Annotated in this window: 85 protein-coding genes and 1 pseudogene; 21 read left to right on the top strand and 65 right to left on the bottom strand. The window is 44.8% G+C overall.

The features are described 5' to 3' along the window. The coding region (locus WKT17_RS11805) for a hypothetical protein (protein ID WP_340272960.1) at positions 1 to 201 on the top strand (201 nt) is incomplete at its 5' end. A gap of 52 nt (positions 202 to 253) precedes the next feature. On the opposite strand, the gene WKT17_RS11800 is transcribed toward WKT17_RS11805, so the two are convergent. Together WKT17_RS11800 and WKT17_RS11795 are read right to left on the bottom strand one after the other, a co-directional pair. Next, positions 254 to 1,813: a DUF3794 and LysM peptidoglycan-binding domain-containing protein gene (locus WKT17_RS11800; RefSeq protein ID WP_294580824.1), complete on the bottom strand. Its 1,560-nt coding sequence runs from the start codon at positions 1,811 to 1,813 to the stop codon at positions 254 to 256. Positions 1,814 to 1,828: 15 nt separating this feature from the next. Further along, positions 1,829 to 2,239, bottom strand: coding sequence for a protease complex subunit PrcB family protein (locus WKT17_RS11795; protein WP_173749033.1), 411 nt, complete (start codon positions 2,237 to 2,239; stop codon positions 1,829 to 1,831). Positions 2,240 to 2,431: 192 nt separating this feature from the next. Between WKT17_RS11795 and WKT17_RS11790 the strand changes: the two genes are divergently transcribed. Further along, positions 2,432 to 3,175, top strand: coding sequence for a lysophospholipid acyltransferase family protein (locus WKT17_RS11790; RefSeq protein ID WP_298060420.1), 744 nt, complete (start codon positions 2,432 to 2,434; stop codon positions 3,173 to 3,175). Between the two features lie 93 nt (positions 3,176 to 3,268). Here the strand turns inward: WKT17_RS11790 and WKT17_RS11785 are convergent, their stop codons facing one another. The 23 genes from WKT17_RS11785 to WKT17_RS11675 form a co-directional block, all read right to left on the bottom strand. Then, positions 3,269 to 4,669, bottom strand: coding sequence for an alanine/glycine:cation symporter family protein (locus WKT17_RS11785; RefSeq protein WP_291682400.1), 1,401 nt, complete (start codon positions 4,667 to 4,669; stop codon positions 3,269 to 3,271). A 229-nt stretch (positions 4,670 to 4,898) separates the two neighbouring features. After that, on the bottom strand, positions 4,899 to 6,275 hold the full coding sequence (locus WKT17_RS11780) for a UDP-N-acetylmuramoyl-tripeptide--D-alanyl-D-alanine ligase (protein ID WP_294459400.1): 1,377 nt from the start codon (positions 6,273 to 6,275) through the stop codon (positions 4,899 to 4,901). A gap of 13 nt (positions 6,276 to 6,288) precedes the next feature. After that, positions 6,289 to 7,317 (bottom strand): D-alanine--D-alanine ligase family protein, encoded by a 1,029-nt coding sequence (locus WKT17_RS11775; RefSeq protein WP_294541601.1) that lies wholly within the window; start codon positions 7,315 to 7,317, stop codon positions 6,289 to 6,291. Between the two features lie 46 nt (positions 7,318 to 7,363). Continuing rightward, a complete protein-coding gene (locus WKT17_RS11770; protein WP_294541603.1) occupies positions 7,364 to 8,767 on the bottom strand; it encodes a L,D-transpeptidase family protein in 1,404 nt (467 codons plus the stop codon). Positions 8,768 to 8,967: 200 nt separating this feature from the next. Beyond that, complete coding sequence (locus tag WKT17_RS11765) at positions 8,968 to 10,260, bottom strand: aminotransferase class I/II-fold pyridoxal phosphate-dependent enzyme (RefSeq protein WP_173749027.1); 1,293 nt, start codon at positions 10,258 to 10,260, stop codon at positions 8,968 to 8,970. A gap of 190 nt (positions 10,261 to 10,450) precedes the next feature. Further along, complete coding sequence (locus WKT17_RS11760; protein WP_340272951.1) at positions 10,451 to 13,042, bottom strand: cation-translocating P-type ATPase; 2,592 nt, start codon at positions 13,040 to 13,042, stop codon at positions 10,451 to 10,453. A gap of 78 nt (positions 13,043 to 13,120) precedes the next feature. After that, positions 13,121 to 13,852 carry an aminotransferase class IV gene (locus WKT17_RS11755; RefSeq protein WP_340272949.1) on the bottom strand — a complete coding sequence of 244 codons (732 nt, stop codon included), beginning with the start codon at positions 13,850 to 13,852 and terminating at the stop codon, positions 13,121 to 13,123. Continuing rightward, positions 13,853 to 15,211, bottom strand: a complete 1,359-nt coding sequence (gene pabB / locus WKT17_RS11750; RefSeq protein ID WP_340272947.1) for an aminodeoxychorismate synthase component I — start codon at positions 15,209 to 15,211, stop codon at positions 13,853 to 13,855. It abuts the gene before it with no gap. Next, positions 15,192 to 15,806, bottom strand: coding sequence for an anthranilate synthase component II (locus WKT17_RS11745; protein ID WP_173749023.1), 615 nt, complete (start codon positions 15,804 to 15,806; stop codon positions 15,192 to 15,194). Before WKT17_RS11745 ends, pabB begins: the two co-directional genes overlap by 20 nt. 154 nt (positions 15,807 to 15,960) lie before the next feature. Then, complete coding sequence (locus WKT17_RS11740) at positions 15,961 to 16,716, bottom strand: hypothetical protein (RefSeq protein ID WP_294459409.1); 756 nt, start codon at positions 16,714 to 16,716, stop codon at positions 15,961 to 15,963. Further along, on the bottom strand, positions 16,700 to 17,650 hold the full coding sequence (locus WKT17_RS11735) for a hypothetical protein (protein WP_294459410.1): 951 nt from the start codon (positions 17,648 to 17,650) through the stop codon (positions 16,700 to 16,702). The genes WKT17_RS11740 and WKT17_RS11735 overlap by 17 nt, the downstream gene beginning before the upstream one ends. 63 nt (positions 17,651 to 17,713) lie before the next feature. After that, positions 17,714 to 18,199, bottom strand: coding sequence for a hypothetical protein (locus WKT17_RS11730; RefSeq protein ID WP_294459412.1), 486 nt, complete (start codon positions 18,197 to 18,199; stop codon positions 17,714 to 17,716). Positions 18,200 to 18,217: 18 nt separating this feature from the next. Then, positions 18,218 to 19,006: an ABC transporter ATP-binding protein gene (locus tag WKT17_RS11725; RefSeq protein ID WP_294541611.1), complete on the bottom strand. Its 789-nt coding sequence runs from the start codon at positions 19,004 to 19,006 to the stop codon at positions 18,218 to 18,220. Beyond that, the gene (locus WKT17_RS11720; RefSeq protein ID WP_294459416.1) at positions 18,996 to 20,021 is read right to left on the bottom strand and encodes a FecCD family ABC transporter permease; all 1,026 of its coding nucleotides are present in this window, start codon (positions 20,019 to 20,021) and stop codon (positions 18,996 to 18,998) included. The genes WKT17_RS11725 and WKT17_RS11720 overlap by 11 nt, the downstream gene beginning before the upstream one ends. A gap of 1 nt (position 20,022) precedes the next feature. Further along, on the bottom strand, positions 20,023 to 21,111 hold the full coding sequence (isdE, locus tag WKT17_RS11715; protein WP_294541613.1) for a heme ABC transporter substrate-binding protein IsdE: 1,089 nt from the start codon (positions 21,109 to 21,111) through the stop codon (positions 20,023 to 20,025). Continuing rightward, positions 21,095 to 22,171: a heme-binding Shp domain-containing protein gene (locus tag WKT17_RS11710; RefSeq protein WP_294459420.1), complete on the bottom strand. Its 1,077-nt coding sequence runs from the start codon at positions 22,169 to 22,171 to the stop codon at positions 21,095 to 21,097. The genes isdE and WKT17_RS11710 overlap by 17 nt, the downstream gene beginning before the upstream one ends. Positions 22,172 to 22,404: 233 nt before the next feature. Further along, on the bottom strand, positions 22,405 to 23,235 hold the full coding sequence (locus WKT17_RS11705) for a hypothetical protein (RefSeq protein ID WP_294541615.1): 831 nt from the start codon (positions 23,233 to 23,235) through the stop codon (positions 22,405 to 22,407). Positions 23,236 to 23,239: 4 nt separating this feature from the next. Beyond that, positions 23,240 to 23,836 (bottom strand): iron dependent repressor, metal binding and dimerization domain protein, encoded by a 597-nt coding sequence (locus WKT17_RS11700; RefSeq protein ID WP_294541617.1) that lies wholly within the window; start codon positions 23,834 to 23,836, stop codon positions 23,240 to 23,242. Between the two features lie 202 nt (positions 23,837 to 24,038). Next, positions 24,039 to 25,313, bottom strand: coding sequence for a dockerin type I repeat-containing protein (locus WKT17_RS11695; RefSeq protein ID WP_294541663.1), 1,275 nt, complete (start codon positions 25,311 to 25,313; stop codon positions 24,039 to 24,041). 2 nt (positions 25,314 to 25,315) lie between these two features. Further along, complete coding sequence (locus WKT17_RS11690; RefSeq protein ID WP_294541620.1) at positions 25,316 to 25,777, bottom strand: hypothetical protein; 462 nt, start codon at positions 25,775 to 25,777, stop codon at positions 25,316 to 25,318. A 205-nt stretch (positions 25,778 to 25,982) separates the two neighbouring features. Beyond that, positions 25,983 to 26,228 carry a hypothetical protein gene (locus WKT17_RS11685; RefSeq protein ID WP_294459432.1) on the bottom strand — a complete coding sequence of 82 codons (246 nt, stop codon included), beginning with the start codon at positions 26,226 to 26,228 and terminating at the stop codon, positions 25,983 to 25,985. Between the two features lie 16 nt (positions 26,229 to 26,244). Continuing rightward, positions 26,245 to 26,439 carry a hypothetical protein gene (locus WKT17_RS11680; protein WP_330593649.1) on the bottom strand — a complete coding sequence of 65 codons (195 nt, stop codon included), beginning with the start codon at positions 26,437 to 26,439 and terminating at the stop codon, positions 26,245 to 26,247. Positions 26,440 to 26,546: 107 nt separating this feature from the next. Then, positions 26,547 to 26,729 carry a hypothetical protein gene (locus WKT17_RS11675; RefSeq protein WP_330593650.1) on the bottom strand — a complete coding sequence of 61 codons (183 nt, stop codon included), beginning with the start codon at positions 26,727 to 26,729 and terminating at the stop codon, positions 26,547 to 26,549. A 490-nt stretch (positions 26,730 to 27,219) separates the two neighbouring features. Here WKT17_RS11675 and WKT17_RS11670 point away from each other — a divergent pair, with 490 nt between their 5' ends. From WKT17_RS11670 to WKT17_RS11645, 6 genes are all read left to right on the top strand, one after another. Further along, positions 27,220 to 28,083, top strand: coding sequence for a class I SAM-dependent methyltransferase (locus tag WKT17_RS11670; RefSeq protein ID WP_173749022.1), 864 nt, complete (start codon positions 27,220 to 27,222; stop codon positions 28,081 to 28,083). Positions 28,084 to 28,086: 3 nt separating this feature from the next. Beyond that, positions 28,087 to 29,115 carry an asparaginase gene (locus WKT17_RS11665; protein WP_173749021.1) on the top strand — a complete coding sequence of 343 codons (1,029 nt, stop codon included), beginning with the start codon at positions 28,087 to 28,089 and terminating at the stop codon, positions 29,113 to 29,115. A gap of 9 nt (positions 29,116 to 29,124) precedes the next feature. Then, positions 29,125 to 29,397, top strand: a complete 273-nt coding sequence (locus tag WKT17_RS11660) for a DUF1294 domain-containing protein (protein ID WP_330489572.1) — start codon at positions 29,125 to 29,127, stop codon at positions 29,395 to 29,397. 21 nt (positions 29,398 to 29,418) lie between these two features. Next, complete coding sequence (gene aroC, locus WKT17_RS11655) at positions 29,419 to 30,522, top strand: chorismate synthase (protein ID WP_294459437.1); 1,104 nt, start codon at positions 29,419 to 29,421, stop codon at positions 30,520 to 30,522. Between the two features lie 146 nt (positions 30,523 to 30,668). Further along, complete coding sequence (locus WKT17_RS11650; RefSeq protein ID WP_173749019.1) at positions 30,669 to 31,382, top strand: response regulator transcription factor; 714 nt, start codon at positions 30,669 to 30,671, stop codon at positions 31,380 to 31,382. Next, positions 31,354 to 33,576 (top strand): sensor histidine kinase, encoded by a 2,223-nt coding sequence (locus WKT17_RS11645; protein ID WP_294459439.1) that lies wholly within the window; start codon positions 31,354 to 31,356, stop codon positions 33,574 to 33,576. The genes WKT17_RS11650 and WKT17_RS11645 overlap by 29 nt, the downstream gene beginning before the upstream one ends. A gap of 74 nt (positions 33,577 to 33,650) precedes the next feature. On the opposite strand, the gene WKT17_RS11640 is transcribed toward WKT17_RS11645, so the two are convergent. Genes WKT17_RS11640 through WKT17_RS11630 form a run of 3 tightly spaced genes read right to left on the bottom strand, consistent with a single transcriptional unit; the run spans position 33,651 to position 36,585 of the window. Continuing rightward, positions 33,651 to 34,316 (bottom strand): DUF6320 domain-containing protein, encoded by a 666-nt coding sequence (locus WKT17_RS11640; RefSeq protein ID WP_291682379.1) that lies wholly within the window; start codon positions 34,314 to 34,316, stop codon positions 33,651 to 33,653. Between the two features lie 2 nt (positions 34,317 to 34,318). After that, positions 34,319 to 35,599, bottom strand: a complete 1,281-nt coding sequence (locus WKT17_RS11635; protein ID WP_173749016.1) for an alcohol acetyltransferase — start codon at positions 35,597 to 35,599, stop codon at positions 34,319 to 34,321. Between the two features lie 17 nt (positions 35,600 to 35,616). Continuing rightward, on the bottom strand, positions 35,617 to 36,585 hold the full coding sequence (locus WKT17_RS11630; protein WP_173749015.1) for an alpha/beta hydrolase: 969 nt from the start codon (positions 36,583 to 36,585) through the stop codon (positions 35,617 to 35,619). A 158-nt stretch (positions 36,586 to 36,743) separates the two neighbouring features. Here WKT17_RS11630 and WKT17_RS11625 point away from each other — a divergent pair, with 158 nt between their 5' ends. The 4 genes from WKT17_RS11625 to WKT17_RS11610 all read left to right on the top strand — a co-directional run bounded on the left by WKT17_RS11625 (position 36,744) and on the right by WKT17_RS11610 (position 41,661). Then, positions 36,744 to 37,424: a response regulator transcription factor gene (locus WKT17_RS11625; RefSeq protein ID WP_173749014.1), complete on the top strand. Its 681-nt coding sequence runs from the start codon at positions 36,744 to 36,746 to the stop codon at positions 37,422 to 37,424. After that, complete coding sequence (locus WKT17_RS11620; RefSeq protein ID WP_294541631.1) at positions 37,421 to 38,356, top strand: sensor histidine kinase; 936 nt, start codon at positions 37,421 to 37,423, stop codon at positions 38,354 to 38,356. Before WKT17_RS11625 ends, WKT17_RS11620 begins: the two co-directional genes overlap by 4 nt. 97 nt (positions 38,357 to 38,453) lie before the next feature. Next, on the top strand, positions 38,454 to 39,134 hold the full coding sequence (locus tag WKT17_RS11615) for an ABC transporter ATP-binding protein (RefSeq protein WP_173749012.1): 681 nt from the start codon (positions 38,454 to 38,456) through the stop codon (positions 39,132 to 39,134). Next, positions 39,127 to 41,661: an ABC transporter permease gene (locus WKT17_RS11610; RefSeq protein ID WP_340272927.1), complete on the top strand. Its 2,535-nt coding sequence runs from the start codon at positions 39,127 to 39,129 to the stop codon at positions 41,659 to 41,661. Before WKT17_RS11615 ends, WKT17_RS11610 begins: the two co-directional genes overlap by 8 nt. A gap of 151 nt (positions 41,662 to 41,812) precedes the next feature. Here WKT17_RS11610 and WKT17_RS11605 read toward each other — a convergent pair whose 3' ends face one another. Further along, the gene (locus WKT17_RS11605) at positions 41,813 to 43,453 is read right to left on the bottom strand and encodes a Na/Pi cotransporter family protein (RefSeq protein WP_173749010.1); all 1,641 of its coding nucleotides are present in this window, start codon (positions 43,451 to 43,453) and stop codon (positions 41,813 to 41,815) included. A 157-nt stretch (positions 43,454 to 43,610) separates the two neighbouring features. Next, complete coding sequence (locus WKT17_RS11600) at positions 43,611 to 45,893, bottom strand: glycoside hydrolase family 3 C-terminal domain-containing protein (protein ID WP_340272925.1); 2,283 nt, start codon at positions 45,891 to 45,893, stop codon at positions 43,611 to 43,613. 149 nt (positions 45,894 to 46,042) lie between these two features. Between WKT17_RS11600 and WKT17_RS11595 the strand changes: the two genes are divergently transcribed. Beyond that, entirely contained in the window at positions 46,043 to 46,792 is a 750-nt protein-coding gene (locus tag WKT17_RS11595) for a helix-turn-helix domain-containing protein (protein WP_173749008.1), read from the top strand. An 8-nt stretch (positions 46,793 to 46,800) separates the two neighbouring features. Here WKT17_RS11595 and WKT17_RS11590 read toward each other — a convergent pair whose 3' ends face one another. The 13 genes from WKT17_RS11590 to WKT17_RS11530 form a co-directional block, all read right to left on the bottom strand. After that, positions 46,801 to 47,844 carry a GNAT family N-acetyltransferase gene (locus WKT17_RS11590; protein ID WP_340272923.1) on the bottom strand — a complete coding sequence of 348 codons (1,044 nt, stop codon included), beginning with the start codon at positions 47,842 to 47,844 and terminating at the stop codon, positions 46,801 to 46,803. Between the two features lie 25 nt (positions 47,845 to 47,869). After that, on the bottom strand, positions 47,870 to 48,796 hold the full coding sequence (locus tag WKT17_RS11585; protein WP_340272921.1) for a DUF2156 domain-containing protein: 927 nt from the start codon (positions 48,794 to 48,796) through the stop codon (positions 47,870 to 47,872). Beyond that, positions 48,793 to 49,620 (bottom strand): DNA-3-methyladenine glycosylase family protein, encoded by an 828-nt coding sequence (locus tag WKT17_RS11580; RefSeq protein ID WP_226853553.1) that lies wholly within the window; start codon positions 49,618 to 49,620, stop codon positions 48,793 to 48,795. Before WKT17_RS11580 ends, WKT17_RS11585 begins: the two co-directional genes overlap by 4 nt. Position 49,621: 1 nt before the next feature. Next, complete coding sequence (locus WKT17_RS11575; RefSeq protein WP_173749005.1) at positions 49,622 to 50,056, bottom strand: RrF2 family transcriptional regulator; 435 nt, start codon at positions 50,054 to 50,056, stop codon at positions 49,622 to 49,624. A 71-nt stretch (positions 50,057 to 50,127) separates the two neighbouring features. Continuing rightward, positions 50,128 to 51,432 carry an O-acetylhomoserine aminocarboxypropyltransferase/cysteine synthase family protein gene (locus tag WKT17_RS11570; RefSeq protein WP_340272918.1) on the bottom strand — a complete coding sequence of 435 codons (1,305 nt, stop codon included), beginning with the start codon at positions 51,430 to 51,432 and terminating at the stop codon, positions 50,128 to 50,130. A gap of 133 nt (positions 51,433 to 51,565) precedes the next feature. Then, positions 51,566 to 52,051: a deoxycytidylate deaminase gene (locus WKT17_RS11565; RefSeq protein ID WP_173749003.1), complete on the bottom strand. Its 486-nt coding sequence runs from the start codon at positions 52,049 to 52,051 to the stop codon at positions 51,566 to 51,568. Between the two features lie 12 nt (positions 52,052 to 52,063). Next, positions 52,064 to 52,693: a uracil phosphoribosyltransferase gene (upp, locus tag WKT17_RS11560; protein WP_173749002.1), complete on the bottom strand. Its 630-nt coding sequence runs from the start codon at positions 52,691 to 52,693 to the stop codon at positions 52,064 to 52,066. A 42-nt stretch (positions 52,694 to 52,735) separates the two neighbouring features. Continuing rightward, complete coding sequence (rpiB, locus tag WKT17_RS11555) at positions 52,736 to 53,164, bottom strand: ribose 5-phosphate isomerase B (RefSeq protein WP_173749001.1); 429 nt, start codon at positions 53,162 to 53,164, stop codon at positions 52,736 to 52,738. 11 nt (positions 53,165 to 53,175) lie between these two features. Continuing rightward, complete coding sequence (locus WKT17_RS11550) at positions 53,176 to 54,225, bottom strand: L-threonylcarbamoyladenylate synthase (RefSeq protein WP_291682365.1); 1,050 nt, start codon at positions 54,223 to 54,225, stop codon at positions 53,176 to 53,178. Between the two features lie 62 nt (positions 54,226 to 54,287). Beyond that, positions 54,288 to 54,986 carry an N-acetylmuramoyl-L-alanine amidase gene (locus WKT17_RS11545; protein ID WP_173748999.1) on the bottom strand — a complete coding sequence of 233 codons (699 nt, stop codon included), beginning with the start codon at positions 54,984 to 54,986 and terminating at the stop codon, positions 54,288 to 54,290. A 120-nt stretch (positions 54,987 to 55,106) separates the two neighbouring features. Further along, the gene (locus WKT17_RS11540) at positions 55,107 to 56,456 is read right to left on the bottom strand and encodes a glucose-6-phosphate isomerase (protein ID WP_294459461.1); all 1,350 of its coding nucleotides are present in this window, start codon (positions 56,454 to 56,456) and stop codon (positions 55,107 to 55,109) included. 60 nt (positions 56,457 to 56,516) lie between these two features. Then, a complete protein-coding gene (locus WKT17_RS11535; RefSeq protein WP_173748997.1) occupies positions 56,517 to 57,260 on the bottom strand; it encodes a hypothetical protein in 744 nt (247 codons plus the stop codon). A 199-nt stretch (positions 57,261 to 57,459) separates the two neighbouring features. Continuing rightward, positions 57,460 to 58,158, bottom strand: coding sequence for a 5'-methylthioadenosine/adenosylhomocysteine nucleosidase (locus tag WKT17_RS11530; protein WP_173748996.1), 699 nt, complete (start codon positions 58,156 to 58,158; stop codon positions 57,460 to 57,462). 145 nt (positions 58,159 to 58,303) lie between these two features. On the opposite strand from WKT17_RS11530, the gene WKT17_RS11525 reads away from it, so the two are divergent. Then, positions 58,304 to 58,549 (top strand): TIGR03905 family TSCPD domain-containing protein, encoded by a 246-nt coding sequence (locus WKT17_RS11525; RefSeq protein ID WP_173748995.1) that lies wholly within the window; start codon positions 58,304 to 58,306, stop codon positions 58,547 to 58,549. A 50-nt stretch (positions 58,550 to 58,599) separates the two neighbouring features. Here the strand turns inward: WKT17_RS11525 and WKT17_RS11520 are convergent, their stop codons facing one another. Together WKT17_RS11520 and WKT17_RS11515 are read right to left on the bottom strand one after the other, a co-directional pair. Further along, a complete protein-coding gene (locus WKT17_RS11520) occupies positions 58,600 to 59,340 on the bottom strand; it encodes a hypothetical protein (protein WP_291682359.1) in 741 nt (246 codons plus the stop codon). Positions 59,341 to 59,410: 70 nt separating this feature from the next. Then, positions 59,411 to 60,631: pseudogene (locus WKT17_RS11515) on the bottom strand (endonuclease Q family protein); the annotation flags it as partial. A 91-nt stretch (positions 60,632 to 60,722) separates the two neighbouring features. On the opposite strand from WKT17_RS11515, the gene WKT17_RS11510 reads away from it, so the two are divergent. Next, positions 60,723 to 62,084, top strand: a complete 1,362-nt coding sequence (locus tag WKT17_RS11510) for an MATE family efflux transporter (protein WP_173748992.1) — start codon at positions 60,723 to 60,725, stop codon at positions 62,082 to 62,084. Between the two features lie 72 nt (positions 62,085 to 62,156). On the opposite strand, the gene WKT17_RS11505 is transcribed toward WKT17_RS11510, so the two are convergent. The 3 genes from WKT17_RS11505 to WKT17_RS11495 all read right to left on the bottom strand — a co-directional run bounded on the left by WKT17_RS11505 (position 62,157) and on the right by WKT17_RS11495 (position 65,369). Next, positions 62,157 to 63,764, bottom strand: a complete 1,608-nt coding sequence (locus WKT17_RS11505; RefSeq protein WP_173748991.1) for an MBL fold metallo-hydrolase RNA specificity domain-containing protein — start codon at positions 63,762 to 63,764, stop codon at positions 62,157 to 62,159. Between the two features lie 175 nt (positions 63,765 to 63,939). Then, a complete protein-coding gene (locus WKT17_RS11500) occupies positions 63,940 to 64,419 on the bottom strand; it encodes a DUF6147 family protein (RefSeq protein ID WP_294580835.1) in 480 nt (159 codons plus the stop codon). A 17-nt stretch (positions 64,420 to 64,436) separates the two neighbouring features. Beyond that, positions 64,437 to 65,369: a DUF4367 domain-containing protein gene (locus WKT17_RS11495; RefSeq protein ID WP_294580837.1), complete on the bottom strand. Its 933-nt coding sequence runs from the start codon at positions 65,367 to 65,369 to the stop codon at positions 64,437 to 64,439. Positions 65,370 to 65,455: 86 nt separating this feature from the next. On the opposite strand from WKT17_RS11495, the gene WKT17_RS11490 reads away from it, so the two are divergent. Then, positions 65,456 to 66,523, top strand: a complete 1,068-nt coding sequence (locus WKT17_RS11490) for an undecaprenyldiphospho-muramoylpentapeptide beta-N-acetylglucosaminyltransferase (RefSeq protein WP_173748988.1) — start codon at positions 65,456 to 65,458, stop codon at positions 66,521 to 66,523. A 1-nt stretch (position 66,524) separates the two neighbouring features. On the opposite strand, the gene WKT17_RS11485 is transcribed toward WKT17_RS11490, so the two are convergent. Both WKT17_RS11485 and WKT17_RS11480 read right to left on the bottom strand, forming a co-directional pair. Continuing rightward, positions 66,525 to 67,085 carry an RNA polymerase sigma factor gene (locus tag WKT17_RS11485; protein ID WP_173748987.1) on the bottom strand — a complete coding sequence of 187 codons (561 nt, stop codon included), beginning with the start codon at positions 67,083 to 67,085 and terminating at the stop codon, positions 66,525 to 66,527. Positions 67,086 to 67,101: 16 nt separating this feature from the next. After that, positions 67,102 to 67,509 carry an HIT family protein gene (locus WKT17_RS11480; RefSeq protein WP_173748986.1) on the bottom strand — a complete coding sequence of 136 codons (408 nt, stop codon included), beginning with the start codon at positions 67,507 to 67,509 and terminating at the stop codon, positions 67,102 to 67,104. A 156-nt stretch (positions 67,510 to 67,665) separates the two neighbouring features. Between WKT17_RS11480 and WKT17_RS11475 the strand changes: the two genes are divergently transcribed. Next, positions 67,666 to 68,364, top strand: a complete 699-nt coding sequence (locus WKT17_RS11475) for an ATP-binding protein (protein WP_340272905.1) — start codon at positions 67,666 to 67,668, stop codon at positions 68,362 to 68,364. A 6-nt stretch (positions 68,365 to 68,370) separates the two neighbouring features. Here the strand turns inward: WKT17_RS11475 and WKT17_RS11470 are convergent, their stop codons facing one another. The 12 genes from WKT17_RS11470 to WKT17_RS11415 form a co-directional block, all read right to left on the bottom strand. Continuing rightward, a complete protein-coding gene (locus WKT17_RS11470; RefSeq protein ID WP_173748984.1) occupies positions 68,371 to 69,033 on the bottom strand; it encodes a rhomboid family intramembrane serine protease in 663 nt (220 codons plus the stop codon). Positions 69,034 to 69,129: 96 nt separating this feature from the next. After that, positions 69,130 to 70,410 carry a DUF6382 domain-containing protein gene (locus WKT17_RS11465; protein WP_173748983.1) on the bottom strand — a complete coding sequence of 427 codons (1,281 nt, stop codon included), beginning with the start codon at positions 70,408 to 70,410 and terminating at the stop codon, positions 69,130 to 69,132. Between the two features lie 18 nt (positions 70,411 to 70,428). Further along, positions 70,429 to 70,851: a hypothetical protein gene (locus WKT17_RS11460; protein WP_226853552.1), complete on the bottom strand. Its 423-nt coding sequence runs from the start codon at positions 70,849 to 70,851 to the stop codon at positions 70,429 to 70,431. Further along, entirely contained in the window at positions 70,836 to 71,285 is a 450-nt protein-coding gene (locus WKT17_RS11455; RefSeq protein ID WP_294459476.1) for a prepilin peptidase, read from the bottom strand. The genes WKT17_RS11460 and WKT17_RS11455 overlap by 16 nt, the downstream gene beginning before the upstream one ends. Beyond that, entirely contained in the window at positions 71,282 to 72,148 is an 867-nt protein-coding gene (locus WKT17_RS11450) for a TadE/TadG family type IV pilus assembly protein (protein ID WP_294459478.1), read from the bottom strand. The genes WKT17_RS11455 and WKT17_RS11450 overlap by 4 nt, the downstream gene beginning before the upstream one ends. After that, positions 72,138 to 73,508 (bottom strand): DUF5702 domain-containing protein, encoded by a 1,371-nt coding sequence (locus WKT17_RS11445; protein ID WP_294580840.1) that lies wholly within the window; start codon positions 73,506 to 73,508, stop codon positions 72,138 to 72,140. The genes WKT17_RS11450 and WKT17_RS11445 overlap by 11 nt, the downstream gene beginning before the upstream one ends. A gap of 12 nt (positions 73,509 to 73,520) precedes the next feature. After that, complete coding sequence (locus tag WKT17_RS11440; RefSeq protein ID WP_291682326.1) at positions 73,521 to 73,688, bottom strand: Flp1 family type IVb pilin; 168 nt, start codon at positions 73,686 to 73,688, stop codon at positions 73,521 to 73,523. Positions 73,689 to 73,701: 13 nt separating this feature from the next. Beyond that, a complete protein-coding gene (locus WKT17_RS11435) occupies positions 73,702 to 74,919 on the bottom strand; it encodes a type II secretion system F family protein (RefSeq protein ID WP_340272893.1) in 1,218 nt (405 codons plus the stop codon). After that, entirely contained in the window at positions 74,909 to 75,676 is a 768-nt protein-coding gene (locus WKT17_RS11430; protein ID WP_291682322.1) for a type II secretion system F family protein, read from the bottom strand. The genes WKT17_RS11435 and WKT17_RS11430 overlap by 11 nt, the downstream gene beginning before the upstream one ends. Further along, a complete protein-coding gene (locus WKT17_RS11425; protein ID WP_340272890.1) occupies positions 75,673 to 76,878 on the bottom strand; it encodes a CpaF family protein in 1,206 nt (401 codons plus the stop codon). The genes WKT17_RS11430 and WKT17_RS11425 overlap by 4 nt, the downstream gene beginning before the upstream one ends. Further along, a complete protein-coding gene (locus tag WKT17_RS11420) occupies positions 76,847 to 77,869 on the bottom strand; it encodes a hypothetical protein (protein WP_173750190.1) in 1,023 nt (340 codons plus the stop codon). Before WKT17_RS11420 ends, WKT17_RS11425 begins: the two co-directional genes overlap by 32 nt. Continuing rightward, the gene (locus WKT17_RS11415; RefSeq protein WP_291682316.1) at positions 77,866 to 78,375 is read right to left on the bottom strand and encodes a prepilin peptidase; all 510 of its coding nucleotides are present in this window, start codon (positions 78,373 to 78,375) and stop codon (positions 77,866 to 77,868) included. Before WKT17_RS11415 ends, WKT17_RS11420 begins: the two co-directional genes overlap by 4 nt. A 295-nt stretch (positions 78,376 to 78,670) precedes the next feature. On the opposite strand from WKT17_RS11415, the gene WKT17_RS11410 reads away from it, so the two are divergent. After that, on the top strand, positions 78,671 to 79,285 hold the full coding sequence (locus WKT17_RS11410) for a GDSL-type esterase/lipase family protein (RefSeq protein ID WP_173750188.1): 615 nt from the start codon (positions 78,671 to 78,673) through the stop codon (positions 79,283 to 79,285). A gap of 60 nt (positions 79,286 to 79,345) precedes the next feature. On the opposite strand, the gene WKT17_RS11405 is transcribed toward WKT17_RS11410, so the two are convergent. Next, entirely contained in the window at positions 79,346 to 80,044 is a 699-nt protein-coding gene (locus WKT17_RS11405; RefSeq protein ID WP_173750187.1) for a hypothetical protein, read from the bottom strand. Between the two features lie 16 nt (positions 80,045 to 80,060). Continuing rightward, a complete protein-coding gene (locus WKT17_RS11400; RefSeq protein ID WP_173750186.1) occupies positions 80,061 to 80,846 on the bottom strand; it encodes a hypothetical protein in 786 nt (261 codons plus the stop codon). Positions 80,847 to 81,015: 169 nt separating this feature from the next. Between WKT17_RS11400 and WKT17_RS11395 the strand changes: the two genes are divergently transcribed. Together WKT17_RS11395 and WKT17_RS11390 are read left to right on the top strand one after the other, a co-directional pair. Further along, the gene (locus WKT17_RS11395) at positions 81,016 to 82,380 is read left to right on the top strand and encodes an MATE family efflux transporter (protein WP_173750185.1); all 1,365 of its coding nucleotides are present in this window, start codon (positions 81,016 to 81,018) and stop codon (positions 82,378 to 82,380) included. 21 nt (positions 82,381 to 82,401) lie between these two features. Continuing rightward, positions 82,402 to 84,315 (top strand): beta-N-acetylhexosaminidase, encoded by a 1,914-nt coding sequence (locus tag WKT17_RS11390; RefSeq protein ID WP_173750184.1) that lies wholly within the window; start codon positions 82,402 to 82,404, stop codon positions 84,313 to 84,315. A 112-nt stretch (positions 84,316 to 84,427) separates the two neighbouring features. Here the strand turns inward: WKT17_RS11390 and WKT17_RS11385 are convergent, their stop codons facing one another. Further along, positions 84,428 to 85,729 carry a glycoside hydrolase family 27 protein gene (locus WKT17_RS11385; protein WP_173750183.1) on the bottom strand — a complete coding sequence of 434 codons (1,302 nt, stop codon included), beginning with the start codon at positions 85,727 to 85,729 and terminating at the stop codon, positions 84,428 to 84,430. A 144-nt stretch (positions 85,730 to 85,873) separates the two neighbouring features. Between WKT17_RS11385 and WKT17_RS11380 the strand changes: the two genes are divergently transcribed. After that, entirely contained in the window at positions 85,874 to 86,659 is a 786-nt protein-coding gene (locus WKT17_RS11380; RefSeq protein WP_173750182.1) for a helix-turn-helix transcriptional regulator, read from the top strand. Positions 86,660 to 86,745: the final 86 nt, after the last annotated feature.

Raw genomic sequence — 86,745 nt, 5'->3', positions numbered from 1 at the left:
CAGATAAAAGATTTGTCCATAGACCATAAGAACGATTACTATGAGCTCTGTTGGACAACACAGGTAAAAGACATCCATGCAAATGTAGAAATACTGCAAATAGAGGCAAGTGCACAACTGGACACCAATGGACTGGTAACCTATTTAAACATAAACGACATGTTTGAACTTCAAAAAATTCTCGAAAACCAGTCTCCTTAAAGATGACGCAGGAAGCCGCCGACTACTTCAATAGCCGACGGCTTCCTGCACTCTATCTCTCCACCTTTTTCATCAATAACAGACTGTCCCCCGGTTTCACTTCCTCACTCTCCAGCCCGTTTAGTTCCATAATATTCTCAATGGTAGTATAAAATTTCTTGGCAATATCCCACAGGGTATCGCCCTGCTGCACCTGATACCCCACGATTCCGGGCATGCTTCTCAGCTTTTCCCGGTCCAGCTCCCGCTCTTCAATTTCCCGGATAATCCCCATTTCCGTCTGATTCATCACCAGCGCATTAAGATTCATCACAATCTTCACTTCGATTTCGTCGCTGTCAATCATGGTGGTGGAAAGCTGTTCCAAATCTGTCCGCAAATGGTAAACACACTGCTCGTTGATGCCTTTCGCCTCAATGACATGAGTAAAAGGTATCATGGTTTCCATGGCATAAAAAGGCATTTCATCATCGCTGACAATGTACAGAATCCGCACCCGTACTACACCTTCCGTCTCTATGCCGTTTTCCACAATCCGGGTACTGTCTACCTTTACATTGCCGTCACTGTGGCAGATTTGCAGAATTTTCCCCTGGCTGTTCTCCGTCTTTATCCGGTCATTGACTTTACATTTGGAAAAATTCTTCACCAGCAGGTTTTCCAGCTTCTGCTTTTCCCGTATGGCCTGGCAGTCCCGTACCGGGGTGTATACGTCCATAAGCAGAGACAATTCTTCCTCCTCATAAATCTTCATTTCCAGCTCCAGCACTGTATCCACGCTGATAATCCGTTCTTCTCCGTCCTCGTCCTGTTTCACCTTTAAATCACTTTGGGGCACTGCAATTTCCACGTTGGGAATCATGTCACTGCTGCAGCCCGGACATTCCACCTCTTCATAAAAGGGCACCGAATGTTCCAGCCACTGAAGGGAATTGTTGTCATCATTGCCGCTGTAAAGGGCAAAAACAAAAAGTTCACCCTTCACTCCGATTTTGTCATTTTCTGCCCGAATATCCAGCCCGCGAATTTCTACCGTATTCCACAGCAGTTCATAAATATCCGGCTTGTTGGAACTTAAAGCTATGTCTTCTTTTACCCGCATGGTGTCTTTTTTATGTACAGCCGCCCCCATAACGGAAATCTCCTGTTTTTTCTTAGAAATTTCCTCATCCTCCACGCTGATGGGCAGGGCGGTCTCCAGCATTTCTTCCACATAGGCTGTAAATGTCACCAACGCCTTAATATTCAGTTTTCGGGAATGAATCAGCTGCACGCTCAAATCTTCAATATCCCATTTCAGCTGTACCTTGTCTCCATTTTCCAGCCCTTCCAGATTCAACGTCTCTCCTATGCGCAGAGTCCCCATAAGGCTTTGTATTTTCCGTTCCTGGCTGTCACTGACATACAAAAGGCAGACCGCCAAAGCGCCGGTAATATATGCTCTTCCCTCTGAAATCTGAATATCCTCAATTTGAATATCACCCTTTTTTTGAATCATTCTGCCGATGTCCGGTTTCACGTCCGGCACATTCAAATCTTCATCAAACGTAATCTGACTGACTGCTTCACATTTTCTTTTTAACATTCTTACCTTTTTCTTTATCAGTTCCACACCTTAACCCCTTTTCTATTCAAATATGACCGGTTCTTCCCGGTATTTCATCTTCACCACCAGACAAGGATACGAAGGCTCTTCTTTCAGTTCTTCCCCGTCCTTGGGGCCTATAAGCACCGTCTGCAGGTGAATGGCATTTTCCCAGAGAGACAAATCCTCAATCTGTATACTGTATCCACCGGTTTCCTGCTTTCCGTATCCCTTCAGCAGATAGAGATAGCCCGCGTCCTGATAGGTCATCTGAAATTCTGTTTCCTGATTCTTGGCAATCAGTTCCTTCACCTTTTCCGGAAAATCCGCCTCTTTCATCACCGTATATTCCGGCTTTATTCCGTCCCCTGCCCTTACTTTTTCAATACTGCAGCCATACAAAAAGCAGGAAAACAGCACCAGTAACAAAAGCCCTGCTGTCCTTTTTCCCATGATTTGCCGCCTTCACTTTACTAGCCTTATCCTAAATGTATGCGGGGCAGAGAGAAAATATAACAGAAAAAACAAATACAGGCTGCCACATATGGTGTTTTCCCTTGCATATCCCTTGCGCATTCATTATAATAAAAGTATTTCACAAAATATTCTTAACATTACATTATCAAAAAGGAAAAGGTACTTATCATGCTGCGATTTATTCTTGTATGTATCTGTGTCATCGGATACCTGGTTTTATCCATTCCTATCCTTCTGGTGGAATGGGTCATCGGAAAATTTAACAAACGTGCCAAGGACATCAGTTCCCTGCGCATCATCCAGGCGGTATTTTGCTTTATCTTAAAGGTAACCGGCGCTGACATCACCGTTATCGGACACGAAAATGTCCCGAAAGACCAGGCGGTACTCTATATCGGAAACCACAGAAGTTTCTTTGATATTCTGCTGACCTATGTGCTCTGCCCGGATTTGACCGGCTATGTGGCAAAAAAAGAAATGGAGCCTATCCCTCTGCTTTCTATCTGGATGCGTTATCTGCACTGCCTGTTTCTGGACAGACAGGACATTAAAGCCGGAATGAAAACGATTCTTACCGCTATTGAGAAAGTAAAAAGCGGGATTTCCATCTGCATTTTCCCGGAAGGAACCCGCAACAAAGGAAAGGATGAACTGGAACTGCTGCCTTTTCATGACGGAAGTTTCAAAATTGCCACCAAAGCAGGTTGTCCTATTGTGCCCATTGCCATTAGCAATTCTGCAGAAATTTTCGAGTCCCATTTCCCGAAAATCAAGCCTTGCAAGGTCGTCGTGGAATACTGCAAGCCTGTGTATCCGGACCAGTTGGACAAAGAAGACAAAAAACATCTGGGTGCATATACTCAGAATATCATTCTGGAAACACTGAAAAAGAACCGTGGTTTGACAGAATAAAAAACTGCCCTGCAGCAGCACATTTCAGAACAAAGCTTTTCCTGAAAATATGCCGCTGCAGGGCAGTTGCTCATTCTTTATAAAATAGGGTTTTTACCAGCAGTCCGTATGCTCAATCCCTACATCTTTTGCCTTAAATACAGGCTCTTTTCCTTCTTTTCTCTGTTTCTCGTAGTCCTTTAATACCTTCACAGCCGTATTTCCCAGAATCAGTATTACCAGAATATTCACAGTAGCCATGCAGCCCATAGTAATATCCGCAATATTCCACATCATGGAGAAATCTGCCTGGGCTCCCAGAAATACTGCCACCAGACAGCTAATTCTGAAAATCAGAAGCAAAGTCTTATTGTTCTTAATAAACAGAATATTGGACTCTGCATAGTAATAATTTCCAATCAAACTGCTGAAGGCAAAGGCAAAAATAGAAAGTGTAATAAAATGAATGCCCCAGGTTCCCACATTTGCAGAAATGGCTTTCTGTACAAAAGGAATGCCATCCAATACACCAGGTTCTCCCTGCACACCTGAAAGAAGCACCATCATAGCCGTAGCAGAGCAAATCAGCAGTGTATCAATGAAAACAGACAGAACCTGCACCATTCCCTGTTTCGCCGGATGGCTGACAGACGCGCTCGCAGAAGCATTGGGCGCGCTTCCCATACCCGCTTCATTAGAAAAAAGACCTCTCTTAATACCGATAACCACTGCGCTTCCGGCCATTCCTCCTGCAAAAGCCTGCAAATCAAAGGCCTGAGACAGAATCATGGAAAACACATGAGGCAGTTCCGTAAGATTCATTAAAATCGTAACAAGTCCGATAAGCAGATAAGTACCTGCCATAATAGGCACAAGCACAGATGTAATAAAGCCGATTCTGTGTACGCCTCCGAAAATAACAAAAGCTGTACCTGCTGCAAGAACGAGTCCTACTATCATTGGATAAATGGTATCGCTGTATCCCGGAATGTAATATTCCAGAGAGGATGACATGTTAAAGGACTGCAGCCCATTAAATCCATAGGCAAAACAGATAATCAACAGGATGGAAAACAGAATGCCAACCCACCGTTTTCCCAGAGCCTTTTCCATGTAGTAAGAAGGGCCCCCTCGAAATTCATCTTTATCCTTTACCTTATAAACCTGTGCCAGGGTACTTTCAACAAATGCAGACGCGCCTCCGATTACAGCCATAAGCCACATCCAGAACACTGCACCTGCGCCTCCCGCTGCTATAGCAGTAGCAATTCCGGCAATATTTCCCGTTCCCACCCGGGAAGCTGTGGAAATCATCAGAGCCTGAAAAGAAGAAACCTGTTTCTTCCCATTTTCTTCTCCTGCCTTTTCCTTTAATACACGAAAGGACTCCTTCAGAAGCCTTACCTGTACAAAACGCGTACGAACCGTAAAGTAAATGCCCGTTCCTACCAACAGAAACAATAACAGATAGGTATACATAAAGTCATTTACTGCACTTAAAATATCATTCAGCATATATCATGTCCTCCTTATATTATAGTATCTTCCATAGCCATACAGCCATGCACGCTCCTGAAATTATAACAGAAAACAAAGCATTTCGCAAGAATTACAAAGTATTTATCATAACGCAATGTATTTTTATAAAAAAAGAATATCTATGCCTCCAACATACCACTGCATGGAAAAGACATAAATATTCTTCTTGTAAATTCTTCTATCCAACTTTGTATCAGGGAAATTTTCAAACCGTTTTCTCTGACAGCGCTTCCACCAGCTTACCGAATTCCATAAAATGAGATGCCTTTACCAGAATGGTATCTCCCTTTTTTAGAATCTGGAAAAGCTGCGCCAGCAAGGCTTCTTTATCTGCAAAGTGCAGCACTTCTTTATCCGGCGCTTTCGCCTTCGCCGCATTGGCCATATGGGCAGACAAATCACCTACGCAAAGCAGCACATCAATGTCTTTGGACACCGCGTATTCGCCTACCTCCCGGTGCATTTCCACTTCATCAGCCCCCAGTTCTCCCATGTCGCCCAGCAGCGCCACTTTCCTGCCCAAAGCGTCTGCCAGTACATCCAGAGACGCCCGCATGGAAACCGGATTTGCATTATAACAGTCGTCTATCACTGTATAACGGTCGGTTTCCATAATGTGAAATCTTCCGCTGACCGGCTGCAGACTTTCAATTCCTGCCTTGATTTCCTCCAAGGTTAAACCATAGGTCAGACCCACGGCTGTTCCTGCAAGGGCATTGTAAACCATATGATGACCGGGAATCGGAATGAGCACGGCAAAACTGTCCTCACCTGCATGAATCCGGCAGGAAATGCCCTTCAAACCTTCCGGCTTGATTTCATCTGCCCAGATACCCTGGTGATTCTCAATCCCGAAAAATACCGGCTGAATCCCTTTTACTTCCTGTACGGTTACCAGTTTATCGTCATCTCCGTTTAAAAGAATGTGACCGTCTTCCCGCAGATAATCAAAAATTTCCGTCTTGGCCTTTAAAATACCGTCTCTGGATTTGAGAAATTCCAGATGACACAGACCAATGTTGGTAATCACGCAAGTATCCGGTCTGGCAATCTTCGCCAGCCGGTGCATTTCTCCAAAATCGCTGATACCCATTTCCAGCACTGCCATTTCATGCTCATCCCGCAGTCGGAATACCGTCAGTGGAAGTCCCAGCTCATTGTTAAAATTCCCCTGGGTCTTCAGTGTATTGTATTTCTGAGAAAGAACGGCTGCAATCATTTCCTTTGTGCTGGTCTTTCCCACGCTTCCCGTAATTCCCACAACGGGGATGGAAAGCTGTTTCAGATAATATTCTGCAATGTCTTTCACTGCGGTAAGGGAAGACTTCACCTGAATATAGGGATAGGGCTGCTCTCCCAAATCCTTTTCTGACAATGTGGCCAGGGCTCCCTGCTTCATGACCTGCTCAATGAAAGCGTGTCCGTCCGCTCTGGCTCCTTTAATGGGTACGAAAAGACCGCCCTTTTCTGCTTTTCTGCTGTCCGTAAAGATACAGGTAACTTCCTCTTTTTTCTGCTCCTCTGTTCCCCGGTAAATGCCGCCGCAGGCTTCTGCGATGTGCTCTAACGTGAGATTTTTCATGGCTTATGCCCCCTTACTGATATTTTTTCAGAGAAACCTCAATGAGTTTTTCGCACAACTGAGGATAATTCATTCCAATGACTTTCGCTTCCTGAGGAATCAGGCTGGTAGGTGTCATCCCCGGCAGAGTATTCGCTTCCAGACAGTACATATTTCCCTCTTCGTCCATAATAAAGTCCAGTCTGGCGTAGGCCTGCAGTTTCAGTGCTTCATAGCCCTGTTCCGCATAACGCTGCATTTCCTTTGTCAGTGACGCAGAAATTTCCGCCGGACAGGTTTCCACGCAGGAGCCTGCCTGATATTTATTTTTATAATCGTAAAAGCCCTGCAGAGGTGCGATTTCGATAACCGGATAGGCCTTGCCGTCCACAACGGCCACAGAAAATTCTCTTCCTGTAATATACTGCTCTACAACCACCTTATCCTCATAGGAAAAAGCTTCTAAAAGAGCCTGGGCATACTCTGATTCATTCTTTACAATAAATACGCCTACACTGGAACCACCGCAGCACGGTTTCACAACCACCGGAAACTCCATGCCGTAGTCAGTAAGACGGCTGTTGTCTCCCTTTTCCAGAGTGATTCCCTTTGGTGTAGGAACACCTTTGGCTTCAAATACCATTTTCGTAATGCCTTTGTCCATGGCCATGCCGCTGCTTAAAGGATTCGAGCCTGTGTATTTAATACCCATTAAGTCCAACACAGACTGCACCTTTCCATCCTCTCCGTTGGAACCATGAAGAGCCAGAAATACAATGTCTGCTTTTTCACATACCGACAGTACATTGGGGCCAAAAAAGCCTCTGCGGGATTTCATGGTTGCTTCCAGTCCGGCGCTGTTTCTGTGCATTTGCTCTGCTTCTTTTTCTATGTCATATTCTGCCGGAAATAAATCTTCCTCCAGCGTCTCTCTGCCGAAATACGGGTCAATCATAATGGCACGGTGATTTCTCTCTCTCAAGGCTTTGCAGATTCCCTGTCCCGATGCAATGGAAACCTCTCTCTCTGTACTGTTTCCTCCTGCTAAAACTACTATCTTCATATCTCAAACTCCTTTGATTGGATTTTTCTTATGCTTGCATACTATCTCAATATACCACTACGGGAACCCCTTTTTCAATGTTATTGAAAATCTTTTCTGCATTGGCAGGCGGTGTATTCACACAACCGTGGGAACCATTGTTCAGATACTCCGAACCGCCGAAGCTGCTTCTCCAGCTTGCGTCATGAATACCCGTATTGGCATAGAACGGCATCCAGTATTTTACCGGAGAACTGTAGTCTTCTCCTACCAGAGTTGCGTCACGCTCTTTGTACATAATGGCGTATACACCGGTATGGGTATCCCATCCCTTGTTGTGATTTCCGGTTACCACATCGGTATCTACCAGAAGCTGTCCGTCCTTAAAGAACCACATATGCTGCTTGGAGAGACTGATTTCTACATAGGTATTGCCGATTTCATCTGTCTCTCTGTGGTAGCCGGTATAAGTGTATTCCGGCTCAATGGTCTGGGACTGTCCGCTTTTGATTGCTTCGATAATTTTCGCAGTAGTGTCATTAGGTGCAATAAGCCAGCCGTAATCCCCTCCCGATACGGTAATGGTCTCTCCCGTAGCTGTCTTAAACTGACGGGAACTTCCGAAGGTATCGTACTTATATTTCAACTGCTGCACATATTCCTTCACCTTGGCTTCATCTAATGTTACATTTCCGCTGTCATCTGTTGTGAGCCAGTCTTTCATTACATCTTTATTGATAACTTCCTGACGGTCTGCAAAATCCACAGTCACCGTTACATTCAGGAATGCATTTCCCTGGTTTCTCTCTTTTGCCAGGTTTTCATCTGTACTTAGAACAGAAGGGCTTGTATAGCAGCCTGCTTCGTCCAGATTAACCTCCTGTGCGCCGCTTTCAATGGAATTTTTGACAGCTTCCTTCACCTTATCCTTGTCAAGTTCTGTACCCTGGGTTTCCGGAATGATTTCATAGCCGTTTTCCGTAACTTCCAGATGTGCGTCCACAGGCTTCACCATATTGGCGTCCTGCATGCAATCCAGAGCTTCTACAGCCTGGTTCAGCGCCTCTTCACTGTAAGAAGTTGCTGCTGACATGGTATAATCCTTTTGATGTGCAAAGGACAAAAACCAGGTAAATGGATTCTGCTGCTTTTTCAATTTTTTCACAGTGCCGTCATTTTCGTATTTCATCCGGATTTGGGATGCTGTAATACTTTCCGTCTTGTCCTCCCGCTCCTGAATTACCAATTCATAGGAGGCAATCTGGCCTTCTATATCACGTTCCACCTCTTCTACAGTCTTTCCGGCGCTGTCTAGCCCGTTAATCTTAGAGCCGGGATAAAAGTGCCCGGAATAATAGAACACTCCGCCTGCGTAAACAACTGCCAGCACTACAATATAGGCAATCAGAATACCCAGCACGATTTTCTTGGCTTTTTTATAGTTGCGTTTCTTTGTTTTCTTTTTTGCCATATTTATCTACCCCTTATTTCTTTCTGTGCGTTTCAGTATAACACATTTTTCCGGATATACCAATATGAAGAGTGCTGAAATTCCTGATTGGTCTTATTATTACTTATCATCTGGTGGACTGTGCAATACATTGGAGTTAAGGAAAAGCCCCCATGAGGTACAAACTCACGGGGGGGTTCTTCTCTGCTGCTCTCTTCTCTTTATGCCGCCATCTCTTCTAAAATCTTCTCAATGCTCACCAGTTTCACGCTGAGCACAAAAATTTCTGTAGCCAGCTTCAACTCTTCCACAGTCGGGAAACTTGGCGCAATACGAATATTGCTGTCATGAGGGTCGTTTCCGTACGGATACGTAGCTCCTGCGTCTGTCATCTTCACGCCTGCTTCCGCTGCCTTTGCAATAATCTTCTTCGCACAGCCGTCCATGGACTCAAAGGAGATAAAATATCCGCCTCTCGGAGCGGTCCAGGTACCGATTTCTGCTCCCTGCAGTTCTTTCTCCAGTGTATGCTCTACGATTTCAAATTTAGGACGGAGAATTTCCGCATGTTTTTTCATGTGCTTGTGCATACCTACAATGCCGCCGAAAAAGCGCACATGACGAAGCTGGTTAATCTTGTCGTGTCCAATGGTCTGCACAGACATATGTTTCCGGAAATCATCCAGGTTTCTCTGAGAAGCAGCTACCGCCGCAATACCGGAACCCGGGAAGCTGACTTTGGATGTGGAAACAAATTTGTAAACCATATCCGGATTTCCTGCTTTTTCACATTCATACAGAAGTTCCAGAAGGAAGTCCTGTTTGTCGTCATATAAATGGTGAATACAGTATGCATTATCCCAGAAGATACGGAAATCTTCTGCTGCCGGTTTCAGCCTTGCAAACCGCTTCACTGTGTCTGTGGAATAGGTATATCCCTGTGGATTGGAATATTTCGGCACACACCAGATTCCCTTAATAGCCGGGTCTGTGCTTACCAGTTCTTCTACCATATCCATATCCGGACCTTCCGGTGTCATAGGCACGTTAATCATTTCAATTCCAAAGTATTCCGTAATACGGAAGTGACGGTCATATCCAGGAACCGGACAGAGAAATTTCACCTTATCCAGCTTGCACCAAGGAGTGCTTCCGCATACACCATGAGTCATGGAGCGGGAAATGGTGTCAAACATCACGTTCAGACTGGAATTTCCGAAAATAATAATGTTTTCAGGGGGTACTTCTGTCATTTCACCTAACAGGCGTCTTGCTTCCGGTATTCCGTCCAAAAGTCCGTAGTTACGGCAGTCAATTCCTGCTTCGCATTTCAGCTTATCGGTGCTTTTCAGTTCTTCCAGCATATCCATGGCAAGCTCTAACTGCTGCTTGGACGGTTTTCCTCTGGACATATCAAGGTTTAATCCTTTTGCTTTCACTTCTTCAAACTGCATTTCTAAATCGGCTTTCATGGCCTGCAACTGTTCCTGACTAAGTTCTCTGTAAGATGTCATGGCTCTCCTCCCGGCATTTTATTTTCATTCGTTGCTTCCTATTGTATGCCAATATATGACTTTGTGTCAAGCACTTCCTGCATTTTTGTCGTATTCCACCCAATAAATGCCTTGCCAACTTTTTATATATGCAATTTTTTGTACTTACGCCTGCATTTTATTTAGGATAATAAAGTATTAGCAACGTTTTTCAGTCCTTGCCCGCTTTTCGCCCCGAAAGGCATTTCCCGGGAATCAGCAGAAGTTCATGCATCAGAAGCGGTACTGCGGAGAGTCCCAGAAGAAATTGCCACTGCCCCCAGGACAGGCGCACGGTTCCAAAGGCCTGCACGAAGCAGGGAATTTCCGTCACCATAAGCTGGAGCGCCAGCCCCAGGCAGAATGCAAGAATCATAAAGGGATTTTCCAGATGATTCATGGAAAAAATGGATTTATTCTTATCTCTCATGCCAATGGCATGGAAAAGCTGGGAAACTCCAAGCACAGTAAAGGCATAGGTCTGCCCTCCTTTGTAAAAGGCATACAGGGTAATGCCCGCTATGAGAAATCCGTAAAACACAGTAAACAGCCAGCCGCCATGAGCAAAAAGCCCTTCCTGGGGATTTCGGGGACTTTCTTCCATCAGGGCTTTGGCATCGTTTTTGTCCACGCCAAGAGCCAGGGCCGGGAGCGAATCTGTAATCAGATTGACCCAGAGAATGTGGCAGGCTTTCAGGGGCGTAGGCAGTCCCAGGCAAACTGCGGCAAACATGGTAATAATTTCCCCAAAATTGGAGGACAGCAGAAAGAGAATGGATTTTTTAATGTTTACATAAATGCTCCGTCCCTCTTCCATGGCCTTTTCTATGGTAGAAAAATTGTCGTCCGTCAGTATCATGTCTGCGGCGTTTTTTGCCACGTCCGTGCCGCTTTTTCCCATGGCAATCCCGATATCCGCCGCCTGGAGAGAAGGCGCATCATTGACGCCATCCCCGGTCATGGCTACGATTTCTCCTCCTCTTCGGAATCTCTGTACAATTTTTACCTTATGGGCAGGGGTTACTCTGGCAAAGACACGGATATTTTTCATTTTTGCGGCAAATTCCTCTTCGGTCATTTCATCCAGTTCCTGTCCCGTAATGCACTGGTCCATAGATTGGGCGATTCCCGTCTTCCGGGCTATGGCAAAGGCTGTGTCCTTGTAATCTCCGGTAATCATGGCGACCTGTACTCCTGCCTGCTTCAACGTCTTCACGGACTGGGCCGTTTCCTTTCTGGGCGGGTCAATCATACCTGCCATTCCTGCAAAAATCAGATTTCCGGTAAGTCCTTTTTCTGTCTTTTCCAAAACCCGTTCACGATAGGCCAGAGCCAGCACCCGAAGTCCGTCTCTTGCCATACTTTCCATTGCCATACGGATTTTCATTCTTCTTGCCTGGGTCATTGGCTCTGTCCCATCCCGCAGTTCCACAAAGGCGCATTTCTCCAGAATATAGTCGCAGGCGCCTTTGACATAAACCGTTTCATAGCCGCCCGTTCTGTGTACGCTTGCCATATATTTTTTTTCGGAATCAAAAGGGATTTCAAAAGTTCGGGGATATTGCTGCAAAAGGAGTTCCCGGTCATAGCCCAGTTCTTTCCCCATATGCAGAAGCGCCAGTTCTGTGGCATCACCGATTTCCTGTTCTCCCAGCATACTGTTATTACATAGAAGAAAGCCTTCCAACAGTCTGGGAAATTCCCGTTTCCGCACTCTGGACAAAGGCAGAATGATATCATTGGCATAAAGAGCCGTAACTTTCATCTTATTTTCCGTCAGGGTTCCTGTTTTATCTGAACACACCACACCTACGGAACCCAATGTTTCCACTGCGGGCAGCTTGCGGATAATGGTATTCACCTTTACCATACGGGCCACTCCCAGCGCCAGAACAATGGTAACCACCGCAGGCAGACCTTCAGGAATGGCCGCCACAGCAAGGGAAATGGCAAGGAGAAGCATTTGCAGGAGATTTCTGTGCTGCACCAGCCCCAAAAGAAATAGCGCCGCACACAGAACCACTGCCACAATGCTCAGCAGTTTCCCCAGGTCACCCAGTCGTTTCTGCAGCGGCGTCAGTTCTCCGGTAACCTCGTTAATCATACCCGCAATTTTGCCCAGTTCCGTGTCCATGCCCGTGGCCGTCACAATGCCTTCTCCACTGCCTTTCATAATTTCACAGGACATATAAACCATGTTTCGCTTCTCTGCAGCCGGAAGGTCCGGTCTCATGGCTGCCGCTGTCTTTGCAACCGGCAGGGATTCTCCTGTAAGGGCAGATTCATTCACGGAGAGCCCTTGTACCCGCAAAAGGCGGAGGTCTGCGGGCACCTGATTTCCGGCTTTTAGCTGTATCACGTCTCCTTTTACCAGCCGGGCGGCAGGAATTTTCTGATACACGCCGTCTCTTTTGACAATGGCAGAGGGCGCCGTCATCTTTTTCAGCGCTTCCATGGCTTTCCTGGCTTTCCCTTCCTGTATGACTCCTACCGTGGTATTTAAGGCAATGACTGCCAGAATAATTCCCGTATCGCTGAATTCCCGCAGCAGTATGGAAATGGAAGCAGCAATGAAGAGAATGAAAATCATGGGGTCGTTTATCTGTTCCTGTATCATATCCCATACGGTCTGCTCTTTGGCTTTTTTCAGCACATTTTGGCCATCCCGCTGGAGGCGCTTCTCTGCTTCCGCTCCGGACAAACCGTTTTTTTCATCTGTGTGCAGGGCTTTGCACAGTTCTTTGGGCGTTAAAGTTTCGTACATGCCGTACCTCCTGCAAGGACAAAATCTCTAACTCAATGTATGCAGAGGGTATGTGGGATATACATGGTTTCCCAGTTCCTAGAGAACATAGCGGCTGCGGTACTCTTCCCTCAACCTCCGCCCCGTCTCCATACTTGGAAATACAAAATCCTCCATCTGTCTCACGGGCATAATTCCAAGCAAAGAGTTCGTCACAAACATTTCCTGAAACTCCGGCACCTGCCCGGGCAAAATTATCCGCTCATGGATTTCGTAGTTCTGATACAAATACTGCCGCAGAATCCCCGGCAGCATACCACAGGACAGGGGTGGCGCCATGATTTGTCCGTCTTTGACAAAAAACACATTGGAGACAGCCCCCTCTGCGATTTCGCCTCTGGTATTCAAAAAAACTGGTTCCTGAATTCCCTGGGCTTTTGCCCTGCGTTTTTCCAGAATACAGTCTCCGTAATTTAGCGTTTTGTGATACGTCAGCGGGGAGGTTTCATTTCTGCGGATTTTTGCATATGCTGCGGTAAATTCCTGCCTGTAGTCCTCCTCCCTATAAGTATTTTCCCTTGTGCTCACTACTATATTTTTCTGGGAAACCGTGATTTTCAGCACCTTTCTCCCGATTTTCACCGGCTCTTCCCCAAGGGCTTCCTGCACCTTTTGCTGAATTTTTTCAAAATCCACCTGCAATTCAAAAAACTGCAAAGCCTGCAAAAGACGCTGGTAATGCTCTTCCAGAAAAACAGGTTTTCCCTCTTCTACGGCTATGGTTTCAAATGCCCCCAGGCCAAAATAATATCCCTCATCTGCTGTAAACATCTATGCTTCCTCCCAAAGTGCTTCCAATACTGCCCTTGCTTTCTGCAAAGTTTCTTCGTATTCAAATTCCAAATCCGATTCGCAGGTAATACCGCCTCCCACTCCCAGATAATATCGGTTGTCCTTATGAATAGCCGTGCGGATGACAATATTCAAATCGCAGTTTCCGTCAAAAGAAAAATATCCCATAGAACCGGTGTAAAGGTTGCGCCGGTCATGCTCCAGTTCGTCAATAATTTCCATGGCTCGGATTTTGGGCGCTCCGGTAATGGAACCGCCGGGAAAGGCTGCGGGAATAGAATCTGCCGCACGGAGTCCCTCCTTTAATTTTCCCACAATGGTTGTAACCAGATGAAAGACTGTGGCATAAGTTTCCACTGCAAAGTGTTCCGTCACCTGCACGCTGCCCGACTGGCACACATGGTTCAAATCATTTCTCTCCAAGTCCACAATCATCAGCAGTTCGCTGCGGTCCTTGGCAGAATTTTTCAGTTCTTCTTTCAGACTGGCATCTTCCCGGGGCGTCTCTCCCCGCTTTCTGGTTCCCTTAATGGGACGTGTTTCGATTTGTCCGTCTTTCACCTGCATGAACCGCTCCGGCGAAGCGCTGACCACCTGGAAATCCCCGCATTGAAAAAATCCCCCAAAGGGTGCGGGATTGTGCGTCCGCAGATAGCGGTACACTTCGTAAGGCTCTTTTTGACTGTCCACCGTCAGCTGCTGGGTCATATTGGCAATGTAAATGTCTCCCTCTATGATATAGGAAATCATTCGGTCAATGGCCTGCTTATAGTCTTCTTTTGTAAAGTTCGGAGAAAAGGCAGCAAGCTGACTGTGTTTTGCCGGTTTCACGGCGGGAGTACAACTTCGTATTTCCGCCTCCAGACGGCAAATGCCCTGATCTGCATCTTCTGTCTCGCCTCTGGCCGTGAGATACAAAGTTTTCTCCTGCTTGTCCTCTATAATAAGGAAGTCATAGAACACAAACAAAGCCTCCGGGATATCCAGCTTCTTTTCGTGGCGGCTTTCTATCTGCTCAAATTTCCTGCCGTAATCATAGGAAAAATACCCCAATGCCCCGGAAACCAGCGGCAGATGTGTGGAATTTTCCTCCCGGTATTTTTCCAGATATCCCTTTAAAGCAGTCTCCAGTGTACCCTTCTGAGGCTTCCCATTTTCATAAAAAGTGCCGTCTTCTTCTTTTAAAATCAGATACGGATTCAGACCGATAACGGAATACTGCCCCAGTTGGTTTTCCAGGGAAGAATCCAGAAAAATCGCCATATTTTCTTCCTTGTAACACTCAAAAATATCCTCTGCCTTCCGGTAAAAATTCAGCTTATAAACCTTTGTTTTCATGCGCTCCCCACCACTCCTTACTTATTTTTACAAAATTCTCCAACAATTCATGACCGTATTGGGTTAATACGGCTTCCGGATGAAACTGTACGCCGTAGATTGGAAATTCCCGGTGATGCAGTCCCATAATCACCCCGTCCTCTGTGCGGGCATCCACCTCTAAAGCAGCCGGAAAGTTTTCACTGCTGACTACCAGAGAATGATACCGGGTGACTTCATAGGTCTTTGGAAGCCCCCCAAACAAGCCTTTCTGGTTCGTCTCAATCGTGCTGACTTTTCCATGCATGGGCCTTTCCCCTTTCTCCACTTCTGCCCCGAATACGTGACCGATAATCTGGTGCCCCAGACATATCCCCAGAATGGGGACTTTTCCAGCCAGCTTTTCCACAATTTCCTTACAGTTTCCACAATCCTTTGGACTTTTGGGACCGGGAGAAATTACCACCCCTTCCAAAGCCCCGGTTTTCAGCATACCTTCTATCTCTTTTGCTGAAATCTTATCATTTCGCACCAATTCTACCCGTTCTCCACATTCTTCCAGATAACAGGCAAGGTTATACACAAAAGAATCGTAATTATCAACCATTAAATACATACTGTGCTCCATTTCCCTGGCAGCCCCTTCTTAAAAACAGAAAAAGACTGCCGAAAAGGCTCTTTCTTCAAGAACCTTTTCCGGCAGTCTTCCGATCATCGGGCACACCTGATATTTTCGTTGTCTCATTGTATCACAGGTTTGCCCGAGCTGTCTATTTCTTTTTCTGAATTGCTCGTTTTGTCATACAGTACCACGTAAATCCTCCGCTCAGCGTCAGGGCTGCTGCCCAGAGAAACAGATACTGCTCATCACCGGTTTTTACTTTACCTGCAGTTTTCGTACCAGTCGTTCCACTTTTTAAAGAAGAGGCATTTTTTAAAGAGGAGTTTCCGCTTAAGGCATTGTTCTTCTTCAGAGAATTCTGCTTATTAAGAATATCGTTCTTATTCAGGGAAGAACCTCCGTTTGCAGAATAGGTAATCTGAAAAGTGGTACTGCCTGTATAATTTCCCGGTTTTGCCTGTGCAACGTCTTTGGCTGTAATGCAGATAGTTCCGTAGAAAGCGGTTTCTTCAGACTGCTTTTCTTCCCCGCTGGCAGACAGGTCTACGCTCTGCACGCCAAAGTCGTTGGAAAAGGCCAGGTTCTCCGACTGATTCTGCAGGACCCCCAGGGCAGGGGCCTCTACCGAAAGTTTTCCCTTTACCCCGGAGGAACGAACCAGGATTTCATATTTTTGCAGATTATCCTGCTGCTGGCTCAGCGCCCCCAGATTTATGGAAGAAGGCACCACCACCGTATAAGACGGCCCGGTACTCTCCCCGGCTACATTAGCCGAAACCTGCATTTGCTGCCCTGCAGCTGCGGAAACTTCCAGAGGCGGCAGCACCATACTCACTGTTAAAATACCAATCAGGAGAAGCGCCGCCTGCCAAAGTTCCTTTTTCTTCTTATTTCTGTGCCGCATATGTAATCGAGAATGTAGTGGTTCCTGTATAATTTCCGGCTTCTGCTGCCTCTACCGCACTGCCGGCTACACTGAGTTCACCTTTTAAAGTGGTTGCGTCTGTATCCTGTGTTACAGTCTGTGTTGCAAAACTGTTTTTAAATTCCAGTGTATTTTTTCCGCTGTTTAAAGTTCCGCTTTCCGGTGCTTTTACAGAAAGTGTACCGTTTAAATCTGCTGCTTTTACTGTTACATCATATGCCTGTTTGTTCTCTGCTTCTGAGCTTAATGTTCCCATAGAAACTGCGGAAGGAACCGTTACCGTATAAGTTGGTTCTGATGGTTTTTCTGCTACTTCTGCTGTGATTTCCATGCTCTGCTCTGTAGTCTCTTCAGAAGAATTATCGTTGTCTGCTGCCTTTAAGTCTGTTACCTGCACATAGAAACTCTGTGTCATATTCATAAATACATTGACATACGCACTGGTCTCTACACCCTGCTCCAGATTGTCCACAGCAGAACGGGGAAGGTCTACAGTCAGTACCTGTGTTGGAAGCGTATCACCTTCGTTGATACCAAAGAGAGCCCCTGCTGTATCAAAAGTTTTTTCCGGTTTGCTGTCAATGTCGGAAACTGCGTTATACGTCTGTCCGTCGATTGTCATGGTCACATCCTTTACCGTTCCGTCTGCACCCTGTCCTGCAAAAGCCGGAATCGGATACGCTACATAAAAAGTCAGTTCTGCACCGTCATCTGTAAGTTCCACATCTGCTTCATGTACAAAAATCGGGTCACACATGCTCTTGTTGCCTGAACCATTTCCGTTGAGGAAATGAATTGTACCTGTGTAATCTCCGTTAGCCAAATCTGCCTCTGCTGCAAATGCAGGCGTGTACATTGTTGTTGCCATCAGGGCCGCTGCAAGCGCGCCGGATACCATTTTTGTAAGTTTCATGTCTTTTCTCTCCTTTTTGTTTTCTTTTTATGTTCAGCGCTGTCTGCGCAGTAACATCATAAATCATTCTTTTGCAATCAATGTGCAGTTTACCTCTGCCCCGTTCTTGGGCGTCCGGTTTTCATCTGCACTGTAGGTCTTGTACTGAATGGTCAGAGGATATTCCCCCGCTTCCAGTTCTCTTTCCAGTGTAATGTCATACAAATGCTGTCCCGGGCTGATGAGCTTGGAGGTATAAATCGTCTCATCTGTTTCGGGCAGGTAAAAAGAGATTTCGAAATACACCTGATTTTCTTCCGGATTCATCAGTTCTACGGATACGTCTTTTGTGCCTGCCTGCACCTCTACGGACGTGTAGCCCGGAATCTGAATACCTGTATCTGTCCCCCCGGAACTTCCTTCCTCCTGAGGTTTCTCCTGGGCTTCTTCAAACTCAGGTTCCAGATTCGTGACCTCTTTGGGTCTTGTTTTATAGTAAATCCCCACTGCCGCCACAAGGATGATTACGGCAAGCAGAAGGAAAACGCCTGCTTTCTTTTTGTTTTTCAATTCTACCCTTCCTTTCTCCTACACCGTCAGCACGAATTTCTGTCCTTGGACTTCTGCCACCTCCAGGTGTATTCCATACAGGGATTCCATGCTGTCTGCAGTAATGACTTGCTCCGGCGGTCCCTGGACTTCCACACAGCCGTCTTTCAGTCCAATGATTCTGTCTGAAAAAGCAATGGCCTGGTTTATATCGTGAAGCACCATAATAATCGTTATGCCATATTCCCGGTTCAGTTTCCGCACCAGTTCCAGAATTTCTATCTGATAACGAATATCCAGATAAGTAGTGGGCTCATCCAGAAACAGGATTTTTGTATTCTGCGCCAGCGCCATAGCCAGCCATACTCTCTGCCTCTGCCCTCCGGACAATCTGCCCACTTCCCGGTTCTGATACTGAGAAACACCCGTAACGTCCATAGCCCATGCAATGATTTTCTCGTCTTCCTCTTTGACACCTGCAAAGGCTTTTCGGTAAGGCGTCCTTCCGTAAGAAACCAGTTCCTCTACTGTAATATCCTCACTGGCGGTATTATACTGGTGCACAATGGAAACCTTTTTTGCAAAATCTTTAAGACTCAGATTCTGCAGATTTTTTCCCCGAAGGAAAATATTTCCCTTTCTGGGGTACAGATTTTTCGTCATCAGCCCAAACAAGGTAGACTTTCCGCAGCCATTAGCGCCTAAAATGGTGGTAATTTTCCCTTCCTGTATTTCAAAGGAAATATCCTTTAACACCGGATTTTTCCCATAGGAAAAGGAAAGATTCTGTACCTTCATTGTCGGCTTTTCCATATCTTTAACCTGCATATTTCTTTGACCTCCTAAGCAGAATAATGAAAAACGGCCCGCCTGCAATACTCATAATCACCGAAGCGGAAATCTCATAAGGCGCCGCCACGGTTCTTCCCAGCGTATCCGCCAGCAGGAAGAGAAAAGCTCCCAGAATGGCGGAAAACGGTATCAGTACCTTGTGGTTGCTTCCTATGAGAATTCTGCCGATATGAGGCACAATCAGTCCCAGAAAACTTACCGCCCCTGCCACTGCTGTAGAAATAGAAGCCAAAAGCACTGCTGCCAGAGAAATCACCAGGCGCATAGCATTGACATTCACCCCCAGCCCTCTTGCGGTTTTATCTTCCAAAGCCAGCAAGTTGCACATAGAAGCCAGAAGGACGGCCAGAACCAAACCAATCAGCACATAGGGCGCCAGAGTTTTCACATCATCCCATGTCTTCATGGTTATATTGCCGTTTACAATCGAGGCAACTCCTGACAGATTTCCTCCGCTCATAGAGTTAAATCCGGAAGAAAGTCCGGTAAACATGGCATTTACTGCAGCACCTACCAGAATAATCCTGAGAGGACTTAATCCCCCTTTCCAGGAAAGGCTGTACACCAGAAGAAAGGCAAACAATCCGCCCAGGAAAGCAAACAGCGGCGTAAAGAAAAATAAAGTGGGCGCTGCAGCCGTAATCACAACAGCCGCAAATCCTGCGCCGCTGGAAATTCCCATAATACCAGGGTCTGCCAGAGGATTTCTCAGCACAGCCTGAAACAGCACACCTGACACAGCAACCGCCGCCCCCGCCAGCATAGAGATAAAAATGCGGGGAAAGCGCAGGTCATAAACCGTAGCCACATCCTGGTCATAAGCAATAAACAATCCGCGGAAAAGTTTGTTGAAACTAACCTTCAGGCTGCCGATATTGACAGACAGCAGGAACAACAACACCAGCAGCACCAGAAATACGGTGAAGGAAACCAGGATTCTGGCTGTCTTTTTTCTGTGATAGCTCTTTTCTTTCTTCTCTTGATCTTCCATCTCACTTCTCCTTCTCCGATGTTTCTTCTGCTGTTTTCTCGGTATCTGTCTGGCCGTTTTCCCCGTTCTCATCCGGATAAAGCAGCGTCTGCAGTTCTTCCAGAGCCTGGGGATAATCAAAGGTAGCACTCATGCCAAACAGCCCGTAGGTCAGGTCATACACTCTGCCTTCCTCTACTGCCTGAAAATGCTTCCATATATCATTGGTTTCAAAATCTTTCTGAAACATTTCCTTTACCTGATCCGGCAGCGCATGGGAAGTACGAAGGATAAGGTCCGGCTCCTTCGTCTTCATGTCCTCGGTATTGACGTTTAAAAATTCCTGATCTGTGCCGGCATAGACGTTTTCCCCGCCTGCCAGTTCCACCAGACTTCCCACATAGGAATTTTCCGCGGCAATGATATAAGAACCGGGAAGTCCCATGAGAATCAGTACCTTGGGCTTATCTTTGTCCTCATGTTCTTTCTGATATTTTTCATAAAAATCGGTAAATTCTTTTGTCTGTTTCTGCGCTTCCTCTTCCTTGCCGAAAATTTCTCCCAGTTCCTGCATAGAACGGTACAGCCCCGGTACACTTCTCAGATTGAGAAACGCCCAGTCCGTACCAACAGCCTCATACTTTGGCTGCAAATCGCTCTGGAGACTGGCAGGACTTAACACCCAGTCCGGGGAAAGGGTGGAGACCACTTCCATATCCGGGCTCATAGCTGTCCCCACAGAAGGCAAATCCTGATACTCTTCCGGCAGGGTGGTCACACTGGTTTCACAGATTCCCACCAAATCCAGCCCCAGTCTGCTGCAGACCTCTGCCACAGCCGGAGAAGTTGCAATAATTCTGGGTTCTGTTTTCATGGCAGATACTTTCTGCTTTGCCGCCTCCACAGCTGCCTTTTCCTGCGGGTCACTGATTTCCAGAAGCGTTTCCGCACTTTTGCTCTGCCCTGAAACTGTCTGGATATCCTTTGTATTTTCTGCTGTTTTCCCCTGACTCTGGTCCACACAACCGGCCAATGCAGCCAACAGCAAAACCGTGCCTGCCAGCAGCGCTGCTCTTCTTTTCTTCCTGCACTTTTCAGTAATTTTCATCATCTTCACCTGAACCCCATCTTTTCCAGTTTCTGCGGAACAGATACACAATTCCCGCAGCAGCAGCCATCAGCACCAGTCCGGAAAACGTGACACATACCGCTGTAGTAATAATACTAACCGTTTTGTTATTCCCACTGTTGGCCGTTGTTTCTGTTTCCTCGCCTTGTGTGGAAAGGCTCAGTCCCTGTGCCTGGCTAAGCGTTGCCTCTTCCGTATCGGAAGAAGGCGAAGCTGCTTCCTGAATACTGCTCTGCAAAGGTTCCGTCTGTGCGGTGTTTCCGGTGGTATTCTTTGTATCTTCCTGCGTATTCTGCTGTGTATCCGTCTTTGCGGAATCTGTACCGGAAGATGTGCCGGAAGACGACTTCAGAGACGCCGAAGGTGTTACGCTGCTTCCAGATGATGTACTGCCGGAAGAGGCGCTGGCTGAAGAAGTGCTGCTTCCGCTGTTTTCACTCTGACTGTCGGTCTGAGTCTCACTTTCCGTTCCTGTGCCGGAGGCCTCTGTCACTATGGTTGCTGTCATATCTGTACTGTTGCCCTCTGCATAATCTCCGGTATAGAAATAATAAATTACCTCCCTCCCCATGGGGTCCACATACATGGAACCTCTTACCACACAATTTTCGCTGGGTACCTGAATACAAATATCACTGTTGGAGCCATTGGTATCTGTACCGTTGCCGGTAATCGCTGCAGAAACGGAAGACCACTGGCTGTCCCCTACATTCTGCACCCAGAAGCTATGATTAGAGGTGTAGTCCATCATGCTCAGACGAATGGTGAGATAATATTCTCCGCTGTCAGTCACTTCCATAATTCCATTTCCATATAGAATTCCTTCCAGCATCCCCTGCCCGGTGGCATATCCTGCCTCACCCCCGGAATCCTCGATTTCTCCGGTAACCGGATGTGCGTAACAAGGGTAAATGGTACAGGTATAAACAGTTCCCGACGCCCCGTACACCAACGCGGCCCCTGTCCCAAACCTCATAAAAAATACCAGAGCCATACTGCAAACCACTGCCAGAAATTTCTTTTTCCTCTTCCGTTCCTTCATGTCTGTTTCCTTTCCCACTGTTTCCGCTTTTGAGTTAGTTGTAACTATCTCTCATGTAACCACTTATACCACGGGGATTTTTCTCTGTCAACACTCTTTTTTTCACTTTGACGCACGGGTGCAACAAACGCTTTTTTCACTTTTCCTCAAAATCCACTGTTTTTTCCTTGGGCATTTTCAAAATCTGCTGTTTCAGCGCTGAATAAAAATTACAAAAAGCAGGCGAAACACTCCTAAAACCAGAAAATCAACAACGCTGTACTTTCCGGCATATGGGTTCTTCCCACGCTGGCGCTTACCGTCACCGGCAGGATTCCTTTCAAGGTTCCGTCCTGTTTTTTCCGAAAGGCAAAGACCCTGAGAGGAATTTTAAGACGCCCGGCCCGGATATCCGCCTGACATAAAATCCCCCTGTCCCGATACTTCAGTGATTCCAAATGTCCTCTCATAGTAATTCCGCTGACTCTGGATTTTCCCTGAGTCTCACAGATTTCAAGCTGGAGATAACTGCCTCTGCGGTTGTGCCGCAAAAGAGCAGGCTTTTGAAAGCCCCGGTCTGCCATAGAGCGTTCTCCCTGCTTTTTCCCGTCCTGCCGGTACAGGGCAAAATCCACCGGATAGGTGCCATAGTGAATCATTCCTCCCACCATCTGCTTTGCCTCCTGTTCCCGCAATGACCCCTGTTCTGTCTGCTTTTGTATCATACAAAGTATGGTCTTCGGCTCCATATGTTCTATCATGACCCGGACGTTACCCTCTGTTTCTGCTTCGTCCATGCCCATTTCCTGAAAATACACCCTGAGTCTTCGGATAAGCTGCCTGTATTCTCCCAGCCATTTTTTTCCCTTTTCTGTCAAATCCAGTCCTTCCGTCAGATACCCCTCTTCCAGACACTTTTTAAAATAACGGTTCACAGAACTTCTGTGTACTCCGCAGGTTTTTGCAATCCGGGTCACACTTCCCCTTTTCTTTCCGTTTCTCCCCAGCCGTTCCAGTTCCATAAGATAATAAACCTGCTGCAAAGCCGGCAAGCCTTCCCTTTTAAAATTTTCTCCCTGTTCCATGCTTTCATCCTCTGTATAAATGAATATTCAGTTCCCGGCAGTTCTCTTCCTTGGGGCTTTCTCCATTTTCCGTAAGCGCCACTAGACCTTCCGCTTCTATCACCGGGTCATCCGGGCTCAGAAAAAAATCAAAAATTTCCGAGGGAAGGCGAAATCCCTTTCCGTCTCTCTTTGCCGCTTTCCACTTCCCGGTATCCTGATACCAAAGCTGCTTTTTGTATCTCTGTTCTCTGGGCAAAAGATAGAAAACACATTCCTGCTCTCTGACGTGCAGGCAGCTTTCCGGGCAGAAATCTTCATAATCCCCGGATAAGGACCTGGGATAGCGGCTATCCGGGCAATACAGTCCCATCCCATGCACAGAAGTTCCTGTACAGTACAAATTCCGCAGCCTGCTGCTCTCCATTCGTTTCTCATATACTTCCCCATATTTCAGAAAATCATAAATACTCTGCATAGCTTCACTTCCCAACATTCCTTCCAGTGCACAGGCCTCTTTCTCTGCCTGCGCTTCCTCTGTCCCGCATATCAGCTGCAGAAATTCTGCCACCTCTGCACTCCGGCTGCTGACAATACCCGGCTGCTTTCTATTCTTTTCCATAGCGTTCTCCTTTCTTTTCCTGTTGTCTTCGCATCAGTTAGTTATATCTAACTATTTGTTATTATAATTTTCTCTTTTCATTTGTCAATATAAATTGCGGGAGTTTGACAGTCGTATACTAAAAAATCGTTACAATCCAGTTATTTTTAAGGATTGTAACGATTTTTCTGTCTGCGTTATCATCAGGAAACTATATTACAACTCAGAATTCTTCTATCATCTCCGCCGTATACTGCAAAATTCGTCCTGCGTCGCTGCTGTCTGCTGCCTCATCCCGGTTCACATCCGCTGCATCCAGTTGTTCTTCGCTAAGTTCATCGAGTTCTGCATTGTATCTCAGTAATGCCTGTGCATCGGCGCTGTCCACAACTTCATCCAGATTGACATCACCCAGGAGACGCACTTCCAGGATTTCGTTAATCAAGGCTGTCAGCGTTTCTTCGATTTCTTCCTGAGAGGCATTCTTATCGTCGTATACACTCTGAGCTGCATCCCTTGCTGCTTCCAGACCTTCCAGACTGCTGTCTGTGTATTTTCCTGCATTAACAAGGATTTCATTTGCCTTATCCAGAGCATTTTTCAGTTCGTCTTTATTGGCAACCCGCACCAGAGAAGCCATGGCTTCTGCCAGAGCGTTATAGGCATCGTTGATTTCCTGTTCCGTGGCATCTTTCTTTGCTGCTGCCTCTTTTGCTGCTTCCAGGGCGTCTTTTAATGCCTGTACGCTGTCATTGGTATATTGATCTTCTTTTTGCAGCAATTCTTCTGCTTTCTGAATCAGGATATCCAGTCTATTGTCCGTCTCTGTAACCAGCAGGTTATTCACTGCGGTCATCAGGTTTGTAGCCGCCTGGTTGATTGCCGTCTGGGTGGCTTCTGTATCTGCGTAAACTACTTCTGCCTCTGCCAGAGCAGATGCATCTGCAAGGATAGCTTTTGCACCCTCAATGGCCGCGCCAAGTCCTGCTTTCTGCACATCGCTTTCCAGAAGGTTGATGGCTGTCATCAGTTTTAAGAATGCACTGTCTGCTTCTGCCTGAGTGGTTTCCGGATTCTCCAGAAGAATTCTTGCCTCATCCAGTGCAGTCTGAACGGCTTCCCAGGTCTCTTCTGTATAGCTGCCGCTTTCTGTCTGTTCTGCCTCCAGCTTTTCAGCCATAGTAACAGCCAGATTCAGTGCGGTCTTATCTGTTGTCTCTGAAGGATTCTCCGGTTCTTCTGCATCCGTATAATTTACAATCAGTCTTGCTCCGTATCCTTCTCCTGCCTCTTTGGCGCCGAATCTAAGTCGGTTTCCGGATTCCGTTTCATTCAGTGCAAATGCAATCTGCTGTTCATCCGGATTTTCTTCCTTAAACTGCTGAACCAGTTTTGTCACATCTACTCTGATTGTCTTTGTTCCTTCCTCTGTGGCAAACTCTTCCGAAACAGCAGAAGTATGCTCAAGGTCATTCGCGTCATAATTCAGCTTCGGCATATTCAAACAGGCAACGTCGTCTTCCGATGTGTCTTCTTCCCAGCCAGTTCCTTCCATTCCGTATCGGAAAGAACAACTCTTACACGGTCTGTTTTGGCATCACCTGCACCTTTTCCCAGATAATTCAGAGACAGATATGCGCTTTCGATTTCTTTTCCTTCGTTTTCTGCCTCATACTGGGAAAGGTCATATTTCAGAAAACCGATTTTGTTGTCATATTCCCAGTCCGGCCACCACCAGCCTGAATTGCCGGCGTCTCCCAGACCTTCGGTATCCGGCTGACGCTGAATCTGGAAAGATTTCATGCCGCCGTAGTTATTATATCTTTCATTCTGCCATGTCTGAATATTACTATCCCCTACAGGCTCAATCCCTTCATATCTGCTTTCCGCAAAACTCTTCAGGGACTCTCCGTCAAAAGGAACTACAATTACCTTGCGTTGTTTATATATGTATTTTAGCATACCGCCTAAAAATTCTTTAGGAATAAATTCATTCCTTTTTTTACTATTTCTGGTTCTTTCTATTTTTTTGTATTATTTTTGTATATTGGAACTTTTTTTAGGTCATTGCTCATGCTCTAATATCAGACAGTGCATCGTTTGGCAGTTCTTCTATAGCAAAAAAGAAGAAGCTGCATATCAACACAAACTTCTTCTTTTCTCTGTTTTATTTAGATGAGGAGCCGTTTAAATCTTGCAAAATTTTTTCTATCACCTCTTGTGGTTCTTCTAATTCTTCTGCGATTTCTTCCGTAGTTTTTCCTTTTTGTACTTTCTTCTGTATCAATTCGCAAAGCAACTCTCGCTTTCCTTGTGCAAGCCCCACGATAACTCCAGCCTTTTTGCCCTCCTCCCAGGCTTCTTCCCTCTCCTGTCTCATATGTTTCTCCTGGTCATATTCAAATATACTCATGTTCTTTGCCTCCGCTTTATTCTTCTCCAGAAATTCCTTCCCTTATGCACTCTTCTATGGCTCGCTCTACTGCTTCTGCCAGTTCCATTTCCTCTGCATACTTTCTCACTCTCGCCGTATATTCTGCGTATTCCCATAAGGTATGACTCATTTTCATCAGTTCTTTGTTATGTCCGCTGTTTACGTTCAGCATAACCGCCGTTAATTCCAAACTACACTTTTCTTTTATTGTATACAATTCTGATAATCTTAAGATTTTCGTGTCCGGCTGTTCTTCCAAACCGTTATAAAACACTACAAAGCGCGGTGACGGCAACTCTATGGGCTTTGTGCCATATAAATAGCGTTCTCCAGTGTATTAATTTCCAGCATTTCCGGGTCTGTGTAATGTTTTCCGCTGACCGCATTATAAAGTTCCAATAAATGTTCTTTATCCTCAAACAACATAGCAAACACCGTTGATTTGTACGCTCTGTTCGGGATTGTTTTTCTTGCTTCCATAAGATAGCTACCTCCTCTTTCTTTCGCAGGAAGTTTCCCGTACAGACACTGCAAACCTTATCCTTCCGCCGCACATCTTTGTTCCACCTCTCTGCATTTGTTCCTGTTTTCTATGAATAAAAGCATTGAGATTTTCCTTTGATATGTTGTCAGATTTTCAGACACGGCAGAATACCGCAATAGACATATTAGATTATTGGAAATATAATGCTTTGAAAATATTGTAACATAGGCATTCCCGCATTTCCACTGTTTTTCGAGAAAAACAAGAAGCCCTATGCCATACGCAACGACCTCTTCTTTTCTGCCGAAATTTGTTTTCCAGATTCCATCTTTCTGTTTCCCTGCTCCGCTCTCCAAAATACCGCTCTAAAATACCATTCCCCGGTTGCCTGCTTTCCTTCCTTCTGTTATACTGAATATGCTTTATTTTAATAAAAATCACATACTGGCTATAAACGAACGATAGTTCAGCAGAAAGGATTCTAATATGTGGATTGCCAATCAATGGAAAGATTATGAAATTATAGATACTTCAAAAGGGGAAAAACTGGAACGCTGGGGAGATTATCTTCTGGTGCGTCCGGACCCTCAGGTTATCTGGGACACTCCTAAGACACACAAAGGCTGGAAAAAAATGAACGGCCACTACCACCGCAGCAAAAAGGGAGGCGGCGAATGGGAATTCTTCGACTTACCGGAACAGTGGACCATCCAGTACAAAAGTCTGACCTTTAACTTAAAGCCTTTCAGCTTCAAGCACACCGGACTTTTCCCGGAACAGGCAGCCAACTGGGACTGGTTTTCTGAAAAAATCCGTACAGCCGGACGCCCCATCAAAGTATTAAACCTCTTTGCCTACACCGGAGGCGCCACCCTGGCTGCGGCTGCAGCCGGCGCTTCTGTCACTCATGTGGACGCTTCCAAGGGAATGGTTGCCTGGGCAAAGGAAAATGCCGTGTCTTCCGGCTTAAAAGACGCCCCCATCCGCTGGCTGGTGGACGACTGCGTAAAATTTGTAGAGCGGGAAATCCGCAGAGGAAACAAATACGACGCCATTATCATGGACCCGCCGTCTTACGGCAGAGGACCAAAAGGAGAAATCTGGAAAATTGAAGATGCCATTCACCCGCTCATTCAGCTGTGTACCCAGATTCTCTCTGACAACCCGCTGTTCTTCCTTGTCAACTCCTACACCACAGGCCTTGCTCCTGCAGTATTGACCTACATGCTGGCAACGGAATTAAAGAAATTCAACGGAACCGTGGATTCACAGGAAATCGGACTTCCCGTAACCCAGAGCGGACTGGTACTGCCCTGCGGCGCTTCGGGACGGTGGGAAGCAGGGAAATAAAGGATGAAAAAGAAAATTCTCATTATTACCACAGGCGGAACCCTGGCCTGTGTGCAGGACGAAAAAGGACTGGTGCCGGGACTTTCCAGCAAGGATATCCTCTCCTACATTTCCGATATTACGGATTTGTACGACGTGGATTTTCTGGAACTGTTCCAGTTGGACAGCGCCAATATCCAGCCTTCCAACTGGCAGGCCATGGCAAAAACGATTTACGAGCAGTATATGACTTATGACGGCATTGTGATTTTCCACGGGACGGATACCATGGCATATACCTCTTCCGCACTGTCCTTCATGCTGCCGAATATCCCCATTCCCATAGTCATTACCGGAAGCCAGCTTTCTATTTTAAATCCACTGGCAGACGCAGTGGAAAACTGCCGCTGCGCCATTCACATGGCCGGAAGCGGCATGCCCGGTATTTTCCTTGCCTTTAACCGCAAGGTGATTCTGGGAACCAGGGCTTCAAAGGTACGCACTACCAGTTTTCATGCCTTTGAAAGCATTAATTATCCCTATGTGGGCGAGGTAAATTCCTGGGGGCTGGATTTGCGGCGCTCTTATATACCGGGACCAAGAGGCAAATGTACTCTGGAAACCAAACTGGAAGAAAAAGTCTTTCTTATTAAATTAGTACCCGGCTTTGACGGAAAAATTTTTCAGCTTCTGTATGAACAGGGCTACCGGGGGCTGATTATTGAGGCCTTTGGCATGGGCGGAATTCCCACCCTGTCTTCTGAGGTCATTGACGACTTAAAAGACGTCATTCAGAAAGGAATGATTGTAGTAGTGAAAAGCCAGTGTCCTTACGAGGGCAGCAATCTTTCTCTCTACGAAACAGGAAAAATCGCGCTGGATGCCGGTGTGTTCCAGGCTTATGACATGAGCACAGAAGCCGTGGTTACCAAAGTTATGTGGATTCTGGGCAAACACTGGGAGCGCAAAAAAATAGAGGAAATGTTCTACCGCAATCTGGCAGGGGAAATCACCCTTCCGGATGTGGCGGGGAACAGTTACAAAGGAGTGTAATTTTTGATTGTGAAAAATATTGTGATGTATCTCATAGCTGTGAATCTGCTGGCCTTTCTCTGCTTCGGTATAGACAAGCAGAAAGCCAAACTTCATCAGTGGCGAATTTCAGAGAAAACCCTGCTGGGAATTGCCGTCTGCGGCGGTTCTCTGGGCGCCATCTGCGGTATGCGTATCTTCAGACATAAGACACAGCACAGAAAATTCGCCGTAGGACTGCCGGCAATTCTGCTGATTCAGGCCATTGCGGCGATTGTTGCATACACGGTATTCAACTTATAAATGGAAATGGGAGGTAAGGTTATGTACGGTTCAACATTTGGAAACATTTTCCGCATTACAACATGGGGGGAGTCCCACGGCAGAGGTATCGGTGTTGTGGTAGACGGCTGCCCTGCCGGATTTTCTCTTTGCGAGGAGGACATTCAGGCCTTCTTAGACCGGAGAAAACCGGGACAGTCCCGTTTCACCACCAAGCGAAAGGAAGCCGACCAGGTGGAAATCCTTTCCGGCGTCTTTGAGGGAAAAACCACAGGACACCCCATTTCCCTTATGGTGGCAAACACGGACCAGCGCTCTCATGACTACAGCGAAATTGCCAACTGCTACCGTCCCGGTCATGCAGATTTAAACTATGACCGCAAATACGGTTTCCGGGATTACAGAGGCGGCGGACGTTCCTCCGGCCGGGAAACCATTGGACGTGTGGCCGCAGGGGCCATTGCCGCAAAGCTGTTAAAAGAACTGGGAATCACGGTTTCCGCCTATACCTATTCCATTGGTCCCGTACAGATTAACCGGGCCAATTTCTCCAAAGAAGAGATTTCAAACAATGCCCTGTACATGCCGGACACACAGGCAGCTCAGGCGGCACAGGAGTATCTGGACAAATGTATGCGGGAAACCAACTCCTCCGGCGGTATGGTGGAATGTGAAATCACCGGCGTTCCTGCCGGAATCGGAGAACCTGCCTTTGAAAAGCTGGACGCTGCCCTTGCAAAAGCCATGTTTTCCATCGGGGCTGTGAAAGGCTTTGAAATCGGCGAAGGCATGGAAGCAGCCCGCCTGACCGGACTGGAAAACAACGATGCCTACCGCATGGACACAGAGGGGCAGATTATGAAGAAAACCAACCACTCCGGCGGCATTACCGGAGGTATCAGCGACGGAGCTCCCATTCTTTTCAGGGCAGCTTTTAAACCCACCCCTTCCATTGCCGCACCACAGGAAACCGTCAACCGCCAAGGGGAGGAAATCGAAATCCGTATTAAAGGCCGCCATGACCCCATTATTGTTCCCAGAGCTGTAGTCGTAGTGGAATCCATGGCTGCACTGGTGATTTTGGACGCCATGCTGGGAAGCATGACCACACGCCTGGATAAAATCAAAGAGTTTTTTGACAAATAACAGTATTTTTTTGCCTTCGCAGACTCCTCTTCTTTCTTGAGTTTTCTGCGAGGGTTTTCTTTAGAAATTCTTTTGCTTTTTTACACGCCACTTTTTTAGTTTATACTTTATTATCTGTAGCATAGACAGAGGAACAGGAGAAAACCATGGATATGAATCACATTTTAATTGTAGAAGATGACAAAGACATACGGGAGGGCGTTGCCATTTACTTAAAGAGCCAGGGATATGAGGTCTTTATGGCAGAAGACGGCATGAAAGGTCTTGAAGTACTGGAAAAGGAAGAAATTCATCTGGCCATTGTGGATATTATGATGCCCCGCATGGACGGTATTACCATGACTATGAAGCTGCGGGAAAAACACGATTTTCCGGTGATTATGCTCTCTGCCAAATCCGAAGAAGTAGATAAAGTTATGGGGCTCAACATCGGCGCAGACGATTATGTCACCAAACCCTTTACTCCTATGGAGCTTATGGCCAGAGTCAATTCCCAGATGCGCCGCTACCGGCGGTTTATGGAAAAACTCCAGGCAAAAGAGCAGGAACGCACGGAAACTGTCTACACCATGGGCGGTCTGGAGGTCAACGAAAATACCTTTGAAGTCCGTGTGGATGACGCGCCTGTCAAGATGACACCCATGGAATTTAAAATTCTTCTGTTGCTTATCAAAAATCCCGGAAGAGTATTCTCAGCTGATGAAATTTATGAGCGGGTATGGAATGAAAGAGCCATTAACACAGAAACCGTTATGGTGCATGTCCGGAATATCCGCGAAAAGATTGAGATTAATCCGAAGGAACCAAAATATTTAAAGGTGGTGTGGGGAGTTGGATACAAAATTGAAAAATTATCATAAACTGACAGCCGTTATCGTGGCGCTGGTTATTCTGCTGCCGTCTCTGGCCATGATGATTATACGGCCCCATTATATTCGGCAGCAAAACAAACAGGAGAACCTGTCTTTTACAGAGTCCGGCCTGCTAAACCAACTGGTAGAAAACTGCTATGTGCTCTACGGGGAAGAACTGCAGAGCAAAAACAACAATACGTTAAGCGCTTACGACATGTTCTTCTCTACCGGAGAGACAAAGACTGCAGAAAGTACCTCATCGGAGACTACGGACTCTCAGGATTACACGGACATCGACTCTGTAGTTTACGACATGGAAGAAAAATACAACGATTGGCAGTCTGATTTTTCTCATCTTCGTACTTATCTGGAATACGACGTACTGGACGGAGAAAGCAAGGATATTATCGACACTAACCGTGGCAGCACGGAGGAGAAAAATTCTCTCTATACGGCGCTTTCCAATATGCGGACGCGCGGTGTCTTAGACGAGGATTCTGAATATGCCTTTGCCGCTATTGTGGAATACAACGAAAACGGCACTGTGAAGTCTACTTCCTTCCTGTCTCAGCAAAAAGGCGCAGAATCTCAGATGTTAAATGAGATTGCCAAACAGAATCCCACAGAGGAATTCAGCGATTACTACAATTTCCGCCGTACCTTCCAGAAACCGCAGAGCCGCATTTACTGCTTCGCTATGACCAACGCCGTGCTTCCCGATTTCCTGGAAAGCGATTACTCTTATTATCTGGAAACAGGCTCTTACAATGGCGATTTGCTGGTTCTGTGCCTGGCTCTGGCCGGTTTTGTCGCTCTGGGCGCTCTTCTGCTTCCTTTTGTTCAGCCGCTGCAGACGGGAGAAGAAAAAATCTTCCATACGCCTTTTGAAATTATCTTTGTAACAGGTATCTGTGCCATCAGTATCGCAGAATCCATTCTCACAGACCCTTCTGCGCTGAATACACAGGCCATTTACAATGTACTTACCAGCATCGGCACACCGGAACTTCCGGCAACTATTCTGCAATACACCTGGGGACTCTTTGGCTGGATTGCCCTCTTTGCTGTAGTTTACTGGACTGTAGGCTGCCTGCGTACCATGCTTACCATGGGACTGAAACGCTATATCAAAAAACGGGTACTGATTTACCGTATCTGGCCCTGGCTGTGCAAGCTCTGCCGGAATACTTATGACGGACTCCTTCATATAAACTTAAAGGATGACAGCAACCGTGCTCTACTGAAAATCGTGCTGATTAACTTTATTATCCTGGGCTTTATCAGCTTGATGTGGTTCTTCGGAATCGGCGCACTGGTGGTCTATTCCATTGCCCTGTTCTTCCTGCTGCGGAAGTACCTGCGAAGAATCCAGGACCAGTACCAGCTTCTCCTGGAAGCCACCAATGAACTGGCAAAAGGAAACTTAAACGGTACCATTCCCGAGGACTTAGGGGTATTCGAGCCTTTCCGTGAGGAAATCTCCAAGATTCAGACAGGATTTTCCAAAGCTGTTGACGAAGAGGTGAAAAGCACAAAGATGAAAACAGATTTGATTACCAATGTCTCCCACGATTTAAAAACCCCTCTGACGGCCATTATCACTTATGTGGATTTGCTGAAACAGGAGGATTTGCCGGAGGAAGAACGGAAACGCTACATTCAGATTCTGGACCAGAAAGCCAACCGGCTGAAAATTCTGATTGAAGATTTGTTTGAAATCAGCAAGGCCACCAGCAAGACCGTTACCTTAAACATTATGGACATTGATATTGTCAGTCTTCTGCGTCAGGTCAAACTGGAACTGCAGGACAAAATTGACGCTACGGATTTGGTATTCCGGTGGCAGCTTCCGGAAGAAAAAGTGATTCTTCCGCTGGACAGCCAGCGCACTTACCGGGTTTTTGAAAATCTGCTGGTAAACATTACCAAGTACGCCATGCCCGGTACCAGGGTATACGTCAACATGGAAAACACAGAAAATCATGTAAAAATTATTATGAAGAATATTTCTGCAACAGAGCTGAACTTTAATCCCAGCGAGATTACCGAGCGGTTCGTCCGGGGAGATTCTTCCAGAAACACAGAAGGCAGCGGACTGGGCCTGGCTATTGCCAAGAGCTTCACAGAGCTCCAGGGCGGACGGCTGGAGGTGCTGACAGACGCAGACTTGTTTACCGTTGAAATTACTTTTCTAAAATAATCGAAAAAGAATGCCATATCAAGCTGATATCAGGAATTTTCTCCCTGTGCTTGATATGACATTCCTATTTTTTCTTACATATGAGTCTTTTTCCTCATTTCTTCCCAGACATATTTCCCCTGGAAAATCCCAAGCCCCGCAAAAACAAGGGCCGATACCGCACCGCAGAGCACACAGACTCTATGCATCTGCACCAGTCCCGCAGGCCAGAACAGAAGCTGCAAAAGCCCTGCTGCACAGGCCAGCAGATAGTAAATCATATAATAAGATGCCGGCAGCTTCATCAGCTTCACAATGACCGTAAGCACAGGAAATACCAGAAGAATTACCACAGGAATTCCGTACTCTAAAGACCAGCCCCGATACCCGGTCAGAAAATCCCAGAACAGAAACACCACACACAAAAGCACCATCTGCCACAACGTATTTTTCAGCAGATTCCGTCTTTTGATAAAGGCCGCTGCCGTGAGAATCCACATACAGACAACAGCCGCCGCCAGAAAGCCTGCCCAGAATACCGGTGCGGGAAACATGAGATTGACCGCCAACCCCAGAACAAGAATCGCTATACAGCAAAAGGTAAACACCTTAAATCCCAGAAACACTCTGGATTTCTCTCCCGACAAGTCGGGAAACAGCTTGCTCTCCTCCTCACCTTCTCCCTCCAGCTTTCCCTGGCAAAGGGGACATCTCTTATGAGGCGTCTCTATGGAAACTTTGCACTTACTGCAGTACTGCATACTCATTCTCCCCCTTTCCAGTCTTCCTCATTCCAGGAAATAATACGCACCGCTGTCCCCTGTTCTGTCAGCATACGGAAGAAATTCCGCTCCACATGGCTTTCTGCAAACTGGGAAGTAAAGCTGATAGTCAGATTATCTTCAAAGGAACACATACAAATTTCCATTTTGGGCGTCGTGGTATAAAAATCAAACCAGTCTATATATTCCCTGCATTCTTTCGGCATCGTAATCTTTCCGATATTGGAAAACACAGCGGTTCCATTGGCAGAAGACAGTCTGGCTCCGGCCTGCATGCCCCACAGTTTCAAAGGCAGGGGAAGCGCCCGCATAAAAGGATTTTTCTCCATACGCATAAAACCGTTCATTCTGGCCGCAATCCGCTGGGGCGTCAGCTCTTCTTTAAAAAATTTTGCCGTAAACGCGATAACATCTTCCAGCTTTTCACTCTGGCTGGAAAAATCATATCCAATATCAATCCACCCGAAAAAGTTTCGTACCGAATCCGAGGGAAAATAGTTTCTCAGGTTCACGGGAATCATTAAGGCCACCGGCTTTTTCTTCTGCTTTTCACTCATATCCTGTGCAATGGCGCACAAATAGACAGCCGTGAGATATACAGTCAGCGTCGTGCCGTAAGAACGAGCCGTTTCCAGCAGTTCCTTCACTGACAAGATTCCTTCTGTCAGGTGCAGCATGTGGTATTCCGTCTTCCGGTAATGTAATTGATGCGCCCGGTATTTCGGGATTTTTTCCTCTTTTCCCCGGTCGGAATAGTATTTCTCAAAACTGTCTTCCGACATCTCTGCCGCTGTGGCGTCAGGCCTTACCTGGTCCGCCGTACCGCTCACCTTATCCGGGTGCAGTTCTTTGAGATAATAATAAAGCAAAGATTTTACAAACTGCATAGCCCCGGTTCCATCTGTAAGGGCATGATAAGTTTCAAAGTTAATCCGCTTCCGGTAGTAAGTCACTTCAAACAGCAGATTCTTCTGATCCCGGACATAAATCTGACTGCAGGGCGGCTTGTATTCCTCCCTCACCACCGGTCTTAAATGAGTTTCCTCCAGATAGTTCCAAAAGAGTCCGCCCCGCAGTACACAGAGAAAAAGCGCATAGTCTTCCACACATAAATCCAGCGCCCTCTGCAGCTTTTCCGGCTCTACAGCTTCCTTCATCTGGCAGGAAATCCGAAACACCCTCTCATCCTTTTTCCCGCTGGTAGCCGGAAATATTTTGGCTGTATTCTCCAGTGAGCGCCATTTTCTTCCTCTTCCTGGCACAATTTTTTCCCCCTTCTTTAATCCTGTATCCCCTCTGTTTCCAGAAATTCATTTATATATTCATAAGTCTTCTTCACTGCCGGATGAAAGGTTTCCAGCAGAAAAAATCCATGAATCCCGTCTGCAATTCTATGACATTCCACCTGGTTTCCCCCTTTTGCCAGTTTTGCAGCAAAGGCCTCTCCTTCGTCTCTTAACGGGTCAAATTCCCCGGTAATAATCAGAGTTTTCGGCAGATTGGTGAAATCCTCTGCCAGAAGGGGAGCAAAATAAGGGTTTTCTCTGTCCCTCTCTGAAGACTGGTAATAGTCCAGATAATCCGCCATATTCTGCCGTGTCAACAGGTAATCCTGCCCGTTCTCCATAAGGGAAGCAAAGCCGTTGTTCTCCCGGTAATTGTTGTTGACACAGGGGTAAATCAGTATCTGTCTGGGCGGCGCAAACTCCCCTCTGTCTCTTGCCATTAAGGTCACAGCCGCAGTCAGATTTCCTCCTGCGCTGTCTCCCATAATGGTAATGGAGTCCGGGTCTGCATTCAGCAGATTCCTGTCCGCAAAAACCGCTTTTGCCACAGCGTAACAGTCCTCCACCTGTGTAGGAAACCGGTGTTCCGGCGCCAGGGGATAGTCAATAGCTACCACTACATGACGGGTGTGCTTTGCAAGATTCCGGCATACCCGGCTGTAGGAATCCACACTTTCCGTCACAAACCCACCGCCGTGAATATACAGCAGCACAGGGTAAATGTTATCCGTCATGTCGCCCTTTTGCACTGCCTCTGCAGTCTGATAAGATTCACTGTCCGGAAAATAAATCCGAAGGGGAATCTCCCGTCCTTCCCGGTAAAACTTTGTATCTAAAGTCCGGTAAAAAGGCTTTAACGGGTCTAAGGCTTTCAGATTCATCAGCTTTCTGGATTTCTCCACATCCAGCCTGGAATCCGGCGAAGAAAGGGCTTTTAAAAGTATCTGTTTTGCTTTATTCATGTCTTTTTGTCCTCATTTTTCTCAGTCTGCCAGCCTGGCATTTGGCTTTGTGTTTCTTAATCATACCACACACACTTGAAAATGTACAACAAGACAGGTACAATAATCCCAATAGAGCAACGTTTTGCAAGAACAATGGGAAAGGATAAAACAGGACTATGAACTATATCATGATACTGGAAGATGATGAGGAACTGGCGTTTGGCATGGAGATGGCTTTAAAAGACAAAGATTTTTCCTTTACCGTATGCAGCACAGTCAAAGACGCGGCGGCAGCCTTAAAAAGCCAGACCTTTGACCTGCTGCTTTTAGATGTCAATCTTCCTGACGGCAGCGGCTTCGCCTTCTGCCAGGACATCCGCAGAGAAAGCAAGGTTCCCATTATCCTCCTGACTGCCCGTGACATGGAACTGGACATTGTACGGGGGCTGGAATGCGGAGCAGACGACTATATCACCAAACCCTTCAGCACCATGGTACTTCGGGCGCGTATTCGGGCGCTGCTGCGCAGAATCAGTCCCAAACAGGAATCAGAGTATATGCAGGAACCTTTTCGCTTCTCCTTTTCCACCATGGAATTTTACAAGGACGGAAAAGCCATAGAATTAAGCCGCACTGAGCAGAAAATTCTCTATCTTCTCGTATTTAACCAGGGAAAAATCCTCACCCGGGAGCGGCTTCTGGCATGGGTCTGGGAAGACGGAACCGAATATGTAGAGGACAACGCCCTGTCTGTAGGTATCCGCAGACTGCGGGATAAACTGGAAGAAAAACCTTCCAATCCCCAGTACATCAAAACGATTTACGGAAAAGGGTATATGTGGGAGAATGCGAAATGAAACTATTGCTTTTGGGAATCCTTGTTCTGCTTCTGCTGCTGTCTGTGTGCCTGTTCGCCATGGTTCAGTATCGGAAAAATCTGGACAAACAAATGAATCATATACTGGAAATCCTGGACAGAGCCCTGGACGGCCAGAAGACTTTGGCTGTTTTTGATGAATCTGCAGATGCTGCCATTTCTGAGCGGATAAACCGTCTTTTAGATATTTCCAATGCCAGTTATCGAAAGGCAGATGAAGAGCGCAATGTGGTAAAATCTCTGATTGCTGACATCTCTCATCAGGTACGTACTCCCCTGACCAATATCATGCTGTACACCGGACTTCTGGCCGAGGCGGAAATCGATGACCAGAGCAGAGCCCTGACGCAGAAAATACAGGCACAGACAGAAAAACTGGATTTCTTTATGAAAGAACTGGTACATTCTTCTTATCTGGAAAGTGACATGCTTGCTCTTCATCCCGCCTTTTCCGGTACAGCAGAGCTTCTGGGGCTTGTCTGCCAGGCGGAAGAGCTGCAGGCCATGAAAAAACATATTTCCTTTCAGATTTCTGGCGAAGATTTCCAGGCATTTTTCGATATGAAATGGACAGCAGAAGCCCTGGGAAATATACTGAACAACGCTGTAAAATATGCCCCCAAAGGTTCTGAAATTCAGCTTTTTGCAGAAAGCTACGATTCCTTTATCCGTATTCATGTCCGGGACCAGGGACCGGGAATTTCAGAGAAAGAACAGGGCATGATTTTTCAGCGGTTTTACCGCTCCCCTTCTGTGTCTCAAGAAAAAGGTCTGGGAATCGGGCTGTATCTTGCCAGGGAAATTCTGGCGAAGGAGGGCGGGTATATCAAAGTGGATTCTTCCCCAGGCAAAGGCAGCGACTTCTCGGTGTTTCTTTCCAGACATGCTCTTTCGAATTCCGTATACTTTTGAAATCTGTCAAAACTGTCACTTTTGAGACAGAATGTGGAAAGATTATTCTGCTATAGTTACTGTAATGCAAAATACAGAAATCGAAAGGAGTATTTCTATGACTATCTTAAAAGCAGAAAATCTGAAAAAATATTATCCGCTGGGAAACACGGTTGTGAAAGCCCTGGACGGCGTCAATCTCTCCGTAGAAAAAGGCGAATTTCTCTCTATTGTAGGTAAATCGGGCAGCGGCAAATCCACGCTGCTGCACATGCTGGGCGGTCTGGACAACCCCACTTCGGGACGGGTGCTGGCAGACGGACAGGATATTTCCCAGATGGACAGAGATTCCCTGACCATTTTCCGGCGCAGAAAAATCGGTTTTGTTTTTCAGAATTACAACCTCCTGCCCCTGCTGAATGTGTATGAAAATGTGGTGCTTCCCATTCAGTTGGATGGTATCCGGCCGGACAAGGATTATGTAAACCACATTCTGGACATGCTGGGATTGTCTGAAAAGCGCTATGCCATGCCCGGCCAGCTTTCCGGCGGCCAACAACAGAGAACCGCTCTGGCCAGAGCTCTGGCTGCCAAACCTGCCATTGTACTGGCCGACGAACCCACCGGTAATCTGGATACCCGAACCGGACAGGACGTTCTGGGGCTTTTAAAAATCAGCCAGGAACAATTGAACCAGACTGTGGTCATGATTACCCATGATGAAGAAATTGCCCAGATGTCCCAGCGGATAATCCGGCTGGAAGACGGACGAATCTGCGGAGGTGGGATTTATGATTAAAGTAAACAATAAAAAGACCATTTCCCGCATAGCCCGCACCACTTATCAGGCAAACAGAAAGCGAAACCTCCTGACCATCCTTGCCATTATTCTGACTTCCTTCCTGTTGATAACCGTTATCGGAATCGGAATCCAGTACACCCAGGCGCTTTCCAGGCGAAACCTTATGATGTCCGGCAGAGATTACGACATCGCCCTGACAGAGCCCCGCCCTGACCAGATAGAAAAAGTAAAACAACTGGATTATATCCGCGCCTCGGGGCTGGAAGTGAAGTGTGCCATGATTACCCAGGGAAACGGCCAATATTCCAGTATGGTGAAACTGTTTTACAGTGACAAAGAAGGGTGGAAAAAACAGCTTCTTCCTGCTTTTGAATCTGTAAAGGGATGTTTTCCAAAGAACAAGGACGAAATCATGCTCTCTTTAGACGCCCTGAAGGAACTGGGTATTCAGAATCCCACCCTTGGCATGAAAATTCCTGTCACCTATTACAATATTACAGAAGAAGAGCCAAAGACTGCCCAGGAAGCAGACCAGAGTATTTTTACGGAAACCTTTACTCTTTCCGGCTATTTCAAAGATTATACGGGACAGTCCAAAGGGTTTGTATCAAAAGCTTTTTACGAAACTACGGGCGCTGACCAGACAAGCTATGGACAAGGTTACCTGTTCCTTTCCTTAAAACATTCTCTGTATACCCAGAAAAATATTTCAGCCCTGGAAAAACAGCTGAATCTGTCCGACCGCCAGATTCTGGAATCGGACCCGGATTTAATTTTCTACTACCTGAAAACAGCGGCAGGCATCATTTTTTTACTTTTCATGATTTTCAGCGCAGGGTATCTGTTTATTTACAATACGCTTTATATTTCCATTGCCAAAGATATCCGTTACTTTGGGCAGTTACGGACTCTTGGCATGACGACTCCCCAGCTTCGGCACCTGGTTTATCTTCAAGCCTTCTGGAATGCCGCAGGAGGAATTCCACTGGGGCTTCTCCTGGGACTGATTATGTTAAATCAGATTCTGCCCCAGGCCATCCGCCTGTTGGATCCCGGAGATGGGATAAAAGCCGTACATACCCCTCTCCTCTATGGAATTATCTGTCTGTGTGCAGGGATTTTCTCTGCTTTTACTGTCTTTATCAGTGCCAGAAAACCTGCAAAAATTGTAGGGGAATGTGCTCCTATGGAGGCTGTACGTTATACAGAAGCCGATTTAAAATTCCAGTCCAAAAGAACAAAAGCCAAAGGCAGCAACAGCATAAGAGCCATGGCATGGCGAAATATGTTCCGTCGAAAAAAACAGACCTTTGCTATTTTAACCTCGTTCTTTCTTGTGCTTTCGCTTTTTCTGATTGTAAGTATACTTTTGATGGAATATGATTCCAAACGCGTACTGAATACTATTTCTGACAGCGATATTGCATTGGAAAATAATACCATGCTCCGCGAAGATGAAACACAGCTTTTTACCTCTGAGAAACTGCAGAAGCTAAAATCCGTTCCCGGTGTAAAGAATATACGAACAGTCAAAACCACAGATATCTGTATTCCTTATCAGAAAGAGGCACTGGGAGGATATCTGAAACGGCTGTTTGAGTCCAGAATGACACCGGGCGGCAATTATAATGAAACCATGGACGCCTATAAAAAAGATACGGAAACTATGAATAACATGTTTGGAAGCCGTCTGGTGGGTATCAGCGAAACAGAATTTGACGTATTAAACGAAGAACTGGGAAATACGCTGGATAAAACCCTGTTTCTTGAAGGAAAAATTGCCCTCTTGGAAAAGAACTACTGGGTATCCCCAAAAGAAGCCGTGGGAAAAAATCTGACTTTTTACTTTCCCGGAAAAAGCCAGCAGATGTATTCTGTAAAAATCGCTTCTCTTTCGAATTCTCCCGCCTCTTTTTCCGGTGGCTACAACCCGCAGATTATAGTCAGTGAAAAATTTGCGGAAAAACTTGCAGGCGAGTTCCCCATTGAAGTAGTTTATGCAGATTATGAGAAACCTTTTTCCAAAGAAACAGAAGCACAGATAAAGCAAATCTTCGCAGGTGAAAAGCGCGTTGGTTTCCAATCCAAGCTGGAATCCTATAAAAATATGTCAAAAACGGAAACTCAAATAAAAGTCTTTGGAAATGGCCTGGGACTGATTCTGGCGCTTCTGACGCTCATGAATTATTTTAATATGATGACTGCCAGCGTGCAGGAGCGTTCCAGAGAATTCGCTGTACTGGAAAGCCTGGGGATGACGCAAAAGCAAATAAGACGGGTACTTATGACAGAAGGTCTCGGATACGGCGTAATCTCCGTCTTGCTTTCCCTTCTGGCGGGAGTGCCTTTGGGATATGTGATTTTTCATTTTATGAACATTTACGGTATGACGTTCTGCGTTCCTGTCCTAAAAAATCTCCTGCTCTTTATGATAGCCTTTGGAATCTGTGCTCTGATTCCACCACTGCTTTATAAGAGAATGCAAACAGGCAGTCTGGTGGACAGAATAAGAACAAGCGAATAAAAAATAGGATTCGCCTATTCAACTCCCCTAATTCCCTTAATCTTGAGGGAATTAGGGGTTTCTTTGTGTCAGCAATGAAGGCTGTGGCAAGAAACACATAGTGTGCTTAATGCCACAGCCTCTAATTTACAAGGTATTCATAAATGTTTTCTTATGCTCCGACTTTTCCCATACCCATTTCCTGTCCAATGTTCAGAATATGGTCACCAATACGTTCAAAATCTGTCAGCATTTCAGAGTAGATAATACAGCCTTCCTCTGAGCAGGTTCCCTTCTGCATACGAACCATCTGCTTCTGTCTGTAGTCCTCTGTCATATCGTCAATTTTCTGCTCAAAGTCTTCGATAGCCTGAATGTTCTTTCCGGAGTTATCCTCAATTTGTGACAGAAAATCTAAAGCTTTTCCACAAATTTCACGCATTTCATCCATTTCTTCTTTTACTTCTGCAGAGAAGGTAATTCCCTGTTTTTCAATCATCTTGGTATATTCGCAGATATTCATGGCGTGGTCGCCGATTCTCTCTACGTTTCCGCACACTTTAAAAAGCGCGCTGATGTACTGGGAATCTCCCGGATTGCTTTCATTTACCAGCACCTTGGAAATATATTTGGAAATCTCTTTGTTCAGATAATCAATATATTCCTCTCGCTCTCTGACTTCCTCTAAGAGTTCTCTCTTTCCATCTTTCACACATACAAAACTCTTTTCTACATTTTCTTTTGCCATGCCAATCATACGGTGAAGTTCGTTCTTAATACCCGTAACCGCAATAGCGGAAAGACCAATCTGAGTATCTCTTTTGGTTTCCATTGGATGAATGAACTCCATGTGCATAACGCCTTCCATTTCTTCCTGTTTCTCCGGAAGAATCTTGACAGCAAGTTTTGCCAGATAAGTTCCAAATGGAAGAAGGAGCAGTGTTGTTACAATGTTAAATAATGTATGCATATTTGCAATCTGTGCTGAAACATTTCCCGGTGTCCAGTTTTCCACCAGTGAGGTCAGCGGAGTCAGAATACATACGATGGTAAAGATAGTCGTACCGATAATGTTGAACATCAGGTGAATCACTGTAGTACGTTTTGCATTTCTGTTTGTGCCGATAGCAGCCAGAATTGCTGTAATACAAGTACCAATGTTCTGTCCGAACAGTACGAATACTGCATTTGGCAGTCCAATCAGTCCGCTGGATGCAAGAGCCTGCAGAATACCTACAGACGCAGAAGAAGACTGAATAAGAGCTGTAAATATCATACCTGCCAGAATGCCCAGTACCGGGTTGGAGAATTTCGTCATAAGAGAGACGAAAGCCTCAGACTCTCTAAGAGGCATCATTGCGCCGCTCATCATTTCCATACCAATAAACAGAATACCGAGTCCGGCTACAATCAAACCATAGTGATGTACCTTTTGTTTCTTCACAAACACAATCAAAGCCACACCTGCAAAAGCAAAAAGCGGCGCCAGCTGACCGACATCAAGGGCAATTAACTGTCCGGTAATTGTGGTACCGATATTGGCACCCATAATAATCCATACGGCCTGTTTTAAAGTCATCATGCCTGAGTTTACAAAGCCCACGACCATAACTGTGGTGGCTGATGAAGACTGAATAACGGCTGTAATTCCGGCACCTACCAAAACACCCAGAAAACGGTTTGCAGTCAGCTTTTCCAGAATCTGTTTCATCTTGTTTCCTGCTGCTGCCTCAAGTCCGTTGCTCATCATCTGCATTCCGTAAAGGAATAATGCCAGTCCTCCTAAAAGACTGAAAAAATCTGTAATCTTCACGTTTTTCCTCCCATTGCAATTCATGCAATTTTTACGTTTTATTAATCTCTTCCTTACTTTTATACCTTTTATGAGCAAATTCCGCAATATTTTATACAGAGATTTAACATATTTTACATAGATTTAACATTATGACACAACGAAAAGTACGTTTTTGCTACATTGACGCTGCTTCCTGCAATTTTTTAATCAACGCCTCCAGTTCCTCTCCATTCATTCCCATGAAACTGCGCATAGCGCGAAGAGGCGCGTTCTCCATCATTTTCATGGACATTTCCGGGGTAATCGCTTCTGCTGCTGCTGTTCCTTCTTCTCCGTCCTGAGAACCGCCCATATGTTCTATGAGGCTGCTGGCCAGTTCCTGAATCACACTGTTGGTTTTTGGATTTTCCATCAGTTCACTGATGGTAGTGTTCATGTGTACATGCAGCGGTATTTCCTGGGAAGAAACCACTCGGACAGTTTTTCTAAGACGTACATCCTGAGAAGACGCTGCCGCCAGAATTTCATATTCTCCGGTTGCCGCATACCAGTCCTGAAGTTCCGTGCAGTACCACGCAAAACTTCTCTTATCCAGTTCCATTTCCACGGTTTTTTCTTCCTGTGGCTGCAATTCTACTTTCACAAAGTTTTTCAGTTCTTTCACCGGACGGCTGGCTGCGCCTGTCTTATCCGCTACATAAAGCTGTACAATCTCTTTTCCTGCCACATTTCCTGTATTTTTCACCTTCAGAGATACCTTCAGCGTATCCGTATCTTTGATTTCCTCTGCGGAAATCTGCATATCGCTGTATGCAAACGTTGTATAGCTTAATCCGTATCCAAAAGGATAGCGCACCGGCATTTCCTTGGTATCATAATAACGGTAGCCTACAAAGACGCCTTCCTTATATTCCACCGTCTTTCCGTCTCCCGGGAAATATAGGTAAGACGGGTTGTCTGACAGCTTATAAGGAACCGTTTCAGCCAGTTTACCGCACGGGTTAGCCTTGCCAAAGAGCAAATCTACTTCTGCCTGTCCTACGGCTTCTCCGCACAGATAAGCTTCCAGAATCCCCTGAACGTCATCCGCCCAGGGCATTTCTACCGGAGAGCCGTTATGCAGCACTACAACTACATTTTTCTGCACTTTTGTAATATCTGAAATTAAAGTATTCTGGCACTGGGGCATTCTCATATGTGTTCTGTCATATCCTTCTGACTCAAACGCATCCGGAAGACCTGCAAAAATCACGGCAACATCAGCCTCCTTCGCCGCCTGCACGGCTTCCTTATGAAGCTTTTCATCTGTTTTATCTTCCTTTATGTCATATCCCTGGGCATAAGTCACTTCTGTAACTTCCTTTACTGCGTCTAATGCACTGGTGATTTTAAAAGAGTTAATATGAGAACTTCCGCCGCCCTGGAATCTTGGCTGTTCTGCAAATTTTCCGATAAAGGCAATCTTCTTTCCTTCCGGTTTCAAAGGCAGAATTCCCTCATTTTTCAAAAGTACCATGGACTCTGCTGCGATTTTCGCTGCCAGCTTATGGTCTTCCTCACGGTCAAAGGTTCCTTCCTGGCGGTTGTCCACATAATGGAACACCACATTTAAAATTCTTTCCACAGCTGTATCCAGAACGGATTCGTCCATGGTTCCGTTTTTCACAGCCTCCACAATTTCTTTATCTGTATAGCCGCCGCTTCCCGGCATTTCCAAATCCAGCCCCGCCTTTAAACCTTTTACCCGCTCATTGACAGCGCCCCAGTCAGACATCACATAACCTTCAAATCCCCATTCGTCTCTCAAAATTTCTGTGAGAAGCCGATGGTTTTCAGAGGCAAATTCTCCGTTGATTTTGTTGTAAGAGCACATCACTGTGTCCGGCTTTGCTTCTTTAATGGCTGTCTCAAAAGCGCCCAGGTAAATTTCCCTAAAGGTACGCTCATCAATTTCTGAAGAACAGGACATCCTCCTGTGTTCCTGATTGTTTGCGGCAAAGTGCTTAATAGAAGTTCCCACATTCTTAGACTGCACACCCTTAATATGTGCAGCTGCCATCTGAGAAGCCAGATAGGGGTCTTCTGAGAAATATTCAAAATTTCTTCCGCACAGAGGGGAACGTTTGATATTGACAGCCGGGCCTAAAATCACAGACACGTCTTCTGCCTGACATTCTTCTCCCAGTCTTTCTCCCATTTCCTGCAGCAAATCCCGGTCAAAAGAGCAGGCCGTTGCGCAGGCCGTAGGAAAACATACGGCTTTAATGCTCTCATTTAATCCCAGATGGTCCGCTTCCTCTGCCTGCTTTCTCAGCCCATGAGGTCCGTCGCTCACCATGACCTCCGGAATACCCAGACGTTCTACTCCTTTCAAGTGCCAGAAATCCTTACCGGAACACATTCCGGCTTTCTCTTCCAGAGTCATTTCCTTTACAATCGCTTTTACATCACGTTTCATATTGTCTCATCGCTCCTTATGATAAACTGATATTTTATGAAATAAACTTAACACACTTCTGCAAATAAAAATATTATTTTTTTGCTATTTTTATCATATTCATGCTGATAATTCTCTGGTATACTGTACAAAAAAGGAGTGGATTTTTTATGGAAATTTTCAATACGGATTCTTTTGATTTTTTAGATAAGAAAACAAGAAAAATATTGCTGGAGAGCAGGGAATCCTTTATCCCCCATACGCCTTATTTATATGAAAAAAATATGCTGGAAGCCGTCCGTATGGGCGACGCTGATTTGGCTGAAGAACGCCTGCGCTTAATGGGAACTACAGGAAAAGCGGGAACTTTGTCCCAAAACCCTCTGCGTCAGGCGCAGATTATCATGATTTCCTTTACTACACAGGTTACCCGGGCAGCTATGGACGCCGGAGTACCCGAAAATTTGGCTTATGCCATGAGTGACAGTTATATTCAGACCTCTGAGTCCTGTACCTGCGTGGAACAGATTCAAAAACTCCAGACCAGAGCCATACGGGACTTTGCCAATGCAGTAAAGCACCGGAAACTCTCTCCTGCCTTTTCCCGTTCTGTCCGAAAAGCAATAAACTATATTCAGAGCCATGTCCAGGACAAAATCACGTTAAAAGAACTGGGGGAACTTTCCGGGCTGAGTACGGGCCGCTTTTCCCACCTGTTCCGGGAGGAGACAGGTCTAAGCCCCATGGCTTATGTCCGGCAGGAAAAAATCGACACTGCCAAAAATATGCTGCTTTACACCGATTATTCCGTCTCTGAAATCAGTACCATTTTATGCTTTTCCAGTGAAAGCCACTTTATCAAAATTTTCCGGCAGACAACAGGTTTGTCTCCCGGAAAATATCGTCACACTTCTGCCTAAGCAGCACTTTATACAATTTCGTCTAAAAACACGCCGGTAAGCGGGCGCACCACATGGGCCCACTTTTCTGCTGCCCCCGGCAGGGCATACCCCAAAAGCCAGGCCGTCAGTTCCGAAACCGTAAGTCTCATATCCGGTTCCGCCTTTTCTCCGTTTTTCCCAACGGCCGTGCCGGAAATTTTTTCAGCCGCAGAGGCGTCCTGGGTTAAAGTCCAGCGCCAGAGTCCCGCATTTTCCTGCAGAATGTCATCCTGCAGTTCCAAAAGAATCGTATCATGCCCTGCCTTCACACCCTTTTGCAGCCGGATGGACCGAACAAATTCTACAAAATTTACAATCCGGCCCATGATACAGGGAACTGCTTCTCCTGTGTTTCTTGCATAACTTTCTTCACAGAACAGCATCCTTTCTTCCGGCTTTTCCATACCCCATCGGGCTTTGATTCCTGCCAGGGTATTTTCACTGTAAAGCAGTTCCATGCAGCCGTTTTCACTTTCCAGTTCTTTTTTCAGCCGGGCCATGTAGGCAAAATCTCTCTTTGCATACACTTCATATCTTTTCGCAAGCCATTGGTTCATGTAAGCGGCAGCTTCCTTTAATTCCCCATGCGTTGCTTCTCTGCTTTTAAAAGCAGAGAGACCTTTATCCGTAAGAACCCGGTTCTGCTTTTTATAAATATAGGTAAAATCAAAGGGCAGGTAAAGCGCTTCAAAGGCCGGCATGAGAAAGCAGAACGGCATTTTTTCTGCGTTCATATCTTTTAAAGCCCGTTCCATTAACTGCCGCATATACCCTTTTCTTCTGTGTTCTTTATCTGTGGCAACTCCCACGATATAATCACATTTTGCCGTCTGCTTTCCAAGGGCCAGGTCATAGGGATTTCGATGAAGCATGGACATCACTTTTCCCTGCTCCTCCAGGACCAGTATTTCATTATCCTTTGTTTTTTCTGTATAATAATAATCCCGGAACGCCTGAGAATCCTCCGGAAAGGCCTCTTCCCACAGTTTCCGGCTTCTCGCTTTCTCTTCTCCTTGCAGATAATGTATCATCTTCTCCGTCCTTTCCCTGTAAAGGTCAGTTTTCGTGAAAATCAATCTGTCTCACTTCATATTTTCGGGCAAAATCCAGGGGAGAATACGACATTTTTGCCTTTCTCAGCCCTTCAATCCCTAAATCGTCTTCCCGGTTAATCAACGGTACTTCCGGAAATTCATGAAGCAAAAACTGCTGATTGATAAACTGATACAGTCCCCTGATTTCCGGATTTGCCTTTTCAATATGAATCACGGCCATATCCTCAAAAGAATTGTAGCTTCCGATAGTAAACGCTTCCAGTTTATCATCCACATACACACCACCCATGCGTACCTGAAAACTGGAACAGTTTTTCAGAATATCATGGATTCCATGTACCTCATAGTCCAGATGTTCTTCCGTTTCCTCTCCTTTTGCCTCTCTCCAGCGGTCCAGAAACTTCCAAACATCATCTCTGTCCGAGCAGCAAAGGCTGCGGTACTCAAATCTGCCTTCATAATTTTTCATGAAGTAGTTCAGGTTGTTTTTCTTTTTGTGAAGCTTTTTCCCGGAAAGCGTCCGCAGTTTATCGCCCTCGTACAAATAATCTTTTAAATCCTCCTGCTCTGTCACCAGAAACCGGTCTGTGTGCTCTTCCAGCTTCAAAGCCTTGACAGCCTCTTCATCTGCCAGATGAATCAGCAGCGGTTTATGAAGCACTTCATTAAAATATGTCACCAGTTCTTCAAAGTAATGCTCCAAATCCTGCTCCTCACAGACAGGCATAGCGCTGCTCACCACATTTTCGTGCTCCATCAGCCACTGTATAGCTTTGTTGTCACTGACTGCATAGCGCACCTGATAATACGTTCTCCATAAATAGCTGTCCAAAATCACACTGTCGCATGTTTTATTCGGTCTTTTACAAAAATAAGGGGTTAATTCCTCAATGGCCTCAACATCAATAGGTTTAAATTCTAAATTCATGTGTTCTCCTGTTCTTTCTTGCCTTCCAACTCGTAATAAAAAATATATTGCTGCATAATGCCCTGCATTCCCTGATACTGCTCCATAGGAAATCCTTTCACATAATTTGCATCCAGGGCCTGCCGGATATGGGTATCTACCGGAAACGCCTCCATTTGATGCAATGCAAACAGGCAGATACAATCTGCCACCTTTACTCCTACACCAAACAGCTTTAAAAGTTCTGCCTTTGCTTCCTCATACTTCATACTTCCAAGGGCTTCCAGGTTCACCTCTCCGTTTACAATGCTTCTGGCTGTCCGCACCACATATTTGCTGCGGTAGCCCAGATTACATGGTTTTAAAGCATCCTCTTCCAGCTTTGCCAATACCTCTGCTTTCGGAAATCCATAGTACACATTTCCGTGAATGTCCCTCTTCTCGTCTCCGTATTTCTCGCAGATATTCGCAATACAACGGCGTATTCTCACAATATTATTTTGTTGGGAAATCAAAAAAGAAACAATCATTTCCCATAAATCCTGTTTTAAAATTCTGATGCCGCTGCCGAACCGGGCTGCTTTCATCAAATATACATCTTCCACTGCAATTTGCGAAATACAGGAAGCATAATCTCTGTCCAAATCAAAATACGTTTTCCAAAACGAATCAAAATCTGCCTCCTGACAAAAGAAGGTGCAGTCTTCCCCCTTTTGTCCCACTTCCAGATATTTGTCTCCAGCAATAACCTTATAATTTCCATTCTCCAGCAGTTCCATACGGAAACACTGGCCGGAATTGCATATCTGCCTCATATCAAAGTTTTTTAATGTCTTTTTTATCATCTTATATGATATATTCGTCTGCTTTTGCCGCCTGCCAGCTGATTAAATCTTCCAGCGTAACCTCATCGACTACACTGTTTATGGCATCATTCAATTTTTTCCACAGGATTCTCGTCACACAATCATTTTCACGGCTGCAGCCAGCGAACTCCTGCTCTGCACACTCTACCGGGGCCAGACTTCCTTCTGTAAGTCTCAATATCATTCCCACGGTATATTCCTTCGGTGTCCGCTGCAGTACATAGCCTCCCTGAGGTCCCCGTATACTTCTCACATATCCTGCTTTGTTCAGGACGCTGATAATCTGCTCCAGATACTTCTCAGAGATTCCCTGTCTTCCTGCTGCATCCTTCAGACGTATGGGACTCCCGGAATAATTGGTTGCCAAATCCAACATCAGGCGAACTGCATATCTTCCTTTCGTTGATATTCTCATATTTCTTCCTCCATACGTCTGATTATACTCAAATTAACCTACTATTTCAATATGTTTTATAGAATTGCTTCTTATAAGTTTGCAAATGCCTCTTCCAAGTCCTCCAGAATATCTGCAATATTCTCTGTACCCACAGATAAACGAATGGTATTTGGTTTTATGCCCTGGCTTTCCAGTTCCTCCTCTGTGCATTGGCTGTGTGTTGTGGTAGCCGGATGAATGACCAGAGATTTCACATCCGCTACATTGGCCAACAGAGAAAACAGCTGCAACTGATCAATGAATTTCTGCGCAGTCGCTGCGTCTCCTTTTATTTCAAAGGTAAAAATAGAACCTCCGCCATTTGGGAAATATTTTTTATAGAGTTTTTTCTGCTCTTCCTCTTCTGTCACACTGGGATGATGTACACGCTCCACCAATGGATGGTTATTTAAAAATTCTGCCGTCTTCACTGCATTTTCCACATGACGCTCTACTCTCAGAGAAAGTGTTTCCAGCCCCTGCAGGAACAGGAAAGAATGAAACGGGGAAATGGTTGCTCCTGTATCTCTCAGCAAAATAGCCCGGATTTTTGTCACAAATGCGGCTGCTCCCACTGCTTTTGTAAAGCTGATTCCGTGATAGCTTGGATTTGGCTCTGTCAGAGACGGGAATTTCCCGGATGCCTCCCAGTCAAAGTTTCCGCTGTCTACAATCACACCGCCAATGGCCGTTCCATGTCCCCCGATAAACTTCGTTGCAGAATGTACCACAATATCTGCGCCGTAGGCAATGGGACGCACCAGATACGGAGTTGCGAAGGTATTGTCCACCACCAGAGGAATTTTATTCGCATGGGCAATTTTTGCAATTTCCTCAATGTCTACTACCTCTGAATTAGGATTTCCCAAAGTTTCGATGAAAATAGCCTTTGTATTCTCCTGAATGGCCTTTTGTATCTCTTCCTTATTAAAAATGTCTACAAAGGTAGATGAAATTCCATACTGCGGAAGTGTATGGGCCAGCAGATTATAAGTGCCTCCATAAATATTTTTTGCGGAAACGATATGGTCTCCTGCCTGTGTCAGATTCTGGAATGTATAGGAAATCGCTGCTGCGCCTGACGCTACAGCCAAAGCAGCCACACCGCCCTCTAATGCTGCGATTCTCTTTTCAAAAACATCTTCCGTGGGATTTGTCAGTCTTCCATAGATGTTTCCCGGGTCTGATAAGCCGAATCTGTCTGCAGCCTGTTTGGAGTTTTCAAATACATAAGAGGATGTCTGGTAAATCGGTACTGCTCTGGCTCCTGTTACCACGTCTGGTTTTTCCTGTCCTACATGCAGCTGCAGTGTCTCAAATCTGAATTTTCTTTCTTCTCTTGTCTTTATGCTCATATCCTTACCTCCGGTTCATATCATTATAATTCCTATCTGTTTACAAGGTTATTTTAATATGACAAGAGGCAATTGTCTAATATGAAATAACAAGAGCCAGTTATAGTTTTTTCCTATAACTGGCTTTCCTTTTCTATACTTCTACTTCTAGCTTTCTGCCTGTGTGATTGTACTGATAATAACGAACTCCCGCTGCATCCAGCATACGCTTGGACGCCTTCACTGCCGGAGAATCCGCATATTTATCACATTCATAGACAATCGTTTTAATTCCCGCCTGAATAATGGCTTTGGCACATTCATTGCAGGGAAACAGCGACACATACAGCTTGGCGCCTTCCAGGGAACCGCCCCTGTAGTTTAAAATCGCATTCAGTTCGCTGTGTGTCACATAAAAATACTTGGTATCCAGCTCATCACCTTCCCTGGCCCAGGGAAATTCATCGTCTGAACACCCCATAGGAAATCCGTTATATCCCATGGACAAAATCTTATTATCCGGACTGACAATGCAGGCTCCCACTTGTGAATGAGGGTCTTTGGAACGCATGCCGGAAAGCTTTGCCACTCCCATGAAATACTCATCCCAGGAGATATAACCGTCTCGTTTTCCTTTCATAAGCTTCACCTCTTACTTGGTTCCGAAAATACGGTCTCCTGCGTCTCCCAGACCCGGTACAATGTAGCCGTGGTCATTTAAGTGGTCATCCAGCGCACCGATGTAAATATCGACGTCCGGATGTGCTTCAGAAAGAGCTTTTACACCTTCCGGCGCTGCCAGAATACACATAAAGTGAATGTTCTTTACGCCTTTTTCCTTCAGCATGGTAATCGCTGCCACAGCGGAACCGCCGGTTGCCAGCATAGGGTCTGTGACAAAGACTTCTCTTTCCCCGCAGTCAGCCGGGAGTTTACAGTAGTATTCCACTGGTTTTAAAGTTTCCGGGTCTCTGTAAAGTCCGATATGACCTACCTTTGCAGCCGGAACCATGGTCAGCATACCTTCTACCATACCAAGACCTGCACGGAGAATGGGCACAACTGCCATTTTCTTTCCTGCCAGTTCTTTTACGGTAGTTTTCGTAATGGGCGTTTCAATTTCCACATCTGCAAGTTTTAATTCTCTGGTTGCTTCATAAGCCATGAACATGGCAACTTCGCTGACCAGTTCCCGGAATTCTTTTGAGCTTGTAGACTTTCTGCGGATAATTCCAATCTTATGCTGAATCAGCGGATGTTCCATAACTAATGTTTTTGCCATTTTTCTTCTCCTTTGTGTTTAGTATCTCGTTGGTTTTCTTTCTTATTCTTCAATCAGGTCAATTCTCTTTTGGTGTCTCTCTGCATGAGAGAATTCTGTATTTAAAAAGGTATCTACGATTTTCACCGCAAGCCCCGGGCCTACCACTCTGCCGCCCAAAGCCAGTACATTGGCATCATTATGCTCTCTGGTTGCCTCTGCACAGAAGCAGTCTGTACAAAGTGCCGCACGGATACCCTTCATTTTATTTGCTGCAATGGAAATACCGATTCCGGTGCCACAGATGAGGATTCCCTTATCGCACGCTCCGTCCTGAATGGCTTTTCCTACTTTTCTTGCATACACAGGATAATCCACTGCCTCTGTACTGTCGCACCCAAAATCCTTATAGGGCAAATGGTGCTCTTCCAGATACTTGATAATCTCCTGTTTCAGTTCGTAACCGCCGTGGTCACACCCTAATGCTATCATGTTTTTCCTCCTTAAAGATAAATAATATGATGTCCCGCTGCCTTTAACAGCCTGTTCATAATGGCCTGTCCCATACGGGGGGTATCAAAAGATTCCGAAAAAATACAGTCCGCCTTCTCTTCATCAAACGCTCTTAAAATACCGAAAAGATGCCTTGCGATTCCCTCTTCATCCTGTCTGGTGCCAATGCTTTTCACCACAGTTCCCTGATAGAATTTCCGGGTTTCATCTGTACCGATAACCCCGGTTCTCTTTCCCTGAGCCTGCAGCGCAAGACACTGCTCATTAATATACTGCACCACTTTTTCTGTGCTTCCCTGCACAATGATCAGTTCCGCGTTTGGCGCATAATGACGGTATTTCATGCCAGGCGCCTTGGGCTTCACTTTCTCGTCCGTAATCAGAAGCCCTCTGTCCATGCGAACCGGACCAATCACTTCTTCTATCATGGACTGGTTGATGTAACCGGGACGCAGAATCACCGGCACTTCCTCTGTAAAATCCACAATAGTGGATTCCAGCCCGATACCTACTTCACCGCCGTCTACAATCACCTCTATCTTCCCGGTCAAATCCTCAGCCACATGAGCCGCGCTGGTAGGGCTGGGCCGTCCGGAGGTATTGGCACTGGGGGCTGCGATAAAACCGCCGCCTGCCCGAATGAGCGCCAACGCAGTCTGGTGACTGGGCATACGCACAGCTACACTTTCCAAGCCTCCCGTAGTTTCATAAGGTACACGGTCACTCTTTTTGAAAATCATGGTCAGAGGCCCTGGCCAGAATTTTTCTGCCAGTTTTTTTGCTTTTTCCGGTACGTCCTCTGTAATCTGCGCCAGACTTTCCATATCCGCGATATGTATAATCAGCGGATTGTCGGAAGGCCTGCCCTTTGCGGCATAAATTTTCTGTGAAGAACCTGCATTCAGTCCGTCACCGCCCAGACCGTACACGGTTTCCGTGGGAAACGCAGCCAGACCGCCCTTTTTTATAACTTCTCCTACTTCCTGAAGCACTGTTTTGTCCGGGTTGTCTTTATCTACCCTGACTACTCTTGTATTCAATCCGCACCCTCTTCTTCCTTCATAAGTTTCGTTTCTCTTACGCTCTCCTATCATAACACACTTTATGCGTCCTTTTCTACCGTTTTTAGAAAATTTAAAATTCCGTCGCAAATGGCTTTTGCGCACTTTTTCTGGTACTTTTCCGTTCCCAGAAGTTCTGCTTCCCTGGGATTTGTCAGAAATCCCGTTTCTACAATGTTTAAAATTCCCTCGCTGCGTTTTAAAAGATAATAGGTCTGGTTCGCCTTCTCGGTTCTGGGCTTGCTTACCTCCAACTGTGTGTTTAACTCACCCTGAATACAGTTTGCCAGCTTAGAGCCTTGCACCGAATTGGTATAGTAAAATACCTGAGGCCCGCACACCGACGAATCCGGATAGCTGTTCTGGTGAATGCTCACCGTAAGAATCGGCTTTGTTTCTTTTATAATGGCACAGCGCTTCTGCATATCCTGCACTTTTTTATTCCGGCTGTTTTCCTCATAAAGCCCTGCGTCCGTTTTCCGGGTGAGCACGGTTTCATAGCCTTCTTTTTCCAGATATTCTGCCAGGTATCCGGCAATTTTTAAGTTGACCTCTTTCTCCTCCAGATTTCCGATTCCCACTACGCCGGGGTCAATGCCCCCGTGTCCGCTGTCAATGACTATCACGCCTTTGCTGTTTTCCGCTGTTTTATCCACCAGCACAGCCCCTTCCCTGCCCAGCATATATATGGCGCAGAGCATACACAGCGCCATGATTCTTTTCAGCCACTTTCTCCGCATAACTTCTCCGAAAAATTCCCCTTGTCTATAGAATATATGCAGACCGGGCAGGGTTCAACACAAAAAGAACACCGCCGCACAGGGCTTGTCCCACATACGGCGATGTTCTGCTCTTTTCTATTATAATCTTTTCAGCAATTCTTCTCTCTGCTCTTCGTATCCCGGTTTTCCAAGAAGTGCGAACATGTTTTTCTTGTAGCTTTCCACACCCGGCTGGTTAAATGGATTTACCCCGGTAAGGTATCCGCTGAGGCCGCATGCAAATTCAAAGAAATAAAACAGCTGTCCCAGATAGAATTCGTTCTGCTCCGGAATTTTCACCATAAGGTTTGGTGTATTTCCGTCTGTGTGCGCCAGAATGGTTCCGTTCATAGCGCTCTTATTTACAAAGTCCATACCTTTGCCTGCCAGATAGTTCAGTCCGTCCAAATCGTTTTCTGCTGCTTTAATTACAACATCTTCTTTCGGTTCTTCAATAGCCAGAACTGTCTCAAACATAATTCTGGAACCGTCCTGGATAAACTGTCCCAGAGAATGCAGGTCTGTGGTAAAGTCTACAGACGCCGGATAAATACCTTTCTGGTCCTTTCCTTCACTTTCTCCGTAAAGCTGTTTCCACCATTCTGCTACATAGTGCAGAGTCGGTTCATAATCAGCCAGAATTTCCACGGATTTTCCTTTGCTGTGAAGAATGTTGCGCACTGCTGCATACTGCAGAGCGTCGTTCTCTGCATATGGAGCCTGCAAAGCCAGTTCTCTTCCGGACGCTGCGCCTTCCATTAATTTGTCAATGGATACGCCGCTGACTGCGATTGGCAGAAGACCTACCGCTGTCAGTACAGAGAAACGTCCGCCAACATCGTCCGGCACTACGAAGGTTTCATAGCCTTCTTCTGTTGCAAGGGTTTTCAATGCACCCTTCTCTTTATCTGTAGTTGCGTAAATTCTCTTTGCTGCCTCTTCTTTGCCGTATTTTTCTTCCATCATTTCTTTGAAAACACGGAAGGCAATAGCTGGTTCTGTCGTTGTTCCGGATTTTGAAATTACATTAATGGAGAAGTCTCTGTCGCCGATTACCTCTGCCAGTCCTTTTACATAGGCACCGCTGATGTTGTTTCCTACATAATAAATTTCCGGTGTCTTACGGTTTTCTTTGCTCAGATTGTTATAAAATGGATGATTCAGAAAGTCAATGGCCGCTCTTGCTCCCAGATAGGAACCGCCGATACCGATTACCAGAAGTACGTCGGAATCCTTCTGAATTTTGTCCGCTGCTTTTTTTATTCTGTCAAACTCTTCCTTATCATAATTTACAGGAAGGTCAATCCACCCCAGAAAATCGTTTCCAAGTCCTGTTCTGGATACCAGCACTTCTTTGGCTGTCTCCACCATTTTTTCCATTGCTGCTACTTCTTCAGCGCCCACAACGTTTGCTGCCTTTGAATAGTCAAATGTAACTTTATTTCCCATTTTCTCTTCTCCTTTGACTCTTAGATTTCTTCTTTAGTTTAGCAGGTTCATAGTGGTTTATCAAGTTAGAAATTCTTTTACCACATCTTTTACAATCTCCTCTTCCTCTTTACTGAGCAGATGGCTGTAACGGCTGTCTGTGGCTGCGGCCTCCATGATTCCCTGTTCTATCTGCCGGGCCGCTTTTTCTTTCTTCTCTCCTGTCTGGTTTTCCTTTTTTCTGCTGCCCCGGTTTTCCCTGCTTCCGGAAGTTCTGGCATTTTCCATAGAGATAATTTTTGCAGTCCCGCTTCGGCAGTTTTCCACATAATCCAGAAGATTGGTTTCCAGTTCCTCCTCCTGATAGCCCGTACCAATCAAAAGTCTGCAAAGAAGCAGGACGATTCCCATGCCGATTCCCGTAAAGACCGCCACACTCATCAATGGCAGTTCCCTTCCCAGAACCAAAAACTGGTCCGCTTTGCCGCCCTGCTGCCGCAAAAGCAGAATCTCCACTCCCATCAATAAAAAAGAGAGGATAAAAGTTCCCCAGGAAATGCCCTTTATCTGGCGCATATTCCATAGTGCTATCTTTCGTCCTCTCATTCGTTTCGTTACATAAACAGAAGGGTTATGTATCTCTATATTGTCTTTTGCCAGCTTCTGATACTCCTGTACAAAGCCGCTTAACCATTTATCTTTTGTCTCCGACGGATTTTTCAAATCTCCCAATACTCTTTTGTTACTGTTGTAAACCGCCAGCATACTTACGAAACTTGCCAGTCCCATAAGGCAGGCACCAAAATAGAAAATCAGGTGCTCCATAGTTCCTCCTCTTTCTCAGCAGGTTTTTCCTGCTTTTTCTGACATGGGACGTTGCTTTAAGCCGCAATCGAAAAGCTTCCCATTGCATCCTTAACGCCATATCCCCCTTGTCTATGAAACTATTATATAGCACCCTCTCCTGTTTGAAAACAAAAATCGGTCGACAAATCCATAGTGTCTGCGACATCTCTCCTGTTTTTTACAGTTCTTTCATCATATTTTCCACCAGGTTTACTGTGTGGCGGATGGCTTCTTTTTCAAAAGCCGGATAATCCATATGCGCGCTGTCGTCTGCCTTATCCGAAATCGCGCGGATAACCAGATATGGAATTTTGTTTAAATAAGCGGCCTGCCCAATGGCTGCTCCTTCCATTTCTGTACAGAAGCCCTCTGTATTCTGAATAATGTTTTCTTTTGTCTCACGGTCAGCCACAAACTGGTCCCCGCTTGCCACTCTTCCTTCAAACACCTGAATCTCCGGGTTCACTCTGCGGCATACTTCTGCAGCCAGTTTCCGAAGTCCTTCATCTGCCTGGAAAGCCAGGGTATCCATACGCGGAACCTGACCGATGGCATAGCCAAATTCTCTTGCGTCTACATCATGCTGCATGGTATCTGTGGATAATACAATATCCCCGATGTTAATTTCTGCTTTCAGAGAACCTGCAATACCTGTGTTAATAACTGCTTCCACTTCAAATTTATCTGCCAGAATCTGTGTGCAGATACCCGCATTGACTTTTCCGATTCCGGAACGAACTACTACAACCTCATGTCCGCTTAACTTTCCGCTGAAAAACTCCATGCCTGCTCTTTCCAATACGGAAACTTCTGTCATCTTGTCTTTTAAAATCGCCACTTCTTCTTCCATGGCTCCGATAATTCCAATTTTGTTCATGTCTTTTACCTCATCTTCTGGATTTCATAATGTCCTTATTGTACACTGTTTTTCTTTTTTTGGCTACACTTTCCTTTACCTTTCAAAACAGCCATGCTATAATGCTTTTGGAAACTTTTGAAAGAAAACAAAGGAGGACATCAGCATGGCTGTATACAAAACAAAAGGCGTATGTTCACGCTCTATTGAATTTGAAATAGAAAACGATACGGTAAAATCCGTAAAATTTAACGGTGGCTGCAATGGCAACACCCAGGGAATCGCAAGCCTTGTAAAAGGCATGAAAGTAGACGATGTCATCACCAGATTAAAAGGAACAGACTGTAACGGCAGAGGCACTTCATGTCCGGATCAGCTGGCCAGAGCGCTGGAAGAAGCAATGGCACAGTAATAGCTGCCGCAGAATGATACCGCCCGGTACATTCTGCGGTATCTTTTTGCCTAATTTCCCCATGGAACCTCTTCTGCCCGAACTTCACCGGTGTACATATTCACATAATAGCGAAGCCCGAAATCCGTAACCGTTCCTTCCGAGGTACTGTAAATTTTGTACTGAATAAACATATGGCTCTGTCCGTCGTCAGAAACCCTGTCATACACCACGGTTACCTCATAAGGAACGTCTGCGGTTCCCTGGTACGTCTCGATTCCTTCCTCCATCGTGGCATAAAAATTCCCTTTTGCATTGTACTGCATTGTGCAGGAGGGATAATACATGGAAAGCACCTCCTCATATAATTTCCCATAGGCATCTTCCACCTTTTCATAAGGCACCGCCTGCTTCGGCTCTTCTTTCGGTTTCTCTTCTTCCTGTGTGAAACTCCTGCCCTCTCCGGCCAAGAGCACCGCATTGGAAATCTCTGTCCGAAGATTCTGCAGCTCTGCTTTTCCGGGAATGGTAAATCCCAAAGCCGTCACGGCCGCAATGCCGTAAAAAAGCAGCAGCGTAAAACCGCCTGCAATACTTTTATCCGGATACCGTACCTTATACCGAATCAGATTGCTGATACCCAGACACCCTATATAAATCCCTGCCAGACACAGCAAAAGATAGCCAAAAGCGGAAGCCATTTGCCTGCACGGATACCCCCTGCTTTTGCAAAGGAAAAGAACCGTGACTCCCGCTGCTGCCAACACACCATATAAGATGAGAAAAACCTTCGTCCATTCCCGTTTTTTCATGTCTCTTTCTCTCCTTTATTCCATTATCTCAAAGAAAATCAAACAGCCTCATTTCAAGTTTATGCTTCTAAAACAAGCGGATGGTACCGTATTCTCCGTCAAAGCCGGGGTGACGCTCCACCTGCCCCCGTCTCAGACGGCTGATACCTTCTGCAATCCTCGTACCTGCCGCACTCTGGATATCCTCCATTGGAACATTCCTGAGAATCTCAAATTCCGTTCCCAGGGTTCTGAGCATATGATGAAATTCTTTCTGCACTTTTACACCAGGAGAAGAATATCCCATTGCCTCAGCAATGACTTCCGGAAGAGGCATAAGATTCTCAAAAGGTTTCCTGCTGCTGTCCCAATAACCTTCCGAACGGTCTGCAAGAACTTCTACCCGATGTTCCACACCTATGGTAATCTTTTTTCCGCACACGGGGCATTTTCCACCATAAGCCTTTGTCTGGTCAGGAGTCAGACAGAGATGACATTTTCGATGTCCGTCATAATGGTACTTTCCCTCCTCCGGGAAAAATTCAATGGTTCCGTATAAACCTTCTCCTGTTTCTATGGCTTTTTTCAAATTCGCATAAGAAGGTTCTATTTCCAGCAGATTTGCCTCACGTCCCAGCTTACCGGGAGAATGGGCATCAGAATTGGAAATCAGCTGATAGTTATCCAGGCCAGAAACTCTCCAGTTCATAGGCGGGTCAGAAGACAAGCCGGTTTCCACCGCGTGGACAAAGGGCGTCAAATCTCCAAAACATTCCTCTACGGAATCAAAACCGGAAAAGGCTCCAAACATGGCAAAATGCGGAGTCCAGATGTGTGCCGGTACATAAATCCCCTCCGGCGTGGTTTCCAGCATAATTTCCAGAAGGTCTCTGCAGTCCAGACCCAGAATGGGCCGCCCGTCGGAGTGAATATTTCCAATCAATTCCAATCTGGCAGACAGCATGTCCGCCGCTTCCAGCCCGGGAAGCAGAAGCAGGCTGTGTACTTTTCGCACCTTATCCTTCTTTTTGTAGATAGAACTGATTTCTCCGGACAATACAAATCGCGGATCTATGGTGTCCGGCGTATTTTCATCCTGTATCCGGTATTCCTTTTTCAGCCTGTAAAGCCCTTCTTCTGCTGGTTCCAGCTTCTCTTTCAGTTCTTCTCTCCAGACGGGATGGGTAAAATCTCCGGTTCCGATAATGTGAATCCCCTTTTTTCTGGCCCAAAGGTCCAGATGCTCCAGGTCACTTTCCTTGCTGGTGGCTCTGGAAAACCGGGAATGTATATGTAAATCTGATATCAACATGAATATGCTCTCCTTATGATGTTTGAATCTTGCTTTTCTTCATTCCTGCTCTTATACTATATTATAGTATCAAAACGGAGGCTTCACAATTATGAATAAAAATTCTTCTGCTACACTTATGACAAACGGGCCTATCTGGAAAAGAATTATCGCCTTTGCCATTCCCCTTTTCTTCGGAAATCTGTTTCAGCAGCTTTATAACACTGCGGATTCGCTGATTGTAGGAAATTTCCTGGGAAGCAGCGCTCTGGCTGCGGTCAGTTCTTCCGGAAACCTGATTTTTCTTATGGTGGGATTCTTTAACGGTATCGCCATCGGCGCCGGAGTCGTGGTAGCAAAATATTTCGGTGCAAAAAAATTTGATATGGTGCAGAGAGCCATACATACCATTGTGGCTCTGGGCATTGTATCCGGTCTTTTGCTGACGGTCGTAGGTGTTCTGGCCGCTCCTCAGATTCTGGTGCTTATGGGAACACCGGCTGACGTACTGCCAAACTCGGTGACCTACTTCCGCATTTACTTCTGCGGCTCACTGGCCTTTGTCATGTACAATTTTCTGGTGGGAATTTTACAGTCTGTGGGCGACAGCAAGCACCCCCTGATTTATTTGATTATTTCTTCTATTATTAATATTGTACTGGATTTGGTTCTGGTGGCAGGTTTTCATTTCGGTGTGGGCGCGGCTGCTCTGGCAACGATTATTTCCCAGTTTATCAGCGCTTTCCTCTGCCTGCGCCAGCTTTTGAAAAGTCCCCGGGAATACCGGGTACATCTTTCCAATATTCGCATAGACTGGCTCATGTTAAAACAGATTATCAGCAATGGTCTTCCTGCGGGGCTGCAGAACTCTATCATTTCTCTGGCAAATGTAGTGGTACAGTCCAACATTAACAAATTCGGACAAATGGCCGTGGCCGGCTGCGGTTCTTATTCTAAGATTGAGGGATTCGGCTTTCTCCCCATTACCTGCTTTGCCATGGCTTTAACAACTTTTATCAGCCAGAATCTTGGGGCAAAAGAATACCAGCGGGCAAAAAAAGGCGCCGTATTTGGCGTCATCTGCTCTATCAGCATTGCAGAACTGGTAGGTGTGCTGATTTACTTTTTCTCCCCTTACTTTATTGCTGCCTTTAACGCTACACCGCAGGTGGTTTCTTACGGTGTAGCCCAGGCTCATGTGGTCACACTGTTTTATTTTCTCCTTGCCTTTTCCCACTGTATGGCGGGAATTCTGCGAGGTGCGGGAAAGTCTACTGTTCCCATGTTTGTTATGCTGGTGTGCTGGTGCATTATCCGCGTAACCTATATTTCCGTTGCCGTGAAATTTATTCCCGATATAAGAGTCATCTTCTGGGCTTATCCCCTCACCTGGACTTTAAGCTCCATTGCCTTTATCCTGTATTTTGTAAAATCGGACTGGCTTCACGGACTGGAAAAACAGACAGATTTCTAAATCTTTTCCAAAAAACAGTCACAAAGAGGGTAGTTGCTTTCTGTTATTTTATGCAGCTGCCCTCTATATTTCTCATCTATCCCATTTATCACAAAGCGTATTAATCTGGTCGGCAAATTTCGCCAAATCCTTGTTGCTTCCTCCTTCATTGTGACGAATAACTGCCATAAGCCTCTGCCCTGCTGCCACAAGTCTGGCAAATACTCCTGCTGCTTTCCTGGTTTTGGCTTTCTCCCGTGCATGCGTTACCACAACACCCACGGTTTCCTTCACAATCTCATTGGTCAGTAAGTCTACTTCCGTTCCGCTGTAAGGCGCCATAGCCGAATATCCCAGTTCGTTTTCCAGACGCTGTGCAAAAATGTCACATACCTGGTCATCTCCATGAGCCACAAACACTCTCTGCGGTTTCTCTTGAAAAGACGCCGCCCATTTCATTAATCCTTCATTATCTGCATGACCGCTGATGCCGGGCAAACGGACAATTTCTGCGTTGACATGAATATCTTCTCCAAAAAGACGGACATCCTTTGCCCCTTCTACCAATGCCCTTCCCAGGGTATTAATAGCCTGATATCCCACAAATAAAATCGTAGATTCCCGTCTCCAGAGATTATGTTTCAGGTGATGTTTGATACGTCCGGCATCACACATACCACTGGCAGACAAAATGACTTTAGGATGTTCATTAAAGTTAATGGCTCTGGATTCGTCACTGGTAATGGACAGCTTCAAGCCCGGAAATGTTATAGGGTTGATGCCCTTATTGATTAACTCCATCGCTTCTTCGTCATAACACTCTTTGTAGTGGTCCTTAAAAATACTGGTAGCCTGAACAGCCAGCGGACTGTCTACATAAACCTCAAATCCCGCGTACTCCGGGAGCAGGTTATCTTCTTTGATTTTCCTGAAAAAGTATAGCATTTCCTGCGTTCTGCCTACTGCAAAAGAAGGAATCACTACATTTCCGCCTCTTGCAAACGTTTTCCTCAAGATGTTTACCAGTTCATTGACATAATCCGGCTTTTCTCCATGACTTCTGTCTCCATAAGTGGATTCCATAATCACATAATCCGCACTTTCCAGATATTCCGGGTCTTTAATCAAAGGCTGTTCTGTATTTCCAATATCTCCGGAAAATACCAGTTTTCGTTCTTCATCCTCTTCCTGAATCCAAAGTTCAATGCTGGAAGAACCAAGCAAATGCCCGGCATCTGTAAACCGCACTTTAATTCCCTCTGCCAGTTGAATCTCGGTACTGTAATTGCATGGAACGAACTGCTGAATCACCCCTAACGCATCTTCCATGGTGTAGGCCGGCACAAATTCCGGCTGCCCGTTTCTTCTGGCTTTTCGGTTTCTCCACTCTGCCTCAAACATCTGAATATGTGCACTGTCACGAAGCATAATGTCACACAAATCACAGGTCGCTGCCGTTGCATAAATCGGTCCCCTGAATCCTCTTGCATAAGCCAGAGGAAAATCACCGGAGTGGTCAATATGCGCATGGGTCAGCAGTGCAAAATCCAAGTCTGAAAACGCTACCGGAATATCCTGATTTTCATACTGGTCCGGCCCCTGTTCCATACCACAGTCAACAATAAATTTCTTCCCCGCTGCTTCCAGGTAATAACAACTTCCCGTCACCTCATGAGCAGCCCCTATAAAAGTCAGTCTCATAAGAAAACCCCCTTTGTGGTAAAATGAATATTGCTATACTCATTATACCCCAACAAAGAGGGTTTTGACAGAAATTTATTAAGTTTTTAGAAAGAAATAAGCTGAGTTTTAAAATTGTTGTGAATTAATAGACAGTTTGCGAAGAGGGTGTGGATTTTTCTAAAAATGTGGAGGGTTAATCTACTAAAATTCCATCTGTAACTGGCATTTTACTTTCTGAAGCACCATTTTTCTGTGCTATACATGCAGCCTTCACTCTATAATAATATCCTTTTGTTACCGATACATTATAACTTTTGGCCAATAATGAGGTATTATATGCCGTATTAGAAAATGATTTTACATTTATCCAAGAACCATTTGAATATCTCTGTAAAGTTAACTCTAAAATCATCTTATCGCAAACGACGCTTCCTATGACTGCTCCATACACATTTACGCTGCCACCACCATTATCTGTAACTCTAGCCACCCCTTCATTTAAATATTTTCCCCTTGCTGAATTATCACTGATGGCTGTTGCGGTATTATTTTGAGTTAATTCAGATCCATCTACAATTTTTCCAGCAACTTCATCGGCTTTTACTACTGTGCCTGAGTTTATTATAGATAAAACCAGCACAAGTACTAACATAATTTTTGTCAATCGTTTCATTTTTCATATTCCTTTCCTTAACACATAATCTTTTGGGCAATCATTCTCATTTCATTTTCCTCTATTTTTCCTATAAATTCATAGTAAATGTTCTTATATTGCCACCTTAATACATATGTATCATTTTCATCTTTTTCTTCTATTTTCCATAGTTCGCAAGTTAAATTTGGAGTCAACTCGCTTGTTATTTCTTCCACATTTTTTGCACCATCGATTAAGGTATTTCCACTAGCTTCTTTATCATTCCCTAAAACCATCCAAGTAATTATTTGTCCCTGATAACTATACTGCATAATAGCTGATTGTGCTTGTTCATCAATAAAACAGGATTGGTACTTCAAAGTATCTGGTATATAAAATAGCTGTGGCATTTTAATATTTAATGCATCTTCAATATTTTCAACCGCCTCTGACTCTGTCCCACTGGATTGAACAACTTCACTATTATTTACCTTACTACTCACATCATTCCCAACTAACTTATTCACTTCCTGCATAACATAAGTTCTGTTCGCTTCGCTGCTCATGCTGACGCCGAAAATTCCAATCAACGTCACAGCCGCATAAGCCGCGTATTTCATCACTCTCCTTCTCCAATATCCTTTTTCTTTCCTGTAGACATTCCTGTCTTTCTTCTTTTCCATATTCAGTTTTTCTTCTCTTAATTTTTCTTCTTTTGTACTTTTTTCTCTATCATCTACATTTACATTGCTTGCAGAATTGTCCGCCTCTGTAAAAAATCCCTGCTCTCTGGCTTTGCTCATCAACCGCTGGAACTTTTCTTCTGTCGGCTTCCAGTCTTCGGAATCAGGAATACTGTCCAGTTCTTTTTCAATATCTGCAGCCTCTTCCAGAAATCGTCCATGAATCCACTGGTTAAACTCCTCATCACTTAATTCCCGGGGTAAAGAAGATATTTTATCGTTTTTATTTTCTTTTAATTTACCCATGAAACTCCTATCTTTCCTTGACTTTTCCTGACAAGTGTATCATATTATCTTATAGTTACTATTATGAACCAATCAGGAGGCACACCATGAAACATATCGTACTTACCGGTGGAGGTACTGCCGGACACGTTACCCCGAATATAGCTATGATTCCACGTTTAAAAGAACTGGGATATCAAATTTCTTATATCGGTTCTTATGAAGGAATCGAAAAAAAGCTCATCGAAGAACTGGGAATTCCCTATTATGGCATTTCCTCAGGTAAGCTGAGACGTTATTTTGATGTAAAGAACTTCACTGACCCGTTCAAAGTTATGAAAGGTTTCCTTGAAGCAAAAAAACTTATGAAACAATTAAAACCCGATGTTGTATTTTCCAAAGGGGGATTTGTAACTGTCCCTGTGGTAATTGCCGCAAGCAGGAAAAAAATCCCTACTTTTATTCATGAATCGGACATGACACCGGGACTTGCTAATAAACTTTCCATTCCTTTTGCAACCAAAGTCTGCTGTAATTTTCCTGAAACTGTAGAGCACCTTCCGGCTTCCAAGGCTGTCCTTACCGGTACGCCTATCCGCCAGGAATTATTGTCCGGAAACCCTGACCGTGCAAGGAAATTCACGGGACTGACCTCTGATAAACCAGTGATTATGATTATCGGAGGAAGTCTAGGGGCCGCTGCTGTCAATGACGCTGTACGGACTGTCCTTCCTGAACTTTTGAAAGATTTCCAGATTGTTCACCTTTGCGGAAAAGGCAAACTGGACGAATCCCTAAAAGAGACCAAAGGATATGTACAATATGAATACATCAAAAAAGAACTGGCCGATTTATTCGCTCTGGCTGATCTTGTAATTTCCCGCGCAGGCGCCAACGCCATCTGCGAGCTCAGCGCATTGAATAAACCAAATCTTTTGATTCCGCTTTCTGCCCGCGCAAGCCGCGGAGACCAGATTCTAAATGCACGTTCCTTTGAACATCTGGGTTACAGTAAAGTTCTGGAAGAAGAAGAACTTACAAACGAAGCTCTTTTAGACGCTGTTCGCGATTTATATGAAAACCGCGAAACTTATATGATGGCCATGTCTTCCAGCAAACAACAGAACTCTATCGAGCAGATTGTTCAATTATTTGAGAATGCAGTGAACAAATAATCTAGAGATTTTCAAATTGTTCTCTGTAATATTTGTTTATCCAAACTTTTATCCTGTGTCTCTTGGCTCTCAGACTTTCTATAGAGATGCCAAGAGAACGGGCTGTTTCTTCTGCACTTTCTCCTTCCACATTCATTCGCATAACAATTTCGTACCAGGTGCTGTTCTTTTTTGCCAAATCTTCAAATAGTCTCCCTGTAAGCTCGTTCAATGCCATTCTACGAGTCACCTCATCTTCCGCAGACTTGTACATGCCATTTCTGTCGGAAATCCAAGGAACATTTTCTATCCGAAGTCCATTTTCATCTTGTGAAGGTACTGCTGTTGTTTCATGTACCTGATACGACTTCCTGCAAAAATCTATTGCCTTCCTTTTTCCGTTTACCAACAGCCACTGTTTATAATACTTCGCTTCCATGGTATCCGCTTTATCCAAGAAAGCGAGAAATACCTCCTGGCAAACATCTTCCGAAAAGCCTTCATCCCGCAGTACGTTATATACAACTTTTTTCACCAGCTGATAATATTGATGATAGATTTCGTGAAATTTTTCCTCTGTCATCTCAGTATATCCAACTTTATTTCATAGAAAACTTCGCCAAGATATCGTCTCTATCTTCCGAAGTTAAAGTGCCTGCGTTCCATGTAATTCCTGCGTTATCTCCCTTGTACCGGGGAATCAGGTGCATATGAAAATGGAATACAGTCTGCCCCGCTGCTTCTCCATTGTTCTGCACCACATTATAACCGTCGCAGTCCACAACCTCCTTCATTTTCGTAATTACTTTTTTTGCAAGAATCATAGCATGTCCTGCAGTTTCATCCGGTAATTCATATAAGTTTTCATAATGAGCTTTGGGCAAGATAAGCGCATGACCTTTATTGGCCGGCCCCAAGTCCAGAATCACTCTGAACTCCTCATCCTCATACAAAGTGGCAGATGGAATTTCTCCGTTTGCAATTTTGCAAAAAATACAGTCCTTCATTTTTATATCTCCTTTCACTAATATATCCGAATTTGGAACGGATATTATTACTCCTCTTTTGTCGAATTTTGACTTTTTTTGTTACATGAAATTCGTTGCTATTTAAAATTATCGGTGATACACTACTATTGAAAAAAAGAAAGGGGTTTTTACTTTATGTCTTCACCAAATACTACTCCTGATTATAAAACATTATATCAGGAACTTCAGGCACAGCACCAATTCACTTTATCACAAATTTCTCATGAAATCAGAAACCCGGTAGCACTGATAAACAGTTTTCTGCAGCTTTTGGAAAGTCATCATCCGGAAATTTCCCAGGACTACTGTTGGAATAAAATCATGGAAAATATGGACTTTTTAAAAACCCTGCTGGACGAATTTTCCTCTTTCAATAATTCGGGAAAGCTTCGTATGCAGAAATTAGAACTTACATCCTTGTTTCGTGAAATCGTTACTTCTGTTACACCTGCCTGCCAAAAACAGGATATCTGTATCTCCCTGGAAATAGTTTCCCCTATTCCCTTAGTATATGCAGACAAAACCAAAATCCAGCAGCTCATTTTAAATCTGCTCCGAAATTCTATGGAGGCAATGAGTACAAAGGGCTCCATCATCTGCACCTTACAGTCCGATGAAAAGAATGTACATATATCCGTGAAAGATACCGGTGAAGGTATTCCCGATGACTATCGAAATACTCTCTTTGAACCGTTCATCACCCATAAGCAGGAGGGAACCGGGCTTGGATTAGCCATATGCAAGCGTATTGTCCTGGCCCATAACGGCACCATTTCCTATACCTCTATGCCTCACAAGGGAACCGAGTTTGAAATTCTTCTTCCGGTTGCCTGACACCCCTCAAAAGACTCGTTTTCGTGGTCTCCGATAAAGCAGCAGTCCCAGGAAAAATCCACAGATAAATCCTCCAAAATGAGCAGCGTTGTCTACTCCTGTACTGGTAACACCGAAGTAGAGACTCAGCGCTGCCATAAGCAAAAGCTGCCTTGTCGTAAAATTTTCAATTTTTCCTTTATTGATAAGCACCACATAGATGAGTGCGCCAATAACGGCAAATACTGCACCTGACGCTCCTGCAGAAACGAAATATTCTCCATTCTGCAGTTCCAACCATAAAGAAAGACAGTTGGCTCCAAATCCTCCCAGCAAATAGACCAGAAAATATCGCACTTTTCCTACATTACGTTCCAGACAATCTCCCAAAAAGAGAAGGACCAGCATATTATTTCCCAAATGCTGTATTCCAAAATGCAGAAACATAGAAGTTATCAGACGATAATATTCTCCCTGCTGAAAAATATCAGGGGCATACATAGCGCCCCAACGGAGCATATGATTGGTATCTAACGCTGATCCGGTTACTTCCACTCCCAGAAATACCAACAAATTAAGAATAATAAGTCCCGTATTAACCGGCACTCTTTTTCTTTGTCGGAGAAACTGCCGGATTTCTTCTCCTGTCCCTGACGCAGGCGGCTGCCTGTATCTGTTATTTTGTTCCATTTTTTCCGCCTTTTCGTTTTATATAAACATTTGCAGTATTAATGTATTAACATTATAGAACTTTTTATTTCTCAATGCAAGATATACCAAAGTATACTATGAGCAATAATAGCAAAAGCGGCTTTCTGCAAAAACAATGATACTTTTATCTTCCAAAAGATATTCCTCTTCCGGATTAATATATCTGCCGTTTAAAAGAGTTCCATTTCTGGAGTTTAAGTCAATAAGAAAATCCCCTTCCGTCTTTCTTACAATTTTTGCATGAATGCGGCTGATAGTGGCAACATTCAGCCATATATCCACACAATCTTTTTTCTTTCCTATTACGTTCACTTCTTTCTGCAGGAAATACTGTCTGCCAAATTCATTATCATCCTGCTGCAGATAAGGCACTGCGGCATTTTCCCCATGCAGTACCACCGTTTTTCCCACTTCTTCCTGCTCTTCTTTTTCCTGCAGCGGCATTTCTATTTTCTCCGCTTCATCTTCTGCCGGTTCCCCTTCCCAGGAAGATATACTTTTTTTCTTTTCCACCCGTACACCTTTTCGAAGCAAATACCATACTGCTGCTCCCCCTCCTATTACCGCCAGGAGCGCAACTGCTCCAAGACAAAGATATCCCACAGATATATTTGTAAAGTTCCGTATTGCCAGAAACAAAACGATCAAAAGAATCATTCCGGTACAGGCAAGAACCTTTTCTCTCAAGGAAATCCCCTGTTCCTCCTCTTCTTCTGTATTATAAAAATCATCCAGAATTTTCTGTCGTTCCTTTTCTTTCTCAGTTTCCTCCTCATACACAGGATTTTCCCGCCATTCGTCCTTTTTTTCCTGAACTTCCGTATAAATATATGTTTTTAACGTTTCTGTCCGCAGTCCGCTTTCTACAGATTCTTTATATACCCCGTATCCCAGGGTTACAGCCGCCTCATCCTGATGGTCAATGCGCGGAAGAATGTATTCTGTCAAATTCTGAAATTCCAGATCCGCCATCCTGCTGCCTTGGGGAAACCAAATAAAAAGATATGCTCCACTGTCCAGATTTCGATATATATAAGAAGGATGCAGCAGCAGAAAATCTCTGTTCATTAAATACTCATCCAGATTTTCCATTACCCGGACAACCGCCAAAAACAATTCCTCCAAATCCTTTCTCTTAAACTTTTTATTTTCAAATAAATTACACAAGGTCTGACCCCCTGTAATTTCATAATAAAAAAATTCCTTTCCGTCTATTTTTTGTATCTTACAGGAACAGAGACCTACTATCTGGTTTTCCAATAAAATGTGGGTTTGATATGTATTCTGAAATTCTTCATCTGGTTCCTGCAGAACAAGATAGCTGCAACTCATGCTTCTCTTATAGGAAACCTCCACGTACTTTGCCTCCTCTCCCTATCCTTCAAAAGTATCCCGTATTTTTCTGGCTCTCTGTACTTTTTCTATAAACAATACAGGACGAACTACTTTACTTTTTATCACCTCTGACTGCTTCCATTCCAAATTTTGAAAAGGTATCTGCAGTCTGTTTTCCGCCGATACCGTAATTTCCCGTTTACTGCCGGACACACGGTATGCCTTTCCTGTGCTCTGCCCTTTTCTTTTCGCCTCTCCCACACCGTCATAAATCCTGCTAACCGCTTTCCCACTCCCATACACAGCAGCTTCCACGCCATCCGCTGTATTTATTATCTTTTCCATGCTTCCCACAACCAAGAGCAGGGATGCAAAAATCACCAACAGCCATACACCACTTATCATAGCCATTTCTACCGTGCAGCTTCCTCTCAGCTTAAAGTTTTTTAAATTCCCAGCCATACTCTTCCACCTGCCATTCCCAGGAATAAAAAAGGCGCAAAAGCTATCTGTTTCTTTCTTCCGCCTTTGTGCCTCAACAATGTGTACAATGCTGCAGCACCGGCCCCTATACTGGCAGTAAAAAGAATTCCCATCGTTTCCCAAAATCCTATAGATACTCCCATAATAAGTACCAGAAGTCCATCCCCGTATCCCACCGCTTCCTGAGATAATTTCCCCATACAAAGCATGAGAAGACCTGGAAGACTGCCCAAAACACTTTGGGCCATCCATACGCTTCTTTGACTATCCGCAGTGCTGTACTCCCATATTCCATACCCCACTGCAATTCCTGCATATAATATAAATTTCCACATGGAAATTTTCTTTTCTCTATAATCCTCTGCGCTGCACAGCCCCAACATAAGCATATGCAGTATCCATTTTTCCATCATGAATGTCCCCCTCCACATCTGGTACATACTTTCAGATTTTTTAACTCCGATTTTTTTATAAGTTTTACATGTCTGGTAAGCCCACTGCATTGACTGCTGCTGTGATAGTGACTTCCGCTTTCCGTGATATAAACATTTCCGCGGACAGGTTCTCCGCCCCAGCACTTGTCACATTTATGATAAGATTCTCCATACTGATTTTTTCTCTCTTCCAAACGGTCGCTGGACACCTGCTCCAGAGAAAGGTGCAGATAGCTGCAGGACTGACTTTCATGATATACACTCTCCCATTCCGTCACATACACCATCTCTTCACTTTTACCTGTTCCATATTTCTCTCCGTTGTAACCGACCCAGGCTCTTGCCGCTCCTTCCGCCTTTATCCTTACCGGAAAACTTCTGAAAATATCTGCTGGCATATGATACAGAAAAACAGCTTCTAAAGAAACCATATCCCCTTCATAAGCAGAGCCCAAAAGACTGATACCCTGTATACCTCCTGCTATTTGAGACAACGATTCCTTTTTCAGCACTTCTCTGACTTTTCTGGTTCCATAAGCCATACAAATTCCGTCATCCACCACACCCACCGGAGATTCCCTGTCCCCGGAAATACAATAGGCATACATACCCAATTCCTTTGCCCCTTCACACAAGGCCGTCTGCACCAGAACAGTTGTATGATATAAATCCAACATTCCGGCAATCATCGTTATGGCAAAAAAGAAAAGAGGCAGAATAAAAGCACTTTCTACAGTGATGCTCCCTTTACGCCAAAGAAACCGTTCCTCCTCATTCCATATTTTCATCTGTCTGCGTATCCGCACCATACTCTGCCCTTCTTTCTTACTTTTACATATCATATGTATAAAATCTGTCTGCCTGCCAGGTCATATTGTTTGGACCTTTTATCAGAAAAGATAAGGAAACCGCATCCACACAAACATCAAAGCGGAAGTTTTCCCGTCCTTCTGTTTTACATATATTTTGTTCTATCATATCCATAGTTCTCATAAGGCTCTTTTCCTTTGGTGCAAATGTAAACAAAATGCGAAGATACTCCTCATAATCCAGCCCTCTTCCACCTGTAATGGAAGTATTTTGATTCAGATTTTCCAACTGTGTCTTCCAGGCTGTGCTATCCTTTATCAATGGCACTTTTCCGCCAGACAGCAGAATCCTCACATCTGACAAACTTTCCACATAAGCCCAGCCTGCTGCCAGCACACCCTGCACCAGTTCCATGCCTTCCGGTATCAAAAGAAGAAACGACAAAGCTGCTGCACAAGCCTCCAGTTCTGCCCGCTTCTGCGCATCCGTATACAAAAATGCCAGATTGGCCGTTTCCCGAATGAGTAAAAGCCTGTTTACTACATAGGATAAATTTTCTTTATCACTTGCTTTTCCACCTAGTACATACTCTGCCTGATAATCCAGGGCACCTTCCTTTCCCGGTTCTGTAAAAGTACCCAGCTTTTCCAACACATACTCCTGTATCAGCAGTTTATCCGTCACAGAACTTTTCACATCCATCTGAGCAAAATCTCCCTGACCGGTTTCTATGGTTCTGTGAGAAAGAACTTCCCCCAGCGGCTGCACTTTTTCTGACACCTGGGTATCTGCAGGCAGCACCAATCCCAGAAATCCATTGTTTTTCAAACTTTTTATAATCTCCAGAGGGTTGTTTTCTGCTGAAATCCCTTCCATGGGTGCAGCATTTTCCGGAACTGTTTCTTCCATGCCCTGCGCCTGAATCTCCTCCTGCTGCTGGAGAATTGTTCTGTTTTCTTCCAATTTATCTTTTAATTTTTCTATACCTGCAGCTCCAAGATTGCCTTTCATATACCGAATTATCTGCTGTTCTACCGCTTTGCCTTTTCTGTCTGAGGCAAGGCGAAAGCCCTCCGCCCCACAAGCCTGTATACTGCACCTTGTCATGCCGGAAGATAATACCGGCTTGGCATAATGCTCTGCCTGACTAATCATCTGTCCGATATCCAGTTTTCCGGTGCCATATCCGGCGTCAAGAAAGAACAGATTGTACGTTTCCAGAAGTTCCTTATCGTATTCTGAAAAAAGAGAGTACAAAGCTGTATCTATTCCATTGACAGACTGTACTCTGGCACAGGCTGTCTGCGACGCACGGATAGTCACCGCTATCAAGGGCAGAAAGGCCAGAAGCATCAGGCTCATGGCGATTGTCATACTTCCTTTTTGCTTCATGCCTTCACCGCCTTATATACTATTGCTTTGTTTTGTGATTTTTGAAAGAATATTTTTTACCAGACTATTGAGCTGCTCTTTAAAGATGATGACAAGACCGATTAATACCACCAGTATTAAAATAATCTCTACAACCCCCACTGCATCTTCTTCCTTCCAAAATTCCTGTAACAACGTCATTTTTTTCACCTCCCTACAAAAAGCTCAAAAATGCCGGAACCATTAAAATAACCAATACCACCATTAACTGCATTATCATGGGAAGCAAAAGTTTTACGGAAGCCTCTTCTCCCCTGACTCTGGCTTCTCTCTTGCGTTCTTCACCTGCAGATGCCGCCTCTCTTTCCAATAATTCCAAAATGTTCTGATTCCCCTTTCTTAAATTTTGTACCAGAAGCACAGAAAGAATTTTGTACTGGGAAATTTTACACCGTTTCCCCATCCTTTCGTAAGCATCTGCCTCGTAAACACCCCCTTCCATTTCTCTGCACGTTTTTACAATTTCTTCATAAGCAGCCCTCTCTTTCATATGATATTTCTGTCGGTTTCTCTGATAGTCAATGGCCAGCTTCTCCATTGCTTTCCGAATGCTGAATCCTGCCTGTAAGAACAGCACCAGTTTGTCCAGTACATCCGGATAATCTCTCTGCATTTCTTTTTTTCTCAGTTCTTCCTTCTGTCTTTCTCTCTCCTTTTTCAACGGAAATATGCCAAATCCTAAAAGAACAGAAAGAACGCATACCAGATATCCTGTATTTCCTGCTGTCCTGCGGTAATGTACCGCTTCTCCCTGATAAGTTTCTGGCAAATACATTTTTTTCGAGTTTTCCTCGCTTAATTTCTCTGCCCGTACCTGGATTTCCTCCTGAAGCGCTTCTTTTTCTGTCCGTCTTGGGGGATATACCCGTACCTCTTTCTGCCAAATTTTCATTTCCTCTTCCAATGTTATGGTACACATTAAATCCACCATCTCTCCCTTAGGGGCAACTCCTGTTCCCAGTACTCCTTCCCAGTCCAGAATCTGAGGCTGACTGGTACTCCACGACAAAGTCACGGGATTTTGTTCCAGCTTATCCGGAAAGGAAAGAGACTGTCTAATCTCGCCCTTATCCCCGCATACCCTTTGAAACCAGGTGTTCAGTTCTTTTTCTGCTTCTTTCAGATATCGTTTTTTGTCTGCTTCTGTATATTTCTGTTCTTCCACATAAATCTGAATTTCTTCCTGCTTGTCTTCCAGTTCCACCTGCAGCGTTTCCTCGTAAGCCCCTTCTCCATACGGATTTCTTTCAAGGTAATCTGTTTTTGCAGACCTCTTTTCCACCGCTGCCATACCCATGCCCAGAAGATTTCCCACCACAATGATAAGTACTGCCAGATACCATTCTTTTTTCCCGGACAGTTTAAACTTCAATTTCCGTCAACCTCACTCCCCATTGAAATGCCGCAAGATACAAAGCCAGACAAGCCGTCATAATGCAGATTCCCATTTCGTTTCCATACAGCACATCTAAAAATCCCGGTGAAGTAAGCTGCATATAAAGAATAATCCCAAGTGGAATCACACTCATAATTTTCTGCTCCATCTTCCGGGAAGACAGCACCGCCTGTATCTCCTTTTTCACTTCCAATCTTTCCTCTATGGAAGTAATACAGTTTTGCAGGACAATCCGCATATTTCCTCCCATTTTCTTAGACTGTATCAATACATCCGAAAAATTCATAATATCCTCCACACCGCTGCGAAGTCCCAAATCATACAGGAGCTCTTCCAAGGATACGCCATGTCTTATCTGACTTTCCATGTAGGCAAATTCCTGTGTCATTTCTGCCTCTTTACTGTATATCCGCTCTAAATCTTTTCTTGCCTCCCGGACCGTGTTTTCCAGAGAATAGCCGGAAGCAATCCCGACCTGAATGGCATTCAGCGCATCTTTAAACTGATTCTGCAAACGTCTTTTCCGAAGAATGATCTGCTGCCGCCTTCTCTGACGGATATACCACACCGGAACAGGCAGCATAAACAAAAACACAGCCGGACTTTTATAAAATAAATAGTTAATTCCTGCGCACAAAGCCACCGATTCTGCTGTATACTGTATCCATTGCTGCCAGGATAAGTGATATGTCTGATAATCTGTCTTTTCCCGTTTTTTTCTGTTTTTCTTCATAACATAATTCCTGCCTTCCTGCATTTTTCCCTGTGTATCATCTCCCCTGTCTTCTCCAGACCAGAAGTTCTTACATACAACGGATTTAAAATCACCTCACCTGCCTCAATTCTGTCAATTTCAGAGATTTCCTGAACCTTCCTGCTTTTATCCTTCATCCTTCCCAGATGAACGAAAATATCAAAGCCCGAAACAATCTGCCGCCGGATAACCGGAATGGGAAGTTCCATCCCCATCAATACCATGGTTTCCAGGCGACTTATCATATCCTTGCAGCTATTTGCATGAATCGTAGATAAACTTCCGTCGTTTCCCACATTCACCACCTGCAGAAGTTCCGCTGCCTCTTTGGAACGTACCTCCCCCACAATAATCCGGCTGGGCCTCATGCGCAGACACGTTTTCAGCAAGTCCCCAATGGTAATCTCCTGAGATTTCTCAATATTAGCCTGTCTGCATTCCAGACGCACCAGATTTGCAATTCCCTGAATCTGCAGTTCTGCATTGTCCTCAATGGTAATCACTCTTTCGTCTTTGGGGATGTACTCAGACAAGGCATTTAAAAAAGTAGTTTTTCCTGACCCCGTGCCTCCGCCGATTAGAATGGTGTACCCCGCCTGCACCAGTTTCTCCAAAAACTGCGCTGCATCCCGGCTCAGGCTGTCCATCTCAATCAGCTTTTCCATGGTAATAGGATCTTTTGGAAAACGGCGAATAGTCAGCACCGGTCCATCTAGGGCCACCGGAGCAATGACTGCATTGACCCGCTCTCCGTTTTTCAGTCTTGCATCCACAATGGGCTGCATGGTATTTATCACCCTGTTGCACCGGGCTGCCATCTGCTGAATTACATCCTCCAGCTTTTCCGGAGAAGAAAAACTTTTGTTCCAGGGAAAAATACGTCCTCCCCGCTCAATATAAACCCGATTCCAACCATTTACCATAATTTCGGTAATACTGTCGTCCTCCAGAAGTTCCTCCAAAATATCCATTTTTCTCACAGATTGAAACAGCTCTTTCCTAAGACTCTGTCTCTGGGAAATGGACATATACACCGTTTTACAATAACCAGCCATCAATTCATCGATGAGTTCCAACACCTCTGTATCCGAATCCTCCCAGTTTTCTTCCAGCTGCTGCAGCAGCCTATTCCTGAGGTCCTGAAAATACTCAGGTTTTCCCTGCTGTCTTAAACTCTCCATTCTTTTCCAACACCTTTCTCACACAAGTTCCCCACTTTCCCCAGGAAAGGGACTCTATCAGATTTCCATCTGTACATTCCGGCTGAAATGCCGGAAGACGAATTTCCCGGATTCGCTCTTCCTCTATGGCGCCCCAGCTTTTTACCAGCTTCTGAAACTGGGCAAGTTTGCACCGTGCCATAAGATCCTCCTGAACAGGCATATAGACATGGCTGCACAGGTTCAGAATACGAAAGAGCTGGTCTGTACAGCTGCCGATGTCCAGAATCAGAACTTCATATCTGCTGTTTTTGCGAATCAAATCAAAAAGCTGCAGCCACTCCGAAAATAAAATATCTCTTACATCCTCCGGTGACTCCGCAGGCGGCAGATAATCCATTTTTCCCATAGGCCGAATCAACTCCTGCATGCAATGCAGCATCTTCCCCTCCTTGCAGCGCAGTTCATAGAAAAAGTCCGTAAGATTCTTTCCCGTATGCCCTGAAAACAACTGGTCAAATCCAGAATAGTCCTCCATATTCACGTATAAAACTGATTTTCTCTCGCCTAAAATCTGCCCCACAGTAAGGGCAAACAGGGTCTTTCCACATCTGGACACCGGCGAATACACCCCTATAACAGACATTCTGCGCTCTGACATAGCATAAAACGCCGGCGCTGAATTTCGGGTATAGTAATTCATAACTTCCTGAATCACGCTTTCCGCAGACTGATATTTGTACACAAACTTATGCTGACCCTCTTCTTTGTCCTTTTCATCAGACAACACAATCATGTTTTCTGTCCCCAGTTTTTCTACCTGGCTATCCACATCAGCTTCTGCAATCAATAAAATTTCCGGTGGATTTTTCCCTGCATAATCACAAAGCGTCCCTGCATTGGTAAACGCCTCTGCCTGAAAGGGCAGTTTTTTCCTGCTGTTTAAATATTCTGCAAAATTACAGGCATATTCTGCATCGCTGTCACATACTGCTATTACATTTTTCTTCAATAGAAACCTCCCGCATAAAGCATAACACTCAAAAGAATGGGAACGGTAAAATGAAAATTCTCCGCCTTCTGTCCTTTTTGAATATAAGACTGTACCTGATGGGTTACAAAATACTTATAAAAGTAGTGAAAAAAATAAGAGATGCGTTCTTTTAGATTCCCGCAGGAAATCAAAAATGCCAAAGATAAAACAGCCCCTAAAAGAAATGAGCCAAACATGATGGATAAAATCCCATGGCTGCCTGTCAGACCTCCCAGTACAGCGAATACCTTAATATCTCCCGCCCCCAGCATACGAAAATAAAACAAAGGCAAAAGCAGAACACAGGGAATCAAAACCCCAGCCGCATATACGGGAATTCCCCGGATTCCCTCCTCCTGCAGGCACGTCACGAATCCCGCCAGCAGACCCAGGCAAATAAAACTGTTGATCACCTTTTCCATCAGAAAATCCATGAGAACCGCTGTACCCGCAATCACTAAAACAAGGCACGACTGTACAGACATAAAACCACCCCTTCTCCTGTATAAAATTGTAACTTTGTTTGGAAATCTCAGCGGAACCGCTGACTTGAAAATAAGATAATTGCTTTGAAGTTGATTCCGATTATACCTCTGCTTTTTGGATTTGTAAAGCAAAATAAGTACCAAATTTACTATTTGTCCAGACTCCACAAAATTATCGTTTGCAATGCCGAGGATTTTCAGTTAAAATGTATTATATAAACGGCAAAATCTACACAGCAGATTTCCCGCCGCAAAATAAATCTATATCCATTGTATGGATTAAGGAGTACAGGCTATGGGACTTATTGTATTTTTAGGTGATAGTATTACCGATGCCGGCAGAAAGGAATCCTCCAATCAGCTTGGCTTTGGTTATGTGAATATATTTTCAGAAACATTAAAAGACCAAAATCAGGACTGGACGATTATCAACAGAGGTGTAGAGGGCTATGTCACTGAGCATATTGCCCAGACCCTTCATGGAGAGTGTATCTCTCTGCACCCGGACTATGTCAGTATTCTGGTGGGCATTAATGACATCGGGTTCATTGTTGGTGCAGAGGCTTCCGAACAGGACAAGCTTTATATGCTGGAAGACAGCATTCGCGCTTACCACGAAATGCTTTTTGATTTATCCAGAGAAACCAATGCCAAAGTAATTATTTTGGAGCCCTTTATTTTCCCAAAAGATGGAAAATATGAGGACTGGGTTCCCTGGCAGAAAAAAATGTCCAAAAACATCAAAAAGCTGGCTCGCAATTACGGGGCTTTCTTCATTCCCCTTCAGGAACCAATGAACGCCAAAATCCGGGAAATGGGATTTGAGGCCATTACCACAGACGGTATCCATCTGACGGAAACCGGCCAGAGAATGCTTGCCCAGATTGTAAAAGAATCTTTCTGTCTGTAACACACAGCGGATTTTTCTGTATACTCAGAAACATCCGCTGTTTCTTTTCTGAAACTTTTCTTATACAGAAATCCGTTTCCTTTTCCGAATATAAAAAATATTGCTGATAAGAAACAGACTGTGTCTGCGCACATATTCCTGATACTCGCACAAATTAATATAATACATTTTTCCCCAGGAGGATATCTGCATCCAAGGCCCGTCCAGAGCCGTAACAGCCACAAAATGCGCTGCCACGCTGCAGCTTTCCTCATAAGCGCTGCCCTTTTTCTCATAAAACGTCAGTTTATGCTTCTTTAAAGGCAGAGGAAAATTAGGACCCACAGCCAGAATTACCGGAATATCATGGGCCAGCATGGCGCCGATTCTATTTCTGAAATTTCTTCCCAATACCCCGAAAGAAACTTTCAACGGAATTCGGTTTGCACGAAAATACCGATTAACACCCCCTGACAGCAGCCACCCCGGCATTCCCAGTCCGGGAATTACGGGGAAATAGTGACGCCTCATGGTTTCTGCCAGTTCCATATATTCTTCTGCCTCTAAAATCCCATTTTCCTTTTCCCAATTCTTAAATTCTTTTCCCTTACAATACTCCTTATGTAAACTCAAGTACAGCAGTAAATCCGTCCCTGCAATCACTCCGCAGCCGTATTTCTGCACGGCTTTCTTCCTGCTCCACTGCTGATTTCCGCCGTAGGATAATCTTCCCTCCTTCATAACTGCAATATATGGATGTCTCAGCCTTCCGCATTCCATAACTTATTCAACCTTTCTATATGTTCACTTCTACTTTCATTTCCTCTGAAATTGTAACCGGACCGCCCATTTTACATGCCGTAACCTTTCCCTGTTCTCTGCAGACAGAAACCTCAATCACACCTCCGGGCTGATGCAGTTCACAGCTATACCATCCATTTTCCTTTGCCTGGGAAAGATAAACGGCAGCCCCCATGCTTCCGCTTCCACAGCTGCTTTCCCATACCATGGAATCCGTTTCCTTCACATACACTACCGGCACCATATTTTTTCCCTGCAAAAACATTACCCCATAAGCATCACAGGGACAAATCTGTTCTGCCTTTTTCATCAGTCGGTTCACAAACTCCTGGTCTCTTGGTTCTGACTCCACAATCATATGGCAAATTCCCTCAAATACTACAACGGGGTAAACACCCTCTTCCCCCAGATGAATCTCCTTTATCTCCAAAGGAACCGGCATTTCCACCCGGCTGGTGCCTTCTTCCAAATCAACCTCTGCTTTCAAAACTTTCTCCGAACCGCTGACATCCACCATAACTTCCTTTGGCTTGTCTTTCGAAAGCATACTAAGCAGGTAGCCGAAGCTCCTCGTTGCATTTCCACAGAATTCTCCCCCCATCATCTGCATATGCATCCCCTGCCCTTCTTTTGTTTCCACAAATCCCACCTGCTCTGCGTGCAGTTCTTCCCGCTTCAGCAACTGTCCGGCTATTGCGGAATAGGCTTCTGTTTTTACCCTGTCCATAACAAAGATTGTAATATTTCCCGCTGGATTTGCTACACGAATCCTTATTTCCATAAATATCTACCTCCTCGTTTGCTTCCCGCTTTTTCTTTAACCTTATCATACCATAAACCTCACCAAAAAATAGTAAAATTATTATAACTTTTCAATATCGACATTTTGCTAAAGCTGTGATATATATACTTATGTGTCTGCTATTTTACAAATAACAAGGGGGAATTTTATGAGCACAAAAGAAAAGGCGGTTAACCAGATTACAGAAGGTGTCATCTGGAAGCAGCTGCTGTTTTTCTTTTTTCCAATTATGCTGGGAACGCTGTTTCAGCAGCTTTACAACACAGCGGACGCAGTAGTGGTGGGGCGATTCGTGGGAACCAGAGCCCTTGCTGCCGTAGGCGGCTCTACCGGACAGATGGTAAATCTGATTGTGGGCTTCTTTGTGGGGCTCTCCTCCGGCGCAACTGTTATCATCGCCCGTTACTATGGTGCCAAAAATAAAAAGGACTTGAACGACACCCTTCATACGGCGGCAGCCCTGTCCGTTGCAGGCGGTATTTTGATTACTATAGCAGGAATTCTTTTCACACCTTCCATGCTAAAAATTATGAAAACACCTGCAGACGTTATGGCTGACTCTGCCACCTATCTTCGGATTTACTTTGGCGGCATTATTTTTGTGTTTATTTATAACGTAGGCTCCGCTATTCTCCGGGCTGTAGGGGATTCCACAAGACCGCTTTATTTTCTGATTGCATGTTGCTTTATCAACATCTTTCTGGATGTTCTTCTAGTCGTTGGTTTCAATATGGGGGTTGCAGGCGCTGCCATTGCCACAGTAGTCTCCCAGGCAGTTAGCGCTGTACTGGTCATCTGGGCTTTGCTGAAGTCCACGGATATGTACTGCCTGCATCCAAAGGAAATCCGCTTTCACAAGTTTTTGCTGGTTTCTATTATAACCATAGGTCTTCCCGCCGGTATTCAGTCTGTTATGTACAATCTTGCCAATATGATTATACAAACCTCCCTGAATGACCTCGGCACCAGCACCATGGCGGCCTATACTGCCTTTGGCAAAATTGATGCTATTTACTGGATGATTTCCGGTGCTTTCAGCGTGTCTATTACCACCTTTATCGGACAAAACTACGGCGCGCAAAAATACGACCGTATGAAAAAAAGTGTCAAAATCTGTTTATTTATGGATTTTCTGGCATCCATCCTGGTAAGCGCTCTGCTTTTATTCTTTGGGGAATATCTTCTGCGGCTTTTTACTACGGACCCGGAAGTTTTAAAAATCGGTATGAAAATTATTCATATTATTGCGCCTTCTTATGTACTCTTTATTTTTATAGAAATCCTTTCCAGTACACTAAGAGGTATTGGAAATGTTCTGGTTCCTATGCTGATGACCTGCGGTGGTGTATGTATCCTGCGTATTATCTGGATATTCTTCGTAGTTCCTCACAGACCGGGTGTTTCCAACATTCTGCTGTGCTACCCCATTTCCTGGGGACTGACCGCAGTGCTGTTTATTCTTTACTATTACACACAGCAGAAAAAGTTCTTTCATGCGCATCAACAAATTTAACTTATAAAGGAGAACAAAATTATGTATTTTTCTTATGATGCTGACAGCAAAACTGTATCCCTTTTAGATGAAGGAACCAATCTTTTATTGGAAGAGTATGCCGATTTGGCAAGCCTCTGTGAAAAACTTCAGGTTTCCGTAACGGTAGATTCTTCGGTCAATACACTGATGGTTTCCAAAACTGGAAATAACTGCAGAATCGTCTGCCGTGAGGCAGCTCATTACTTTCGGGAACTGAATTATCTTCTTCACCACAGCAGAGAAGATTTTGAACGTCAGGAAACACCATTCTTTGAGAAGAACGGATTTATGCTGGATTGTTCCCGAAATGCAGTTTCTACTCCGGAAACGGTAAAAAAACTTATCCGCATTTTAGCTAAAGCTGGAATGAATCAATTACTGTTATATACAGAAGACACTTATGAGGTACCGGGCCTTCCTTACTTTGGCACTTACCGCGGCCGCTACTCTCAGGAAGAACTGCGCCAGCTGGATGCTTATGCCCAAAATTTCGGCATCGAACTGGTTCCTTGCATTCAGACTCTGGCTCATCTGAGAAATGCATTAAAATGGCCTATGGGACAGGATTTAAAAGACAACGCAGATATCCTCATGGTTGGTTCAGAAAAAGTTTACGCCTTTCTGGAACAACTTCTGTGCTCTTTAAAAGACTGTTTTTCTTCCAGAAACATTCACATTGGTATGGATGAAGCCCTTATGCTGGGTCTTGGCAATTATCTGCGGGAAAACGGTTATAGAGAAAGTTCTCTTCTTATCCGTGAACACAGCCAGCGTGTACTGGAAATCTGCCGCAGACTGGGTTGGAAACCAATGATGTGGAGTGATATGTACATCACTTCCAATAATGGAAAAGGCTATTATGACGTGGACGAAAACACAGACACTTCCTCCTGGACAAAACCAGATGACGGCCTTGGACTTGTTTACTGGGATTACTATAATTTGGACAGAAATGTCTACCGGAATATGCTGCGCGTACATAAAGAACTTTCTTCACGAACCATTTTTGCAGGCGGTATCTGGAACTGGAACGGTATTGCCCCCAATTACGGAAAAGCATTTCAGTGTACACGCAGTGCTTTGCAGGAATGTCAAAGCCAGGGTATTTCGGAAGTTTTCGCTACAGGCTGGATGGACAACGGTGCGGAGACTCCTATTGCCGCCATTTATCCGGGGCTTATCCTGTTCGCCGCCCTTTGCTTCCAGGAAAATCCTTCTGAAGAAGAAGTCTCCCAACTCTTTACTGACTGTATCGATGCACGTTTGGAAGACTTTTATCTTCTGGATAATTTTGATGCACTTTTCCAGGGAACAGGCAAAAACCTTTCTGCGGACAATCCTTCCAAGTACCTGCTTTACCAGGACCCTATGCTTGGTATGTTTGATTATCATATTCAAGGAATGGATACGCAAACGTACTATGGAAATTTGGCCGATAAACTTGCGAAATGCCAGGAAACCTCCTCAAAATATGCAGATTTCTTCCGTTTTTATGAATCCTTTGCTCAGGTGCTTTCCCAAAAAGCCGACCTTGGAATACATCTAAAAAAGGCTTACGATACAAAGAACTTATCCACACTACAGAAAATCTGTACGGAAGTTATCCCCAATATTCTGGAGAATCTCCAACATATGCACCTGCTTCGTGAAAAACTGTGGATGGCAGATGCCAAACCTTTCGGCTACGAACTCATGGACATCAAACTGTCCGGTGTAAAAACCCGCTTGGAAAGCACGGCAAGAAGAGTCTCCTCTTATGTAAATGGAGATTTGGACCGGCTGGAAGAACTGGAACAGACACGCCTTCCCTACTGGACGGCAGATGTGAAATATCCACATGACACTAAAGTAGAACTGAGAGAAAATCTTTGGAGTAAAATCGTAAGCGGATGTGATTTAATAGATACGGTTTGATAGAAAACCAAAGAGACTGCCACAGGAAACGGCAATCAGGATATTTATACATTTTGTGTTCAAAATGTATAAATATCCTCGATATCCACTTCATACGACAGCCCCTTGGTTTCTAATTCAGCCTGTACAGTACCGCATCGTGAGAATCCAGAGATACACTCAGACTGCCCTCACAGTCTCCGCACTCTGCCTGTCTCCACATATCGTATACACAATACCGGCCTTCCAGTTCCAACTGTTCCAGACTAATACGGAATGTCTCTTTCCAATTGGTAATATTGAAAAATGCTATATAAGAATTGTTCTCGTTATCCTCTGCTTTCCAGACAATCAAATCATAGGTACGCAAAATCTGACGGGCATTTCTGCTTTTCTTCAGAAGCCCCAAAACATCATCATTGGTAACCAGTGATTTTGTCCATTCATCCATATCAGTAAGTTCACAGCCAAGCATCATAGGAGAACGGAATATACACCACAGCGTAAACATAGTTCGCTGTTCTGCCCTGCTCAGACGGCTCTGTCTCTCTCCCAGTCCATGCTCACAGCCCCGAATGGAAATATGCCCTACCGGCAGCATATCACAATCGGGATAACAGCCTTCCGACACATAAGGGCTCCACTGATGACAACGGGCAAACATTTCCATAATATTTTCCCAACTATCCCACAAATCGTTGGTAATCCGCCACATATTGGCATTTTTCCGCAAATGCTCTGCCTGCTCCACCATAGCCGGACCCGGAGATAAGCTAAGCACTACCGGACGTCCGCATTTATCAATGGCATGTCTTAAAAGCTGGATTTCATCACCCCCGTAAGCCAGAGTACTCTCATTATTTATCTGCCCATATTTTACGCAAATATCATCTACCTTAATCAAATCCACACCCCAGGACGCATACAATTCCAAAATAGAATCATAATAGTCCTGTGCTCCCGGCTTTGTGGCATCCAGCCCGTACATATCTGTATTCCAACAACAGATAGAGGACGGATGCGCTGCTTCTCTGGCCGTATATATGCTGTTTTTTATTTTTACATTCTGAGACACTGCCTGACGGGGAATTCCCCGCATAATATGAATTCCGAATTTTAATCCTTTTTCATGGGCATAGGCCGCAATCTTTGTAAAGCCGCTGCCATCTGCGGCAGATGGAAAACGATTAGGCGCCGGACAAAGCCTGCCATACTCATCCATACATAAATCCGCAAATTTATGGTAATGGCTGGAATTAGCGGTAGGCTCGTACCACTGAATGTCACAGACAATATATTCCCAACCATGGGACTTCAGATGTTCTGCCATGTAATCAATATTTTGCCTTAACTCCTGCTCCGTCACAGACGCCCCATAACAGTCCCAGCTGTTCCAGCCCATGGGCGGTGTTTGGGCACATGCATTTTTATTCATAATAATCCCTCTCCTTTATTTTTCTATACCACTTTTCACACATACTATTTTTCTTCTTTTGCTATTTGACATTATATCAGATACTCACTTATAATGATTCATAATACAAAAGAAATACCACACATTTATTGCAGAGGTTTCCATATGTTTTACGAAAATAAAGAAGACTATTTTTTTGCTGTAGAAGAATTCAACTCTTTACAATATCCCTTACATGTACATAGCTATATTGAACTTGTACATGTCATGAAAGGCTCGCTGGAAATGCAAATTGGCAGGGAAAAATATGTTATCCCGGAGGGTTCCCTGGCTATGATTTTTCCCAATGTTCCCCACAGCTATCATACGCTTTCTGCAAAAGGAAACACACAGTTAAATATTATTAACAGTTATCTCGACCTGCTTCCTTTGCATAAAAAGCTTCTACTCTCCATGTTTCCATCAAATCCGGTACTTGCTGCTGAAGAACTTCATCCGGATATTCTCTTTGCAGAAAAAAGACTGTTTACCTTAACAGCAGCCGAAAAAGACAGCGCCCTGATTTCCTCTTTTCTTTCCTTAATATTATGCCGTCTATTTCCTCTTCTTCAGCTTACGGAATATCAGGAACTGCCTCCTCAGGACATTGTCTGCAGTATTATTGCCTACATCGCGGAACACTTTTGTGAGGACATTTCTCTCTCGGATGTTGCTGTACATTTCGGCATTGGAAAATATGCGCTTTCCAGAATCTTTTCCAATGTTTTAAAAGTGAGTTTTTCTTCATATGTAAATGCACTTCGTATGAATCATGCCCGGTATCTTCTTCTGAATTCCAACATGAACATTACCACTATTGCTATGGAGTGCGGCTACCACAATCAACAGACTTTCAACCGAATATTCAAAGAACAGTGCAGCTGTACCCCCAGAGAATACCGAAATATGTAATCTTCCCCGAATCCTACACAGTGTTCCATTTTTTGTAAAACAAAAAAAACTCCTATAGACATTACTATCTACAGAAGTTCTCTCTC

Origin of the sequence: Blautia sp. HCN-20427, assembly GCF_037890365.1 — a bacterium.
Classification (GTDB): Bacteria; Bacillota; Clostridia; order Lachnospirales; family Lachnospiraceae; genus Blautia.
This window is presented reverse-complemented; position numbering and strand designations above follow the sequence as displayed.

Excerpts from the sequence above, each read along its gene's own strand:
- WKT17_RS11390 (WP_173750184.1), top strand. The coding sequence starts at position 82,402 with ATGTATTTTTCTTATGATGCTGACAGCAAAACTGTATCCCTTTTAGAT.
- WKT17_RS11410 (WP_173750188.1), top strand. The coding sequence starts at position 78,671 with ATGGGACTTATTGTATTTTTAGGTGATAGTATTACCGATGCCGGCAGA.
- WKT17_RS11400 (WP_173750186.1), bottom strand. The coding sequence starts at position 80,846 with ATGGAAATAAGGATTCGTGTAGCAAATCCAGCGGGAAATATTACAATC.
- WKT17_RS11700 (WP_294541617.1), bottom strand. The coding sequence starts at position 23,836 with ATGGAAAAGAATAGAAAGCAGCCGGGTATTGTCAGCAGCCGGAGTGCA.
- WKT17_RS11430 (WP_291682322.1), bottom strand. The coding sequence starts at position 75,676 with ATGAAGAAAAACAGAAAAAAACGGGAAAAGACAGATTATCAGACATAT.
- WKT17_RS11475 (WP_340272905.1), top strand. The coding sequence starts at position 67,666 with ATGTCTTCACCAAATACTACTCCTGATTATAAAACATTATATCAGGAA.
- WKT17_RS11595 (WP_173749008.1), top strand. The coding sequence starts at position 46,043 with ATGGAAATTTTCAATACGGATTCTTTTGATTTTTTAGATAAGAAAACA.
- WKT17_RS11405 (WP_173750187.1), bottom strand. The coding sequence starts at position 80,044 with ATGGAATGCGGAAGGCTGAGACATCCATATATTGCAGTTATGAAGGAG.
- WKT17_RS11695 (WP_294541663.1), bottom strand. The coding sequence starts at position 25,313 with ATGCCGAAGCTGAATTATGACGCGAATGACCTTGAGCATACTTCTGCT.
- WKT17_RS11720 (WP_294459416.1), bottom strand. The coding sequence starts at position 20,021 with ATGGAAGATCAAGAGAAGAAAGAAAAGAGCTATCACAGAAAAAAGACA.
- WKT17_RS11795 (WP_173749033.1), bottom strand. The coding sequence starts at position 2,239 with ATGGGAAAAAGGACAGCAGGGCTTTTGTTACTGGTGCTGTTTTCCTGC.
- WKT17_RS11585 (WP_340272921.1), bottom strand. The coding sequence starts at position 48,796 with ATGAATTTAGAATTTAAACCTATTGATGTTGAGGCCATTGAGGAATTA.
- WKT17_RS11535 (WP_173748997.1), bottom strand. The coding sequence starts at position 57,260 with ATGGAGCACCTGATTTTCTATTTTGGTGCCTGCCTTATGGGACTGGCA.
- WKT17_RS11415 (WP_291682316.1), bottom strand. The coding sequence starts at position 78,375 with ATGTCTGTACAGTCGTGCCTTGTTTTAGTGATTGCGGGTACAGCGGTT.
- WKT17_RS11510 (WP_173748992.1), top strand. The coding sequence starts at position 60,723 with ATGAATAAAAATTCTTCTGCTACACTTATGACAAACGGGCCTATCTGG.
- WKT17_RS11455 (WP_294459476.1), bottom strand. The coding sequence starts at position 71,285 with ATGATGGAAAAATGGATACTGCATATGCTTATGTTGGGGCTGTGCAGC.
- WKT17_RS11685 (WP_294459432.1), bottom strand. The coding sequence starts at position 26,228 with ATGAGTATATTTGAATATGACCAGGAGAAACATATGAGACAGGAGAGG.
- WKT17_RS11665 (WP_173749021.1), top strand. The coding sequence starts at position 28,087 with ATGAAAAAGAAAATTCTCATTATTACCACAGGCGGAACCCTGGCCTGT.
- WKT17_RS11735 (WP_294459410.1), bottom strand. The coding sequence starts at position 17,650 with ATGAAACTTACAAAAATGGTATCCGGCGCGCTTGCAGCGGCCCTGATG.
- WKT17_RS11600 (WP_340272925.1), bottom strand. The coding sequence starts at position 45,893 with ATGAAACGTGATGTAAAAGCGATTGTAAAGGAAATGACTCTGGAAGAG.
- WKT17_RS11765 (WP_173749027.1), bottom strand. The coding sequence starts at position 10,260 with ATGACATCTTACAGAGAACTTAGTCAGGAACAGTTGCAGGCCATGAAA.
- WKT17_RS11620 (WP_294541631.1), top strand. The coding sequence starts at position 37,421 with ATGAAACTATTGCTTTTGGGAATCCTTGTTCTGCTTCTGCTGCTGTCT.
- WKT17_RS11530 (WP_173748996.1), bottom strand. The coding sequence starts at position 58,158 with ATGAACAAAATTGGAATTATCGGAGCCATGGAAGAAGAAGTGGCGATT.
- WKT17_RS11755 (WP_340272949.1), bottom strand. The coding sequence starts at position 13,852 with ATGTTTACAGCAGATGAGGGATATTATTTTGGCCTGGGGGCATTTGAA.
- WKT17_RS11725 (WP_294541611.1), bottom strand. The coding sequence starts at position 19,006 with ATGCAGGTTAAAGATATGGAAAAGCCGACAATGAAGGTACAGAATCTT.
- WKT17_RS11770 (WP_294541603.1), bottom strand. The coding sequence starts at position 8,767 with ATGGCAAAAAAGAAAACAAAGAAACGCAACTATAAAAAAGCCAAGAAA.
- WKT17_RS11505 (WP_173748991.1), bottom strand. The coding sequence starts at position 63,764 with ATGAGACTGACTTTTATAGGGGCTGCTCATGAGGTGACGGGAAGTTGT.
- pabB (WP_340272947.1), bottom strand. The coding sequence starts at position 15,211 with ATGAAAACAAAGGTTTATAAGCTGAATTTTTACCGGAAGGCAGAGGAT.
- WKT17_RS11630 (WP_173749015.1), bottom strand. The coding sequence starts at position 36,585 with ATGAATAAAGCAAAACAGATACTTTTAAAAGCCCTTTCTTCGCCGGAT.
- WKT17_RS11785 (WP_291682400.1), bottom strand. The coding sequence starts at position 4,669 with ATGCTGAATGATATTTTAAGTGCAGTAAATGACTTTATGTATACCTAT.
- WKT17_RS11790 (WP_298060420.1), top strand. The coding sequence starts at position 2,432 with ATGCTGCGATTTATTCTTGTATGTATCTGTGTCATCGGATACCTGGTT.
- WKT17_RS11615 (WP_173749012.1), top strand. The coding sequence starts at position 38,454 with ATGACTATCTTAAAAGCAGAAAATCTGAAAAAATATTATCCGCTGGGA.
- aroC (WP_294459437.1), top strand. The coding sequence starts at position 29,419 with ATGTACGGTTCAACATTTGGAAACATTTTCCGCATTACAACATGGGGG.
- WKT17_RS11575 (WP_173749005.1), bottom strand. The coding sequence starts at position 50,056 with ATGAGAATATCAACGAAAGGAAGATATGCAGTTCGCCTGATGTTGGAT.
- WKT17_RS11480 (WP_173748986.1), bottom strand. The coding sequence starts at position 67,509 with ATGAAGGACTGTATTTTTTGCAAAATTGCAAACGGAGAAATTCCATCT.
- WKT17_RS11440 (WP_291682326.1), bottom strand. The coding sequence starts at position 73,688 with ATGACGTTGTTACAGGAATTTTGGAAGGAAGAAGATGCAGTGGGGGTT.
- WKT17_RS11760 (WP_340272951.1), bottom strand. The coding sequence starts at position 13,042 with ATGTACGAAACTTTAACGCCCAAAGAACTGTGCAAAGCCCTGCACACA.
- WKT17_RS11610 (WP_340272927.1), top strand. The coding sequence starts at position 39,127 with ATGATTAAAGTAAACAATAAAAAGACCATTTCCCGCATAGCCCGCACC.
- WKT17_RS11675 (WP_330593650.1), bottom strand. The coding sequence starts at position 26,729 with ATGGAAGCAAGAAAAACAATCCCGAACAGAGCGTACAAATCAACGGTG.
- WKT17_RS11490 (WP_173748988.1), top strand. The coding sequence starts at position 65,456 with ATGAAACATATCGTACTTACCGGTGGAGGTACTGCCGGACACGTTACC.
- WKT17_RS11425 (WP_340272890.1), bottom strand. The coding sequence starts at position 76,878 with ATGGAGAGTTTAAGACAGCAGGGAAAACCTGAGTATTTTCAGGACCTC.
- WKT17_RS11445 (WP_294580840.1), bottom strand. The coding sequence starts at position 73,508 with ATGAAGCAAAAAGGAAGTATGACAATCGCCATGAGCCTGATGCTTCTG.
- WKT17_RS11500 (WP_294580835.1), bottom strand. The coding sequence starts at position 64,419 with ATGAAACGATTGACAAAAATTATGTTAGTACTTGTGCTGGTTTTATCT.
- WKT17_RS11640 (WP_291682379.1), bottom strand. The coding sequence starts at position 34,316 with ATGCAGTACTGCAGTAAGTGCAAAGTTTCCATAGAGACGCCTCATAAG.
- WKT17_RS11650 (WP_173749019.1), top strand. The coding sequence starts at position 30,669 with ATGGATATGAATCACATTTTAATTGTAGAAGATGACAAAGACATACGG.
- WKT17_RS11380 (WP_173750182.1), top strand. The coding sequence starts at position 85,874 with ATGTTTTACGAAAATAAAGAAGACTATTTTTTTGCTGTAGAAGAATTC.
- isdE (WP_294541613.1), bottom strand. The coding sequence starts at position 21,111 with ATGATGAAAATTACTGAAAAGTGCAGGAAGAAAAGAAGAGCAGCGCTG.
- rpiB (WP_173749001.1), bottom strand. The coding sequence starts at position 53,164 with ATGATAGCATTAGGGTGTGACCACGGCGGTTACGAACTGAAACAGGAG.
- WKT17_RS11525 (WP_173748995.1), top strand. The coding sequence starts at position 58,304 with ATGGCTGTATACAAAACAAAAGGCGTATGTTCACGCTCTATTGAATTT.
- WKT17_RS11545 (WP_173748999.1), bottom strand. The coding sequence starts at position 54,986 with ATGCGGAGAAAGTGGCTGAAAAGAATCATGGCGCTGTGTATGCTCTGC.
- WKT17_RS11740 (WP_294459409.1), bottom strand. The coding sequence starts at position 16,716 with ATGCGGCACAGAAATAAGAAGAAAAAGGAACTTTGGCAGGCGGCGCTT.
- WKT17_RS11775 (WP_294541601.1), bottom strand. The coding sequence starts at position 7,317 with ATGAAGATAGTAGTTTTAGCAGGAGGAAACAGTACAGAGAGAGAGGTT.
- WKT17_RS11690 (WP_294541620.1), bottom strand. The coding sequence starts at position 25,777 with ATGCTAAAATACATATATAAACAACGCAAGGTAATTGTAGTTCCTTTT.
- WKT17_RS11570 (WP_340272918.1), bottom strand. The coding sequence starts at position 51,432 with ATGAGCATAAAGACAAGAGAAGAAAGAAAATTCAGATTTGAGACACTG.
- WKT17_RS11780 (WP_294459400.1), bottom strand. The coding sequence starts at position 6,275 with ATGAAAAATCTCACGTTAGAGCACATCGCAGAAGCCTGCGGCGGCATT.
- WKT17_RS11395 (WP_173750185.1), top strand. The coding sequence starts at position 81,016 with ATGAGCACAAAAGAAAAGGCGGTTAACCAGATTACAGAAGGTGTCATC.
- WKT17_RS11470 (WP_173748984.1), bottom strand. The coding sequence starts at position 69,033 with ATGGAACAAAATAACAGATACAGGCAGCCGCCTGCGTCAGGGACAGGA.
- WKT17_RS11705 (WP_294541615.1), bottom strand. The coding sequence starts at position 23,235 with ATGGAACAGGGAGAAAATTTTAAAAGGGAAGGCTTGCCGGCTTTGCAG.
- WKT17_RS11495 (WP_294580837.1), bottom strand. The coding sequence starts at position 65,369 with ATGGGTAAATTAAAAGAAAATAAAAACGATAAAATATCTTCTTTACCC.
- WKT17_RS11460 (WP_226853552.1), bottom strand. The coding sequence starts at position 70,851 with ATGGCTGGGAATTTAAAAAACTTTAAGCTGAGAGGAAGCTGCACGGTA.
- WKT17_RS11520 (WP_291682359.1), bottom strand. The coding sequence starts at position 59,340 with ATGAAAAAACGGGAATGGACGAAGGTTTTTCTCATCTTATATGGTGTG.
- WKT17_RS11745 (WP_173749023.1), bottom strand. The coding sequence starts at position 15,806 with ATGTATTTAATGGTTGATAATTACGATTCTTTTGTGTATAACCTTGCC.
- WKT17_RS11625 (WP_173749014.1), top strand. The coding sequence starts at position 36,744 with ATGAACTATATCATGATACTGGAAGATGATGAGGAACTGGCGTTTGGC.
- WKT17_RS11385 (WP_173750183.1), bottom strand. The coding sequence starts at position 85,729 with ATGAATAAAAATGCATGTGCCCAAACACCGCCCATGGGCTGGAACAGC.
- WKT17_RS11540 (WP_294459461.1), bottom strand. The coding sequence starts at position 56,456 with ATGGGAAATAAAGTTACATTTGACTATTCAAAGGCAGCAAACGTTGTG.
- WKT17_RS11590 (WP_340272923.1), bottom strand. The coding sequence starts at position 47,844 with ATGATACATTATCTGCAAGGAGAAGAGAAAGCGAGAAGCCGGAAACTG.
- WKT17_RS11710 (WP_294459420.1), bottom strand. The coding sequence starts at position 22,171 with ATGAAGGAACGGAAGAGGAAAAAGAAATTTCTGGCAGTGGTTTGCAGT.
- WKT17_RS11450 (WP_294459478.1), bottom strand. The coding sequence starts at position 72,148 with ATGATATGTAAAAGTAAGAAAGAAGGGCAGAGTATGGTGCGGATACGC.
- WKT17_RS11565 (WP_173749003.1), bottom strand. The coding sequence starts at position 52,051 with ATGAAAGGAAAACGAGACGGTTATATCTCCTGGGATGAGTATTTCATG.
- WKT17_RS11580 (WP_226853553.1), bottom strand. The coding sequence starts at position 49,620 with ATGATAAAAAAGACATTAAAAAACTTTGATATGAGGCAGATATGCAAT.
- upp (WP_173749002.1), bottom strand. The coding sequence starts at position 52,693 with ATGGCAAAAACATTAGTTATGGAACATCCGCTGATTCAGCATAAGATT.
- WKT17_RS11485 (WP_173748987.1), bottom strand. The coding sequence starts at position 67,085 with ATGACAGAGGAAAAATTTCACGAAATCTATCATCAATATTATCAGCTG.
- WKT17_RS11670 (WP_173749022.1), top strand. The coding sequence starts at position 27,220 with ATGTGGATTGCCAATCAATGGAAAGATTATGAAATTATAGATACTTCA.